The organism is Streptomyces sp. NPDC001816, from assembly GCF_042892235.1.
In the GTDB taxonomy this organism is placed as follows: domain Bacteria; phylum Actinomycetota; class Actinomycetes; order Streptomycetales; family Streptomycetaceae; genus Streptomyces.
The window spans coordinates 637,491-750,083 of sequence record NZ_JBIATY010000003.1 but is presented as its reverse complement, the minus strand read 5'-3'; the positions used below and the strand labels follow the sequence as shown (position 1 = coordinate 750,083).

Annotated in this window: 98 protein-coding genes, 4 tRNA genes and 2 pseudogenes (1 of these 104 cut by a window edge); 40 read left to right on the top strand and 64 right to left on the bottom strand. The window is 71.3% G+C overall.

Annotation, left to right across the window (positions count from 1 at the left end; genetic code table 11):
- The 4 genes from ACFYZZ_RS14440 to ACFYZZ_RS14425 form a co-directional block, all read right to left on the bottom strand.
- Nucleotides 1–835: the start of a galactose oxidase-like domain-containing protein gene (locus ACFYZZ_RS14440; protein WP_389175299.1), read on the bottom strand. It extends 1,103 nt beyond the left edge of the window; only the first 835 of its 1,938 coding nucleotides appear in the window; its start codon is at nucleotides 833–835; its stop codon lies beyond the left edge, outside the window.
- Entirely contained in the window at nucleotides 832–2,874 is a 2,043-nt protein-coding gene (locus tag ACFYZZ_RS14435) for a glycosyltransferase family 2 protein (RefSeq protein ID WP_389175296.1), read from the bottom strand. The genes ACFYZZ_RS14440 and ACFYZZ_RS14435 overlap by 4 nt, the downstream gene beginning before the upstream one ends.
- Nucleotides 2,875–3,182: 308 nt before the next feature.
- Complete coding sequence (locus ACFYZZ_RS14430; protein WP_389175293.1) at nucleotides 3,183–3,905, bottom strand: FadR/GntR family transcriptional regulator; 723 nt, start codon at nucleotides 3,903–3,905, stop codon at nucleotides 3,183–3,185.
- A 66-nt stretch (nucleotides 3,906–3,971) separates the two neighbouring features.
- Nucleotides 3,972–4,045, bottom strand: a tRNA-Lys gene (locus tag ACFYZZ_RS14425).
- A 185-nt stretch (nucleotides 4,046–4,230) separates the two neighbouring features.
- On the opposite strand from ACFYZZ_RS14425, the gene ACFYZZ_RS14420 reads away from it, so the two are divergent.
- The 5 genes from ACFYZZ_RS14420 (at nucleotide 4,231) to ACFYZZ_RS14400 (ending at nucleotide 9,805) form a co-directional block, all read left to right on the top strand.
- Complete coding sequence (locus tag ACFYZZ_RS14420; protein ID WP_389175290.1) at nucleotides 4,231–5,526, top strand: peptidoglycan-binding protein; 1,296 nt, start codon at nucleotides 4,231–4,233, stop codon at nucleotides 5,524–5,526.
- Between the two features lie 105 nt (nucleotides 5,527–5,631).
- The gene (locus ACFYZZ_RS14415; protein WP_389175288.1) at nucleotides 5,632–6,771 is read left to right on the top strand and encodes an SPFH domain-containing protein; all 1,140 of its coding nucleotides are present in this window, start codon (nucleotides 5,632–5,634) and stop codon (nucleotides 6,769–6,771) included.
- A 158-nt stretch (nucleotides 6,772–6,929) separates the two neighbouring features.
- Nucleotides 6,930–7,544, top strand: coding sequence for a lytic polysaccharide monooxygenase (locus ACFYZZ_RS14410; protein ID WP_389175285.1), 615 nt, complete (start codon nucleotides 6,930–6,932; stop codon nucleotides 7,542–7,544).
- 88 nt (nucleotides 7,545–7,632) lie between these two features.
- Complete coding sequence (locus tag ACFYZZ_RS14405; RefSeq protein ID WP_389175282.1) at nucleotides 7,633–8,100, top strand: DUF3592 domain-containing protein; 468 nt, start codon at nucleotides 7,633–7,635, stop codon at nucleotides 8,098–8,100.
- 49 nt (nucleotides 8,101–8,149) lie between these two features.
- The gene (locus tag ACFYZZ_RS14400; protein WP_389175765.1) at nucleotides 8,150–9,805 is read left to right on the top strand and encodes an AMP-binding protein; all 1,656 of its coding nucleotides are present in this window, start codon (nucleotides 8,150–8,152) and stop codon (nucleotides 9,803–9,805) included.
- Here the strand turns inward: ACFYZZ_RS14400 and ACFYZZ_RS14395 are convergent.
- The 6 genes from ACFYZZ_RS14395 to ehuB form a co-directional block, all read right to left on the bottom strand.
- A tRNA-Lys gene (locus ACFYZZ_RS14395) sits at nucleotides 9,771–9,844 on the bottom strand. The genes ACFYZZ_RS14400 and ACFYZZ_RS14395 overlap by 35 nt on opposite strands.
- A gap of 85 nt (nucleotides 9,845–9,929) precedes the next feature.
- Entirely contained in the window at nucleotides 9,930–10,688 is a 759-nt protein-coding gene (locus ACFYZZ_RS14390) for an IclR family transcriptional regulator (protein ID WP_389175279.1), read from the bottom strand.
- A 213-nt stretch (nucleotides 10,689–10,901) separates the two neighbouring features.
- Nucleotides 10,902–11,735: an ectoine/hydroxyectoine ABC transporter ATP-binding protein EhuA gene (ehuA, locus tag ACFYZZ_RS14385; protein WP_389175276.1), complete on the bottom strand. Its 834-nt coding sequence runs from the start codon at nucleotides 11,733–11,735 to the stop codon at nucleotides 10,902–10,904.
- Nucleotides 11,725–12,369: an ectoine/hydroxyectoine ABC transporter permease subunit EhuD gene (ehuD, locus tag ACFYZZ_RS14380; protein WP_389175274.1), complete on the bottom strand. Its 645-nt coding sequence runs from the start codon at nucleotides 12,367–12,369 to the stop codon at nucleotides 11,725–11,727. Before ehuD ends, ehuA begins: the two co-directional genes overlap by 11 nt.
- The gene (gene ehuC, locus ACFYZZ_RS14375) at nucleotides 12,366–13,112 is read right to left on the bottom strand and encodes an ectoine/hydroxyectoine ABC transporter permease subunit EhuC (protein WP_389175271.1); all 747 of its coding nucleotides are present in this window, start codon (nucleotides 13,110–13,112) and stop codon (nucleotides 12,366–12,368) included. The genes ehuD and ehuC overlap by 4 nt, the downstream gene beginning before the upstream one ends.
- 15 nt (nucleotides 13,113–13,127) lie before the next feature.
- Nucleotides 13,128–14,027, bottom strand: a complete 900-nt coding sequence (gene ehuB / locus ACFYZZ_RS14370; protein WP_389175269.1) for an ectoine/hydroxyectoine ABC transporter substrate-binding protein EhuB — start codon at nucleotides 14,025–14,027, stop codon at nucleotides 13,128–13,130.
- Nucleotides 14,028–14,254: 227 nt separating this feature from the next.
- On the opposite strand from ehuB, the gene ACFYZZ_RS14365 reads away from it, so the two are divergent.
- The gene (locus ACFYZZ_RS14365) at nucleotides 14,255–14,749 is read left to right on the top strand and encodes a DUF3830 family protein (RefSeq protein ID WP_389175267.1); all 495 of its coding nucleotides are present in this window, start codon (nucleotides 14,255–14,257) and stop codon (nucleotides 14,747–14,749) included.
- Here ACFYZZ_RS14365 and ACFYZZ_RS14360 read toward each other — a convergent pair.
- Nucleotides 14,730–16,118, bottom strand: a complete 1,389-nt coding sequence (locus tag ACFYZZ_RS14360; protein ID WP_389175265.1) for an amidase — start codon at nucleotides 16,116–16,118, stop codon at nucleotides 14,730–14,732. The genes ACFYZZ_RS14365 and ACFYZZ_RS14360 overlap by 20 nt on opposite strands.
- 16 nt (nucleotides 16,119–16,134) lie before the next feature.
- On the bottom strand, nucleotides 16,135–17,088 hold the full coding sequence (locus ACFYZZ_RS14355) for a D-2-hydroxyacid dehydrogenase (RefSeq protein ID WP_389175262.1): 954 nt from the start codon (nucleotides 17,086–17,088) through the stop codon (nucleotides 16,135–16,137).
- 130 nt (nucleotides 17,089–17,218) lie between these two features.
- On the opposite strand from ACFYZZ_RS14355, the gene ACFYZZ_RS14350 reads away from it, so the two are divergent.
- The 3 genes from ACFYZZ_RS14350 (at nucleotide 17,219) to ACFYZZ_RS14340 (ending at nucleotide 20,038) form a co-directional block, all read left to right on the top strand.
- The gene (locus ACFYZZ_RS14350; RefSeq protein WP_389175259.1) at nucleotides 17,219–18,016 is read left to right on the top strand and encodes a decarboxylase; all 798 of its coding nucleotides are present in this window, start codon (nucleotides 17,219–17,221) and stop codon (nucleotides 18,014–18,016) included.
- A complete protein-coding gene (locus ACFYZZ_RS14345; RefSeq protein WP_389175256.1) occupies nucleotides 18,013–18,750 on the top strand; it encodes a decarboxylase in 738 nt (245 codons plus the stop codon). The genes ACFYZZ_RS14350 and ACFYZZ_RS14345 overlap by 4 nt, the downstream gene beginning before the upstream one ends.
- Nucleotides 18,751–18,949: 199 nt before the next feature.
- Complete coding sequence (locus tag ACFYZZ_RS14340; RefSeq protein ID WP_389175253.1) at nucleotides 18,950–20,038, top strand: LLM class flavin-dependent oxidoreductase; 1,089 nt, start codon at nucleotides 18,950–18,952, stop codon at nucleotides 20,036–20,038.
- Here ACFYZZ_RS14340 and ACFYZZ_RS14335 read toward each other — a convergent pair.
- Nucleotides 20,017–21,831 (bottom strand): putative bifunctional diguanylate cyclase/phosphodiesterase, encoded by a 1,815-nt coding sequence (locus ACFYZZ_RS14335; RefSeq protein ID WP_389175250.1) that lies wholly within the window; start codon nucleotides 21,829–21,831, stop codon nucleotides 20,017–20,019. The two genes, ACFYZZ_RS14340 and ACFYZZ_RS14335, sit on opposite strands and share 22 nt — an antisense overlap.
- A gap of 365 nt (nucleotides 21,832–22,196) precedes the next feature.
- Between ACFYZZ_RS14335 and ACFYZZ_RS14330 the strand changes: the two genes are divergently transcribed.
- Nucleotides 22,197–23,411, top strand: coding sequence for a M6 family metalloprotease domain-containing protein (locus tag ACFYZZ_RS14330; RefSeq protein ID WP_389175763.1), 1,215 nt, complete (start codon nucleotides 22,197–22,199; stop codon nucleotides 23,409–23,411).
- 179 nt (nucleotides 23,412–23,590) lie between these two features.
- Here ACFYZZ_RS14330 and ACFYZZ_RS14325 read toward each other — a convergent pair.
- The 7 genes from ACFYZZ_RS14325 to ACFYZZ_RS14295 form a co-directional block, all read right to left on the bottom strand.
- Nucleotides 23,591–23,664: transfer RNA gene (locus ACFYZZ_RS14325), tRNA-Lys, on the bottom strand.
- On the bottom strand, nucleotides 23,655–24,230 hold the full coding sequence (locus ACFYZZ_RS14320; RefSeq protein ID WP_389175248.1) for a bifunctional DNA primase/polymerase: 576 nt from the start codon (nucleotides 24,228–24,230) through the stop codon (nucleotides 23,655–23,657). Before ACFYZZ_RS14320 ends, ACFYZZ_RS14325 begins: the two co-directional genes overlap by 10 nt.
- A 113-nt stretch (nucleotides 24,231–24,343) precedes the next feature.
- Nucleotides 24,344–24,715, bottom strand: a complete 372-nt coding sequence (locus tag ACFYZZ_RS14315) for a hypothetical protein (RefSeq protein ID WP_386580200.1) — start codon at nucleotides 24,713–24,715, stop codon at nucleotides 24,344–24,346.
- A 140-nt stretch (nucleotides 24,716–24,855) separates the two neighbouring features.
- Complete coding sequence (locus ACFYZZ_RS14310) at nucleotides 24,856–26,193, bottom strand: AAA domain-containing protein (protein WP_389175245.1); 1,338 nt, start codon at nucleotides 26,191–26,193, stop codon at nucleotides 24,856–24,858.
- Entirely contained in the window at nucleotides 26,190–27,788 is a 1,599-nt protein-coding gene (locus ACFYZZ_RS14305) for a hypothetical protein (protein WP_389175242.1), read from the bottom strand. The genes ACFYZZ_RS14310 and ACFYZZ_RS14305 overlap by 4 nt, the downstream gene beginning before the upstream one ends.
- Nucleotides 27,779–28,918 (bottom strand): hypothetical protein, encoded by a 1,140-nt coding sequence (locus ACFYZZ_RS14300; RefSeq protein ID WP_389175761.1) that lies wholly within the window; start codon nucleotides 28,916–28,918, stop codon nucleotides 27,779–27,781. Before ACFYZZ_RS14300 ends, ACFYZZ_RS14305 begins: the two co-directional genes overlap by 10 nt.
- Before the next feature lies 1 nt (nucleotide 28,919).
- Complete coding sequence (locus tag ACFYZZ_RS14295; RefSeq protein ID WP_389175239.1) at nucleotides 28,920–29,864, bottom strand: phosphatase PAP2 family protein; 945 nt, start codon at nucleotides 29,862–29,864, stop codon at nucleotides 28,920–28,922.
- A gap of 181 nt (nucleotides 29,865–30,045) precedes the next feature.
- Between ACFYZZ_RS14295 and ACFYZZ_RS14290 the strand changes: the two genes are divergently transcribed.
- Nucleotides 30,046–30,642 carry a histidine phosphatase family protein gene (locus ACFYZZ_RS14290; protein WP_389175236.1) on the top strand — a complete coding sequence of 199 codons (597 nt, stop codon included), beginning with the start codon at nucleotides 30,046–30,048 and terminating at the stop codon, nucleotides 30,640–30,642.
- Between the two features lie 238 nt (nucleotides 30,643–30,880).
- On the opposite strand, the gene ACFYZZ_RS14285 is transcribed toward ACFYZZ_RS14290, so the two are convergent.
- On the bottom strand, nucleotides 30,881–32,350 hold the full coding sequence (locus ACFYZZ_RS14285; RefSeq protein ID WP_389175233.1) for a hypothetical protein: 1,470 nt from the start codon (nucleotides 32,348–32,350) through the stop codon (nucleotides 30,881–30,883).
- 266 nt (nucleotides 32,351–32,616) lie between these two features.
- Here ACFYZZ_RS14285 and ACFYZZ_RS14280 point away from each other — a divergent pair, with 266 nt between their 5' ends.
- On the top strand, nucleotides 32,617–33,036 hold the full coding sequence (locus tag ACFYZZ_RS14280) for a hypothetical protein (RefSeq protein WP_389175231.1): 420 nt from the start codon (nucleotides 32,617–32,619) through the stop codon (nucleotides 33,034–33,036).
- A gap of 34 nt (nucleotides 33,037–33,070) precedes the next feature.
- A complete protein-coding gene (locus ACFYZZ_RS14275; RefSeq protein WP_389175228.1) occupies nucleotides 33,071–33,940 on the top strand; it encodes a spermidine synthase in 870 nt (289 codons plus the stop codon).
- Between the two features lie 4 nt (nucleotides 33,941–33,944).
- On the opposite strand, the gene ACFYZZ_RS14270 is transcribed toward ACFYZZ_RS14275, so the two are convergent.
- The 3 genes from ACFYZZ_RS14270 to ACFYZZ_RS14260 form a co-directional block, all read right to left on the bottom strand.
- Complete coding sequence (locus ACFYZZ_RS14270) at nucleotides 33,945–34,553, bottom strand: TetR family transcriptional regulator (protein ID WP_389175225.1); 609 nt, start codon at nucleotides 34,551–34,553, stop codon at nucleotides 33,945–33,947.
- Nucleotides 34,550–36,088: an MFS transporter gene (locus ACFYZZ_RS14265; RefSeq protein WP_389175222.1), complete on the bottom strand. Its 1,539-nt coding sequence runs from the start codon at nucleotides 36,086–36,088 to the stop codon at nucleotides 34,550–34,552. The genes ACFYZZ_RS14270 and ACFYZZ_RS14265 overlap by 4 nt, the downstream gene beginning before the upstream one ends.
- 89 nt (nucleotides 36,089–36,177) lie before the next feature.
- On the bottom strand, nucleotides 36,178–36,684 hold the full coding sequence (locus ACFYZZ_RS14260) for a hypothetical protein (protein ID WP_389175219.1): 507 nt from the start codon (nucleotides 36,682–36,684) through the stop codon (nucleotides 36,178–36,180).
- 98 nt (nucleotides 36,685–36,782) lie between these two features.
- On the opposite strand from ACFYZZ_RS14260, the gene ACFYZZ_RS14255 reads away from it, so the two are divergent.
- The 4 genes from ACFYZZ_RS14255 (at nucleotide 36,783) to ACFYZZ_RS14240 (ending at nucleotide 41,197) form a co-directional block, all read left to right on the top strand.
- Nucleotides 36,783–37,502: a response regulator transcription factor gene (locus ACFYZZ_RS14255; protein ID WP_386580184.1), complete on the top strand. Its 720-nt coding sequence runs from the start codon at nucleotides 36,783–36,785 to the stop codon at nucleotides 37,500–37,502.
- Entirely contained in the window at nucleotides 37,499–38,899 is a 1,401-nt protein-coding gene (locus ACFYZZ_RS14250; protein ID WP_389175217.1) for an ATP-binding protein, read from the top strand. Before ACFYZZ_RS14255 ends, ACFYZZ_RS14250 begins: the two co-directional genes overlap by 4 nt.
- A gap of 110 nt (nucleotides 38,900–39,009) precedes the next feature.
- Nucleotides 39,010–40,482 carry a cellulose binding domain-containing protein gene (locus ACFYZZ_RS14245; RefSeq protein WP_389175214.1) on the top strand — a complete coding sequence of 491 codons (1,473 nt, stop codon included), beginning with the start codon at nucleotides 39,010–39,012 and terminating at the stop codon, nucleotides 40,480–40,482.
- Nucleotides 40,483–40,654: 172 nt separating this feature from the next.
- On the top strand, nucleotides 40,655–41,197 hold the full coding sequence (locus tag ACFYZZ_RS14240) for a hypothetical protein (RefSeq protein WP_389175211.1): 543 nt from the start codon (nucleotides 40,655–40,657) through the stop codon (nucleotides 41,195–41,197).
- A gap of 54 nt (nucleotides 41,198–41,251) precedes the next feature.
- Here ACFYZZ_RS14240 and ACFYZZ_RS14235 read toward each other — a convergent pair whose 3' ends face one another.
- The 4 genes from ACFYZZ_RS14235 to ACFYZZ_RS14220 form a co-directional block, all read right to left on the bottom strand.
- The gene (locus tag ACFYZZ_RS14235) at nucleotides 41,252–42,679 is read right to left on the bottom strand and encodes a GH1 family beta-glucosidase (protein ID WP_389175208.1); all 1,428 of its coding nucleotides are present in this window, start codon (nucleotides 42,677–42,679) and stop codon (nucleotides 41,252–41,254) included.
- 160 nt (nucleotides 42,680–42,839) lie between these two features.
- On the bottom strand, nucleotides 42,840–43,733 hold the full coding sequence (locus ACFYZZ_RS14230) for a carbohydrate ABC transporter permease (RefSeq protein WP_389175205.1): 894 nt from the start codon (nucleotides 43,731–43,733) through the stop codon (nucleotides 42,840–42,842).
- Entirely contained in the window at nucleotides 43,730–44,755 is a 1,026-nt protein-coding gene (locus ACFYZZ_RS14225) for a carbohydrate ABC transporter permease (protein WP_389175202.1), read from the bottom strand. Before ACFYZZ_RS14225 ends, ACFYZZ_RS14230 begins: the two co-directional genes overlap by 4 nt.
- The gene (locus ACFYZZ_RS14220; protein ID WP_389175199.1) at nucleotides 44,752–46,083 is read right to left on the bottom strand and encodes an ABC transporter substrate-binding protein; all 1,332 of its coding nucleotides are present in this window, start codon (nucleotides 46,081–46,083) and stop codon (nucleotides 44,752–44,754) included. Before ACFYZZ_RS14220 ends, ACFYZZ_RS14225 begins: the two co-directional genes overlap by 4 nt.
- A gap of 309 nt (nucleotides 46,084–46,392) precedes the next feature.
- On the opposite strand from ACFYZZ_RS14220, the gene ACFYZZ_RS14215 reads away from it, so the two are divergent.
- On the top strand, nucleotides 46,393–47,448 hold the full coding sequence (locus ACFYZZ_RS14215) for a LacI family DNA-binding transcriptional regulator (protein WP_389175197.1): 1,056 nt from the start codon (nucleotides 46,393–46,395) through the stop codon (nucleotides 47,446–47,448).
- Nucleotides 47,449–47,551: 103 nt separating this feature from the next.
- Here the strand turns inward: ACFYZZ_RS14215 and ACFYZZ_RS14210 are convergent.
- The 4 genes from ACFYZZ_RS14210 to ACFYZZ_RS14195 form a co-directional block, all read right to left on the bottom strand.
- Nucleotides 47,552–47,624 (bottom strand) — tRNA-His (locus ACFYZZ_RS14210).
- A 107-nt stretch (nucleotides 47,625–47,731) separates the two neighbouring features.
- On the bottom strand, nucleotides 47,732–48,334 hold the full coding sequence (gene orn / locus ACFYZZ_RS14205) for an oligoribonuclease (protein WP_386580173.1): 603 nt from the start codon (nucleotides 48,332–48,334) through the stop codon (nucleotides 47,732–47,734).
- Nucleotides 48,335–48,495: 161 nt separating this feature from the next.
- Complete coding sequence (locus ACFYZZ_RS14200; RefSeq protein ID WP_386580171.1) at nucleotides 48,496–49,716, bottom strand: helix-turn-helix domain-containing protein; 1,221 nt, start codon at nucleotides 49,714–49,716, stop codon at nucleotides 48,496–48,498.
- 378 nt (nucleotides 49,717–50,094) lie between these two features.
- Entirely contained in the window at nucleotides 50,095–50,352 is a 258-nt protein-coding gene (locus tag ACFYZZ_RS14195) for a hypothetical protein (protein WP_389175193.1), read from the bottom strand.
- Between the two features lie 315 nt (nucleotides 50,353–50,667).
- On the opposite strand from ACFYZZ_RS14195, the gene ACFYZZ_RS14190 reads away from it, so the two are divergent.
- Nucleotides 50,668–51,195 carry a universal stress protein gene (locus tag ACFYZZ_RS14190; protein ID WP_389175190.1) on the top strand — a complete coding sequence of 176 codons (528 nt, stop codon included), beginning with the start codon at nucleotides 50,668–50,670 and terminating at the stop codon, nucleotides 51,193–51,195.
- Between the two features lie 137 nt (nucleotides 51,196–51,332).
- The gene (locus ACFYZZ_RS14185; protein ID WP_389175187.1) at nucleotides 51,333–51,893 is read left to right on the top strand and encodes a GPR1/FUN34/YaaH family transporter; all 561 of its coding nucleotides are present in this window, start codon (nucleotides 51,333–51,335) and stop codon (nucleotides 51,891–51,893) included.
- A 69-nt stretch (nucleotides 51,894–51,962) separates the two neighbouring features.
- Here ACFYZZ_RS14185 and glmS read toward each other — a convergent pair whose 3' ends face one another.
- Both glmS and ACFYZZ_RS14175 read right to left on the bottom strand, forming a co-directional pair.
- Complete coding sequence (gene glmS, locus ACFYZZ_RS14180) at nucleotides 51,963–53,780, bottom strand: glutamine--fructose-6-phosphate transaminase (isomerizing) (RefSeq protein ID WP_386580167.1); 1,818 nt, start codon at nucleotides 53,778–53,780, stop codon at nucleotides 51,963–51,965.
- Nucleotides 53,781–53,818: 38 nt separating this feature from the next.
- Nucleotides 53,819–54,076: a hypothetical protein gene (locus ACFYZZ_RS14175; RefSeq protein WP_389175184.1), complete on the bottom strand. Its 258-nt coding sequence runs from the start codon at nucleotides 54,074–54,076 to the stop codon at nucleotides 53,819–53,821.
- A 165-nt stretch (nucleotides 54,077–54,241) separates the two neighbouring features.
- Between ACFYZZ_RS14175 and ACFYZZ_RS14170 the strand changes: the two genes are divergently transcribed.
- Nucleotides 54,242–55,810, top strand: a complete 1,569-nt coding sequence (locus ACFYZZ_RS14170) for a fibronectin type III domain-containing protein (protein ID WP_389175182.1) — start codon at nucleotides 54,242–54,244, stop codon at nucleotides 55,808–55,810.
- A 25-nt stretch (nucleotides 55,811–55,835) separates the two neighbouring features.
- Here ACFYZZ_RS14170 and ACFYZZ_RS14165 read toward each other — a convergent pair whose 3' ends face one another.
- Nucleotides 55,836–56,717: a DUF4429 domain-containing protein gene (locus ACFYZZ_RS14165; protein ID WP_389175180.1), complete on the bottom strand. Its 882-nt coding sequence runs from the start codon at nucleotides 56,715–56,717 to the stop codon at nucleotides 55,836–55,838.
- Nucleotides 56,718–56,779: 62 nt separating this feature from the next.
- Here ACFYZZ_RS14165 and ACFYZZ_RS14160 point away from each other — a divergent pair, with 62 nt between their 5' ends.
- The gene (locus tag ACFYZZ_RS14160) at nucleotides 56,780–58,381 is read left to right on the top strand and encodes a beta-N-acetylhexosaminidase (protein WP_389175177.1); all 1,602 of its coding nucleotides are present in this window, start codon (nucleotides 56,780–56,782) and stop codon (nucleotides 58,379–58,381) included.
- A 54-nt stretch (nucleotides 58,382–58,435) separates the two neighbouring features.
- Here ACFYZZ_RS14160 and ACFYZZ_RS14155 read toward each other — a convergent pair whose 3' ends face one another.
- The 14 genes and pseudogenes from ACFYZZ_RS14155 to ACFYZZ_RS14090 all read right to left on the bottom strand — a co-directional run bounded on the left by ACFYZZ_RS14155 (nucleotide 58,436) and on the right by ACFYZZ_RS14090 (nucleotide 73,969).
- Complete coding sequence (locus tag ACFYZZ_RS14155) at nucleotides 58,436–60,205, bottom strand: IucA/IucC family protein (protein WP_389175175.1); 1,770 nt, start codon at nucleotides 60,203–60,205, stop codon at nucleotides 58,436–58,438.
- Nucleotides 60,202–60,744, bottom strand: a complete 543-nt coding sequence (locus ACFYZZ_RS14150; RefSeq protein ID WP_389175173.1) for a GNAT family N-acetyltransferase — start codon at nucleotides 60,742–60,744, stop codon at nucleotides 60,202–60,204. The genes ACFYZZ_RS14155 and ACFYZZ_RS14150 overlap by 4 nt, the downstream gene beginning before the upstream one ends.
- Nucleotides 60,741–62,027 (bottom strand): lysine N(6)-hydroxylase/L-ornithine N(5)-oxygenase family protein, encoded by a 1,287-nt coding sequence (locus ACFYZZ_RS14145; RefSeq protein WP_389175170.1) that lies wholly within the window; start codon nucleotides 62,025–62,027, stop codon nucleotides 60,741–60,743. Before ACFYZZ_RS14145 ends, ACFYZZ_RS14150 begins: the two co-directional genes overlap by 4 nt.
- Nucleotides 62,011–63,453 (bottom strand): lysine decarboxylase DesA, encoded by a 1,443-nt coding sequence (gene desA / locus ACFYZZ_RS14140; RefSeq protein WP_389175167.1) that lies wholly within the window; start codon nucleotides 63,451–63,453, stop codon nucleotides 62,011–62,013. Before desA ends, ACFYZZ_RS14145 begins: the two co-directional genes overlap by 17 nt.
- 113 nt (nucleotides 63,454–63,566) lie before the next feature.
- Nucleotides 63,567–64,388, bottom strand: coding sequence for a siderophore-interacting protein (locus tag ACFYZZ_RS14135; protein WP_389175164.1), 822 nt, complete (start codon nucleotides 64,386–64,388; stop codon nucleotides 63,567–63,569).
- 47 nt (nucleotides 64,389–64,435) lie between these two features.
- A complete protein-coding gene (locus ACFYZZ_RS14130) occupies nucleotides 64,436–65,482 on the bottom strand; it encodes an ABC transporter substrate-binding protein (RefSeq protein WP_389175162.1) in 1,047 nt (348 codons plus the stop codon).
- A gap of 258 nt (nucleotides 65,483–65,740) precedes the next feature.
- Nucleotides 65,741–66,214, bottom strand: a complete 474-nt coding sequence (locus ACFYZZ_RS14125; RefSeq protein ID WP_389175159.1) for a hypothetical protein — start codon at nucleotides 66,212–66,214, stop codon at nucleotides 65,741–65,743.
- A gap of 246 nt (nucleotides 66,215–66,460) precedes the next feature.
- Nucleotides 66,461–66,667 (bottom strand): annotated as a pseudogene (locus tag ACFYZZ_RS14120) (NUDIX hydrolase); the annotation flags it as partial.
- Between the two features lie 24 nt (nucleotides 66,668–66,691).
- Nucleotides 66,692–67,183, bottom strand: coding sequence for a hypothetical protein (locus ACFYZZ_RS14115; RefSeq protein ID WP_389175156.1), 492 nt, complete (start codon nucleotides 67,181–67,183; stop codon nucleotides 66,692–66,694).
- Nucleotides 67,184–67,319: 136 nt separating this feature from the next.
- On the bottom strand, nucleotides 67,320–68,060 hold the full coding sequence (locus tag ACFYZZ_RS14110; protein WP_389175153.1) for a class I SAM-dependent methyltransferase: 741 nt from the start codon (nucleotides 68,058–68,060) through the stop codon (nucleotides 67,320–67,322).
- Between the two features lie 236 nt (nucleotides 68,061–68,296).
- Nucleotides 68,297–69,457 (bottom strand): acyl-CoA dehydrogenase family protein, encoded by a 1,161-nt coding sequence (locus tag ACFYZZ_RS14105; RefSeq protein WP_389175150.1) that lies wholly within the window; start codon nucleotides 69,455–69,457, stop codon nucleotides 68,297–68,299.
- 5 nt (nucleotides 69,458–69,462) lie between these two features.
- Nucleotides 69,463–70,404: a hydroxymethylglutaryl-CoA lyase gene (locus tag ACFYZZ_RS14100; RefSeq protein ID WP_389175148.1), complete on the bottom strand. Its 942-nt coding sequence runs from the start codon at nucleotides 70,402–70,404 to the stop codon at nucleotides 69,463–69,465.
- Nucleotides 70,401–72,341 carry an acetyl/propionyl/methylcrotonyl-CoA carboxylase subunit alpha gene (locus ACFYZZ_RS14095; protein WP_389175145.1) on the bottom strand — a complete coding sequence of 647 codons (1,941 nt, stop codon included), beginning with the start codon at nucleotides 72,339–72,341 and terminating at the stop codon, nucleotides 70,401–70,403. Before ACFYZZ_RS14095 ends, ACFYZZ_RS14100 begins: the two co-directional genes overlap by 4 nt.
- Nucleotides 72,342–72,352: 11 nt before the next feature.
- Nucleotides 72,353–73,969: a carboxyl transferase domain-containing protein gene (locus ACFYZZ_RS14090; RefSeq protein ID WP_389175143.1), complete on the bottom strand. Its 1,617-nt coding sequence runs from the start codon at nucleotides 73,967–73,969 to the stop codon at nucleotides 72,353–72,355.
- Between the two features lie 97 nt (nucleotides 73,970–74,066).
- Between ACFYZZ_RS14090 and ACFYZZ_RS14085 the strand changes: the two genes are divergently transcribed.
- The 5 genes from ACFYZZ_RS14085 to ACFYZZ_RS14065 all read left to right on the top strand — a co-directional run bounded on the left by ACFYZZ_RS14085 (nucleotide 74,067) and on the right by ACFYZZ_RS14065 (nucleotide 78,284).
- Complete coding sequence (locus ACFYZZ_RS14085) at nucleotides 74,067–74,672, top strand: TetR/AcrR family transcriptional regulator (RefSeq protein ID WP_389175141.1); 606 nt, start codon at nucleotides 74,067–74,069, stop codon at nucleotides 74,670–74,672.
- A 61-nt stretch (nucleotides 74,673–74,733) separates the two neighbouring features.
- Nucleotides 74,734–75,309, top strand: coding sequence for a Uma2 family endonuclease (locus ACFYZZ_RS14080; RefSeq protein WP_389175760.1), 576 nt, complete (start codon nucleotides 74,734–74,736; stop codon nucleotides 75,307–75,309).
- A gap of 116 nt (nucleotides 75,310–75,425) precedes the next feature.
- Nucleotides 75,426–76,583: an acyl-CoA dehydrogenase family protein gene (locus ACFYZZ_RS14075; protein WP_386580136.1), complete on the top strand. Its 1,158-nt coding sequence runs from the start codon at nucleotides 75,426–75,428 to the stop codon at nucleotides 76,581–76,583.
- 35 nt (nucleotides 76,584–76,618) lie between these two features.
- Complete coding sequence (tesB, locus tag ACFYZZ_RS14070) at nucleotides 76,619–77,485, top strand: acyl-CoA thioesterase II (RefSeq protein ID WP_389175138.1); 867 nt, start codon at nucleotides 76,619–76,621, stop codon at nucleotides 77,483–77,485.
- 478 nt (nucleotides 77,486–77,963) lie between these two features.
- Entirely contained in the window at nucleotides 77,964–78,284 is a 321-nt protein-coding gene (locus ACFYZZ_RS14065) for a hypothetical protein (protein ID WP_389175135.1), read from the top strand.
- A gap of 73 nt (nucleotides 78,285–78,357) precedes the next feature.
- Here ACFYZZ_RS14065 and ACFYZZ_RS14060 read toward each other — a convergent pair whose 3' ends face one another.
- Nucleotides 78,358–79,146, bottom strand: coding sequence for a phosphatase (locus ACFYZZ_RS14060; protein ID WP_389175133.1), 789 nt, complete (start codon nucleotides 79,144–79,146; stop codon nucleotides 78,358–78,360).
- 67 nt (nucleotides 79,147–79,213) lie between these two features.
- Nucleotides 79,214–81,013, bottom strand: a complete 1,800-nt coding sequence (locus tag ACFYZZ_RS14055) for a PucR family transcriptional regulator ligand-binding domain-containing protein (protein ID WP_389175130.1) — start codon at nucleotides 81,011–81,013, stop codon at nucleotides 79,214–79,216.
- Between the two features lie 188 nt (nucleotides 81,014–81,201).
- On the opposite strand from ACFYZZ_RS14055, the gene ACFYZZ_RS14050 reads away from it, so the two are divergent.
- Genes ACFYZZ_RS14050 through ACFYZZ_RS14040 form a run of 3 tightly spaced genes read left to right on the top strand, consistent with a single transcriptional unit; the run spans nucleotide 81,202 to nucleotide 85,381 of the window.
- Entirely contained in the window at nucleotides 81,202–82,662 is a 1,461-nt protein-coding gene (locus ACFYZZ_RS14050) for a sodium:solute symporter (protein ID WP_389175127.1), read from the top strand.
- A gap of 56 nt (nucleotides 82,663–82,718) precedes the next feature.
- Complete coding sequence (gene speB, locus ACFYZZ_RS14045) at nucleotides 82,719–83,690, top strand: agmatinase (RefSeq protein ID WP_067314783.1); 972 nt, start codon at nucleotides 82,719–82,721, stop codon at nucleotides 83,688–83,690.
- A 5-nt stretch (nucleotides 83,691–83,695) separates the two neighbouring features.
- Entirely contained in the window at nucleotides 83,696–85,381 is a 1,686-nt protein-coding gene (locus ACFYZZ_RS14040) for a thiamine pyrophosphate-binding protein (protein ID WP_389175125.1), read from the top strand.
- A 12-nt stretch (nucleotides 85,382–85,393) separates the two neighbouring features.
- Here the strand turns inward: ACFYZZ_RS14040 and ACFYZZ_RS14035 are convergent, their stop codons facing one another.
- The 3 genes from ACFYZZ_RS14035 to ACFYZZ_RS14025 all read right to left on the bottom strand — a co-directional run bounded on the left by ACFYZZ_RS14035 (nucleotide 85,394) and on the right by ACFYZZ_RS14025 (nucleotide 89,871).
- Entirely contained in the window at nucleotides 85,394–85,591 is a 198-nt protein-coding gene (locus ACFYZZ_RS14035; protein WP_389175123.1) for a DUF6210 family protein, read from the bottom strand.
- Nucleotides 85,592–85,699: 108 nt separating this feature from the next.
- The gene (locus tag ACFYZZ_RS14030; protein WP_389175121.1) at nucleotides 85,700–87,049 is read right to left on the bottom strand and encodes a VanZ family protein; all 1,350 of its coding nucleotides are present in this window, start codon (nucleotides 87,047–87,049) and stop codon (nucleotides 85,700–85,702) included.
- A gap of 533 nt (nucleotides 87,050–87,582) precedes the next feature.
- On the bottom strand, nucleotides 87,583–89,871 hold the full coding sequence (locus ACFYZZ_RS14025; RefSeq protein ID WP_389175118.1) for an ArnT family glycosyltransferase: 2,289 nt from the start codon (nucleotides 89,869–89,871) through the stop codon (nucleotides 87,583–87,585).
- 149 nt (nucleotides 89,872–90,020) lie between these two features.
- Here ACFYZZ_RS14025 and ACFYZZ_RS14020 point away from each other — a divergent pair, with 149 nt between their 5' ends.
- From ACFYZZ_RS14020 to ACFYZZ_RS14000, 5 genes and pseudogenes are all read left to right on the top strand, one after another.
- Nucleotides 90,021–90,944 (top strand): serine hydrolase, encoded by a 924-nt coding sequence (locus ACFYZZ_RS14020; protein WP_389175115.1) that lies wholly within the window; start codon nucleotides 90,021–90,023, stop codon nucleotides 90,942–90,944.
- Between the two features lie 75 nt (nucleotides 90,945–91,019).
- Nucleotides 91,020–91,595: pseudogene (locus ACFYZZ_RS14015) on the top strand (esterase-like activity of phytase family protein); the annotation flags it as partial.
- Between the two features lie 188 nt (nucleotides 91,596–91,783).
- Nucleotides 91,784–95,512: an ABC transporter ATP-binding protein gene (locus ACFYZZ_RS14010; RefSeq protein ID WP_389175113.1), complete on the top strand. Its 3,729-nt coding sequence runs from the start codon at nucleotides 91,784–91,786 to the stop codon at nucleotides 95,510–95,512.
- A gap of 116 nt (nucleotides 95,513–95,628) precedes the next feature.
- Nucleotides 95,629–96,021 carry a hypothetical protein gene (locus ACFYZZ_RS14005; RefSeq protein ID WP_389175110.1) on the top strand — a complete coding sequence of 131 codons (393 nt, stop codon included), beginning with the start codon at nucleotides 95,629–95,631 and terminating at the stop codon, nucleotides 96,019–96,021.
- Between the two features lie 87 nt (nucleotides 96,022–96,108).
- On the top strand, nucleotides 96,109–97,533 hold the full coding sequence (locus ACFYZZ_RS14000) for a S28 family serine protease (RefSeq protein WP_389175107.1): 1,425 nt from the start codon (nucleotides 96,109–96,111) through the stop codon (nucleotides 97,531–97,533).
- A gap of 52 nt (nucleotides 97,534–97,585) precedes the next feature.
- Here the strand turns inward: ACFYZZ_RS14000 and ACFYZZ_RS13995 are convergent, their stop codons facing one another.
- The gene (locus tag ACFYZZ_RS13995; protein ID WP_389175104.1) at nucleotides 97,586–98,209 is read right to left on the bottom strand and encodes a hypothetical protein; all 624 of its coding nucleotides are present in this window, start codon (nucleotides 98,207–98,209) and stop codon (nucleotides 97,586–97,588) included.
- 168 nt (nucleotides 98,210–98,377) lie between these two features.
- On the bottom strand, nucleotides 98,378–100,222 hold the full coding sequence (locus ACFYZZ_RS13990) for a glycoside hydrolase family 3 protein (RefSeq protein WP_389175102.1): 1,845 nt from the start codon (nucleotides 100,220–100,222) through the stop codon (nucleotides 98,378–98,380).
- 370 nt (nucleotides 100,223–100,592) lie between these two features.
- On the opposite strand from ACFYZZ_RS13990, the gene aroA reads away from it, so the two are divergent.
- Both aroA and ACFYZZ_RS13980 read left to right on the top strand, forming a co-directional pair.
- Nucleotides 100,593–101,828 carry a 3-phosphoshikimate 1-carboxyvinyltransferase gene (gene aroA, locus ACFYZZ_RS13985; protein WP_389175100.1) on the top strand — a complete coding sequence of 412 codons (1,236 nt, stop codon included), beginning with the start codon at nucleotides 100,593–100,595 and terminating at the stop codon, nucleotides 101,826–101,828.
- 57 nt (nucleotides 101,829–101,885) lie between these two features.
- Nucleotides 101,886–102,476 (top strand): alpha/beta hydrolase, encoded by a 591-nt coding sequence (locus ACFYZZ_RS13980; protein WP_389175097.1) that lies wholly within the window; start codon nucleotides 101,886–101,888, stop codon nucleotides 102,474–102,476.
- 15 nt (nucleotides 102,477–102,491) lie between these two features.
- Here the strand turns inward: ACFYZZ_RS13980 and ACFYZZ_RS13975 are convergent, their stop codons facing one another.
- The 7 genes from ACFYZZ_RS13975 to ACFYZZ_RS13945 form a co-directional block, all read right to left on the bottom strand.
- Nucleotides 102,492–103,760 (bottom strand): MFS transporter, encoded by a 1,269-nt coding sequence (locus ACFYZZ_RS13975; RefSeq protein ID WP_389175094.1) that lies wholly within the window; start codon nucleotides 103,758–103,760, stop codon nucleotides 102,492–102,494.
- A 166-nt stretch (nucleotides 103,761–103,926) separates the two neighbouring features.
- Nucleotides 103,927–104,727 carry a sugar phosphate isomerase/epimerase family protein gene (locus tag ACFYZZ_RS13970; protein WP_389175091.1) on the bottom strand — a complete coding sequence of 267 codons (801 nt, stop codon included), beginning with the start codon at nucleotides 104,725–104,727 and terminating at the stop codon, nucleotides 103,927–103,929.
- An 18-nt stretch (nucleotides 104,728–104,745) separates the two neighbouring features.
- Nucleotides 104,746–105,675: a GNAT family N-acetyltransferase gene (locus ACFYZZ_RS13965; protein ID WP_389175088.1), complete on the bottom strand. Its 930-nt coding sequence runs from the start codon at nucleotides 105,673–105,675 to the stop codon at nucleotides 104,746–104,748.
- 78 nt (nucleotides 105,676–105,753) lie between these two features.
- Nucleotides 105,754–106,350 carry a dihydrofolate reductase family protein gene (locus tag ACFYZZ_RS13960; protein ID WP_389175085.1) on the bottom strand — a complete coding sequence of 199 codons (597 nt, stop codon included), beginning with the start codon at nucleotides 106,348–106,350 and terminating at the stop codon, nucleotides 105,754–105,756.
- Between the two features lie 88 nt (nucleotides 106,351–106,438).
- Complete coding sequence (locus ACFYZZ_RS13955) at nucleotides 106,439–106,609, bottom strand: hypothetical protein (protein ID WP_389175082.1); 171 nt, start codon at nucleotides 106,607–106,609, stop codon at nucleotides 106,439–106,441.
- Between the two features lie 79 nt (nucleotides 106,610–106,688).
- On the bottom strand, nucleotides 106,689–106,847 hold the full coding sequence (locus tag ACFYZZ_RS13950) for a hypothetical protein (protein ID WP_389175080.1): 159 nt from the start codon (nucleotides 106,845–106,847) through the stop codon (nucleotides 106,689–106,691).
- 91 nt (nucleotides 106,848–106,938) lie between these two features.
- A complete protein-coding gene (locus tag ACFYZZ_RS13945; protein ID WP_389175078.1) occupies nucleotides 106,939–107,985 on the bottom strand; it encodes a LacI family DNA-binding transcriptional regulator in 1,047 nt (348 codons plus the stop codon).
- 303 nt (nucleotides 107,986–108,288) lie between these two features.
- On the opposite strand from ACFYZZ_RS13945, the gene ACFYZZ_RS13940 reads away from it, so the two are divergent.
- The 3 genes from ACFYZZ_RS13940 to ACFYZZ_RS13930 are packed head-to-tail and all read left to right on the top strand — an operon-like array spanning nucleotide 108,289 to nucleotide 111,421.
- Nucleotides 108,289–109,440, top strand: a complete 1,152-nt coding sequence (locus tag ACFYZZ_RS13940; RefSeq protein WP_389175076.1) for a Gfo/Idh/MocA family protein — start codon at nucleotides 108,289–108,291, stop codon at nucleotides 109,438–109,440.
- Nucleotides 109,437–110,588, top strand: coding sequence for a dihydrodipicolinate synthase family protein (locus ACFYZZ_RS13935; RefSeq protein ID WP_389175073.1), 1,152 nt, complete (start codon nucleotides 109,437–109,439; stop codon nucleotides 110,586–110,588). Before ACFYZZ_RS13940 ends, ACFYZZ_RS13935 begins: the two co-directional genes overlap by 4 nt.
- Before the next feature lie 32 nt (nucleotides 110,589–110,620).
- Nucleotides 110,621–111,421, top strand: coding sequence for a sugar phosphate isomerase/epimerase family protein (locus ACFYZZ_RS13930; RefSeq protein WP_389175758.1), 801 nt, complete (start codon nucleotides 110,621–110,623; stop codon nucleotides 111,419–111,421).
- Nucleotides 111,422–111,430: 9 nt separating this feature from the next.
- Here ACFYZZ_RS13930 and ACFYZZ_RS13925 read toward each other — a convergent pair whose 3' ends face one another.
- Nucleotides 111,431–112,285, bottom strand: a complete 855-nt coding sequence (locus tag ACFYZZ_RS13925) for a phosphotransferase family protein (protein WP_389175070.1) — start codon at nucleotides 112,283–112,285, stop codon at nucleotides 111,431–111,433.
- Nucleotides 112,286–112,593 lie beyond the last annotated feature (308 nt).

The window sequence follows — 112,593 nt, the reverse complement described above, 5'->3', positions numbered from 1 at the left end:
TGATGTACCGCTCGGCGACCGGGTCGAACTCGTAGGCGTCGCGGATGCCCTGGAAGTCCTTCTTGTCGAGGGCGAGCTTCTGCGCGATGCCGTACGTGTTGCGCGCGTCGGTGCCGGTCAGGCCCTGGATCCGGTAGTTGTCCTGGGTGCCGGTCTCGTACTTGGTGCCGCTTCGCTGCGCCTCGACGTAGATACGGCCGAGCCCGGGGTCGTTGCGCAGGAACACGCCGGTCTGCGGGTCGAAGACCTTCTTGGCGCGCGGTACGAGCACCGGGTCCTTCGAGACGAAGGTCTTGCCGTTCTCCTTGCCGGTGAACTTGGTGCCCGCGGGCAGCGTCATCGGCTTGTCGGGGTTCTCGTTGTGCACGACCATCAGGCCGCCGGCCTTGGTGACGTCGCCCTTGAGCTTCTCGTAGCGCTTCGTCCCGCCCGCGATCAGCAGGTTGCCGTTGGCCAGCTGGGTGTGCCCTGTGCAGAACAGGTCGGCGGGCGTCGGCACCTTCTTGATGGTGCCCTTGACCGGGTCCCAGATGCGGGTGTCGAACTTCTTCTTGTCGAAGTTGTCCGCGTTGTTGCCCGAGCCGGCGACCAGCAGCACCTTGCCGGTGTGCAGGAGCGCCGCGTGGATGGTGTCCTGGCGGTACTCCTCGGGGAACTCGACGATGTCCCAGTGGCCGTTGGCGGCCTTGTACTCCGGCTTGTTGATCTTGTACTGGTGGTACTGCTCGGTTCCGAAGCGGTACAGCCACGGCCCGTTCATCCCGGCCAGCGCGAGTACCACCGCCGTGCCTATCGCGAGTCGACGGGCACGACGGCGGCCGGCCTGGTCCTTCATTCCTTACGTCCCCCAAGTCCACCGAGCGCGATCTGCATGTTCTGGTCGTCGTCCCCCGCGGGGGCCTCGCCCGGCCCGCGGGGCGGAGCGGCCCAACTGGGCCGCTGCTGCGGGGCGTGCGGGGTGTGACCGTGCGCCGCGTAGGCCGCGTACTGCGCGGGCACCGCGTCCTGCGGCTCCGCCGCCGGCCCGGGTGCGGCCGGGCCCGCGCCCGGTGCCGCCTCCGCCGTCTGCCCGGGCTTCTTCTTCTCCTGCCGCAGCGCGTGCCGCCAGGCGAAGATCGGCGAGGCGGTGATCAGCATGGCGAAGACCGCCCACGTGATCATCGCCGGGTGGGAGTGCCCGAACGCGAAGCCCGCGGCGAGCGAGCCCCCGAAGACCAGGATGAAGAACCAGTGGATCCGGAAGGTCCCGAACAGCGTGTCCGGGCTGGCCGAGTCGCCCTTCGGGGTCACCACGAACTTGCTCTTGCGGCGCAGCACCGCGTCCATCAGGGAGCGGGCGTAGATCGGCGCGGACAGCGCCGACATCACCATGCCCGCGACACCGCCGGAGCCCTCCGGCTCGTGCGGGGAGACGTTGTGCCGCCGGTTCCAGATGTACAAGCCGATCTGCAGCGCGGAGGCGTTGCCGTACAGCATCAGCCACACGGTCGGGTCGATGTTCACACCCGAGGCGCCCAGGCCCAGGAACAGCGCGCAACTCAGCGCCGCCAGGATCCAGTTGAGGGCCGACATCGGGTAGAAGATGATCATCATCGTGTAGTTGAAGAGCTTGCCGGGCGGCAGCGAGTAGAAGCCCTTCCAGTACTGCTTGAGGATCGTCTCGTACGTCCCCCGGGACCAGCGCATCTGCTGGGTGAAGAAGTCCGTCCAGGCGTTCGGGCCCTCGCCGACGGCGAGGACGTCCGGGGTGTAGACCGACTTCCACTTCCGGCCCGTGGCCGGGTTCTTGGCGCGGTGCATCTCGAACCCGGTGGCCATGTCCTCGGTGATCGAGTCGTACAGGCCGCCGATCTGCTGGATCGCGCTGATCCGCACGGCGTTCGAGGTGCCCACGAACATCGGGGCGCCGTAGCGGTTGCCGGCGCGCTGGATGAGGGCGTGGAAGAGGAACTGCTGCGACTCGGCGGCCTTGGTGACGAACGTGTCGTAGTTGCCGTAGACCTGCGGGCCGATGACGAAGCCGACGTCCGGGTCGCGGAAGTAACCGAGCATCCGCTCCAGGTAGTTGGGCAGCGGCACGTGGTCGGTGTCGACGGAGGCGAAGAAGTCGTACTCGCCGCCGTGCGCCTCCAGCCAGGCGTTGTAGTTGCCGTGCTTCGTCCTGGCGCGGTGCGGGCCCTTGGGCTGGTTCCACCGGGCGACGCCCTTGCGGGAGAAGTGGTGGACGCCGAGCCGGGCGCAGACCTCCTTGACGGCCGGGTCGTCGCCCTCGTCCAGCAGCCACACGTGCATCAGCCCCCGGTGGCGCAGCTTGACCGCCGCCTCCAGGGTCTTGGTCACCATCTCCAGCGGCTCCTTGCCGGGCACGAAGGAGGTGAGGAAGGCGACCCGGGTGCCGGTCTCCGGCACGACCGGGACCGGGTCCCGGGCGACCAGCGTGGCGTGTGCGTTGGACAGCACGTTCATGCAGCGGAAGAACTCGATCAGACCGATCGAGACGAGCATGACGATGTCGAGCGCCGGCAGGAAGTCGTAGGCCGGGTAGTCCCGTTCGGTCCAGTGCTCGGGCTGCATCAGCCAGAACAGCAGGACCAGGGAGAGCACCGGGGCGGCGCCCAGCATGAGCGCGGCTCGTATGCGGTGCGGCTCCTGCGAGAGCAGCGAACGGTACTGCACCTTGTAGGGCTTGCCCGGGTCGGGCTGAGTGAGGGGGCCCGCGAGTCGGCTGTAGTGCTCGTAGTCGTATCTCGGCAGGCTCTTTCTGATGCGACGGAACTGGCCGGTCCGGTGTCCTGTCGCACGGAGTTGGGTGGTCTGTGACGGGTCGTTGTGCTGATCGTGGCTCTGCCGGGCGCCCTTCGGCGTCGACGTCATGAGTCATTCCCCCCACACGCTGGTCGCCGCGTGTTCGTCGGTCCTTCGCCCGGTCGGGGCCCCCTCGGCCGTCACAGGCGGTTCAGTGGCGAGGCACAGTCACCACGTCTTGCTCACCCTATAGACACGGGACTGCGACCTTCCGGTTGCATAGATGCCCCACTCGGCACCGGTTCATGAGCGGAGCCCCCTCCCCGCCGGTGCGCAACCGCTTTCCCCCCAAGTGCCGCGAATCCGCGGCTTCATGAGCAACCAGGGTTCTACGGTGCTCAGCATGATCGCAAGACGCGAAACGCCGTGTTTACCGGTCAAACCCGTTCATTGTGGCGCGGGTGGGGCTCGGGAGGCTCGGGTGCGCCGGTGGGGGAGAGGCGGGCGCGGATGTTGCCGAAGTGATCTCTTATGGCCTCCTCCGCCCGTATGGAATCGCCGGACCGGACCGCGTCGAGGATCTCCCGGTGCTGACGGCAGGTGACCCGCGGGTCCTGCGGCACGTCCATCAGATCCCGCTGGACCCGGTGGAACGCGTCCCAGAACGCCTCCAGCACCTCGCACAGCAGCACGTTGTCCAGCCCCCGGTAGAGGGTGGCGTGAAATGCACGGTCGGTCTCGGCGAGGCCGCAGCCCTCGGCGGCCTCCTGGTCCATACGGTTCACGAGGGCCTCCAGTTCAACGAGGTCCGTCTGAGGCAGTCGCCCGGCCAGCCGCGAGACCAGTCCCGTCTCGACCGCCTCGCGCAGCTCCAGCAGCTGGAGCAGGGAGTCCTCGCCCCGGTAGTGCCCGGCGACGGTACGGAAGGCGAGCCCCTCGATCATCGGGGCGAGCGACATCGGGCCCACGTAGGTCCCGAACCCGTGCCGGATCTCCACGATCCCCATCGCCTGCAGCGCCTTCAGTGCCTCCCGCACCGAGTTCCGGCTCGCCCCGAGGAACCCCATCAGCTCGGGCTCGGTCGGCAGCGGGGCGCCCGAGGGCAGCCGCCGGTCGATGATGAGCTTCTTGATCCGCTCCTGGAGGTCACGCGCTGCCATGGCCAGAGGGTATCCGGCCATACAGCAGCAGGCCCCCCGTTCGCACGGGGGGCCTGCTGTCGTCTGTGCGCCGCCAGGGACTCGAACCCCGGACCCGCTGATTAAGAGTCAGCTGCTCTAACCAACTGAGCTAGCGGCGCCTGCTGACAGGAGAACTCTACCTGACCTGGGAGGGTGCTCCGGACCACCCCTGGGTGTCCCGGAGGGCGGTCATATCTGTCTGTACATCATTCGGACCGTCAACATGCGCGCCCGGGCGACAGTTGTGAAACTGATCAACGTGCACATCAGCGGACAAATCAACCAAGAATGTGAGGCAGATCGCATGACCGCTCCGGCGTTCGAGGAAGTCGACCCCGCGAGCGACTGCGGCTGCCCCGGCTGCGCCCGCCATCGGGTGAGCCCCCGCCCGCCCGGCCGCTTCGGCCGTCACCCGGCCGCCCGAGGGGTCGTGGTCGTGGCCGCCGCGTCCGCCGCCCTCGGTGCCGCCCCGCCGGCCGCCGCCGTCACCGCCCCCCACGCCCAGCCCCGCCCCGGCGCCCCCGCGGCGGACGGGCCCGCCACCCCGCAGGGCCCCAGGGCCCCGCTGTACGGCCGGGCCGGCAAGCCGGCCGAGCCCCCGCTCGTCCCGACCCCCGCCACCACCCGGACCAAGATCATCAGCCGGGCCAGGACCTGGGTCGACGCCGAGGTGCCGTACAGCATGAGCGACTACTGGTCCGACGGTTACCGGCAGGACTGCTCGGGCTTTGTCTCCATGGCCTGGGGCCTCGGCTCCAACGAGTGGACCGGCAGCCTCGACCAGTTCGGGGTGAAGATCACCAAGGAGGAGCTGCAGCCCGGCGACATGCTCCTCTTCCACAACCCGGACAACCCCGAGCGCGGCTCCCACGTCGTGCTCTTCGGCGGCTGGACGGACCACACGCACGCCAACTACCTGGTCTACGAGCAGACACCCCCGCACGCCCGCAGCCAGCCCACCCCGTACCCCTACTGGACCCACGCCGACAAGTACGTCCCCTACCGCTACAAGGGCGTGACCGCCGGCACCGCGGGCGTCCAGCAGGCCGCCGACAGCAAGAAGCCGGCGCCCTTCCCGGGCGCCGGGTTCTTCGGCGACGGCGCGCACAACAAGTACGTCACCCAGTTCGGCCGCCTGCTCGTGTCCCGCGGCGCAGGCTCCTTCTACACCGAGGGCCCGGGCCCGGCCTGGGGCGAGGCGGACCGGCGGGCTACCCGGGCGTTCCAGCTGGCCCAGGGCTGGACGGGCGAGGACGCCGACGGGCTGCCCGGCCCCCGCACCTGGAAGCTGCTCGTCACCGGGCAGGGCAAGAACATCGCCTCCGCGGCGGCCGGATCCGCCCGGCCCGCCTCGCACGGTGTGCCCGGCTATCCCGGCCGGAACCTCTTCCGTCCGGGCGCGGAGAACGAGTACGTCACCCAGCTGGGGCAGCAGCTGGTGAAGAAAGGGTTCGGCAGCTTCTACGCCGACGGGCCCGGTCCGAGCTGGGGCGAGGCGGACCGGCGGGCCGTGGAGGCGTTCCAGCGCAGCCAGGGCTGGCGGGGCGGCGCGGCGGACGGCTACCCGGGCCCGGAGACCTGGCGCCGCCTGTTCGCGTAGGCGGCGCCGGCCGCGCTCGTGAGCGCCCCCCTGATCCCACTCCCAGTCCCACTTCTCACTCTTCTCACTGTCATGACGCATCTGGCGCGGAGGCTGGAGGCACGCATGAGTACGACCACGTCACACACGTCCGAGTCCGGAGAACAGCCGGAGAGCGCGCTGGGCACCGGGGGCATGACCACCCGCCCGGCCCGGCTGATCCAGAACGAGGTGACCACCGAGATTCCTGTCCATCTGCTCTTCCGTGACGAGCCCGAGCCGGTGCCGGTGCCGCTGAAGCCCGCCGTCGTGGGCCGTCGGCAGGCCACCGGCGAGCAGCCCCGCCTGAGGCGCCCGGCCCCGGCCCGCAGCCGGACGGTGCCGCAGGTCGACCCGGAGCTGGTGGAGCGTCCGGCGCGGGTGCTGCCCGGCCTGGCGGGGGTGCTGGCCGGGGCGGGCGGGATCGCGGGGTGCCTGGCCACCTCGTGGTGGGCGGGCGTGCTGCCGCCGCTCGCGGCTCAGGCGCTGCGCCTGCCGGCCTGCACGGGCACGGGTCTCGGGCCCGCGCAGTGGGCGGCGTACGCCGGGGCCGGTGCGCTCGGCCTGCTCGGTTTCGGCGGGCTCGCCCGCGGCCGGACCGGACAGGCCCGGCTGCTCGGGCTGTTCGGCCGCTACCGGGGGACGGTCCGGCGTACCGGGCTGCTCTGGGTGAACCCGCTGCTGGTGCGCCGGCGGGTGAACGTACGGCTGCGGCACTGGCGCAGCGAGGCGATGCCGGCGGCGGACGCCAACGGGGTGGCGCTGCGGGTCGTCGTCCTGGTGGTGTGGCGGGTGCGGGACACCGCGCGGGCCGTGCTCGGCATCGACGACCACGAGACCTATCTGCAGGAGTGCGTGGAGGCGGCCCTCGCCCGGGTGCCGGTGGACCTGCCGGGCTCGGCGCGGGGCGGGGTGGCCGTGGCCGGGGATGCGCTGACCCGGCTGGTGGCGGCGGACGCGGGGCCGGTCGGCCTGGAGGTGTTCTCGGTGCAGCCGCTCCGGGTGGAGTACGCGCCCGAGGTCGCCGCCGCGATGCACCGGCGCACCCTCGCCGCGCTGGACGCCCGGCAGCGGGCCACCATGCTCAACTCGGTCGTGGATTCGGTGGAGGACACGGTGACCCGGCTGACCGTGCGCGGTCTGGTCGAACTGGACGACTACGAGCGCAAGGTGCTCGTACGGGATCTGACGGTGGCGTTCTGCTCGGGTCGCGGGGAGCCGATGTGACGGCCCGGCAGCGGGTCGGGAGTGCCAACGCGATTGGTATGGACATGTTCAACTACTGGCAATAATCTGGGCTTGGTCTAGACCTAGTCTTGCAACGCGGCGCCGCACGGCTCGGCTCAGCTCAGTGAACCTCCCCCACGTTCTCCAGGAGCGGCAGCATGCGTACCAAGACCCGATCTTCTGCGTTGTCCGCAGCCGTGCTGGGTGTGGTGACCGCCGGAGCCTTCGCGCTCTCCACCGGCGGCGCCAGCGGGCACGGCTACACCGACCTCCCCATCAGCAGGCAGAAGCTCTGCCAGAACGGCACCGTGACGAACTGCGGCGACATCCAGTGGGAGCCGCAGAGTGTCGAGGGCCCCAAGGGCTTCCCGGCCGCCGGACCCGCCGACGGCCAGCTCTGCAACGGCGGCCTGAGCCGCTTCGCCCAGCTCAGCTCGCCGAAGACGCCGACCGGCGCGGCCTGGCCCACCACGAAGGTGACCGGCGGTCAGTCGTACACCTTCCGCTGGCAGTTCACCGCCATGCACGCCACGACGGACTTCAAGTACTACGTCACCAAGCAGGGCTGGAACCAGAACCACGCTCTGGCCCGCTCGGACCTCAACACCACCCCGTTCCTGACGGTGCCGTACAACGGCCAGCGCCCGCCGGCCACCCTCAGCCACAGCGGCACCCTGCCCGGCGGGCTGACCGGTCACCACGTCATCCTCGCGGTGTGGACGATCGCCGACACGGGCAACGCGTTCTACGCCTGCTCGGACGTCACGTTCTGAGCCCCCCTTGAGCAAGTCCGGCCCCCGGTGGGGGTAAGTTTCCGCCACGCCGATCCGTCGGGGCGGCGTACCGACCACCGGGGGACCCATGGAAGCCTTCTTCTACATCGTGCCCGCGATCATGATCGCTGGAGTGCTGTTCGCCGCCTACAAGGTGCTGGGGCGCTCCCGTGAGATCAGCAGAGCTTGGGGGAGCGGGCTCACGGCCGAGGCGCGCTGCCTGAGCACGTACACCACGACCAGCGGTGGCGGGGAAAGCTCGGTGCGCACGACACTGCACCACGTCTACGAGTTCACGACGCGCGAGGGCCGTGCCGTCCGGTTCGAGGAGCACGACAGCCCTTCCACGATCGTCCAGGGCGACATCGTCCCCGTGTACTACGTGGCCGACCGTCCGGAGAAGGCCACCGCCAAGCCTCCGGCGCACGGGAAGCTTGCGGCGGGCACGGGCTGCCTGCTGGTGTTCTTCGGTGTCTTCATCGCCGGCTGCATCGCTTTCATGCTTGGCGTCCATGCGTTCTTCTCGGTCACGGACGACTTCATGCCCATGCCGTAGCTCTCCACATCTGACGGACCGTCAATTATGTTGCACGTCCATGGAGTCCATGAAGTCCAGGATGTGCACGGTCGCCGAGCTGGTGGCGGCCCGATGGGGTGACCATCGTCCGGGGCTGTGGTGCGAAGAACGGGTGCTGACCCACCACGAGATGGCGGCCGGCGCCGCAGCGCGCGCGGCACTGCTCGCCGATCTGCTGCCACCGGGCGCCGTCCCGCACGTCGGCGTGCTGCTCGACAACACCGAGGAGTTCCCGCTGTGGCTCGGGGCGGCCGCGCTCGCCGGGGCCGCCGTCGCCGGGATCAACCCCACCCGCCGGGGCGCCGAGCTGGCCCGGGACATCCGGCACACCGAGTGCCCGGTGCTGGTCACCGAGCGGGCGCGGCTGCCGCTGCTGGCCGGGCTGGAGCTCCCGGGCGTGCGCGTCCTCGTCACCGACGACGACGCGTACGACACGCTTCTCGCCCCGTACGCCGGCGCCGTACCCGACCCCGCCCGGGCCGCGCCCTCCGACCGGATGCTGCTCTACTTCACCTCCGGCTCCACCGGCGCTCCCAAGGCCGCCCTCTGTTCCCAGGGACGGCTGGCCGCGGCGGGGTATGCGCTGGTCGGGCAGTTCGGGGTCCGCGCGGACGACGTGCACTACGTCTGCATGCCGATGTTCCACGGCAACGCGGTGATCGCGGACTGGGCGCCCGCGCTGGCCGCCGGGGCCGGGGTGGCGCTGCGCCGGCGGTTCTCGGCGTCCGGGTTCCTGGCGGACGTGCGGCGGTACCGGGCGACGTACTTCACCTATGTCGGCCGGGCGGTCCAGTACATCCTGGCCACCGAGCCGCGCCCGGACGACCGGGACAACCCCCTCCGCATGGGCTTCGGGACGGAGGCCGGGGCGGTGGACGCGGCGGCGTTCGAGCGGCGGTTCGGGGTGCGGCTGGTCGAGGGATACGGGTCGTCCGAGGGCGGGGCGGCCGTCCAGTGGGCGCCCGGGACCCCGGCGGGGGCGGTGGGACCTGCGGGGCCCGGCCTGGTCGTGCTCGATCCGGGTACGGGGCTGGAGTGCCCGGTGGCCGAGTTCGACGCCGCCGGGCAGCTCCTCAACGGTGACGAGGCGATAGGGGAGCTGGTGAACCAGGGGCCCAGCCCCTTCGAGGGGTACTGGCGCAATCCGGCGGCCGAGGCCGAGCGGCGGCGGGGCGGGGCCTACTGGACCGGGGATCTCTTCTACCGGGACGCCGAGGGGTACCTGTACTTCGCCGGCCGTACCGACGACCGCATCCGGGTCGACGGGGAGAACCTGGCCGCCGCGATGATCGAGAACATCGTCGCCCGGTACGAGGGTGCGGTGGCCGTCGCCGTGTACGGGGTGCCGGACCCGGTCACCGGGGATCAGGTGATGGCGACCGTCGCCGGGCGGTTCGACCCGTGGTCCTTCGCGGAGTTCCTGCGGGCCCAGCCCGACCTCGGGACGAAGATGGCGCCCCGGTTCGTGCGGGTGGTGCAGCGGATGCCCGTGACGGCCACCAACAAGATCGAGCGGGGGCGGCTGCGGCGCGAGGGGTTCCGGTGTGCCGATCCGGTGTGGTGGCGGCCGCCGGGGGAATCCGCCTACAGGCGTCTGACCAGGCAAGACGTCGAAGGGCCCCTCGCTTGTGCGAAGGGCCCCTCATCTGTGCGCCGCCAGGGACTCGAACCCCGGACCCGCTGATTAAGAGTCAGCTGCTCTAACCAACTGAGCTAGCGGCGCATGACTCCCGCCCTCCGCGTTTTTTTACCTCCGCGGCTGGCGACGAAGAAAATACTACCTGGTCCTCGGGGGTGCTCGTGACCACCTAGATCGCGAGCGAGAGCAGCACCGGAGCCGCGTTCCGGTTCAGCGTGTCCGCGGCCTGCCGGAGCCGGTGTGCATGCTCCACCGGGAGGGACAGGGCCAGGCAGCCGACCGAGGAACCCGCGGTGATCGGGACGGCCGCACAGACCGTGCCGATCGCGTACTCCTGGAGGTCCAGGACCGGCACCGTCGGCGGCTGGGACTCCAGGCGGGACAGCAGCAGCTTGTCGCTGGTGATGGTGCGCGAGGTGAGGCGGGCCATCTTGTGCCGGGAGAGGTGGTCGCGGCGGGCGTTGTGGTCCAGCTGGGTCAGCAGGCTCTTGCCGACGGCGGTGGCGTGCGCGGAGTAGCGGAAGTCGACCCACTCGTTGACCGCCGGTGTGGCCGGCCCGGCGGCGTACTGGGTGACCCTGACCTCGCCGTCCACGTACCGGCTCATGTAGATGGCCGCGCCGACGGAGTCCCGCAGCCGGTCCAGGGTGTGCTGGAGCTTCTCGCGCAGGGCCCGCTCGCGGTCGTGCGTCGAGGTGAGGCGGCGCAGGGTGTCGCCGGTGACGTACGCACCGTCGGCGATCTGCTCGACGTAGCCCTCGCGGCGCAGCATGCGCAGCAGCGCGGTCAGCCGCTCGGGGAGCAGGCCGGTGCGGCGGGCCAGTTCGGTGTCGGTGACGCCTGCGGGGTGACGGGCCACGGTCTCCAGTACGCGCAGCGCGTCCTGGGCGGAGTGGTACGGGGCGGTCGGCTCGTGCATCAGCGCCACGGTGTTTCCCCCTGCGCTCGCCTGTCTGTGGCCGCTAAGTCCGGTCGGCGGATCGCTACCACGATAACGGGCAAAGGGCTGTTGGGGAGAGGGGGTTGGCGAGATTGTGGTGCCCGCAGCCCCTCTCCCAACTGCGACGCAGACCCTCTGGCATATGCCGCGGTCATCACCCAGCGCCCGGACCTCGGTTCTTCCCGTCTTCACGTCTTGTAGTCACAGCACCGCGCTGAGGAATTCCCGGGTCCGGTCCCGCTCCGGATCGCTGAAGATCTTCTCCGGCGGGCCCGACTCGATCACCCGGCCGGCGTCGAACATCAGGACCTGGTCGGAGATGTCCCGGGCGAAACCCATCTCGTGGGTCACGCAGAGCATCGTGATGTCGGTGGTGCGGGCGATGTCCCTGAGCAGGTCGAGGACGCCCGCGACGAGCTCGGGGTCGAGCGCCGACGTCACCTCGTCCAGCAGCAGGATCTCCGGCCGCATGGCGAGCGCCCGCGCGATCGCCACCCGCTGCTGCTGGCCGCCGGAGAGCTGCGAGGGGTGCGCGTCGACCTTGTCGGAGAGCCCGACCAGGTCGAGCAGCTCGCGCGCCCGCGCCTCGGCCTCCTCGCGGCCGATCCCCAGGACGTTGACCGGCGCCTCCATGATGTTCTGCAGCACCTTCATGTTCGGGAACAGGTTGAACTGCTGGAAGACCATCCCGATCTTCCTACGGGCCCCGCGCAGGTACTTCTCGCTCGCCGGCCTCAGCTCGCCGTCCGGGCCGCGCATATGGGACAGCGGCTCGCCGTCCACCCAGATCACGCCGTCGCTGACCCGCTCCAGCGTCATCAGCAGCCGCAGGATGGTCGTCTTGCCGGAGCCGCTCGGCCCGATCAGCGTCACGTGCTTGCCGCGCTGGACGCCGAAGTCCAGCCGGTCCAGCACGACATGGTCGCCGAAGCGCTTGACCACGTGGTCGAAGCGGACCAGATCAGGGGGCATGCCCGGGGTTCCGTCCTGCGCGGATGCCTTCTGCAAGGGGTTGTCCAGGGGATCAATGGCCAAGGCGCTGCTCCAGCTTTCTCATCAGAAGCGAGGTCGGATAACTGGCCGCCAGGAACATCAGGCCCGCGAGCGTGAACGTCTCGGCGTACGTGAAGTGGTCCGCGCCGTACTCCCGGGCCTCGGCGACCATCTCCGTGACCGTGATGACGGCCAGGAACGGGGTCTCCTTGAACATGGAGATGGCGTAGTTGCCCAGCGCGGGCAGCACGCTGCGCACCGCCTGCGGCAGGATCACCGCCTGCCAGGTGCGGCGCGGTGGCAGCGACAGCGCCCGGCAGGCCTCCCACTGGCCCTTCGGCACACCGTCGATCCCCGCCCGGTACACCTCCGACAGATAGGCGGCGTAGTGGATGCCGAGCACCGCGATTCCGATGGTCAGCGGCTGCACCGTGTTGAAGACGGCGTAGGCGCCGACCAGTTGCACCAGCAGTGGGGTCGACCGGACGAACTCGGTGACCACCCGGACCGGAACGGTCACCAGCCGGGTCGGCGCCCGGCCCGCCACGGCGACGACCAGCCCGAGCACGGCGGCCACCAGCGTGCCGAGGACGGTGGCCAGCAAAGTGGTGAGAAACCCGTCCCACAGCAGCGGCAGCGAGTCGCGGACGGCACCCCAGTCCCAGCTGTAGTTCACAGGGCGCCTCCCGCCGTCGCCTCGGGCCGCTCCGCCTGCTGCGCGCTGCGGCTGCGCAGCAGGCTGCGGGCGCTCGGGTGCTGGCCGAGCCTGGTCTTGGCGTGCCGCTCCAGCGCGTTCATCAGCAGGGTCAGCGCGTAGGCGAGCACGAAGTACATCACCAGCAGGGTCAGATAGGCCCAGGTGGTCGAGCCCGTACGGTCACGCATCTGCTGGACCACTGTCGTCAGGTCGGCCGCGGAGATCAGCCACAGCAGCGGGGTGCACTTCAGCAGCTGTATCAGCAGGTTGGTGAACGGCGGGATCATCTGCGCCCAGGCCTGCGGCAGGATCACCCGGCGCATGCGCTGCGCCGGCGTCATGTTCAGCGCGACCGCCGCCTCCCACTGCGCCCTCGGTACGGCGTTCAGCGCGCCGCGCACCACTTCGGAGCCGTAGGCGCCGTAGTTCATGCCGAACGCCACCACGCCGCAGACCAGCGGGGTGAGCTGGTACCCGGTCAGCAGCGGGAACGCGTAGTAGAGCCAGAACAGCTGTACGTACAGCGAGGTGCCGCGGAAGAACTCCACGACGACCCGGGAGAGCCCTCGTACGAGCACGGGCCTGCTGTTCGCCATGAAGCCGAACACGAAGGACAGGGTCAGGGCGACGGCCGAACCGAGGACCGTGGCCTCCAGCGTGACGGTCAGCCCGGACCACACCTGGGGCAGGTGGCCGAAGAAATAGGAGTAGAAGTCACCCATGGGCAGTGGCCCCCGTCAGGCCTTGCACAGGTCGGCGGTCTTCAGGTTCGCCGGCGGGATGGTGTCCTTGCCGAAGCCGTACTGCCCGATGAGCCTCACATACTGCGCCGGATCCGAGGTGATCTTCTTCAGCTGCGCGTCGAAGGCGTCCCGCAGCTCCTCGCTGCCCTTGCGGAAGACGGCACCGCCCGGGCTGTACTGCTGCTTGCCGTCCACCACCGGGACGAACGAGTCGGTGACCTCCACCTGCGGGTTGGTCTTGGCGAGCCAGCGCAGCGAAATCCCGGTCAGCACGAAGGCGTCGATACGGCCGCCCTTGACCGCGTCCGCGCCGTCCTGCTGCTTCTGCAGCGTCTTGATGTCACCCTCGGAGAACCCGGCGGCGGTGGCGTAGCTCTTCTCGACCGCGCCCGCCAGCACTCCGACGGTGGCTCCGGCCTTCTTCGCCGACGCCAGATCGGTCAGGTTCTTCGGGTTGCCCTTCTTGACCATCATCGCGGTGGGCGAGATGAACTCCGGTTCCGAGAACAGTGCCTTCTCGCACCGCTCCGGGATGATGGCCATGCCGGCGCTGATCACGTCGTACTTACCGGCCTGCAGACCGGGGATCAGGCCGTCGAACTCGGCGAAGGTCGGGCGCAGTTCGTCGACGCCCAGCGCCTTGAAGATCACCTGGTGCAAGGTGGGCGCCTCGCCCTTGAGCTTGCCGTTCTCCTCGTAGCCGTAGGGCGCCTCGTTCGCGTAGGCCACCCGCACATAGCCCTGCTTCTTGAGCTGCGCCAGCTTCGAGGCCCCGCTGTCGCCCGTGCCGGTCTTGCTGCAGGCGGCCAGGAGCCCGGGGACGGTCAGCAGACCACCGACGGCCGCGCCTCTGGTGAGGAAGCCGCGGCGGGACAGGTTCGGGAACTCGGACATGGGCGCGCAACCTCCACAGAGAGCCTTGCCAGGTCTGGCCGTAAACCAGTGGTGGCGCCTGCCCGATCTCCGTGAACTATGCAGTGAGACTGGGGGGCGTAATGCAAACGTGATCTGCGTGACCCTGTCCCGTGTCCCCTCGCCGGTGTGTTCGACGCGCTTGAGCTGCGGCGGACCGGGCAGACGCACCCGGGGAGACGGCACCCGCGAAGACGTGAGGAGAGGGAATGTCAGACCGTCATGTCGAAGTGGCGCTCGACCGGCGCGGAGTCAGCTGCACGGCACGGCTGCTCGACGACCGGGCACCGCTCACCTGCGCCGCGGTGTGGGACGCGCTGCCCCTGAGCGGCGACGTCTACCACGCGAAGTACGCGCGCAACGAGATCTACGCCCTCTTCCCGCCGTTCGCCGCGACGGAGCCCCCACTGGAGAACCCGACGATCACCCCGATCCCCGGCGACCTCTGCTACTTCTCCTTCGCCGGCACCGAACTGGGCACGAAGGCCTACGGCTACGACCGCGAGGTCCGCCCCGACACCACCGTGGTCGACCTGGCCCTGTTCTACGAGCGCAACAACCTGCTGCTCAACGGGGACGTGGGCTGGGTGCCCGGGATCGTCTGGGGCCAGGTCGTGGCCGGACTGGAGGAGATGGCCGAGGCCTGCAACGACCTGTGGCGCAGCGGGGCGGCGGGGGAGACGCTCAGCTTCCGGAGAGCGTGAGCCCCTCCTCGTAGAGGGCGTGTGCGGCCCGTAGCACCAGGTCGTCCCGGTGCCGGGCCGCGACGATCTGCATCCCGACCGGCAGTCCGTCGCCGTCGGTGCCCACGGGGACCGTCGCCGCGGGCTGCTGGGTGAGGTTGAAGGGGTAGGTGAACGGCGTCCAGCCGGTCCAGCGCCGCAGGCCGGACTTCCGGGGCACCTCCTCGCCGGCCTCGAAGGCGGTGATGGGCAGGGTGGGTGTGAGCAGCAGGTCGTAGCGTTCGTGGAAGCGGCCCATCCGGCGGCCCAGGTCCATGCGGACGTCCACCGCGGCCAGGTAGTCCAGCGCGCTGTACCGGGCGCCCTGGGCGCAGATCTCGCGCAGGCCTGGGTCGAGCAGCTGCCGCCGGTGCGGCGAGAAGCTCTGGGTGAGCCGGGCCGCGCCGCTGAACCACAGGGTGTGGAAGGCGTCCACCGGCTCGCTGAAGTCCGGGTCGGTCTCCTCGACGTACGCGCCGAGGTCCGCGAGTCCGGCCACCGCCCGCCGTACGGCCGCGGCGACCGCCGGGCGGACGGCCACCTGTCCGCCCAGGGTCGGCGAGTACGCCACCCGCAGCCCGCGCACGCCCCGGTCCAGGCCCGCGGTGAACGACTCCGGCGGCGGGCCCAGCGCCGACCAGTCGCGGGCGTCGGGGGCGGCGACGACGTCCATCATCAGTGCCGCGTCCGCCGCGTCCCGGGTCATCGGGCCGACGTGCGACAGCGTGCCGAACGCGCTCGCCGGGTACAGGGGCACCCTGCCGTATGTCGGTTTGAGGCCGAAGATCCCGCAGAACGCGGCCGGGATGCGGATGCTGCCGCCGCCGTCCGTGCCCAGCGACAGCGGGCCCGCGCCGAGCGCGACGGCCGCCGCGCTGCCGCCGCTGGAGCCGCCCGCGGTGCGGGAGGGATCGTAGGGGTTACGGGTCACGCCGGTCAGTGGGCAGTCGGTGACGGCCTTCCAGCCGAACTCGGGAGTCGTGGTCTTGCCGAGGAAGACCGCGCCGTGCTCACGCAGCCGGGCGACCGAGGGCGCGTCCTCGTCCCAACGGCCGTGCTCGGAAACGGTCTTCGAGCCGCGCAGGGTGGGGTGGCCGCGCAGCAGCAGGATGTCCTTCACGGTCACCGGCACCCCGTCCAGCAGCCCGGCCGGCTCGCCGCGCCGCCAGCGCTCCGCCGACTCCCGCGCCCGCGCGAGCGCGTCCTGTTCGGTGAGGCGCACGAACGCGTTCACCTCCGGCTGGATCCGCCGCGCCCGCTGCAGGGCCTGTTCGGTCGCCTCCACGGGACTGAACTCGCCCTTGCGGTACCCGTCGAGGAGTTGTACGGCGGTCAGGTCGGTGAGCTGCATGCACCCTCCTGGTGGTTCAGTGACCGGGGACGTAGCCGCGCTTCTTGTCGACCACGTTCACCAGGGATCTGCCCGCGGCCCACCGTTCGTACAACTCCACGAACTGGATGCCGAGTTCATCGCGCCACCCGACGGTGTCGCCGCTCATGTGCGGGGAGACGATCAGCCCCGGCAGCCCCCACAACGGGCTGTCCCCGGGCAGGGGTTCGGCGGCGAACACGTCCAGGGCGGCGCCCGCGATCCAGCGCCGCCGCAGCGCCTCGGCGAGCGCGTCCTCGTCGACCAGCGGCCCGCGGCCGACGTTCACGAAGACCGTCGAGGGCTGCATCACGCCGAACCGGTGGGCGTCGAACATGCCGTGCGTCTGCTCGGTCAGCGGGGCGGCGGCGATCACCCAGTCCGCGCGGGAGATCAGCCGGTCAAGATCGCCCGGGCCGTGCACTCCGGTCCGCGGGACCCGTCCGACCAGCGCCGTCGTAACGTCCAGGGCCTTCAGCGTGCGCGCGATCGCCCGGCCGATCGGCCCGGAGCCGACCACGCACGCGCGCGTGCCCGCCACCCGCCGGGTCTCCCGGTGGTGCCAGGTCCGCTCCCGCTGCAGCTCCAGCGTGCGCGGCAGATCCTTGGCGACCGCCAGCACCAGCGCGGCCACGTACTCGGCGATCGGCTGGTCGAAGACCCCGCGCGCGTTGGTCACCACCGTCTCGGAGGCGGCGAGTTCCGGGCACATCAGATGGTCCACACCCGCGCTCGCCGTGTGCACCCAGCGCGGCCGCGGCCCCGCCCCGGGCCAGGCCTCCCGTACGGCGTGCGAGGTGAAGTCCCACACCAGCAGCACGTCCGCCTCCGGCAGCCGCTCGGCGAGATGGGCCGCGTCGGTGTGCACGACCCGGGCACGCCCGGTGAGGCGGCCGAGCCGCGGTGGCGGGTCGGCGTCCAGGACGAGCAGGGTGGGCAGGGTCAGCGTCATTCGGGGCCGCTCCGGGCGTCTGACATGCGCGGATTGACCACGCTCGCACCGGAACCTACCTTCGTCAACACGGGCGGCCCCGCCGACCGTTGCCCCTCGTGTCCTCCCAGCGTGAGGCGGGTGTCTTGCCATGGACATCTCCTTTCTCGGCGGTCCCGGCCCCCAGCGCGGTGTCGGGGTGGTGGCCCCGTTCGACTTCGCCCTCGACCGCGAGCTGTGGCGCTGGGTGCCCGACGAGGTGTCGCTGCATCTGACCCGGACCCCGTTCGTGCCGGTCGAGGTGAGCCTGGACCTGGCCCGGCTGGTCAGCGAGCACCAGACCCTCGGCGAGGCGGTGCGCGCGCTGATCGCCGTCTCCCCCGAGGTCGTCGCCTACGCCTGCACCTCCGGCAGCTTCGTCGGCGGTGTCGCGGGCGAGCGGGCGATGTGCGCGGCGATGAGCGTGGCCGGCGGCGCCCTGCCCGCCGTCACCACCTCGGGCGCCCTGCTGGAGGCCCTGGCGGAGCTGCGGGTCCGCCGGGTCGCCCTCGTCACCCCGTACACGGTGTCCGTCACCCGGGCCCTTCAGGAGTACGTCGCCGAAGCCGGCGTACGGGTGACCGGCTGCGCCTTCATGGGGCTGACCCGGCACATCTGGCAGGTGCCGTACCGGGACGTGGTCGCCATGGCCCGCGCCGCGGTCCGCCCCGGCGCCGCCGACGCGCTGTTCATCTCCTGCACCAACCTTCCGACGTACGACGTCATCCCGCAGCTCGAGGCCGAGCTGCGCATCCCCGTGCTTTCGGCCAACCAGGTCACGATGTGGGCGGCGCTGCGCCGGCTGGGTACCCGAGCCGTGGGGCCCTATCAGGCGCTGCTGGACGAGGCCGCGCGGCAATGGCCCGTACTGCCGGAAGAAACGCAGGAACACCAAGAAGGGCCGTCATGACAGCACTCGGACTCCTCTACCCGGGCCACTCCGGCGAGGACGACTATCCGCGCATCGAGCAGCTCCTGGGCAGCGACATCCGGGTGGATCTGGTCCACACCGACATCGGCGTGGACGCGCACCGGGTGGACGCGCTGCGCGCGATGGGCTCGGCGGAGCGGCTCGCCGCCGGCGTGGCGGAGCTGCGGCTGACCGGCGCCGAGACGGTGGTGTGGGCGTGCACCAGCGGCAGCTTCGTGTACGGCTGGGAGGGCGCCCAGGAGCAGGTGCGGGCGCTGGCCCGGCTGGCCGGGATGCCGGCCTCCTCGACGTCCTTCGCCTTCGTGCACGCGGCCCGGGAGCTGGGGGTACGACGGGTCGCCGTGGGCGCGACCTACCCGGAGGAGGTGACCGCGCTGTTCGCGGACTTCCTGCGGGCCGGGGGGCTGGAGGTGGTCTCGGTGCGGTCGTCCGGGATCGTCACGGCGGCGGAGGTCGGGACGTGGGGGCAGGAGGAGGTGCTGACGCTGGCGCGGGCGGCGGACGCGGACGCCTCCGGCGCGGAGGCGGTGTTGCTGCCGGACACGGCGTTGCACACGGCCGCGCATCTGCTGTTGCTGGAGAAGACGCTGTCCAAGCCGGTGCTCACGGCCAACCAGGTGTCGGTGTGGGAGGGGCTGAGGCTGGCCGATCGGCGGGTGAACGCTCCTCGTCTGGGGGCGTTGTTCACCAGGGAGCCGATCGTGCAGGTCTGAGCGGCCGGGCACTGGGGCTCCGCCCCAGACCCCGCCAGGGGCTCCGCCCCTGGACCCCGTTTCCCACCCGCCCACCCGTCTCGGTCGGTCGAGAGCTTGCCCCACCATCCGACTCGGTCGGCTGAGAAGGAATAAGCGGAGACACCCTCCTGTTATCGCCGAACGACAGCTCACGGCCGCAAAGCAGGAGGCTCACACCGTGTCGGCAGACGAGATCCGGGGCACGACGCACGGGACCGCCCCCGTCCCCCTCTCCGTACTGGACCTGGTGACCGTCGGCGCGGGCAGTACCGCCACCGACGCGCTGCGCACCAGCGTGGAGCTGTCCCGGTTCGCCGAGTCGCGCGGTTTCCACCGGTACTGGGTGGCCGAGCACCACTCCATGCCCGGCGTCGCCTCCTCCTCGCCCGCCGTGATCCTCGCCCACCTCGCCGCCCACACCGACCGCATCCGGCTCGGCTCGGGCGGCGTCATGCTGCCCAACCACGCGCCCCTGGTGATCGCCGAGCAGTTCGGCACGCTGGAGGCGATGGCGCCGGGGCGGATCGACCTGGGGCTCGGCCGGGCGCCCGGCACGGACGGGGCCACCGCCGCCGCGCTCCGCCGCACGGACACGCCGGGCGAGGGTGCCGACGACTTCCCGCAGCAGCTGGCCGAACTCACCCGCTTCCTGGACGACGACTTCCCCGACGGGCATCCCTACCGGCGCATCCACGCGATCCCGGGCCCGGTGCAGGGCAGCAGCCCCGGCGGTGTCCAGTCCGCGCACCGGCCGCCGATCTGGCTGCTCGGCTCCTCGGGCTTCAGCGCCCGCCTGGCCGGTCTCCTCGGGCTGCCCTTCGCCTTCGCGCACCACTTCTCCGCGCAGAACACCATCCCGGCCCTCGACCTGTACCGGCAGACCTTCCGGCCCTCCGAGGTGCTGGCCGAGCCGTACGCCCTCATCGGCGTCTCCGCCCTCGCCATGGACGACGAGCGGGAGGCCGGCCGACAGGTGCGGGCGGCCGCGCTGAACATGCTCCGGCTGCGCACCGGCCGCCCGGGCCTGTTCCCCGACCCGGCCGACGCCGAGAAGTACGAGTTCGGCCCGATGGAGGAGGACTTCGTCGCCTCCTGGACCGGCAACATCGTGCACGGCACGGCGGACGAGGTCCGCTCGGGCCTCGACGACCTGCACAAGCGCACCGGCGCCGACGAGTTGATGCTCACCTCGCACGCCCACCGCGGCGAGCTGCGGCTGCGCTCCTACGAACTGATCGCCGACGCCTACGGCTTGCCCACCGCGTAGGCCGCCTGGTCGCCCAGCAGCTCGGAGATACGATCCGGCGGCACCGGACGGGAGTACAGCCAGCCCTGCCCGGTGTCGCAGCCGATCCGGCGCAGCCGCGTGGCCTGCGCCGAGGTCTCCACGCACTCCGCGGTGACGGTCAGGCCGAGGCGGTGGGCCAGCTGGATCATCGCCTCCACGATCACCTCGTCGGCCGGGTTGGGCGGCACGGCCACCGTGCTCTTGTCGCCCTCGTACTGGAAGCCGCGCACGAAGGAGCCGTCCAGCTTCAGCACCGACACCGGCAGCCGGCTCAGGTAGGCCAGGTTCGAGTAGCCGGTGCCGAAGTCGTCGATGGCGATACGCACGCCCATGTCGCTGAGGGCCTGCAGGGCCTGGAGCGGGCGGCCCGAGGACCCCATCACGGCCGACTCGGTCAGCTCCAGCTGGAGCAGGTGCGGGGCGAGCCCGGTCTCGGCGAGGGTCCGGGCCACGTCCGCCACCAGATCGGAGTCCCACACCTGGCGTACGGCCACGTTCACGCTGACGAAGATGGGCGGCTCGTCGGGGTGGTCCAGCTGCCAGCGGCGGGCCTGCCGGCAGGCGGTCGCCAGTGCCCAGCGGCCCAGCTGCACGATCGAGCCGTCCTCCTCCGCCAATCCGATGAACCGATTCGGCGCCAGTACGCCGAACTGAGGATGATTCCAGCGGACCAACGCCTCGACCCCGCTCAGCCGGCCGTCCTCCATGCCCACCAACGGCTGGTACTCGAGGGCGAACTCACCGCGCTCGATGGCGGGGCGCAGGGTGGAGGAGAGGGCCTGGCGGGTGACCAGGTGCGCGTTGCGCTCGGGGTCGAACAGGGTCCAGCGGGCCTTGCCGTCCGCCTTCGCCCAGTGCAGCGTCGTGTCGGCCGCCTGCATCAGACCCGTGGCGGTCGTACCGGCCGCGTGCCGTTCCACGACCCCGATGGACGCGGTCAGCGACAGCCGCTGTCCGGCCAGGTCGAAGGGTGCCTCCAGGGCCTTCAGTGCGGACTCGGCGAGGTCGGCGAGCTGCTCGGTGCCGGTGGAGTCCTCGACCAGCAGGGCGAATTCGTCGCCGCCGAGCCGGGCCACCAGGGGGGTGCCGGCGCGGGCGTACCCGGTCTCCTCGGCGACCCGGGTCAGCCGCTCGGCCACGGCCGAGAGCAGCCGGTCGCCGACGCGGTGGCCGAGGGTGTCGTTGACGGCCTTGAAGCCGTCCAGGTCCAGGTAGCACAGGCCGATCCGGCCGGTGCCGCTCTGCTCGTACGACTCCGCCTCCAGCGCGGCCGTCAGGCGCTCGAAGAACAGGGTGCGGTTGGGCAGCCGGGTCACCGGGTCGTGCATCTGCAAGTGCCGCAGCCGGGCCTGGAGTTCGCGGCGGGCGCCGATGTCGGCGACCGACACGAGGACGCCTGGCTCGCCACCGGTCAGCGGGGCGACGGTGACCTGCACCCACACCGAGTGCCCCTCGGGATGTTTCAGCCGGCGGGTGCAGCGCAGCCGGGCCTGCCGGCCGCGCAGGACCTCGCGGTAGGCGTGCCAGGTGCGGGCGTCCGCGGCCAGGTCCACCAGATCGGCGGCGACCCGTCCGGTCAGTCCGTCCGGGTCGGCGCCGAGCAGGCCGCCGAGCGCGGGGTTGGCGCTGGCGACGAGACCTTCGCGGTCGACGACGGCCATGGCGAGCGGCGCCGCCGCGAAGACACGGCGATAGGTGTTGTGGTCACTGTCTGTGACGGCTGACCGGTCGAGGTCTGCCGCGGGCGTCGGCCCTTCGGACGTTCCGCTCACCGCTCGCTCCCGCAGTGCACTCGATCTCTGTCCGTGCCGGAAAGTGTGCCGATCATAGAGGCTGGTCCTCAGGCCTTCCAGCCACTCTCCAGTGTCCCGGACAGACCACAGGTTCTGACAGATCGTTTCTGCCCGCACCTGGACGGGTTCTACAGGCCCCCGACCAGTTGTGACGTTCCGTGAGTGTTTCGGGGTGTCGGCCGTCGATGCACTCCGGCGCCCAAATGGGCGCACTCACCCTTCTGGTTCAGGCGAACAGGACGTACAGCAACAAATTCCCACAATCTGGATTCGGTGTCCCGCGAACCGCGTCCGGAGGTCCTTTCGTGCCCAAGCTGCGCAGCACCGCCGCCGTGTTCACCACGATGTCGGCGCTCGCCGCGACCTCGATCCTCACCGGCCCGTCGGTCGCCGAACCCTTCTCGACGGTCCCCTGCGCCCTGCACCGCAGCGAGGCCCACCACTCGGAGGGCGTGGACAGCTGGAACCCCGAATACCCCCGCCCGACCGGCGCGCTCGACGCCGTCATGATCTTCCTATCCTTCCCGGACGCCACCCCCCGCACCACCCCCGCCGAGCTGACCGCCGACCACTTCCCGGCCACCAGCCGCTTCTTCGAACAGGCCTCGTACGGCCGGTTCGCGCTGCGCCCGCACCCGCTCGACCACTGGCTGCGCATGCCGCAGCCGTCGACCTCGTACGCCATGAAGCGCGACTGGAGCGCCGATGACCGCGCCGCCTATCTGCGCGACGCGTTCGCCGCGGCCGACCGGGAGGTCGACTTCTCCCGTTACGACGTCGTCTACTTCGTCGCCGACCCGAACGCGCCCGGCGTCGACTCGGACGCGACGAAGGTCGTCAACCTCGACACCCCCACGCACGTGGACGGCACGGACGTGCGGCGAGTCGTCACGGTGTTCGAGAAGCATCCGCCGGACCGGCTGGTCCTCGCCCACGAGACCGGCCACGTCTTCGACCTCCCCGACCTCTATCACCGCCCGGTCGACGGCAAGGGCGACTGGGACACCTACGTCGGCGACTGGGACCTGATGGGCAGCCAGTTCGGGCTGTCCCCGGACCTGTTCGCCTGGCACAAGTGGAAGCTGGGCTGGCTGGATCCGCGCCAGGTGGTGTGCGTGCGGGGTGCCGGGCCGACCCGGCTGACCCTGGAGCCGCTGGCCGCGGGTCCCGGCATCCCGGTACAGGGCACGGCCGGTGCCCCGGCCTTCGGCCTCGGCCATGGCGCGAAACTGGCGGTGGTGCGCACCGGCGCGGACAGTGTCCTGGCCTTCGAGGCGCGTGGTCCGGCGGGCAACGACCGCGCGGGCTGCCGGCAGGGTGTCCTGGTCTACCGGGTGCGCGGCGGCACGGCGTCCGGCGGCGGTCCGGTCGAGGTGGTGGACGCCCACCCGCGCACCGAGGCGTGCTGGGAGAACTCGGTCTACCCACCCCTGGCCGACGCCCCGGTCTCCCTCGGGGAGAGCTTCACGGTGCCAGGGGAGGGCGTGAAGGTGGAGGTGGAGGGGCGGACGGCGTCCGGGGCGTGGACGGTGAAGATCACACCGGGGCTGGAAGGCTGATCCCGTCGTGTGCGGCGCTCGTGTATACGAAAACAGCGGGCCGGATTCTTTCGAACCGACGCGCTGTCGTCAGTGGGTGTGGGTGGCGGAGCCCCCACAACGCGCGGCGAAGCCGCGCAGAAAACAGAGATGGCGAGGAGGTTCGCGCTTTCTGCGAACACGCCTCGCCATCGTCATCGTGCGCCGCCAGGGACTCGAACCCCGGACCCGCTGATTAAGAGTCAGCTGCTCTAACCAACTGAGCTAGCGGCGCCTGCTGACGTCGTAGACCTTAGCATCCTGGTCGGCGGGAGGAAAAATCGATATCCGTACGGCCGCGCGGGCCGCCCGTACGGCCGCCCAGAGCAGGACCTCGGGGCCCGGAAGCCAGGGGTGACGGGTGTCCGGCGCGACCAGCCAGCGGGAGCCGCCGGAGGCGGGGGAGCTGTCGCCGGACAGGGCGGGGACGGTCACCGCGTCTCCCGTGCCGTGGCAGAGCAGCGGCGGTACCGCCTCCGTGCGGTGGGACCCCCACTCCTCCCAGCTCAGCAGCGAGGGCAGCCGGTGGGCCGTGCCCGGGGCGGTGAACAGCAGCATGCGGCCCCGGAACACCGCGACCGGGCCGGACCCCGGCCCCTCGTCCCATAAGCGGTCCAGCATCCGGCGCCCGAAGACCGCCGGGGCGCTCACCACGTCGAAGACGGCGCCGCACGGGAGGACCAGCGGGGCGTTCGGGCGTTCCCGCCACAGGGCGAGGGTGCTTCGCGGATACGTTCCTGCCGAGGCCAGCCACGCGGCTCCGTCGGCGGTGGCACAGGTGACATGCGGTGTGCAGCTCATGCCGATTACATGTACCGGCCGTGAGCACGCGGTTCTCCTGGGTTTCGGAAAACCGGGACAGGGGCGGGAGGGGAGGAGTATCTTGCCCGCCCGGCATATGCCAGCAGCGTGGGCTAGACCGGGTCGACGGGGCTGCGGCCCTCCGTGTCGGCGCCGCGCAGCAGGTCCCGCCCGAACTCCACCATCTTCTTCGCGTAGTCCTCGGTCCACTCCGCCCGCGCGGCGATGTCCGCCGGGGTCAGCCGGTCGAACCGGCCCGGGTCGGCGAGCTGGGCCGCCGCGACGGCCTGGAACTCCACGGCCCGGTCGGCCGCCGCCTGGAAGGCCAGGGCCAGCTCCGTCGCCCGCGCCAGCAGCGCGCCCGGATCCTCCATCGACTCCAGGTCGAAGAAGTGCTCGGGATCGGAGGCCGCCTCCGCGGGCTCGAAGATCAGGGGCGCGGGGCGTAGCCGCGGTTCATGCCGACGCGGCGTGGGCTCCGCCATGTCTCGTCTCCTCCTCGTACGGTTCGGTGGGCCCCGCCAACGGGCGGGCCACCCTCCATTGTCTCGCGCGAGCGCAAGGGGACCTCAGAGCCGCCGGAAGTCCCACGTGCACACCAAGAAACTCAAGGCCGCCAGCTCGGTCATGGCCGCCAGGCAACGCGGTGCTCGGCCAAGTGCGCCAGAACCGCGTGATTGGCCTCCCAGCCGTCGGGAAACTTCACCAGCGTTCCCAGCTGGACCGGTTCCGTGGACGGGTAGTCGTCCAGGAGGTCGCCGACTCCCGCGCGGCAGACCACGATGCAGGCGTGGCGGTGGCGGGAGGCCAGGACGCACAGGCGGCCGGTCTCCAGGTGGAAGGCGGTGGCGTCGGGGCGGCCGGAGAGGGGGTGGAGGACGACCGTGACGTCGTACTCGCGGCCCTGGAGACGGTTGGCCGTGTCGACGGTGACGTCCGTGACGCCCAGCTCCGCGAGCGCCGAGCGGACCGCCGCCGCCTGGTCGCGGTGGGCCGTGCCGACGGCGACGCGGTCGGGGGTGAGCGGGGAGGGGGCCGGGGAGCGTTCCGAGACGGCCGCGCCCGCACGGTCCAGCAGACGTCGTACGACTGTCGCCACCGCCCGGACCGCCTCCGGGTCCGTGCGCGGGGTGTGCCGGGCCGGCAGCTCCAGCAGGCCCCAGCCGGATTCCGCCGCCTCGTCGATCACCCGGTCCGGGCCCGAGCCGTCGGAAGGGACGGCGAAGGCGAGCCGGCGGTCGTCGGGGCCGGTGCCGCTGCGGAACCGGGTGTACGGGTAGAAGGCGTCCGAGACCAGCGGGGCCGCGGAGGCCGGGAGGCGCCAGGAGACCGGGAGCCGGTGCTGGGGCAGGCCCGGGTTGTGCGCCAGCAGGGTGGTGACCGCCGAGGCCGAGGGGTCGTACGACAGGCCCGCCCACTGCTCGCTGCCGACGATCGCGAACGGGTCCAGCTGGCCCGGGTCGCCCACGAACAGCGCCCGCTCGAACAGGCCGGCCACGGCCAGCAGGGAGTCCGAGCGCATCTGGTACGCCTCGTCGACGATCGCGTGCCGCCACGGCTCGTCCACCTTGACGTGCGCCCACTTCGCGGCCGTGGACAGGACGACCGGGAGGCCGGTCAGCTCGGCCGCCTTCGCCGACGTGCGGACCTGCGGCAGGTCGTCCAGCGCCTTGTCGTAGGGGTCCGTGTCGCTGCTGTGCAGCCGGCCGACCGGCAGCTCGGGGTTCTTCTCGGCGAGCCGCAGTACCAGGTCGTCCACCTGGGCGTTCGTCTGCGCGACCACCATCAACGGGCGCCCGGCCTCGGCGAGTTCCAGGGCCGCGCGGACCACCAGGGTGGACTTGCCGGCGCCGGGCGGGGAGTCGACGACCACACCCCGCTCGGTGCCCTGCAGGGTGTCGTGGAGGATCGCGTCGGTGGCGCGGGCGGCAGCGGCTCCGGGGTCGAAGTCGACCGTCGTCACAGGACATCCTCCTCGGTCACGGTGTCGGGGGCTTCCGGCACGGCCTCGCCCGGCGGGCCGCCGTGCGTCCACGGGGTCTCCTCCGGGTCGGGCAGCTTCGCGCCGCCGCGCTGCTCGTGCTCGAAGACGGTGAAGCAGAGCGTGTCGCCCTTCTCCGGCACCGAACCGGGCTCGGGCTCCTTGCCCCGGCCCATCTTGTCGACGATCCGCAGGACGAGGACGCCCTCGTCCGCGGAGCCCTCGTACCCGACGAACTCCGCCGCCTGCGGCTTGCCGCCCAGCGAGCGGTAGACCTTCGCGCGCTCCGCCAGATGCGGCCGGTCGTCCGTGCGGACCGTCACCAGCGGGCGCGGGCTCGGCCGCTTGCCCTCGCTGTACGCCATGACGACATCGGTCACCTCGCCCGCGAAGGCCTCCCCGGCCAGCCGTCGCCCGGCCATCACCAGCGGGTCGTCCAGCGCCTCCTGCGCCTCCAGCCGGGCCTGCTCACGCTCGCGCGTGGCCAGCTTGTTCGCCGCCGTCACCGCGTCGTCGCGGCGCGGCTGCGGGGGCTCGCCCGCCACGACCCGGTCCCGGTGGCCGGTGAACGACCAGCGGTCCCGGGTCCAGCGCTCCTCGACGTGTGCGCCCTCGGGCAGCGCCCGCAGCAGGTCCAGGCCCCGCCACACCGCGTCCCAGGTGGGCCGGGTGCGGCTCTCGACCAGGTCGCGGATCTCCCGCTCGGCCGCGGTGAGCGCGGCCAGCCGGTCGTCGGCCTCCAGGGCGTCCTCGGCGGCGGCCAGCGCGCCGCGCGCGCGGTCGTAGCGCTCGATGGCCGGGGCCAGGAGCTTGTTGTCGAACGCCGGGTCGGTGGCCGGGCCGGCCGGCGGGCACAACAGCTGGCCGCCGGCGTCGCGCGCGAGTTCGGCGCGGTGAGCCGCCTCGGCACCGGAGCCGCCCCCGGGAGGGTCGATCCAGGCGAGCAGCGCGCCGAGGTGCTGGTCCTCCAGGCTGGACTGGCCGGTCGCCCAGTGCCGGGACAGCACATCGGTCAGGGCCAGGAGCAGCGAGGAGCCGGGTACGCGGGCCCGCTCGCCGTAGTGGGTGAGCCAGCGGCCCAGCAGGGGGATGCGGGGCGGAGCGGGGTGAGGCGTCTCCGGGTCCTGCTCGGCGGTGCGGCGAAAGCGCATGGAGCGGCCGAGCAGCCGTACGAAGTCCAGGCCCGCGCGGCTCGGCACGATCAGCTGGGGCGCGTCCGTGCACAGCTCGACCTCGACCTTGACCCGCTTGCCGGTCTCCGGGTCGGTCTCGCCCCGCTCGGCCGCCTCGACGTCCTCGGCGTAGGAGTCGAGGTACGGCAGGACAACGTCGGCCAGCTCGGCGAGGAACGCGAACCGCAGGTCACGGTCGCGGGGCTGGGGTACGACCAGCAGCCGGGGCGCGTCCCGGTCGGTGCCGACCAGCGCGCCGAGCGGGGCGCCGGCCTCACCGGCGGTGGTGAGCGGCACGAAGACCAGGGGGCGCTCGGACAGGTGCCGGTGGCGGACGGTCGCGGCCGGCTGGGCGCGACCGGTGCTGACGGCCTCGAGCCGGGCCAGGGTGGCGATCAGGGACACGGGGCCACCGCCAAGCCTGCCGTGGCGAGCGCCTCCGCGCGCAGGGTCGCCGCCCGGCGCAGGGCGGCCACCGCCGGGTCGTCGGGGTCGCCGCTGTCACCGCGGGCTGCCGCCAGGACGTCCTCGACCGTGGTCAGGCCGCCCAGTTCGGCCCGCAGGGGGCGGCCGAGACGGGTCACGGCATCCGCCGCGCGGGAGCGTTCCCGGCAGTGGAAGGCCAGTTCGCAAGCCGACAGGCACTCGGGTGCGTATGTCGCCGGGACCGCCTCGACGGCCGCCGTCAGCTCCTCGGCCGGGCGGTCCGGTGCGAAGCACACGCCCTCGGGCAGGGCGTCGGCGATCTCCTCGACTCGGGTGAGCCGGGCCAGCTGGCGGGCGGTGACCGCGCGCTGCTTGCGCACGTCCACGGCGGAGGCGGTGGCCAGGTTGGAGAAGTCCTTGGGGCACACCAGCAGCACCCGGTGCCGTACCCGAGGGGCCGGGGCGCTCTCCCGGGTGGGCGTCTCGGCCGGCTCCGGCCCCAGCTCCGGCTCCGCGCCGAGACGGGCCGCGACCTCCTCCAGGGCCAGCACGTACACCGCCGCCTGCCGGGCGGCCGCGCCCACCTTCGCCGGGTCGGCAGAACCGTCCAGCATGGGGAAGGACTTGATCTCCACGACGGTCCAGCTGCCGTCCGGGTGCACGACCACCGCGTCCGGCTCCAGGAACGCGAGCGAGCCCGCCACGTCCAGCGCCAGCATCGGGTGGTCGAGCAGCGTCCAGCCGCCCGCCGCCACGGCCTCGCGCAGCGCCAGCGCCGTACGGGCCGTACGCCCCTCGGGGCCGTGCGCGGTCAGGTCGGGGACGGCCGCGGTGTCGGGCGGCTCGGCGCCCGGATCCAGCCGGGCGTGGACCAGCCGCAGCAGCTCCGCGCCGCCGTCCGCCTTCACCCGTGCCTCGAACGCGTTGCCCCGGGTCAGCGCGAACTGCGACTGCCCGAAGCCGGAGGGCGCGCCCAGCGCGCTCGCCAGCGCCGCCTTGTCCACTCCGGCGCCGTCCAGGATCGCCCGCCTGCGGCACCCGGGGTTCGCGGCGAGCGCCGCGAGGGCGCGCGCGTCCAGGGCCTTGGCCGGTACGTCGGGGCCGCGCAGCTCAGCGAGCCGCTGCCGGAGCCTCTTCCCCTGCGTCGCGGGGGGAGCCGTCCGGTTCGGCTGCGGATGCGCGCTGCGACTCGCGCTGCCGTGGAATTCGCTCACCCGCGGAAGTCTGGCATCCGTCACTGACAATCGGGGAACCAGCGCCCGACGGGACCGCCGGGGTACGGGGGTTGAACCGGGCCCGCAGCAGATCCGCACCGCGCAGCACGCGCGGCGCGAGCAGCAGACCCACGCCCATCACGGCCACGCCCGCGACCGCGTCCAGGGAGTAGTGGTTGGCGGTGCCCATGACGACGATCGCGGTCACCAGCGGGTAGACGACGCCGAGGACCTTGGTGAGACGGGAGCCGCCGTAGCGCCACAGCATGACCCCGCACCACAGCGCCCAGCCCACGTGCAGGCTCGGCATCGCCGCGTACTGGTTGGTCATGCCGCCCATGCCGCGCGGCGCGCTGGCCTCGCCGCCCCACCAGCCGTACGAGCTGTACTGGGCCATCGTGTCGACGAAGCCGTGGCCGTCGGCGAGCAGCCGGGGCGGGCAGGTGGGCAGCAGGGTGAAGCCGATCAGGCCTATGAACGTCGACGTCATCAGCCAGGTGCGGGCCGCCCGGTAGTGCTCGGCGCGGGTCCGGAACAGCCAGACGAGGATGACGGGCGTGACCAGGTAGTGCAGCGAGGCGTACCAGAAGTCGGCCGGTACGCCGAGCCACGCCTCGTGCGTGAACAGCCGGTTGAGCGGGTGCTCGGCGTTGAGGTACAGGGCCTTCTCGATGCGCAGGATCGCCAGGCCATGGTCGACGGCGGAGGAGACGTCACCCCGCGCGAGGAGCCGGCCGGCCGTGTAGCAGCCGTAGACCAGCAGGATCAGGGGCAGCTCGGTCCACCACCGCAGCCGGGTTCGGGGGGCCGCCTCGGTGCCCCGTGTCTCGGTCTGCGGCATCCGATGCCCTCCCCCTTCTGCTGCGTGGCGCCCTGCGGGCGACCGTGTCACTTTACGCGGTCCGTATCCCGGCCATGCGGGCGCTTCAGCTCTCAAAGACGCCGAGATCTCCCGGCGGGTTGCCCCTGTCCGGGGTGAGCGATGATGGAGGGACCCCTCCCTCCTTCCGGAAAGGTCTCCCATGGCACCGCGCATCCTGCTGGCCCGGCACGGACAGACGGAATGGTCGCTGTCCGGCAAGCACACCGGCAGGACCGACGTACCGCTCCTGGAGGAGGGCCGGCGCGGGGCCAAGCTGCTCGGCGAACGGCTGCATCGCGCTCCGCTGGACGGGCTGCCGGGTGTCGAGGTGCGGACCAGTCCGCTGGCACGCGCGCGTGAGACGTGCGAGCTGGCCGGGTTCGGTGAGCGGGCCGAGTGCTGGGACACGCTCATGGAGTGGGACTACGGCGCGTACGAGGGCATGACGCCCGCCGAGATCCAGGCCGTGCGGCCGGGGTGGCTGATCTGGCGGGACGGTGTTCCCGAGGGGGAGAGCATCGCCGAGGTCACCGCGCGCGCGGACGAGGTCGTGGCGTGGGCCCGGTCGGCCGACCGTGACGTGCTGGTCTTCGCCCACGGGCACATCCTGCGGTCCATCGGCGCGCGGTGGCTCGGGCTGCCGCTGGACTTCGCCGCACGTATACGCCTGAACCCGACATCACTGTCGGTACTGGGCTGGGCATACGGGGAGCCGGCGATCGAGAGCTGGAACGACTTGGGGCACTTGGCGGGGTAACTGGTTGCCCGGTGCTGGTGCTGGGCGGGGGTGGGTTTCGCTCACCGGCGCTGGCAGGGTGCCGCTGCGCCCACCCGTGCCGCCCAGCGGCACGACTGCCCGCAGCTGAGGCGCCATGCGAGTAAGGCGACAGCAACTCCCTAGGGGCGCGGGGCTGTATCGATATGCGGCTCCGCCGCGTGGGCGCGACCAGCCCCCACTCACCCGCACCCGGCGAACAACCCGCAGACCAACGGCGTTACCCCCGCCCAACCCGCGGCAACGACGCATGACGCTCAAGGAAGTCCGACACCCCCGACGCCCGCCGGTGAGGCAACAGCACGCGCGCCGTCCCCGCCAGCATCGTCTGGATGCGGGACGACTGGACCTGGTCCAACAGATCGAGCACGCACATCGCTGCCTGCGCCGCCTCGTCGGGACGCCCCCCGCGCGCCAGGTCATCGGCCAGTTCGGCGGTGTACAGGGCGATGTTGCGGGTGAAGTGGGGATCCTGGAGACCCGCCGCGCGCCGGGCGTGCCGGGACGCGCGCTGCCAGTCGCCCAGCGTCGACCAGCACTGCGCCTCCAGCCCCTCCAGCTCGGCCTCTCCGTAGAAGCTCATCCACTCGGGGTCGGCGTCCGAGTGGCCCCGCTCGAAGAGGGCCTGGGCCCGGGCCAGTGCCTGTTCGCAGCCGGCGCGGTCGGCGAGCCCCGCCCAGCCGCCCGCCTCGCGCAGGGCGAGCAGGGACATCAGACGGGCGGAGCCCAGGGGGCGGGCGGCGCGCTGGGCCGCCTGCGCGGCGCGCACCGCCTCGCGGGGGCGGCCGGCGTCGCGGGCCAGGAACGCCGTGTTGCAGAAGGCGTGGGCCTCCAGAGCGGCGTCGCCGGTCATCCGGGCGGTCGCGAGCGCCTCCGCGTAGTGCGAGCGGGCGTCGTCGAAGCGCCCGGAGTCGTGGGCCAGCCAGCCCACGGAGATGGCGAGTTCACCGGCGCCCGAGTGCAGCCGCTCGGCGGTCGTCTGGCGGGTCGCGCCGGCGTCCAGGAGTGCGTAGGCGGCGCGCAGCGGCGCCGCAGCGCGCCGGTACAGGCCGTCCGCGCCGTGCCGGTCGTCGAGCAACCGGATGCGGCGGACGGCTTCCTCCAGGGCGGCCGCCTCGGGGGTTCCGGCGCGGCGCAGCGGCCGGACCGCCGCCTCGACGTCGGTGGTGAGCCCCAACGGGCCCAGGGTGGCGGCGGCGACCGTGGCGCCTCCGCCGGTCATGAATGCGCGACGCAGCACGTCGCTCTCCTCGTGGTCCAGGTGGTCGTTCTCGTACGGCTCGTGCGGGTCGTACGGGTCCTGCGGGTCGTACCGGTCCGTCGTGTCATACGGCTCGCGGGCCCCCCGCGTCTCAGCGGGACCGAACGCCGGGAGCGCGTCCCCGGGCGTACGCGCCGCGCGTCCGCGGACGGCGGAGCGCGGCGCGAAGCCGAGGTCGGTGAGCGTGCGACCGGGGAACATGTGCAGGAACACCCGTTCGTAGGCGTAGTTCGGGCAGCGGATCTCACCCGCCTCGACCCTGCCGACGTAACGCGCGTCACAGCTCACCCGCTCGCCGATCTCGCGGGCGGCCCGCCGCACCAGTGCCGCGAACTCGGCCGGTGAGCGCCGGCCGCGCAGCTGCCGGAAGGCGAGGTTCGGCCGGGGTGGCCGTTCGGGCTGTGACGAGGTCTCGGTTGACGACGCCATGGCCGGGTCCTCTCGTGCGAACCGTCGAACCATGCCGGATCCGGGGTGGATTCGGGCTGAGTTGTCCCTGTGACACCCTGGTCCCGGCGAGCAAGAACGTACCTGCTGTGTCGGACCCGCAACGCTGTGTTTGGCTACAAACCGGATATCTCATCCACGATCTGCCATGAACTGCCATCCTTTGCGGCGCACTTGTGCCGTAGCCGTTGACGCGCTCGCGCGTTGGACTCCGTGGACTGCAAGAGGGCACCGTGGTGGAGGCCGGCATGGAGACCAGCCAGAGCAACGAACCTTGTATGTCGGATACGCCGGTTGCGGCGCCGTCGGTGACGGCGGGCGACGCGGCATGCGACCTCGTGACGGTGCCGGCCCGGCAGGGGCTGGAGGCCGTCGACATCCTGCGCCGGGGGGCCGGGGAGGCGGTGGGACCCGTCCTGCACGACGACGGATGCGACACCCTCGGCTTCCTGGTGCCGGCGGGCACCGCCGCCTGCTGGGACGTACCGGGCAGCACATGTACCGAGACGAACGGGCAGGGGCTGCGGCTCGCCCCGCAGCCGCCGGTCGAGGGCTCGGACTGGCTGCTGCCGCCCGGCGCAGCCGACCTCGCGACCGATCCGGTGGTGCTGCGCCGGGCCCTCGGGGAGGCGGCCCGGATGATCAAGGCGGCCGACAGCTGCCGGTGAAGCGGGCAGCCGCCGCAGCTGCGAAAATGGACCGATGGGCAGGTCCAGGAACAACCGGCGCAGGTCGGCCGCCGTCGAGGCCGTGGTGGAAACGGTCGACGGCGGGCTCGCGCAGCTCATACCCGACCCGGACCGCGCCCGCGCCTGGACGCTGCTGATCGACGGTGCGCCCCAGTCGCACGTCGACCTGGACGACCCGGCGTTCCTCTCCTTCGAGTACCAGCGCCGCCTCGGCCACGTCATCGACCTCGTCGCCCCGCCCGGCAAGCCGGTGCAGGCGGTGCACCTCGGCGGCGGCGCCCTCACCCTCGCGCGGTACGTCGCCGCCACCCGGCCCCGCTCCACCCAGCAGGTGGTCGAGCGGGACGCGGCCCTCGTCCAACTGGTCCGGCGCGAGCTGCCGTTGGATCCGAACGCCCGGATCCGGGTCAGGTCGGCCGATGCCCGCGAGGGTCTTGCCAAGGTGCCGGACGGCTGGGCCGACCTGGTCGTCGCCGATGTCTTCAGCGGCGCCCGGACCCCCGCCCACCTCACCTCCACCGAGTTCCTGGACGAGGTCCGCCGGGCCCTGAAGCCCTCCGGGGTCTACGCCGCCAACCTCGCCGACGGCCCGCCGCTCGCACATCTGCGCGGCCAGATCGCCACGGCCGCCGCCCGCTTCCCGGAACTCGCCCTGATCGCGGACCCGGCCGTGCTGCGCGGCAAGCGCTTCGGCAACGCCATCCTGGCCGCCTCCGACCTCCCGCTCCCGCTCCCCGAACTCACCCGCCGCGCCGCCTCCGACCCGCACCCGGCCCGCGTCGAACACGGCAGGCAGCTCCTCGACTTCACCGGCGGCGCCACCCCCGTGACGGACGCGGCGGCGGTGGCCTCCCCGGCCCCGCCGCCCTCGGTGTTCCGCTAGCCGCTCAGAAGTCCAGCCCTCGGGACAGCAGCGGCAGATGGCGTTCGTACAGCCCCGCCAGGTCCTCCTTGCCGTCGCCCTCCACCCAGTGCCGTACCAGCGTGGTGAAGACCGCGATGATCGCGGCGGCCGCGCACCTGATCTCCAGATCCGAGGCGTCGCGCCCGGTGCGTTCGGCGATGACCTCGGCGATGACCCGCTCGCTGCGCTCCTGTTCGGCGATGGAACGGGCGCGGATGGCCGGGTCGGTGAAGGAGATGCGGGTGCGCAGCAGGAGGTCCTCGCGGTCCTGCTGGAGCAGCTCGCCCATGGGGCCCTTCAGGGAGTTGAGGACCGCGTCGACGATGGGCTCGTCGGCGGGGCGGTCCCTGAGGGCCTGCGCGAGGGCGGGGTCGTACTCGTCCTGGAGGACCACGTCCTCCTTGGTGGGGAAGTACCGGAAGAACGTGCTGGGCGAGACCTCCGCCGCCTCCGCGATCTGGTCGACCGTGGTGTTCTCGTACCCGTGCTCGGCGAAGAGGCGGTAGGCCTCGCGGCGGATGCGGTCACGGGTCTGCCGCTTCTTGCGTTCGCGCAGGCCGAGGGGTGCGGCGGGGGTCTCGTGCGTCGTCATGCGACCGATTCTGCGTGCTGGGTGGCGGACCGGGCCACCGTACGGGAGCAGCGGGCCCGCTCGGGCAGGAAGACGGCGGCCAGGACCGCGCCGAGGACGGCGATCGCCCCGCAGACTGCCAGGACGAGGGTCATGCCGTGCAGGAAGGAGGCGTGCGCGGCGGTGGCGAGGCCGGTGTCGTGCAGCCGGGCAGCCACCGCGTCGGCACCGGAGACCGAGTCCCGGGCCGCGTCCGCCGCCGGGGCGGGCAGCCGCCCGGTGTGCAGCCGGGCCAGGTAGCCGTAGCTGAGCAGACTGCCGAGGCCCGCGACGCCGAGGACCGAGCCGAGCTGCTGGACGGTCTCCAGGAGGCTGGTGCCCGTGCCGGTGTTGTCCTGCGGGAGCGCGGCCATGACGAGGCTGGTGGCGGGGACGACCGCGAGCCCGAAGCCGAGGCCGGTCAGGGCGAGCCACAGCGCGGTGAAGCCGTAGCCGTCGCCGAGGCCGGTCGTCGCGCCGAGGAACGCGCCGGCGCCGAGGACCAGCAGACCCACGGGTACGACCGTACGGGCGCCGAGCCGCGGGACCAGCGGCTCGCTCGCGGCGGCGGCCGCCATCAGGCCGCCGATCAGGGGCAGGACGCGCAGGCCCGTCCCGAAGGCGTCGTTGCCGAGGACGGACTGCAGGTACTGCGGTACGACGAACAGGATGCCCATCACCGCGAAGTTGACGAAGACGGCGATCAGCGTGCCCCACAGGAAACGGCGGTCGGCGAACAGCTTCAGGTCGACCAGCGGGTGCGGGTGCCGGCGCTCGCGGACGACGAACCCGGTCAGCAGGGCGGCGGCGCCGATCAGCGAGGCCAGCACGGCCGGGCCGGTCCAGCCGTCCTCGGGGATGAGGATGGTGCCGTAGACGAGGGCGGTGACGCCGAGGCCGCCGAGGACGGTGCCGAGGGTGTCGAAGGGTGCCTTGGCGGTGCGCTCGGCGTCACGGGGGAGCAGCCACAGGCCCGCGAGCACCGCGAGGGCGGCGACGGGCACGTTGAAGAGGAACACCGAGCCCCACCAGAAGTGGTCGAGCAGCCAGCCGCCGACGACGGGTCCGACCGGCATGCCGAGCGCGGTGGCCGCCGTCCAGACGGCGATCGCCCTGGGCAGCTCTTCCTTGGCGAAGACGCGGGGCAGGATCGCCATCGACAGCGGCATGATCGCGGCGGCGCCGAGGCCGAGGACGGCCCGGGCGGCGACGACTGCCGCCGGTGAATGGGCCAGGGTGCCGGCGAGCGAGGCGAGTCCGAACAGCGAGATGCCGGACAGTAGCAGCCTCTTGTGTCCGAGACGGTCGCCGAGCAGGCCGACCGGGAGCATCGCGACGGACAGCGTGAGCAGGTAGCCGCCGCCGATCCACTGCAACTGGGCGCTGTCGGCGTGCAGTTCGTTCGCGATGGTCGGCAGGGCGACGTTGATGACCGTGCCGTCGAGCCCGACGATCAGCACGCTCAGGGTGAGGGCCGCGAGGGCGAGCCAGCGGCGAGGGGACTGGTGCAGGGACATGGGACCTCCCATTCGGGGCAACCTAATGAGAGGCTACCGCCAAATGAGAGTCGACTGTCAATATCTAGTTGTCTTTCACTTTCGGGTCGTCAGTACGTGCCCACCTCCACATGCGGCGGCCCGTCGTGCCAGGTGCAGAACACCGACACCCGGTCCGCGCCGCTGCTGAACTCCACCCGGATCCACGTCTGCGTCTTCCACACCTGCATCGACCAGCCGGTGCCCGGAGTCGCCGAGACGAGGGTCGCGCTCGACCTGCCCAGATCGAAGACCGCCCGGCCGCCGTCGGTGTCGTAGGCCTTGACCTGGCCGGAGGCGGTGGCGGACGGAGTCGGGGGCGGGGTGGTGCCGCCGGACGGCGTCCGGGAGGGGGACGGTGACTGGGGTGATCTGCTCTTCGACGGGGACGGCCGGGTGCTCGGCGGATCCAGCGGCTTCGAATGCTGCGTGGTCGTGTCCGCCGCCGTGATCGGCAGGGCGCGCGGCGGGTCGTACGCCGTCCCCGCCATCACCGTGTGCACGCCCCACCACGACAGCGTGACCGCCGCTCCCGTAGCGAGCAGCCACGCCAGTACGTGTACGAGTCCTCTGCGCATCGCGAGCCATACTGCCTCAGGGGTACGGCCGTGCGCACTTGCCTCGAGTTATCCACAGGCTCCGACCGGCATGGGCCGTATGGCGTACGGTGCGGCGCATGGCAAGTGTGCTCGTGGTCGAGGACGACCAGTTCGTACGCTCGGCGCTCATCCGGCATCTGACCGACGCCTCGCACACCGTGCGCAGCGTCGGTACGGCACTGGAGGCGCTGCGCGAGGTCGCCCATCTCCGCTTCGACGTGGTCATCCTGGACCTCGGACTGCCCGACCTGGACGGCTCCGAGGCCCTGAAGATGCTGCGCGGCATCACCGACGTGCCCGTCATCATCGCCACCGCGCGGGACGACGAGGCGGAAATCGTCCGGCTGCTCAACGCCGGGGCGGACGACTACCTGACCAAACCGTTCTCGGTCGAGCACCTGTCCGCGCGGATCGCGGCCGTGCTGCGCCGGGCCCGCTCCGGGGGCGGGGAGGCCCCGCCCTCGCCCGTCATCCGGGTCGGCGGGCTGACCGTCGACCCGCTGCGCCGCCAGGCCGAACTGGACGGTGTCCGGCTCGACCTGACCCGCCGTGAGTTCGACCTGCTCGCCTTTCTCGCCGGCCGCCCCGGTGTCGTCGTGGCGCGCAAGGAACTCCTCGCCGAGGTCTGGCAGCAGTCCTACGGCGACGACCAGACCATCGACGTCCATCTGTCCTGGCTGCGCCGGAAGCTGGGGGAGACGGCCGCCCGCCCGCGCTATCTGCACACCCTGCGGGGCGTCGGCGTGAAGCTGGAGCCGCCCGTGCTCGCCGACGGGGAAGGGGAGCCGCCGCGATGAGATGGGCCCTGGTCAAGGTGTGCCTGGCGGTCACCACGATGGTCGTGGTCGCCTTCGCCGTGCCGCTCGGTCTCGTCGTCAAGGAGATGGCCCGCGACCGCGCGTTCTCCAACGCCGAGCGCGAGGCCGCCGCGGTCGCCCCCGCCCTGTCCATCACCACCGACCGGGACAAGCTGGAGCGGGTGGTGGCCTCCGCCGGCGCCGACTCCGGGATGGCCGTGCACCTGCCCGCCGCCGACGGCCGGGCCGCGCTCGACCTCGGCCGGCAGCGTGCCGCCCACCGGGACATCGAGGCCGTACGGAAGCTGGGCCGCGCCTCCACCACCTCGGTCACCGGCGGCTCCACGCTGCTGCAGCCGGTCGCGCTCAGCTCCGGCACCGCGGTCGTCGAGGTGTACGTCCCCGAGTCCGAGGTGAGCAACGGCGTCGGCACGGCCTGGGCGGTGCTCGCCGGCGTCGGCCTCGCGCTGATCGTCGGCTCGGTCGCGGTCGCCGACCGGCTCGGGGTGCGCATGGTGCGGCCCGCGCAGCGACTGGTCGAGGGGGCGCACGAACTGGGCGAGGGCAAGCTGGGCGCCCGGGTGCCCGAGGAGGGACCGAACGAACTGAGGCTCGCGGCCGTCGCGTTCAACTCCATGGCCGATCAGGTCGTCCAACTCCTGGCGAACGAGCGCGAGCTGGCGGCCGACCTCTCGCACCGGCTGCGCACCCCGCTGACCGTGCTCCGGCTGAACGCAGCCTCCCTCGGCGGCGGTCCGGCCGCCGAGCAGACCCGGACCGCCGTCGCCCAGCTGGAGCGGGAGGTCGACACCATCATCCGTACGGCCCGGGAGGCCAAGCCGCAGACCGCGGCGGCCGGGCCCGGTGCCGGGTGCGACGCGGCCGAAGTGGTTCGCGAGCGCATGGAGTTCTGGTCCGCGCTCGCCGAGGACGAGGGCCGCAAGTGGCGGGTGGCCGGAGTGGAGCGGCCGGTGCGCATACCCGTGGCCCGCGCCGACCTGGCGGCCGCGCTGGACGCCCTGCTCGGCAACGTCTTCCGGCACACCGCCGAGGGCACCGCCTTCGCGGTCGACGTGCACAACGGCGAGGACGCGGTCATCGTGCTGGTCTCCGACGCGGGCCCCGGCATACCCGACCCCGAGGCGGCGATGGCCCGCGGCCGCGGCTCCGGCAGCGCGGGCTCGACCGGCCTCGGCCTCGACATCGTGCGCCGGCTCGCGGAGGCCACCGGCGGCGACGTCCGCATCGGCTCCTCGGTGCTGGGCGGCACCGAGGTGCGGATCTGGTTCCAGCTGGACGGGCGGGGGCCGGGGGGCGGAGGGCGCCGAGGAGCGGTCCGGAGGCGCCGGCCGCGCAAATTGGTCTCTACCTTTAACCGTCCCCGATCCCTTCCTTAAGCGCACCATAAGATCCCCAACCACCGCCCGTATCAAGCCGTTTGTCCGATTGCCGCTCGCTAGCGTGCTGCCTCACCCCACCCCCGTGAACACCGAAGGCAGGCACGCGCATGAGCACGCACCGGCGCAGGATCAGTGGCAGGAACAAGGCGATCGGCGGCCTGGTGGCAGCGGCCGTGGTCGGTGGCGGCGCGGTCCTGCTGACCGGCACGGCGAACGCGGCCGGCGTGAACGCCGCGTACACCAGGACCAGCGACTGGTCGACGGGCTACACCGCGCAGTACGTCGTCACCAACAACAGCGGGCAGGCGGAGAAGACCTGGACGCTGGAGTTCGACCTCCCCGCGGGCGCGAAGCTCAGCTCGCTGTGGAACGCCGAGTCGAGCGTGAGCGGTCGGCACGTCACCGTGAAGCCGGCCAAGTGGGACACCGAGGGCCTCGCGCCCGGCAAGTCGGTCACCGTCGGCTTCGTCGTCAACGGCGCCGGGGATCCGACCGGTTGCCTCATCGACAACGCGAGCTGTTCCGCGGACGGCGGTGCGACCCCCGAGCCGAGTGGCCGTCCGACGCAGAGCCAGTCGGCGACCCCGACCCCGACCCCCACCAAGAGCGCGACCCCGACCCAGAGCGCCACCCCCACCCACAGCGCGACGCCCACGCCGACCGGCAGCACCGGCAGCGGCACCACCGCCTCCGCCGGCTTCGCGCCCTACGTCGACACCTCCCTCTACCCGGCCTTCGACCTGCTCGCCGCGGCCGACGCGACCGGTGTGAAGAACTTCAACCTCGCCTTCATCACCGACGGCGGCGGCTGCACCCCCAAGTGGGGCGGCGTCACGGACGTCACCAGCGACGGCGTGGCCGCGCAGATCGGCTCCCTGCGCGCCAAGGGCGGTGACGTCCGGGTCTCCTTCGGCGGCGCCTCCGGCTCCGAGCTGGCCACCACCTGCTCCTCCGCGGACGCGCTGGCCGCGGCCTACGGCAAGGTCGTCGACGCGTTCAAGCTGACCAAGGTCGACTTCGACGTCGAGGGCGGCGCGCTGCCCAACACGGCCGCCAACACCCGCCGCGCCCAGGCCATAGCCAAGCTCCAGGCCCAGCACCCGGGCCTGGACGTCTCCTACACCCTTCCGGTGCTGCCGCAGGGCCTCACCCAGGACGGCGTGAACCTCCTGTCAGACGCCAAGTCCAACGGTGTGAAGATCGGCACCGTCAACATCATGGCGATGGACTACGGCCCCTCGTTCAGCGGCGACATGGGCGACCTGGCCGAACAGGCGGCCACCGCCACCCAGGCGCAGGTCAAGAGCGTGCTCGGGCTGTCCGACTCCGCCGCCTGGAAGGCGGTCGCGGTCACCCCGATGATCGGCGTCAACGACGTCTCCTCCGAGGTCTTCAAGGTCGACGACGCCACCCAGCTGGTGAACTTCGCCAAGTCCAAGGGCCTCGGCGGGCTCTCCATGTGGTCCGCGGCCCGCGACAAGCAGTGCGACGGCGGCACCAAGCCCACCGCCGACGCCACGTGCAGCTCGATCACCCAGGACAAGTTCGCTTTCTCGAAGGCGTTCGGCGCCCTCAAGTGACACGCCAGGCAGCGCGAGTTCTGCACCAACTCGGCATGATCATGCCGATATAGTTCCGGCCCGGGTCGATCTTCGGCCCGGGCCGGCCGCCGTCCGCACAGCGACGCACGGCCCGTTCGACATGCCATCACCCGGGCCGCTGCTGCCCGGGCCGCACCACTTCGGGGGAACAATGCCGTCCATCCGCCATGCCCTGGTCGCCACCGTCCTGGGCTGCGCCGCGCTCACCCTGACCGCCTGCCAGCCCACCGACACCACCGCCGAGGCCGACGGCACCGCCAGCCCGTCGGCCTCCGCGAGCCCCTCCGCCAAGGGCGGCACCAAGGGGGACTGCCCGACCCTCGCCAAGGGCCACAAGTACGTCCTGGTCGAGAGCGTCTCCGGCGCCATGAACACCCTCACCACCAAGGACGCCGTGCAGCACTGCAGCTCCACCGAGGGCGCCTTCTACCAGGCGACCGGGAAGGAGCACGAGTACACCGTCGAGTCCGGCGACACCCCCATCACGGTCCTCCACGCGAAGAAGAGCGGCCCGGCGAAGACGACCGCCGCGGGCGGCGGCCTCCAGCACATCCGTGTCTGCGTCAACGGCACCGAGCAGGACACCGCCACCGCCAAGGCCGACACCAGCGACTGCTACGGCGAGAACTTCTTCGACGTGGCCGTGGGCAGCGACGGCAAGCTCACCGAGATGACCGAGCTGTTCGGCTCCTGACCTGCGAGGCGCGGCACCCCGGGGAGGGGGTGCCGCGCCACTTCCCGGCCGGCCCTAGTGGGCCTGCACCGCCGGCAGCGCCCCCGTCCGGGCCGCCTCGCCGTACCACCGTGCACTGGACTTCGGCGTCCGCACCAGCGTCGCGTAGTCCACGTACACCGCCCCGAACCGCTTCTCGTAGCCGTACGCCCACTCGAAGTTGTCCAGCAGGGACCACAGGTAGTAGCCGCGCACGTCCGCGCCGTCGGTGAGGGCGCGGCGGACCGCCGAGAGGTGGCCGTGCAGGTAGGCGATGCGCTCGGGGTCGTGCACCCGGCCGTCCGGGTCGGGCTTGTCGTCGTAGGCCGCCCCGTTCTCCGTCACGTACAGCGGCAGGCCCGGCGCCTCCCGCGTGTACCGCATGATCAGCTCGTGCAGGCCCGTCGGGTCGATCGTCCAGCCCATCTCGGTGCGCTCGCCCGGAGTCTGGTGGAACAGCACGTCGTCCGCGGCCGGCCAGGGGGAGTGGTCGCTGGCGCCGTGGCCGTCCGCCCGCGGGCCCCGGACCTTGTCGGGAGCCGCCGAGACCAGGGTCGGCGTGTAGTAGTTCAGGCCGAGCGCGTCCAGCGGCACGTTGATCGCGCTGACGTCGCCGTCGAGGACGTACGACCAGTCGGTCACCGAAGCCGTCGAGGACAACAGGGTCTCGGGGTAGGCCCCGTGCAGCATCGGGCCGTGGAAGATCCCGTTGGCCAGGTCGTCGATGCGACGGGCCGCCGCCAGGTCGGCCGGATCCTGCGAAAGGGGCCGTACCACCGAGGAGTTGAGGCTGATGGCGATCTGGTTGCGGGCCGGCATCACCGAGCGCAGGGCCGTCGCGCCCAGGCCGTGGGCCAGGTTGAGGTGGTGGGCCGCGCGCAGGGAGGCGGCCGGGTCGGTGCGGCCCGGGGCGTGCACGCCGGAGCCGTAGCCCAGGAAGGCGCTGCACCAGGGCTCGTTGAGGGTGATCCAGTGCTCCACCCGGTCACCCAGCGCCTCGCCGACCAGCTGCGCGTACTCGGCGAACCGGAACGCGGTGTCCCGCTCCGGCCAGCCGCCCGCGTCCTCCAGCTCCTGCGGCAGGTCCCAGTGGTAGAGCGTGAGCGCCGGCTTGATCCCGGCGGCCAGCAGCTCGTCCACCAGCCGGCGGTAGAAGTCCAGGCCCACCTGGACCGCCGGTCCCCGCCCGGTCGGCTGCACCCGGGACCAGGAGACGGAGAAGCGGTAGGCGTTCAGGCCCAGCTCCGCCATGAGCGCCACGTCCTCGCGGTAGCGGTGGAAGTGGTCGACGGCGATGTCACCGGTCTCGCCGCCGGCCGTCCGGCCCGGCGTATGGCTGAAGGTGTCCCAGATCGAGGGGGTGCGGCCGCCCTCCCGCACCGCCCCCTCGATCTGGTACGCGGAGGTCGCGGCGCCCCAGAGAAAGGCGGGAGGAAAGGTCACGGACGTAACGGGTTCAGGCATGGAAGCGCTCCCATTGAGGTCGTGAAAGACCGACGAGACGAGTGGGGTGGAGAGAGGGCGGAGAGGGAGGGGAGGGGAGAGAGGAGAGGGCGGAGAGAGGGGAGAGCAGAGGGAGGAAGGGGGCCGGGGCGGCGGTGGCCCGGCCCCCGCGGGAGGGCGGTCAGCCCTTGATCGCGCCCTGCATGATCCCGCCCACGATCTGCTTGCCGAACAGCAGGAAGGCGATCAGCAGCGGCAGCGTGCCGAGCAGCGCACCTGCCATGATCACCGCCTGGTCCGGGACATAGCCGGTGCCGAGCGAGTTCAGGGCCACCTGCACGGTGGGGTTCTGCTGGTTCAGGGCGATGATCGGCCACAGGAAGTCGTTCCACGCGAACACGAAGGTCAGCAGGCCGAGCACCGCCATCGCGGGCCGGGCCGCCGGGAACACCACGTGCCACACGATCCGCAGGCTGCTCGCCCCGTCCACCCGGGCCGCCTCGATCAGCTCCGACGGCAGCGCCTGCACCAGGTACTGCCGCATGAAGAACGTGCCGAAAGCGGTCACCAGGCTCGGCAGGACCACCGTCTGCAGCTGGTTCGACCAGCCGAAGTCCGCCATCCACAGGTACAGCGGTACGACGGCCAGCTGCGGCGGGATCATCATCGTGCCGATGGTCAGCAGCAACAGCAGGCCGGAGAAGCGGAACCGCAGCTTGGCGAAGGCGAAGCCGGCCAGCGTGGAGAACAGCACGGTGCTCACCGTGATCGTGCCCGCCACGATCACCGAGTTGAACATCGCGGTGCCGAGACCCGCCTGGTCCCAGGCGGCCTGCATGTTCTTGAACAGGTTGCCGCCGAACCACAGCGGCGGCGGAGTCTGGGCGAGCCGCCGGTCGGTGCGCGAGGCCGCGATGGCCGTCCACACCAGCGGGGCCAGCGAGACGAGGGCGAAGACGGTCAGGACGACGTACGTCACCGGGCCCGCGTGCAGCTGCTTGCCCGCGCCCATCACCCGGCGACGCTTCACCTTCGTCGCCTTCGCCGCGGGCAGCGTCAGTTCACTGGTGGTCATTGGGACTTCCTCAGCCGTCGGGTGAGCAGCAGATTGACCGCGGCGACGATCAGCAGGATCAGGAACATCGACCAGGCGATCGCGGACGCCTTGCCGAGGTTGCCGATGATCCAGCCCTGGTCGTACATGTACAGGCCGAGCGTCTGGTACTGGTGCTCGGAGCCGCCCTTGGAACCGCTGACCCCGCCGAACAGCAGGACCTCACCGAAGAGCTGGGTCGCGCCGATGGTGGAGACGACGATCGTGAACAGGATCGTCGGCCGCAGCTGCGGGATCGTCACATGCCGGAACTGCTGCCAGCGGTTGGCCCCGTCTATCGCCGCCGACTCGTACAGATCCGTCGGGATCGCCTGCATCGCCGCGAGGTAGATCAGCGCGTTGTAGCCGGTCCAGCGCCAGATCACGATCGTCGACACCGCGAACTGCGAACCCCAGTCGGACTCACGCCAGTTGACCGGATCCACCCCGAAGAAGTGCAGGATCCAGTTGACCATGCCGCCGTCCCACGAGTACAGCAGCGTGAACACCAGGGTCGCGGCCGCCACCGAGGTGGCGTACGGGGTCAGCATCACGACCCGCCACACGGTCGAGCCGCGCAGCTTGTAGTTCAGCAGATGGGCGAGGCCGAGCGCGGCCAGCAGCTGCGGGACCGTCGAGATCAGACCGATGGTGAACGTGTTCTCCAGGGCGTTCCAGAAGAACTCCGAGGAGAGCAGGTTCTTGTAGTTGTCCAGGCCCGCCCACGTCTGGTGGTCCAGCGCCGACAGCTGGACGTTGTGCAGCGAGTACCAGGCCGTGTAGAGCAGCGGGACCAGCGTGAAGGCCCCGAACAGGACGAAGAAGGGGGCGACGAACGCGTACGGCGACGCCTTCATGTCCCAGCGGTACAGCCGGCTGCGCCAGGAGTCGGTGCCCGCCGGCGTACCGCGACCGTGAGCGCCCCGGGCCGCGCCCGGCGTGCTGCCGGACGCGGCCTCGGCGCTCGACGCGGGGTGCGCGAGAGCCTGCTTGGAGCTGGTCACTGGCCGAGCACGTCCTTGATCTCCTTGGACGCGGCCTCCCAGCCCTGCGCGGGGGACTTGCCCTTCTGCTCGACCTGGAGGACGCCGACGTCGGTGATCGCGGTGTTGATCGGCTGGTCCTTGATGCCGAAGTACTGCGTCGGGATGGTCTTCGCCGAGTCGGAGAAGATCTGCGCGATCGGCGCGTTCGAGAAGTACGCCGTGGTGTCGGCGGCCGGCTTCAGGCTCGCGTACGCCGACGGGGTCGACGGGAAGCTCGCCTGCTTGGCGAAGACCTTGGCCTGCTGCTCGGGCGCGGTCAGCCACTTGGCCAGCTCGACGGCCTCCTTCTGGTGCTTGGTCGCCGTCGGCACGCCGAGGAAGGAGCCGCCCCAGTTGGCCGCGGTCGGCGCCGCCGCCACGTCCCACTTGCCCTTGCCCGAGTCACCGGACTTCTGCTCGATGTAGCCCATCATCCAGGCCGGGCAGGCGACGGTGGCGAAGGTGCCCTTCGCGTAGCCCTGGTCCCAGGTCGGGTCGAACTGCTTGAGCTTCGCCGACATGTTGCTGGTGGCCACGGCCATCGCGGCGTCCCAGGCGTCCTTCACGCCCGTGGACTTGTCCCAGATGACGCTGTCGTCCGCCTTGTTGTAGTAGCGCTCCTTGCCGCCGCCGAGGGCCGCGTTGTAGACGGAGGCGGCCGAGTCCACGAACTTGGTGCCCTGGGGCGCCTTCTTCATGTACTCCTTGCCGACGCCGACGTACTTGCTCCAGTCGCCCTTCCACTCCTCGGCGAGCTTGGTCCGGTCGGTCGGCAGCCCGGCCTTCCGGAACAGGTCCTTGCGGTAGCAGATGGCCATCGGGCCGATGTCGGTCCCGAGCCCGATCAGCTTGCCGTCCTTGGTGGTGGCCTGGGCGTTCTTCCAGTCCAGCCACTGCGACTTGTCGACGTCCTTGCCGAGGTCGACGAACTTGGCGCCCTGCGTCTGGGCGGCCTCGGTGATGTTGCCGACTTCGATGGCCTGGATGTCGTCGGTGCCGGAGCCGGCCTGGAGGCGGGTGAGCACCTTTGGCCAGTACACGTCGGTGCGGGTGGTGACGTTCTCCTTGATGTTGATGTCCGGGTGGAGCTTCATGTACTCGTCGTAGAGCCCGGCCTGCTTGTAGCCGAAGACGCCGAAGGTCCCGATGGTCAGCGTGATCTTGCCCTTGCCACTGCCGTTGCCGCCGTCCGCGTTCGACGAGCCGTCGTCCGAGTCGTTGGCGCAGCCGGCCAACAGCCCTGTGGTCAGCGCGGCGACGGCCACGAAGGCCCCCAGCCTGCGGGACCGGCGGATGCTCGTGCGCATTGCGTCCTCCTGTTGCCTGACGTGCCGACCCCCCGGCCAACTGCATGGTTGGGCCCGTTTTACTCGCTGCGGCTCGGGCGGGGAACGTGCGGGACGTGTATGTGTCAGGTACTGTGGGAGCGCTCCCACCAGTGATGTGTTGAAGAGTCGTCGGTTCGCGGCGGGGTGTCAAGGGACCGGACGCGGAGGGATGTGTTCAGTTATCCGAGCGTTAACTGGCTTTCCCCGGACGTCCGGTGCACGCTCACCGCTCTGGCCAGGACTGTTAGATTCCAGCCAGCCGGATGTTGTGCGAGGGAGGCGGATCCCATGGCAAGCCACGGAGCGCGGGGCCGGAGCGGTGGGCGGCCCACGCTCGAGGAGGTGGCCGCCCGGGCCGGGGTCGGGCGGGGCACGGTCTCGCGGGTGATCAACGGCTCGCCCCGGGTCAGTGAGGCGACCCGGGCGGCGGTCGAGGCGGCGGTCGCCGAACTCGGCTACGTCCCCAACACGGCCGCCCGCGCCCTCGCGGCCAACCGGACCGACGCCATCGCGCTGGTCGTCCCCGAGCCGGAGACCCGGTTCTTCGCGGAGCCGTACTTCTCGGACATGCTGCGCGGTGTCGGCAGCGAACTGTCCGAGACGGAGATGCAGCTGCTGCTGATCTTCGCGGGCAGTGACCGGGAGCGGCAGCGCCTTGCGCAGTATCTGGCGGCCCACCGGGTGGACGGGGTGCTGCTGGTCTCGGTGCACGCCGACGACCCGCTGCCCGACCTGCTCGCCCAGCTGGAGATCCCGGCGGTGATCAGCGGTCCGCGCTCGGCCGGGGAGACGCTCACCTCGGTGGACTCGGACAACTATGGCGGCGGCCGCTCGGCCGTGGAGCACCTGCTCTCCCGGGGCCGCCGCAGGATCGCCCACATCACCGGCCGCCTCGACGTCTACGGCGCCCAGCGCCGCGTCGACGGCTACCGCGACGCCCTGCGGGAGGCGGGCGTGGAGGTGGACGAACTCCTCGTCGAGCCGGGGGACTTCACCGAGGAGGGCGGCCGGCGGGCGATGGCCACGCTGCTGGAGCGCCACCCCGACCTGGACGCGGTCTTCGCCGGCTCCGACGTCATGGCGGCGGGCGCCCGCCAGGTGCTGCGCGAGGCGGGCCGCCGGATCCCGGACGACGTGGCACTGGTCGGTTACGACGACTCGGCCATCGCCCGCCACATGGACCCGCCGCTGACCAGCGTGCGCCAGCCCATCGAGGAGATGGGCCGCGCGATGATCGACCTGCTGCTCACGGAGATCGCCGACCGTCGCCCGGCCATGTCCCGGGGATTGGAGCGGCGGCATGCGGTGCTGCCGGCGGATCTGGTGGTGCGGGCGTCGTCGTGACGCCCGTCACGGTGCGGGACTGCCCCTGACCAGGGGCGGTGGACGCCGAAAACGAATCAGCCGGTGACCCGTCTTGCGACGGAGTCACCGGCTGATCACACAGGGTGAGTGACGGGACTCGAACCCGCGGCATCCTGGACCACAACCAGGTGCTCTACCAGCTGAGCTACACCCACCATGACCGGTCTTCGACTTGGTGGTTTCCCCGACCGGCCGAGAAGAAGTCTACAGGGTCCGAAGGGGTGCTCGCGCACAGGTTTTCGCGGGGGCCTTCGACGTGGCCCTACCGCGCGGGCAGGACGTGCTTGGCGGCGATCGCCTTGGCGGTGTCGGAGTCCGGTCCGGGCTGCGGGACGAACACGGCCTCGCGGTAGTAGCGCAGCTCGGCGATCGACTCGCGGATGTCGGCGAGGGCGCGGTGGTTGCCGTTCTTCTCCGGGCTGTTGAAGTACGCCCGCGGGTACCAGCGGCGGGCCAGCTCCTTGATGCTGGAGACGTCCACGATGCGGTAGTGGAGGTAGTCCTCCAGGGTCGGCATGTCCCGCAGCAGGAAGCCGCGGTCGGTGCCGACGGAGTTGCCGCACAGCGGGGCCTTGCCGGGCTCCTTCACCCACTGGCGTACATACGCCAGCACCTGTTCCTCGGCGTCGGCCAGCGTCGTGCCCCCGGCCAGCTCGTCGAGGAGGCCGGACGCGGTGTGCATCTGACGCACCACTTCCGGCATCGTCTCCAGCGCCGAGTCCGGCGGACGGATGACGATGTCCACCCCCTCGCCGAGTACGTTCAGCTCGGAGTCGGTGACGAGGGCGGCCACCTCGATGAGAGCGTCGTCGGACAGCGAGAGGCCGGTCATCTCGCAGTCGATCCACACCATGCGATCGTTCATGCGACCACCCTAAAGCTGACGTCCGCTTTTGGGATGCCCCGCGTCGATGCGGGACTCGCCCGGGGACCGCCGCCCCCGGGCGGGGACACGGCGAGACAGAGAAGACGAGACAGATAAGAGGGGGCGGGTGTGTGCCCGCCCCCTCTCCGTGTGCGCCTCGGTCAGTGGCCGGTGCGCGGCCCCGGCAGCAGGCTCACCGCGCCCGCGGTCTGGCGGCGGCTCTGCATCGGCACCGCGCTCTCCCGCTCCGGGTGCAGCACGGCGGGCGGGGCGCCCATCGGGCCGTGGCCGGGCAGGCCGACGGGCGCGCCCGTCGGGCCGGACGGGGTCATCGGCGGCTCGGTGTCACCGGGCCGCTCGCCCTGCGGCCGCCGGGCGCGGTAGGCGGCCCGGTAGGCGGCGGGGGACGAGCCGAGCTGGCGGCGGAAGTGCCCGCGCAGCGCGACCGGTGAGCGGAAGCCGCAGCGGCCCGCCACCTCGTCCACCGAGTAGTCCGACGTCTCCAGCAGCCGCTGCGCCTGCAGCACCCGCTGGGTGATCAGCCACTGCAGCGGTGCGCTGCCGGTGAGCGAGCGGAACCGGCGGTCGAACGTACGGCGGCTCATATAGGCGCGTGCCGCCAGTGTCTCCACGTCGAACTGCTCGTGGAGGTGTTCCAGCGCCCAGGCGACGACCTCGGCGAGCGGGTCGGCGCCGATCTCCTCTGGTAAAGACCTGTCGAGGTAGCGCTCCTGACCGCCGCTGCGGCGCGGCGGGACCACCAGCCGGCGGGCCAGCGCGCCGGCCGCCTCGTTGCCGTGGTCCGTCCGCACGATGTGCAGACACAGGTCGATCCCCGCGGCCGTACCGGCGGAGGTCAGTACGTCTCCGTCGTCGACGAACAGTTCGCGTGGATCCACGTGCACCGACGGATAGCGCTTGGCCAGCGTCGGTGCGTACATCCAGTGTGTGGTCGCCGGGCGGCCGTCCAGCAGTCCGGCCGCGGCCAGGACGAACGCCCCGGTACACAGCCCGACGATACGGGCACCCTCCTCATGCGCACGGCGCAGCGCGTCGAGCGCTTCCTCCGGCGGCGGTGAGGTGATCGAGCGCCAGGCCGGTACGACGACCGTCCCTGCGCGTGAGATCGCCTCGAGCCCATGCGGTGCGGTGAGTTCCAGGCCCCCTGTGGTCCGCAGTGGGCCTTCCTCGCCGGCGCTCACCAGCAGTCGGTAGCGCGGCACGCCGGCGTCCTGGCGGTCGATTCCGAACACCGACAGCGGAATGGAACTCTCGAAGATGGGGCCGCCGCTGAACAGCAGCACCGCGACGATCTCCTTGCGGCGTCGCCCGGAGAGTTTCCGGGCCGCGGCTTCCGGTGCGGCAGTGGAGTCGTGGCTCATCCTGCTAAGCCCCCCTCGGTGGTCGCGGCTCCTCGGTTGTGTCGCTCCTGCACGTTTCCCCTCGGTCCTGCACGAGTCCCCCGCCGTAAGACAGTCAAGATCGAATCTACTGGCTACCGCGGTCTCACGGTGGCCAGTTAGACACGCCGGACATTGTCGACATGACAACTTGGCGTGAAGCATTCGATCACGAAGGGTTGCACTCGTGGGCCGTGCAGGGAAGTGCGCCTTGTCGCAGTGGCCAAACCGCGTAGGGTGCGCGGGTCCGCTCAGACCCTTTCCGTGCAGGTGGAACGGGGGTTGGGGGGGAGGCGGGACCCCCTCAAGGGGGTATCCAGAAGTTGGCCGAAAAGAGGCGTTCAGAGGCGCAAAAACCGGTCAGTCGACCGGTGTCTTCTCCCTGGTGTGACGTCCGCCTCTTTGCGCGGCGCAACGCTCGGACCGTCGTAGCAGGACGCGGCAGGCGGCCGTGACGGCGGCGAGGCCGAAGGCGGTGCCGGCCGCGCCGGCGAGCGAGGTGCCGTACCAGACGAGGACCACGGGTACGAGGACACAGCTGAAGGCCGCCCAGCGGATCACGTCGCTCGTGGTGTCCGGGGCGGGGTGCGGGTCGGAGGTGGGGCGGGGTCCGGACATCACGTACTCCCTGTGGCGGTGACTCACCGGGTTCAACGCCTGTTCGATCGGTCGGTCACCGGCCGTCACTCCGGGAATCCTGTGCAAACCGCCTGTACGGGGCAGCAACCATTGCGTTACGGGCGCTGCTCGTGCATGCTCCGGGGAACCCCTACGGACACCGGGGGGCTGCTTACGGAGCGTGTGCGGGATCTGGGCAGAGGAGGCGTGCCGCCGTACCCTTGGGGGTATGGGGTTGGGAAGACGAATCCCGGACACAGCTCCGCCACCCGATGTCACCCCCCACCCACAAAGGATCACAACGCCGAGACAGCCATGGCCGGTCACGAATTCTTCGAACCCGCGGACCGCAAGCGGCCCGTCGCCGATCCCACGGCGGCCGAGCCCCTCGCGGCGGAAGAGACAAGCCCTTCCTGCGACCCCGCCTTCAAGCACGGTGTGGTCGTCGGCTTCGACGGCTCGACGTCCAGCGAGCGCGCCCTCGCCTACGCCATCGGCATGGCCCACCGCTCCGGCTCGGGCCTGATCATCGTCCATGTGGCCAACCGGCTGCCCACCACGGTGTGGGCCGGCTGCGAGCCGCCCGTCTTCGTCGACGTGCCGGACCACCGCACCGAGGTGCTCGGTCTGGAACTGGCCTGTGCGGACTATCTGGCCGAGGTGCCCTGGATCCTGGTCGAGCGCGGCGGCGACATCTGCCACGAGCTCGAAGAGGTGGGGCGGGAGTACGAGGCCGACGCGATCGTGGTCGGCTCGACGCACGGCATCGTGGGCCGGATCTTCGGCTCCGTGGCCGGCCGGCTCGCCAAGCGCGCGAAGCGGCCCGTCATCGTCATCCCCTGAGTCGTTCCCCGAGCTTTCGACACTCTGTCAACTCCCTTGGTGCAGCGCGAAACTACTCGTGCGTAGAGGTGTTTGTGCCCTTGTGAAGGGCATATACGGGACACCGCGCAACTGCACATGCATGAAGGGAGCCCGCAGTGGACAACGACGTCTCCGCGGGAAGCGGAAACACCACCGTGGTCGGCCGACTCGCCCTGGGTGTCACCCTGTTGGCGTTCGGGCTCGGTACCACCGGCGTGATCGACGGCGTGGGGGCATCCGACGCCGTGTCACTGGCTCATTACGTGGGCGGCGTCGCCCTCTTCCTCATCGGTCTCCTGGCCTTCCGTGCCGGTGACAGCGCCTCCGGCACCGGCTTCGTCGCCCTCGGCGCGCTCTGGTTCACCTGGGCCGTCGCGGGTCAGGCGTCGGCCAACGCGGCCGGCCTGTTCCTGCTGTTGTTCGCCCTCGTGGCGCTCACCCTGACCCTCGCGGGCGGGGACACCCTGGGCCAGGTCATGCACGGGCTGCTGTTCCTGGCGATGCTGGTGCTCGCCGTCGCGGCCTTCGCCGACAGCTCCTCCCTCGCGAAGGTCGGCGGCTGGGTGGCCGCGGTCTCCGGCGCGGTGGCGTGGTACGCGGCGACGGCGGCGCTGGCCCACTGGCCGACGGCGCTTCCGGGGCGTGCTGCGGGCCGGGGGGTGACGGCCGCCGGCTGAGTCGAGCAGCACGAACGGACCCCCCGCGTGAAGGTGGCACACGCGGGGGGTCCGTTCTGTCGAGGTCGACTACTCGACCGTCACCGACTTGGCGAGGTTTCGCGGCTTGTCGATGTCGCGGCCCAGGACCTTGGCCGTGTGGTACGACAGCAGCTGCAGCGGGATGCCCATGAGGATCGGGTCCAGCTCGTCCTCGTTCTTCGGGACGACGATCGTCTCGTCGGCCTTCTCCTGGCGCTGGTGGGCCACCGCGAGGATCTTGCCGCTGCGGGCCTTGATCTCCTCCAGGGCCGCGCGGTTCTTCTCCAGCAGGTCGTCGTCGGGGACGATCGCCACCGTGGGCAGGGCGGGCTCGATGAGGGCCAGCGGGCCGTGCTTCAGCTCGGAGGCGGGGTAGGCCTCGGCGTGGATGTAGGAGACCTCCTTGAGCTTCAGGGAGGCCTCGCGGGCCACCGGGTAGCCCCGGACACGGCCGATGAAGAGCATCGAGCGGGCGTCGGCGTACTGCTCCGCCAGCTTCCTGATCTCCTCCTCCTGCTCCAGGATCTCGGCGATCTGCCCCGGCAGCCTGCGCAGGCCCTCGATGATCCGCTTGCCGTCGCGGACCGAGAGGTCACGGGTGCGGCCGAGGTGCAGGGCGAGCAGGGCGAAGGCGACCGTGGTGTTGGTGAAGCACTTCGTGGAGACCACGCACACCTCGGGGCCGGCGTGCACATAGATGCCGCCGTCCGCCTCGCGGGCGATCGCGGAGCCGACCACGTTGACCACGCCGAGCACCCGGGCGCCCTTGCGCTTCAGCTCCTGGACGGCGGCGAGGACGTCGTACGTCTCACCGGACTGGGAGACCGCGACGTAGAGGGTGTCGGGGTCCACGACCGCGTTGCGGTAGCGGAACTCGGAGGCCGGCTCGGCGTCGGCGGGGATGCGGGCCAGCTCCTCGATCATCTGGGCGCCGATCATGCCCGCGTGGTACGAGGTGCCGCAGCCGAGGATCTTCACGCGGCGGATCTTGCGCGCCTCGCGGGCGTCCAGGTTCAGGCCGCCGAGGTGCACGGTGGAGAAGCGGTCGTCGATGCGGCCGCGCAGCACGCGGTCCACGGCGTCGGCCTGCTCGTGGATCTCCTTGTGCATGTACGTGTCGTGGCCGCCCATGTCGTAGGAGGCCGCCTCCCACTCCACGGTGGTCGGCTCGGCCGTCGTACGGGTGCCCTCGGTGGTGTAGGTGCGGAAGTCGTCGGCCTTGAGGGTGGCCATCTCGCCGTCGTCCAGCGTCACTATCTGCCGGGTGTGGGTGACCAGGGCGGCGATGTCCGATGCGACGAACATCTCCTTCTCGCCGATGCCGAGGACGACCGGGGAGCCGTTGCGGGCCACCACGATGCGGTCGGAGAAGTCGGCGTGCATCACCGCGATGCCGTAAGTGCCCTCGACGACCCGGAGGGCCTCGCGGACCTTGTCCTCCAGCTTCTCGGCCTGCGAGCGGGCGATCAGGTGGACGAGCACCTCGGTGTCGGTCTCGGAGAGGAACTCGACACCGTCCGCCTCCAGCTTGCGGCGCAGGTCGGCGGCGTTGTCGATGATGCCGTTGTGCACGACGGCGACCTTCTGGTCGGCCGACATGTGCGGGTGGGCGTTCACGTCGGAGGGGGCGCCGTGGGTGGCCCAGCGGGTGTGGGCGATACCGGTGGTGCCCTTGAAGCGCGCGGGGACCTTGGCCTCCAGGTCGCGCACCCGGCCCTTGGCCTTGACCATCTTCAGGCCGGCCGTCTTCGGGGAGGTGACGACGATGCCCGCGGAGTCGTAGCCGCGGTACTCCAGGCGCTGCAGGCCCTCCAGGAGCAGGGGCGCCACGTCACGCTTGCCGATGTATCCGACAATTCCGCACATATATAGGTATTCCTCAGTCCGTGGTTCCTGGCTGGTTCTCAGCCGTAGACCATGCGGCGCAGCTGCCGGAGCGTCAGCTCCGGCGGTGCGACCGCCCGGTATTTCAGGTCCGCCTCGATCCGTTCGAAGATCTCCGTGTTCTGCAGGCCCTGGGCCTGCAGTTCTCGGTGGCGGCGACGGACGTAGTCCTGCGTCGTCTCGTCGAAGTAGGCGAGCACGTCCTGTATCACCCGCAGCGCCTCGCCCCGGTTCAGGGGCGTGGACCGCGTCAGGTGATCGACAAGTTCCTCGTGCACCCGGTAGATCCTGGGCTACCGGCGCGAGTTTCGCAAGAATCGTGCCCGATTCCGGGCAAGTGCATGTTGAAACTCTCATGGGGCTCTGTTCGCAAGCTGTCCATCCTGCGTCTTGTGCTGCGTCGCCCGGACCCACGAGTTTCAGACGCCATGGACATTCCTCGTATGGGAGTACCCGAGAAGCTGGCCGAGCGCATGAGCATGGCCGAGCAGCATGAGTACCTGCGCGCCAGATTCTCGCGGCGCACCATGATCAGAGGCGGTGCCGTCACTCTGGGCGCCGTCACCGGCGGCGCGTTCGTGGCGGGCGGCACCGCCCAGGCCGCCGTACCGACCCAGCGCACCGCCTCCGCCGCCGAGGAGGTCGACGGCGCCCTCGTCGCCCCCTTCGGCCGCCACCTCGCCTACGGCACCGACCCGCGCACCGAGATGACCGTCTCCTGGCAGGTCCCGGTCGCCGTCAAGAACCCCTTCATCCGCATCGGTGCCAACCCCTGGGACCTCTCCCGCAAGATCGAGGCCGAGGTCCGCAGCCTCTACACCCCGGCCGGTGTCGGCGCGAGCGGCGACCACACGCAGTACTACCTGCACGCCCAGCTCACCCACCTGCGCCCCGGCCGGACGTACTACTACGGCGTCGGCCACGACGGCTTCGACCCGGCCGAGCGGCACCTGCTGGGCACCCTCGGCACCTTCACCACCGCCCCCGCCCGCAGCGAACCGTTCACCTTCACCGCCTTCGGCGACCAGGGCGTCAGCTACCACGCCCTGGCCAACGACAGCCTGATCCTCGGCCAGAACCCGGCCTTCCACCTGCACGCAGGCGACATCGCCTACGGCGACCCGTCCGGTGCTGGCAAGACCACCGACACCGGGTACGACTCGCGCACCTGGGACCAGTTCCTGTACCAGACCGAGTCGGTCGCCAAGCAGATCCCGTGGATGGTCTCCTACGGAAACCACGACATGGAGGCCTGGTACTCGCCCAACGGCTACGGCGGCGAGGAAGCCCGCTGGACGCTCCCGGACAACGGCCCGGACCCGGAGAACCTCCCGGGCGTCTACTCGTTCGTCTACGGCAACACGGCGATCATCTCGCTGGACCCCAACGACATCTCCTTCGAGATCCCGGCGAACCTGGGCATATCGGGTGGAACCCAGACCAAGTGGTTCGAGGCCCAGCTGAAGAAGTTCCGGGCCTGCGACGACATCGACTTCGTCATCGTGTTCTTCCACCACTGCGCGTACTGCACGTCCAAGGCGCACGCCTCGGAGGGGGGCGTGCGCCAGGAGTGGGTGCCGCTGTTCGACAAGTACCAGGTGGACCTGGTCATCAACGGCCACAACCACCAGTACGAGCGCACCGACGTCATCAAGGGCGGCGAGGTCACCAAGAAGCTGCCCATCGGCGGCACCGCCTACTCCGAGACCGAGGGCGTGGTCTACGTCACCGCCGGTGCGGCGGGCCGCAGCCTGTACGCCTTCACCGCCCCGGACTCCTACGAGGGCAACGAGAACGAGGTCGACTCCGTGTCCTCGTTCATCTGCCTCAAGGACGGCGCCCGGCAGCCCGAGACCGTCACCTGGTCGCGCGTGCGCTACCTGAACTACTCCTTCCTGCGCGTGGACGTCACCCCCGCGCCGAAGGGCCGCTACACCACCCTGAAGGTCCAGGGCATCGCCGAGACCGGTGACCGGATCGACCACTTCACGGTGGCGCGCCGAGCCAAGTAAGGCGTCTTCGGCAGCAGGCGGTCCGCTACATGCGTCGCAGGACCGCCTGCTTGGCCAGGGTGAACTCCTCGTCCGTCAGCACTCCCGAGCGGTGCAGCTCGCCCAGCTCCCGCAGCCGCCGCAGCAGCGCGTCGTGATCGTCCTCGGCGGGGGACGCCTTCGTGAGCCGCGGCGGCTCGGGGCGTACGTCCGTCTCGGCGGGCGGCGCCGACGGGTGCGGCAGCCGGGCCTGTACGGCGGCCGCGACCAGGGCCATCAGCGGGTCCCTCTTGAAGCCCCACAGCTCGACGGCGTTGGGGTCGTACTTCGGCGGTGCGGTGGCGGGCGCGCCGCGCACGGTGAAGCGCAGATGGCCGTTCTCCAGGCCCGCCGCCGGCTGCCACTCCACGGCCGTGATCTCGCTGAGCGGGATCGTACGGGGCCCGGTGGCGGCCTTCGCGTCCTCCGTCTTCCAGTTCCACTCCAGCCGCACCTGCTCGCCGTCGAAGCCCGCCGTGCCGTCCCCGGCCGAGGCGGACAGCGGCACGGACGGCCCCGGCAACAGGTAACCGTCGACCGGGTCAGGTGAAACCCCGTCCAGCAGCAGGGCGTTGCGTACCTCGTCCGCGAAGTACTCGGCGACGCCGTACCGGTCGGACTCCACGGTCAGCTGATAGGGGTCGTGCGGCTCGGTGAGCCGGCCGCCGGTGGCGTGCAGCAGCGGGTCGGCGCCGTCACGCAGCCGCAGCCTCAGCCGCCCGGACTTCTTCCCCTGCTCGAACGAGACCCCCGCCAACGCCCCCAGTGGTACGACGAGTTCACCCAGCGTGCCGCGCAACAGACCGATGCTCCTGTCCCGGCCCGGGGTCAGCCTGAGGGCGTCGCCGTCGAAGGTCCAGGTGCCGTCCTTCTGGATGATTTCCGCCATGCGGGGATTGTTTCACCGGATCTGCGGGAGAGTGGTCTTTACCACTCGCGAAGGGAGCGCATGTGAGACCGAACCACAGCACGACTCCCCGACTCACCCGGATCTTCGGGTCCCTGCTGCTTCTGGCGGCCGCAGGTGTGTTCACCGTCGGCGCCGCACCCGTCCCGAGCGCCGCCGCGACGACCCCGCTGGACCGGGTGGTCCCCGCGCCCGCCTCGGTCAGGCCCGCCGGATCCCCGTACCGCATCACCCGCGCCACCCAGCTCCGCGTCGACGACTCGGCCGAGGTCCGCCGGATCGGCGCCTACCTCGCCGGCATCCTGCGCCCGTCCACCGGCTATCCGCTGCCGCTCACCGCGCAGGGCACCGGCGGCATCCGACTCCACCTGGCCGACGGGCCGTTCGGCGCCGAAGGCTACCGCCTCAGCAGCGGACCCCACGGCGTCTCCCTCACCGCGCGCACCCCGGCCGGCCTCTTCCACGGCGTCCAGACCCTGCGTCAGCTGCTCCCAGCCTCGATCGAGAAGAAGACCGTCCAGCCCGGCCCCTGGCGGATCGCCGGCGGCACCATCGAGGACCACCCGCGCTACGGCTACCGCGGCGCCATGCTGGACGTCTCCCGGCACTTCTTCACGGTCGCCCAGGTCAAGCGCTACATCGACCAGCTGGCCCTCTACAAGATCAACAGGCTGCATCTGCACCTCAGCGACGACCAGGGCTGGCGCATCGCCGTCGACTCCTGGCCGCGCCTGGCCACCTACGGCGGCTCCACCCAGGTCGGCGGCGGCCACGGCGGCCACTTCACCAAGGCCGACTACCAGGAGATCGTCCGCTACGCAGGCTCCCGCTACCTGGAGGTCGTCCCCGAGATCGACATGCCCGGCCACACCAACGCGGCCCTCGCCTCCTACGCGCAGCTCAACTGCGACGGCACCGCACCCCCGCTGTACACCGGCACCGACGTCGGCTTCAGCTCGCTGTGCGTGCCCAAGGAGGTGACGTACACCTTCGTGGACGACGTCATCCGCGAGCTGGCTGCCCTCACCCCGGGCCGCTACCTGCACATCGGCGGCGACGAGGCGCACTCCACCAGCCACGCCGACTACGTGAAGTTCATGAACCGCGTGCAGCCGATCGTCGCCAAGTACGGCAAGAAGGTCATCGGCTGGCACCAGTTGACCGGCGCCACCCCCGCCCAGGGCGCCCTCGCCCAGTACTGGGGCGTGGACGGCACCAGCGCCGCCGAGAAGGCCCAGGTGGCCAAGGCGGCCCAGAACGGCACCGGGCTGATCCTGTCTCCGGCCGACCGGCTCTACCTCGACATGAAGTACACCAGGAACACCACGCTGGGCACCAAGTGGGCGGGCTACGTGGAGGTGAAGCGCTCCTACGACTGGAACCCGGGCGCCTACCTCCCCGGAGCACCCGCCTCGGCCGTCAAGGGCGTCGAGGCGCCGCTGTGGTCCGAGACGCTCACCAAGTCCGCCGACATCGAGTACATGGCCTTCCCGCGCCTGGCGGGAGCGGCGGAGCTGGGCTGGTCCCCGGCGGCCACCCATGACTGGGCCCGCTACAAGGTGCGCCTCGCGGCCCAGGGCCCGCGCTGGACCGCCCTCGGGATCACCTACTACAGGTCGCCCCAGGTGCCCTGGCCGGCGAGCTGACCCACGTCCGACGGGCACCCCTGAGGACCGTACTCAGGGGTGCCCGTCCGTCTGTCAGAACCCGGCGATGGGGTTCTTCAGGCTCCCGACCAGCTGGAGCGCGCCGGACGGATCCGCCAGGTCCACCATCTGCCGGTTGTTGCGCAACTGGAGCCGGTTCAGGCAGGACAGCGCGAACTCCGGGGCGAACATGTCGTACTGCCGGAACTTGTCCGCCAGTTCCGGTGTCGCCTCCTGGTACTCACGGGTGACCTCCGCGACCGTGCGCCAGAAACCGTCCTCCGCCAGGATCCCCTCGGCGGCGAGGTTCGCGGCCAGGAACCGGAAGAAGCAGTCGAAGACGTCGGTGAAGATCGACAGCAGCTTCTGGTCCTCGGGCACCTCGACACGGATCCGCCGCACCTCCGGCGGCAGCACCGCGTCCGGGTCCATGACGACGATCTCCTCGGCGATGTCCTTGTAGATCGCCCGCTCGACCGCACCGTCCTTCAGCACGAGGATCACGTTCTCGCCGTGCGGCATGAAGGCCAGGTCGTAGGCGTAGAAGCTGTGCAGCAGCGGGGTGAAGTAGGCCCGCAGGTACTGCCGCAGCCACTCGGCGGGCGCGAGGCCCGACCGTTCGATCAGCGCGCCCGCGAACGAGGCGCCCTCGTGGTCCACGTGCAGCAGGGACGCCATCGTCGCGAGGGACTCGCCCTCCCGCAGCGACGGCACCGGGCTCTCCCGCCACAGCGCGGCCAGCATTTTGCGGTACGGCGAGTAGCGGTCGGTGGCCTGCTCGTACTCCAGATGCCGGTAGCCGACGGCCGCCCGCTCCCGGATGATCGCGAGGCCGGTCGACTTGAGCACCGGGTCGCCCTCGATGAGCTGGGCGAGCCAGTCGTTGATCGCCGGGGTCGCCTCCATGTAGGCGGCCGAAAGCCCGCGCATGAAGCCCATGTTGAGGACGGACAGGGCCGTCTTCACATAGTGCTTGTGCGGGTCGGAGGTGTTGAAGAAGGTCCGTATGGACTGCTGGGCCAGGTACTCGTCGTCGCCCTCGCCCAGGCACACCAGGTGCCGACGGGCCACCTCGGCGGCGAAGGTGACGCTGAGCTTGTTCCACCACTGCCAGGGGTGGACGGGTATGAGCAGGTAGTCGGCGGGGTCAAGGCCCTGCTCCGTGAGCGTCCCGTGGAACCGCTCGACGGTGGCCGCCGCCAGCTCCTGCCGGACGAAGTCCTCGTACTCGATCCCGGCCCCCGCCGTGAACGCCGCCCGCGAGCGGTGCGCGGCAAGCCACACCAGCCGGACGGGGCTCGCGGTCTCCGGGGCGTACGACAGGTACTCGTGGATGCCGAAGCCGAGCCGCCCGTTGTTCGCGACGAAGCAGGGGTGGCCCTCGGTCATCCCGGTCTCGATCGCCTGGAAGCCGCTCCCCGCCAGCTCGGCGGAGGTGACCTTCGGCTTGGTCAGCTTGTAGCAGGTGCCGGAGAGGGTGGAGGAGATCTCCTCCAGGTAGACGGGCAGGATCTCGTCGCTCAGCTCCAGCGCCTGCCGCAGCTCGACGAAGAAGTCCAGTGCGGCCAGGGGGAGTTCGGTTCCGGCCCGATGGCGGGTGATCGAGTCGGCGTCGACCGCCCAGTGGTCGAGGTCGCGCAGGGTGGCCGCGAACCGGTAGACGGTGAGCCCGTCGTCGCTGCGGACGACGTACCGCTCGCCCTCCCGTTCCGGCGTGATCAGCCGCTCATGCGCGAACTCGGCGAGCGCCTTGCGCACCAGCAGCCGGTTGGCGGTGTCCCAGCGCTCCGGGGACAGATGGGCCACGGCGTCGGGGAGGCTCATGCCGCCACCGCCTTCGCGAACTGCTCCCGCGTGCAGAAGCTCAGCAACGCCCGCTTCTCCGGCTTCCGTATCTCCCGCTCGGGCACGAACCCGACGGCCTCGTTCAGGGCGTGCACGGCCTTGTTGCGCACGTCGGGCTCGACGACCACCCGCTCCACCTCCGGGTCCTCGAAGAGGTGGGCCAGGACGGCGGTGATGACGGCCCGCGTGAACCCGTGCACGGGCATGTCGGTCGCGGGCGTGAGGAAGTGCATGCCGACATCACCGGGCCGCGGCTCGTACAGGCCGACCAGCTCCCGGTGGGCGGGGTCGTATACCTCCATCAGGAAGGCGGGCACACCGTCCCGCAGCCCGAGCAGGGCGTGGTGGTGCTCGTCGGCGGCGATCTCCATGTAGGCCCGCTCGACGTCCTCCAGTTTCGCGTCCTGCATCATCCAGAAGGCGGCCTTGGGGTGGGTGACCCAGGAGTGCAGCAGCTCGGCGTCCTTCAGGGGGTCGAGGGGGCGGAACGTGAAGGTCGTGGTCGTCGGGCTGGTCATACTGCGAACTCCTGGAAGGCGATGGTCTTCTCGACCGGGTAGTACTCCGTGCCGAGCAGCTCACGGATGATGTACGCGTTCCGGTACGGGCCCATGCCCAGGTCGGGGCTGGTGATGCTGTGGGTGTGGACGCCGGCGTTCTGCAGGAAGACGCCGCGGCCCGTCACGTCGATCGCGTAGTTGCGGGCGACGTCGAAGCGGCCGTGGCCGTCGAAGCGGAGCCGGTCGCGCAGCGGGGCGAGGAAGGCCGGGGGCTCGTAGTGGTAGCCGGTGGCCAGCACCAGTCCCTCGGTGCGGATCTCGAAGTCCTTGTCCTGCTCGTCCTGGTGGAAGCCGAGCGTGTAGGAGCCGTCCTCGTGAACGGCGCTCTTCAGGGAGGAGTTGGTGAGCAGCCGGGTGGGGACCGGGCGGTCGCCGCTTTCGACGTTCTTCTGGTAGAGCAGGTCGAAGATCGCGTCGATCAGGTCCGAGTTGATGCCCTTGAACAGGCCCTTCTGCTGCTTCTCCAGCCGGTAGCGGGTCTCCTCGGGCAGCGCACGGAAGTAGTCGATGTAGTCCGGAGAGGTCATCTCCAGCGTCAGCTTGGTGTATTCGAGGGGGAAGAAGCGTGGGGAGCGGGTGACCCAGTTGAGGTCGTAGCCGTGGACGTCGATCTCGGAGAGCAGCTCGTAGTAGATCTCTGCCGCGCTCTGTCCGCTGCCGACGACGGTGATGGACTTCTTGCCCTGCAGCTCCGCCTTGCGGTGCATGTACTGGGAGGTGTGGATGACGTCGCCGCCCAGGTCGCGGCACGGCTGCGGGACGAAGGGGACCGTTCCCGTGCCGAGCACCAGGTGCCGGGCGTGAAACGTCTCCCCGCCCTGGGTGCGGACGACGTACCGCTCCTCCGCGTATGTCACCTCGGTGACCGTGGTGTTGAAGCGGACGCTGCCGAGCTTGCCCGCCGCCCAGCGGCAGTAGTCGTCGTACTCCACGCGCAGGGGATAGAAGTTCTCGCGGATGTAGAACGGGTACAGTCTGCCCTTCTCCTTCAGGTAGTTGAGGAAGGAGTACGGCGAGGTCGGGTCGGCCAGTGTGACCAGGTCCGACATGAACGGGGTCTGCAGATGGGCACCGTCGAGGAACATGCCCGCGTGCCACTCGAAGCCGGGCTTGGAGTCCAGGAAGACTCCGTCCAGTTCGGCGATCGGCTCGGTGAGGCAGGCGAGCCCGAGGTTGAAGGGGCCGAGCCCGATCCCCACGAAGTCGTAGGTCTTGGTCGGGGCTTCAGGACGCGCGGTCAAGGGACTCTCCCAGGTACTGCTCGGCGTGGCCGGCGATCAGGTCGAGGACGGCGGCGATGTCGGCCGTCGTCGTCTCGGGATTGAGCAGGGTGAACTTCAGGTAGTGGCGGCCGCCGACCTTGGTGCCCGCGACCACGGCGTCGCCGGAGGCGAACAGGGCCCCCCGGGCATACAGGTTGGCGCGGTCGATCTCGGCCGGGTCGGTGACGGCCGTCGGGATGTAGCGGAAGACGAGGGTGGAGAGCGAGGGCTCCACGACGACGTGGTAACGGGGGTCGGCGGAGAGCAGCTTCCAGCCCTCCTGGGCCAGCTCGCACACCTGGTCGAACAGTTCGCCGATGCCGTCGGCGCCCATCACCCGCAGCGTCATCCACAGCTTGAGGGCGTCGAAGCGGCGGGTGGTCTGCAGGGACTTGTCGACCTGGTTGGGGATGCGCTCCTGCACCATGCGGCGCGGGTTCAGGTACTCCGCGTGGTAGGTGGCGTGGCGCAGGGTGGCGGCGTCCCGGACCAGCACGGCGGAGGAACTCACTGGCTGGAAGAAGGACTTGTGGTAGTCGACGGTGACCGAGTCGGCGCGCTCGATGCCGTCGATGCGGTCCCGGTGCCTGAGCGAGGCGAGCAGACCGCAGCCGTAGGCCGCGTCCACGTGCATCCAGGCCCCGAACTGGGCGCACAGCTCCGCGATCTCCGGCAGCGGGTCGATGGACCCGAAGTCGGTGGTACCGGCGGTGGCGACGACGGCCATGGGGACGAGGCCGTCCTTCTTGCAGCGCTCCAGCTCGTGGGCGAGGGCGAGGGTCTGCATGCGCTTGTCGTGATCCACCGGGATGGAGACCACGGATTCCGGGCTCAGCCCGAGCAGTTTCGCCGACTTCTTCACGCTGAAGTGGCTGACCTCGGAGGCGAAGATGCGCAGTTCGGGGATCGAATCGCTCTTGGCTTCCTCCCGGGCCAGCAGCAGCGCCTGGAGGTTGGACTGGGTGCCGCCGGAGGTGAACACGCCGTCGGCGGCGGGGCCGAGGCCGATGCGCTCGGCCGTCCAGTCGATCAGCTTGCGCTCGATGAGGGTGCCGCCGGCGGACTGGTCCCAGGTGTCGAGCGAGGAGTTGACGGCGGAGAGCACGGCCTCGCCGAGCACCGCCGGGATGACGACCGGGCAGTTGAGGTGGGCGAGGTAGCGGGGGTGGTGGAAGTAGATCGCGTCCCGGAGGTAGAGGTCCTCCAGCTCGTCGAGGACCGCGGCGGAGTCGCCCAGTGGCCGGTCGAGGTCGATCGCGTCGATGCGAGGGGCGAGGGCGTCCACGGAGACGCCGGTGAACGGACGGTCGGTGGTGGCGAGTTTGGCCGCCACCCGCTCGACTCCTTCGGTCACGGAGCGGCGGTAGTGCTCCGCGGTGAGGCCATTGAGCAGGTGCGAGCGCATGTGGGGGTCCTCCGAGGGGACTGTCCGTGCGGGGTGATGAACTTAGGTTAGCCTAACCTAAGTTCCATGGGTCAAGGCATGCCTGTGCCGTGACTGCGTCACTTCAAAGGGAGTTACTCGGCGGCGCGGAGCTGTTCCTCTGTCATGCCCTGGCGCCAGTAGCCGACGAAGGTGACATGCCGCCGGTCGAACCCGCGCTCACCGACGAAGTGCCGGCGCAGTTCCTTCACCCGCCCGGACTCACCGGCTATCCACGCGTACGGCCGTTCGGCGACGGGGAGTTGAGCGTCCCGTACGGCGTCGACGGCCACGGGGGAGCTGCCGTGCCGTACGAGCCACGTGACCTCCGCGTCCGCCTCGGTCGCCACGTCCTGGATGTCACCGGCGTGCGGCACCTCCAGCCAGGCGCGGACGCGGGTGCCGGCCGGGAGGGACTCGAGGATGGCGGTGGCGGCGGGCACGGCGCTCTCGTCGCCCCAGAGGACGACGAGATCCGTGTCGGCCGGCGGCCGGAACCGGATCGCCCGGTTGTCCGCGATCGCCGGCCCGAGCAGCAGGACCCGGTCACCGGCGGCGGCCCGGGAGGCCCAGCGGGAGGCGGGCCCGGCGGGCGTGTGCAGCACGAAGTCGATGTCGATCTCGTCGGGATCCCGGCGCAGCGCCCTCAGCGTGTACGAGCGCATCACCGCCCGTACGTCGTCGGGCAGTTCGCGCCATCCCTGCCACCACCCGTCCCCCAGCTCCAGCGGTACGACGGGTTCGGCCTGCCCCGGGTGCGGCAGGAAGAGCGACAGGGACTGGTCACGCCCGTCGGAGTGGAAGGCGTGCAGATCGGCACCGGCGAAGGTGACCCGGACCAGAGACGGCCCGAGCCGCCTCGTCCGTACGACCTGAAGGGAAAAGAACCGGAACGGGGCGGCTACGGCCGTAGTCATGGGGGCTCCTGAGGCTGGGATTCAGGAAGGGATGCGAGGGGAGGGGTTCAGCTGACCTTCTTGGCCTTTTCCAGGGCCTCCGCCAGGGTCGTCAGCAGCGGTACGCACTTGTCGTACGACAGGATCGGCTCGGGCGAGCGTGCGATGACCTGACCCGCCTTCACCGCGGGCAGCTTCTTCCAGGTGGCCTTGGTGATGTCGGCCGGCTGGATGGTCGAGGAACGGTCGTCCATCATGATGATGTCGGCCTGGTACTTGTCGACATTCTCCCAGCTCAGCGACTCGTACCAGCCGCCGCCCTGCTTCTTGGCGCTCTCCGGGGGCTCGACGAAGTTCACGCCGAGGGCCTTGAAGTACTCCAGGTCGATGGAGAGGTTGGTGCCGGAGACGTAGAAGAGCTCGTCACTCGCGGAACCGGCCAGCACCTTGATGCCGGGCCTGGCCTTGGCCGCGGTGCGCAGCCGGGCGGCGGCATCCTCGAACCGCTTCTTCGCGTCGGTGACGGCGGCCGCCTTCATGTCGGCGCCGAGCGACTCGGCCAGCTCCCACATGCGCTGCAGCGGCTGGGTGAGTTGACGGTCGTAGGCGGAGATGCCGACGCTGGGCGCCAGCTGGGCGATCTTCTTCTTGGACTCGCCCGGGACGTACCAGAGGGTGCCGGCGCCGTCGAACATCGTCGTGATGAGCACGTCCGGCGCGAGGGCCGCGTACTTCTCGATGCTGAACTGGCCCCAGGTGTTGCCGAGGACCGTCAGCTTGCTGACGTCCATGTCGCCGGCCTGGACATCGGCCCTGCCGGCGCTGGTCTTCGTTGGGCCGAATACGCCCTTGACCTGGATGCCGTAGTCGTACAGCGCGGCGCCGACGCCGGTGAATGCGACGATGTTCGCGGGGACCTTGTCCAGCTTCACGGTCGTGCCGCGGTCGTCCTTGAAGCTCCAGGGGCCGGACTTGCCGCTGTCGGCCGCCTTCCCGGAGTCCGAGTCTTTCCCCTTGTCGTCCCCGCAGGCGGCGAGTGCCGCGCCGAGTCCGAGGGCGCCGCCCGCGGCGAGCAGGCCGCGGCGAGTGAGGTGGGTGGCACGGGCGTTGGACATGGGTATGACTGCTTTCGAACGGGGCGGAGCGCCCGCCGGACAAGTTCGAAGGTAGGTTAGCCTAACCTCAGTACTTGTCCAGGGGGTGGTCCTGGTCGCCCGCGGCGTTCGGGCGTGAACCGCCCTCCTCCGCACAGCCGTTGGCGCCAGGGCGCGCTCACTTCGACAACCCGAAAGGCCCCCGCATCCGTACGTCGAAGCCGCCCTCAGCGCCCCCGCGCACCTGAGGGGCGAGGCGCTGAGGGCGGCTGAGGGGTATCACACGGGCGTGCCGGGAACCGGGGCGAACCCGGTGCCGCACGCCGCCACCAGGTTCGACGCGTCGAACGGAGTGGCGGTCAGGCGGCAGACGGCCTCGTAGGCCACCCCGGTCGAGGCCAGCAGGGTCACGTAGACGTCCTCGGGGCTCTCGTCGATCCCCACGGAGCTGCCCACCACGCAGGACGGGGTGCCGGCGATGGAGTCGAGGTTCACCCAGACACCCGGGTTCCGGCTGTCATTGAGGTAGGCGTCCCCCTTCGTGTTCGTTGCCACGTGGATCTCGGTCGGGTTGAAGTTCCCGAAGTCCTTGACCTCGGAACTGATGGTGCGTGCCGACTTGCACTTCTCGCCACCGACGGGGCCGCTCTGGGCCATCGCGGTCGGGGCGATGAGACCCGCGGCGAGAAGGGCTCCGGTCGCCACGGCGAGGCTTCTGCCGACCCAGGTGAAGCCCCCGCACTTGGTTTGCATCCGCTTTCGTTCCTCTCGTTTCCGAGCACGAGGCCGCGCAGCGCCGAGGGGCATCTGCCCACCGGGGCAGAGACCGGGCAGACCCGTGGACGCCCTGGACGCGTTCGGCGGCGGTGGTCGGGTCGTAGATTCCACCGGGGCCGAGGCCGATTCGCGCCGGTCCTGATTGCTACCCGGGAGGAGTAATACTGCGCCTCGAACGGTCCTCTGCGCCGCCGAGGAAGCGTCAGAGCCGACACGCCGAGGTCATCGCCTCCGGCGCCGCCCTGTGCCCCGCCACGACTTGGCGGTGATGCCGGCCTCTTCAAGGAGTTCGCGGCGGGCGCACTGTTCCGGCGTCTCGCCGGACTCCGCCTTGCCTCCGGGAACGAACAGGTACTCGCCCCCGTGCTGGGGGAATTCTGCGGTCAGGATGGCGACCTGTCCGTGATCGTCGCGGGCGACGACTTGCCGACCTCGCCGCCGGGGGCCGCGTGGTCATCGGTCGGAACGGCTGACGGCGCTCGGTGCGCGGCCCGCGAGCCAGACGGCGATCCGCTTCTGCAACTCCTTGTCGGCGCGGGGATATTCCCAATGTGCGTACCATTCCAGCTGCTGCAGGATGTTCGCAGAGCGGTCCGGGTGACGCACCGCGAGCACGTCGACACCGATCTCGCCGGTCGAGCAGCTGATGTACACGCTGCTGTCGAGTGCCATCATGCCGAAGCCCGGGTGGCCGGCACGTATGCCGAGGAACGCCGATGCCGCACCCCGGCCCATGATGTCCCAGCGGTCCAAGAGCCGGACCCGGGTCCAGACCGCCGGTGCGGCACGGCGGCCATAGTGCTGGTTCCGCTTGTGCAGGACGGCTTGGTGCGTGTGGGTGCCGTGGGGAAGCAGGACGAGGAACTCGCGCCGGTGGTCGAGAAGGCCCGAGGAAACCGCCAGGTCGTACCAGTCCTCGTTGAGACGCACGACGAGCCGTGCCAAGAATCCCCCGGCCCGGCGCTTCCCGGTTTCCCGACCTCCCGGATCGGACCGGTGCTCGGATCAGCCACATGATCGGCCCGACAGGCCCTGGGCCTGCCCGGCGAGGGGATGCCTTCACGTCTCGGCGCGGCGGCACTTACGGTTTGTGGGTTACCCAGAGCAGTTCCGCCGGCCAGCGGTGTGCCCAGTCGGGTGGGTCGGTTTCGTTGTAGCCGTTGGGTGTTCCGAGTTCGGGCCGCGGCTCGATGAGGTCGTCGATGATGAGACCCGCGCCGCGCAGGACCTTGACCCAGTCGCCGTAGGTGAGCTGATAGCTGGTCGCGCCGTCGTCTTCGGCGATGGTGTTCAGCCCGAAGTAGTCCTGCTGCAGCGTCGTGGTCACGCGGCTGGCGGCTTCGTCGTAGCAGGCTTCGAACCATGGGCTGGCGACGTTGAACACCAGGCGCCCACCGCGGCGCAGGATGCGTGCGGCCTGCGGGACGGCCAGGTGCGGGGGTGCCCAGCTGAGCCCACCGAAGTCGCAGAACACCAGGTCGAAGCTGTCGGCGGCGAAGGGGAGTTGCTCGGCGGCGCCTTGCACCAGCGGGTAGCGGGCCGCTCCCATCGCGCGGGCCGCTGCGGCGAGTTGGGCTTCGGACAGGTCGAGCCCGACCACGGTGGCGCCCTCGGCGGCGAGCGCCCTGGACCACTGGCCGGCGCCGCAGCCGAGTTCGAGGACGCGCTTGCCGGTGACGTCGCCCAGGGCATGCAGGTGCGCGTCGGGGATGGAGTACATGCCCCACAGCCGGGGTGCGGCGCCGATTTGCGGGTCGTGCTCTTGCTGGTAGGCGCTGCTGATCCGGTTCCAGAGCCGCCTGTTGGCGGGGATGCTGTCCACGTGCCGACTCCAGCACTGCCTGCCGGGGGCGGTCAACACGATTAGGGCACTGGCCGGCCCATGATCCGCCGGACGAGCCCTAGCCGTCAGAGGCCTCGCCGGTCCTCACGGTGATGATCCGCGCTGCCCGCTGACCAGCGCCCACGGCTGACGCGGCCCGCCCCCAGCCTGGGAGCAAGGGGTGGGCCGCCTCCGTCCGCGCGGGCAGTTGGTTGCTGCGTAAGAGCGGAGCTACCTCAGCCCACCAGCCCCAACTCCCGGGCGATCAGCATCCGCTGGACCTCGCTGGTGCCCTCGCCGATTTCCAGGATCTTGGAGTCGCGCCACATGCGGGCCACCGGATACTCGTTCATGAAGCCGTAGCCGCCGTGGATCTGGGTGGCGTCGCGGGCGTTGTCGACGGCGACCGTGGAGGAGTAGAGCTTGGCGAGAGCGGCTTCCTTCTTGAAGGGTTCGCCCGAGACCAGGCGGCTGGCCGCGTCGCGCCAGGCGAGGCGGGCCGTGTGGGCCTTCATCTCCATGTCCGCGATCTTGAACTGGATGGCCTGGTTGGCGCCGATGGGTCGGCCGAAGGCGTGGCGTTCCTTGGCGTACTTGACGGACTCGTCGACACAGCCCTGGGCCAGGCCGGTCGCGAGCGCTGCGATGGCGATGCGGCCCTCGTCGAGGATGCGCAGGAACTGGGCGTAGCCCCGGCCCTCCTCGCCGAGCAGGTTGGCGGCGGGGACACGGACGTCCTGGAAGGAGAGTTCGCGGGTGTCGGAGGCGTTCCAGCCGACCTTCGAGTAGGGGGCGGCGACCGTGAAACCGGGGGTGCCGGACGGGACGATGATCGCCGAGATCTGCGGCCGGCCGTCCGGCCCCCGGCCGGTGACCGCCGTGACCGTCACCAACCCCGTGATGTCCGTGCCGGAGTTGGTGATGAAGCACTTCGTGCCGTTGATGACCCACTCGTCGGTGTCGGGGTCCAGGCGGGCCGTGGTGCGGGTGGCCCCGGCGTCCGAGCCGCCGTCCGGCTCCGTCAGGCCGAACGCGCCCAGGATCTCGCCCGTGCACAGGCGGGGGAGCCACTCGCGCTTCTGCTCCTCGGTGCCGAACAGGTGCAGCGGCATGGCGCCCAGCGAGACGCCCGCCTCCAGGGTGATGGCCACGGACGAGTCGACGCGGGCCAGTTCCTCCAGGGCGATACCGAGGGCCAGGTAGTCGCCGCCCATGCCGCCGTACTCCTCCGGGAACGGCAGCCCGAACAGGCCCATGCGGCCCATCTCGCGGACGATCTCGTACGGGAACTCGTGCCGCTCGTAGAAGTCACCGATCTTCGGCGCCACGACGTCGTGGGCGAACTCCTCCACCGTGCGGCGGAGTTCTTCGAGTTCGGGGGAGAGTCGGTGGTCCATGGTGATCACTGCTCCTTGTGGGACAGGGCTCGGACGGTGCGGGACGGGCTGGGTCGGCCCAGGTGGGCGGCCATCCAGACGCTGGTGGCGACTAGGCGGCCGAGGTCGACTCCGGTGTCGATGCCGAGGCCCTGCAGCATCCACGCGAGGTCTTCGGTGGCGAGGTTGCCGGTCGCGGACTTGGCGTAGGGGCAGCCGCCGAGACCCCCGGCGGAGGCGTCGATCGTCGTGACCCCGTGTTCCAGTGCCGCGTAGGTGTTGGCCAGTGCCTGGCCGTAGGTGTCGTGGAAGTGCACGCCGATGACGTTGGTCGGCACACCCTCCTCGTTGAGCAGGGAGAGGAGTTCGAGGACGTGGCCCGGGGTCGCGACCCCGATGGTGTCCCCGAGGCTCAGCTCGTCGCAGCCCATGTCCGTCAGCGCCTTGCAGACGCGGGCCACCTGGTGGAGCGGGACCGCACCCTCCCAGGGGTCGCCGAAGCACATGGAGACGTAGCCGCGCACGTGCGCGCCCTGGTCCTTCGCCTGCCGCACCACCGGGTCGAACACGGCCAGTGACTCGTCGACCGTCCGGTTGAGGTTGGCCTTCGCGAAGGACTCCGTGGCGCTGGCGAACACCGCGATCCGGCGGGCGCCGAGCGCCAGCGCCCGGTCCAGGCCGCGCTGGTTGGGCACCAGCACGGGGAGTTCGACACCGAGGCCGTCGACCAGCGGGTACAGCTGCTCGGCGTCGGCGAGTTGGGGCACCCACTTGGGGTGCACGAAGCTCGTCGCCTCGATGGTGCTCAGACCGGCGTCGGCGAGCCGGCGGATGAACTCCGCCTTGATCTCCGTCGGCACGGTCATCTTCTCGTTCTGCAGCCCGTCCCGCGCGCCGACCTCGTGGATCCGCACCCGCTGGGGCAGGTCCTGGGCCGGTACGACCATGGGCAGTCCGTCGGCGCTCATTCCGCCACCGCGCCTTCCTTGTCGTGGGGTGCGATCACGGCGAGTACCTGGTCCATGGCGACCGTCGTTCCCGGGGTCACGTCCAGCTCGGCGACCGTGCCGGCGTGCGGGGCGGAGATGACGTGCTCCATCTTCATCGCCTCGACCACCAACAGGCTCTGGCCCGCGGTCACTTCGTCGCCGACGGCCACCTTCACCACGGTCACCGTGCCGGGCATGGGCGCGGTCAGCGAGTCGGCGCCCGCGTGCGCGGCCCCGGTGAGGGAGGCGGCCACCGGGTCGTGGTCGCGCACCTGCCAGGCGTCGCCGTCCCGGCCGATCCAGTCACCGGCCCGGTGGAAGGAGTGCCGGACGCCGTCGAGGGTGACCGACACCCGGTCGTCGGTGACGGCGTGGGCGCCTCGCGGGGCGTACGTGACCGGGTCGGTCACGCGCAGGTCGAACGCGGGCTGCTTCGGGGTCCCGCCGAGGCGCCAGCCGCTCGGTACCGAGAAGGGGTCGGTCCAGCCTTCGGAGCGAGGCCGCAGCTCCTCCAGCCGTACGGCCGCCGCCGCCTCGTACACCTCCTCCGGGACGTCCGTGGCGACCAGTTCGTCCACCACCCGCTCGACCAGACCGGTGTCCAGGTCGCCCGACACCACGGCCGGATGGGCCAGCAGCCGCCGCAGGAAGCCCGCGTTGGTCTGCACGCCCAGCGTCACGGTCTCGGCGAGGGCGGCCCTGAGCTTGCGCAGCGCCGTCTCCCGGTCGGGGCCGTACGCGATGACCTTGGACAGCATCGGGTCGTACAGGCTGCCCACCTCGGTGCCCTGGCTGAGCCCGGAGTCGGTGCGGACGCCCTCGCCCTGCGGCTCGTTCAGCAGCAGCACCGTGCCGCCGGACGGGAGGAACCCGCGCGCGGGGTCCTCGGCGCAGATCCGGGCCTCGACCGCGTGCCCGGTCAGCCGGACGTCCTCCTGCGCGAAGCCCAGCCGCTCCCCGGCCGCCACCCGCAGCTGCCACTCGACCAGGTCGAGCCCAGTGATCAGTTCCGTGACCGGGTGCTCCACCTGGAGGCGGGTGTTCATCTCCATGAAGTAGTACGAGGACGGGTCGCCGCCCGGCACGATGAACTCCACCGTGCCCGCGCCCCGGTACCCGCACGAGCGCGCCGCCTGGACGGCCGCCTCGCCCATCGAGGCCCGGGTCTCCTCGTCGAGGAGCACGCTCGGCGCCTCCTCGATGATCTTCTGGTGCCGGCGCTGCAGCGAGCACTCGCGCTCGCCGAGGTGGACCACGTTGCCATGGCCGTCCGCCAGCACCTGGATCTCGATGTGCCGGGGACGGTCGACCCACCGCTCCACCAGGAGCGTGTCGTCCCCGAAGGAGGCGCGGGCCTCGCGACGGGCGGCCGCGATCTCCTCCTCCAGCCTGGTCATGTCCCGCACCAGGCGCATCCCCTTGCCGCCGCCGCCCGCCGAGGGCTTGAGCAGCACGGGGGTCCCGATCTCCCGGGCCGCGTCGGCCAGCTCGGCGTCGGAGAGCCCGCTGCCGCTGGAACCCGGCACGACCGGCACCCCGGCCGCCTTCACCGTCTCCTTGGCCCGGATCTTGTCGCCCATCAGGGCGATCGCGTCCGCGGGCGGGCCGATGAAGGCCAGCCCCGCCTCCTCGCACGCGCGCGCGAAGCCCGCGTTCTCGGCGAGGAAGCCGTACCCGGGGTGGACCGCCTGGGCGCCGGTGCGGGCGGCGGCTTCCAGCAGCCGCTCCACCGACAGATAGCTCTCGGCCGCGGGCGCCGGACCGATCCGCATCGCCGTGTCGGCCTCCCGTACGTGCCGCGCGTCCGCGTCGGCGTCGGAGAAGACCGCCACCGAGCGCACGCCCAGCGAGCGGAGCGTACGGATGACGCGTACGGCGATCTCGCCCCGGTTGGCCACCAGCACTGTGTCGAACACGGTTCCCCTCCTCACATCCGGAAGACGCCGAACTGGGGGTCACCCAGGGGCGCGTTGGCACAGGCCGTCAGGGCGAGTCCCAGCACCTGACGGGTCTCCAGCGGGTCGATCACGCCGTCGTCCCAGAGGCGGGCGGTGGCGTAGTAGGCGTTGCCCTGCTGCTCGTACTGCCGGCGGATCGGCGCCTTGAAGGCCTCTTCGTCCTCGGCCGGCCAGTCCTCGCCGCGCGCCTCCAGCTGGTCGCGCTTGACGGTGGCGAGGACGGAGGCGGCCTGCTCGCCGCCCATCACGGAGATCTTGGCGTTGGGCCACATCCACAGGAAGCGGGGGGAGTAGGCCCGGCCGCACATCGAGTAGTTGCCCGCGCCGTAGGAGCCGCCGACCACGACGGTCAGCTTGGGGACCCTGGTGCACGCCACGGCCGTCACCATCTTGGCGCCGTGCTTGGCGATGCCACCCGCCTCGTAGTCCCTGCCGACCATGAAGCCGGAGATGTTCTGCAGGAACACCAGCGGGATGCCGCGCTGGTCGCACAGCTCGATGAAGTGCGCGCCCTTCTGGGCGGACTCGGAGAACAGGATGCCGTTGTTGGCGACGATCCCGACCGGGTGGCCGTGGATCCGGGCGAACCCGGTGATCAGGGTCTGCCCGAACTCGGCCTTGAACTCGGCGAAGCGGGAGCCGTCCACCACGCGCGCGATGATCTCGCGTACGTCGTAGGGGGTGCGGGAGTCCACCGGGACCGCGCCGTAGAGCCCGTACGGGTCCACCTTGGGCTCCGCGACCGGCGTGACCTTCCAGGGGAGGGACTGCCGGGCGGGCAGGGTGGCGACGATGTTGCGCACGATGCGCAGGGCGTGCGCGTCGTCCTCGGCGAGATGGTCGGTGACGCCGGAGATCCGGGAGTGGACCTCGCCGCCGCCCAGCTCCTCCGCGGTGACGACCTCGCCGGTGGCCGCCTTCACCAGGGGCGGGCCGCCCAGGAAGATCGTGCCCTGGTTGCGGACGATCACGGCCTCGTCGCTCATGGCCGGGACGTATGCGCCGCCGGCCGTGCACGACCCGAGGACCGCGGCGATCTGCGGGATCCCGGCGCCGGACATCCGCGCCTGGTTGTAGAAGATCCGCCCGAAGTGCTCCCGGTCGGGGAAGACCTCGTCCTGCATGGGCAGGAAGGCGCCCCCGGAGTCGACCAGGTACAGGCAGGGCAGCCGGTTCTCCAGGGCGACCTCCTGCGCCCGCAGATGCTTCTTCACCGTCATCGGGTAGTACGTGCCGCCCTTGACGGTGGCGTCGTTGGCGACGATCACGCACTCGCGGCCGCTGACCCGCCCGATCCCGGCGATCACGCCGGCGGCCGGTGCCTGCCCGTCGTACATCCCGTCGGCCGCCAGGGGGGCCAGCTCCAGGAAGGGCGACCCGGGGTCGAGCAGTGTGTCCACCCGGTCCCTCGGCAGCAGCTTGCCGCGCGCGGTGTGCCGGGCGCGGGCCTTCTCACCGCCGCCGAGAGCCGCGGCGCCCAGCTTGGCGCGCAGCTCGTCGACGAGTGCGAGATGGGCTTGTTCATTGGCCCGCCAGGCCTCCGACGCGGGATCTGCCGCGCTCGTCAGCTCCGGTGCCTCCTGCATCCTGCGGTCCCCTCACCCAGTGGTCGTACTGGTTAATGAGCGTTAACCATTTCCTTCAGGTTAACGACCGCTAACCTCGCTGTCTAGAATTGCTTGCATGGTCACCAGAACCGACGCCCCCACCCGTCGCGAGCAGATCCTCAAGGAGGCCGCCCGGCTCTTCGCCGAGCGCGGCTTCCACGGTGTCGGCGTCGACGAGATAGGCGCCGCGGTCGGCATCAGCGGCCCCGGCCTGTACCGGCACTTCCCGGGCAAGGACGCGATGCTCGCGGAGCTGCTGGTGGGCATCAGCGGCCAGCTGCTGACCGGGGCGAAGCGGCGCCTGGCGGAGTCCGACGGTCACACCGGCCCCGGCGCCGTCCTGGACTCCCTCATCGAGGGTCACATCGACTTCGCCCTGGACGACCGTCCGCTGATCACCCTGCACGACCGCGAGCTGGACCGCCTGCGCGACAGCGACCGCAAGCTGGTGCGGCAGCTGCAGCGGCAGTACGTGGAGCTGTGGGTCGAGGTGGTCCGCGAGGTCTACCCCGCCCTGACCGAGCCCATCGCCCGCTCGGCGGTCCACTCGGTCTTCGGCCTGCTGAACTCCACCCCCCATCTCGGCCGCGCCGGCACCCTGCCCGGGCGGGGGGCCACCGCCGAGCTGCTGCACAGGATGGCGCGTGGGGCGTTCGCGGCGGCGGGTGCAACCGGGGACTGAGCCCGGGCGGGCCGATGAGCCTGCCGGCAGGGGTGAGCCTCAGTACTCTGAGGCCATGGGCATGCACTACGCGAAGATGCGCGCGATCGCCGAGGAACTCGGGGCCTACGCTGAGCAGCTCGAAGGGGCTTGGAGCGTCGAGATCGGGCCGTCCGGCCCGATACTGGCCATGATGTGCCCGTCGAAGCGCCATGAGGGCACTGTCCGCCGTATCTGCAAGCAACTGGACGAGCAGCTGCTCACCACGCACCCCGGCTATATCTGTGCGAGCGGTCCCGAAATCGAGCACCCGGCGATCGGCCGCATGCGCCTGCCTGACGCAGTCGTCATCCCCGAGGAGGTCCTCGACGAGGAGGGCGTCGCCGTCGATGCGACGCAGGTGATGGCGGTGGTCGAGATCGTCTCGCCGTCCAACCCGAACAACGACTACATCGACAAGCTCTCCGACTACCCGGCCATGGGCATCGCCCACTACCTGATCGTCGACCCGCGCACCGGCACGATCGAGGTGCACTCCGATCCGTGCAAGGGCCGCTACACACGCAAGGATCCGTACATCTTCGGGGACTCCGTGCCGTTCGGCCCTTGGACCGTGGACACCTCCGCCTTCCGCCGGTACGGCAAGGCCGGGAACTGACGCTGCCCGCCCACCCGCGTCGAGCGGGTGGGCAAGCTCACTCTGGACGCCGCATCGTACTCGCCGGTATCTTCGAGTCTGAGCAAGCGCTTAGACAGGTACCTGGAGGTGGCGGCGTGCGCCGTACGGTGTTCAACGAGGATCACGAGGCGTTCCGGGAGACCATCCGCGCCTTCATCGAGGCCGAGGTCGTGCCCGTTTACGACGAGTGGTTCGCCGCAGGCCAGGCCCCGCGCGACTTCTACTACAAGCTCGCCGAGCTGGGCGTCTTCGGTATCCGGGTCGACGAGGAGTTCGGCGGCGCGGGCATCGACTCGTACAAGTTCGAGGCCGTCATCTACGAGGAGACCGCCCGCGCGGGCATCTCCTTCGGCGGCTCCGGCGTGCACGTGCTGCTCGGCCTGCCCTACATCAAGCTGCTCGCCACCGACGAGCAGAAGAAGCGCTACCTGCCCAAGTTCGTCTCCGGCGAGGAGATGTGGGCGATCGCGATGACCGAGCCGGGCACCGGCTCCGACCTCGCGGGCATGAAGACCACCGCCAAGCTGTCGGAAGACGGCACGCACTACGTGCTCAACGGCGCCAAGACCTTCATCACGGGTGGCGTGCACGCCGACCGCATGATCGTCTGCGCCCGCACCGCCGCGCCCACCGCCGAGGACCGCCGCCACGGCATCTCCCTCTTCGTCGTGGACACCAAGGCCGAGGGGTACTCGGTCGGCCGCAAGCTCGACAAGCTCGGCCTGAAGACCTCCGACACCGCCGAGCTGGCGTTCGTCGACGTCAAGATCCCCGTCGAGGACCTCCTCGGCGAGGAGAACAAGGGCTTCTACTACCTCGGCCACAACCTCGCCTCCGAGCGCTGGGGCATCGCCTTCGGCGCCTACGCGCAGGCCAAGGCCGCCGTCCGGTTCGCCAAGCAGTACGTGCAGGACCGCGTCGTCTTCGGCCAGCCCGTCGCCGCCTTCCAGAACACCAAGTTCGAGCTGGCCGCCTGCCAGGCCGAGGTGGACGCCGCCGAGGCCGTCGCCGACCGCGCCACGGAGGCCCTGGACGCCGGCGAGCTGACCCCGGCCGAGGCCGCCTCCGCGAAGCTCTTCTGCACCGAGGTCGCCCACCGCGTCATCGACCGCTGCCTCCAGCTGCACGGCGGCTACGGCTTCATGAACGAGTACCCGATCGCCCGCCTGTACGCGGACAACCGCGTCAACCGCATCTACGGCGGCACCAGCGAGATCATGAAGACGATCATCGCCAAGGACATGGGTCTGTAAGGTCACCGCAATCACTGGCCGGTACAACTAACGCCATGAGCCAGGCACTCCAGAACCTCCTCGAGCTGCTCGACCTCGAGCAGCTCGAGGAGGACATCTTCCGCGGCCAGTCCCGCTCCGCCGTCGTCCCGCGCGTCTTCGGCGGGCAGGTCGCGGCGCAGGCGCTGGTCGCCGCCGGGCGGACGGTCCCCGCCGACCGGCTCGCCCACTCCCTGCACGCGTACTTCCTGCGCCTGGGAGACCCCGGCGCGCCGATCATCTACAGCGTCGACCGCATCCGCGACGGCCGGTCGTTCACGACCCGCCGCGTGGTGGCCGTCCAGCACGGCAAGCCGATCTTCCACCTCTCGGCGTCCTTCCAGACGTACGAGGAGGGCCTCGACCACCAGGCCCCCATGCCGCCCGCCCCGGACCCGGAGACCCTGCCCACCTCCCAGGAGCGGCTGCGCGGCTACGACCACCTGGACCCGGCGGTCGTGGAGAAGTTCATCGAGGCCCGCGAGGCGATCGACCTGCGCTACGTGGACGAGCCGCCGTACGGGAAGTTCGGCGAGCCGCGCGAGCCGCACAGCCAGGTGTGGTTCCGGGCCAACGGCAAGCTCGACGACGACCCCCTGCTCCATGTCGTCCTCGCCACCTACGTCTCCGACATGACCCTCCTCGACGCGGTGCTGCTCGCGCACGGGCGTGGCGGCTGGGCCGTCGGGGACGTCGTCGGGGCGTCCCTGGACCACGCGATGTGGTTCCACCGGCCCTTCCGCGCCGACGAGTGGCTGCTGTACGACCAGGAATCGCCGTCCGCGCACGGCGGCCGGGGCCTCGGCCAGGCCCGCATCTACACCCAGGACGGGCAGCTCGCCATCTCCGTCATCCAGGAGGGCGTGGTCCGCGTCCCGCGATGACCCGCGCGCAGCTGTTGAAGGCTGAACGCATGCGGGGCGCAACAGAGTTGACGATCCGTATGCCGGCGGCGTGCCCGGCCGGGGGCCGGGTGCGTCCGGGGGCCCCTCCCGGGGCCCGGGAAACAGATGGTCGCTCGAAATGACGAGTGACGCATGGGGTACTAGGCTTTTCGAGTGAAAGCCGCAGCGCACGGTTTGCCCGGCCGACGAGGCCCCGTACCCGACGGACCTCAGCCGCGGAGCCCGATGGCGCGACCACGCACGGGTGGCCACGGGTGGCCGCAGGTGTCGACATCGTTGGCATACGCCGTGCCGCTCAACACACTGCGGTGACATCTGAAGACCGCGCCGCATCTTCTCTTCCCCCTTGTCGCGGCGTCGGCCATCACCTCGCGCCCCCCTCTTCGGGAGCCGCGAGTGACGATGGAGATGGAAGGTATATCCCATGCGATCACAACGCACGAGGCGTCTTGTCGCGATGTCCGCAGCCGGGGTGCTGCTGGCCGGCGGAGCCGCCATCGGCACGGCGGGCACCGCCTTCGCGGGCTCGTCCCACAACGACCACGGTTCCTACAGCGACAACTGTGACGACCACGGCTGGTGGAACGACGACGACTGCGACAACGGCGACCACGGCGACCATGGCGGCTATGGCGGCGACCACGGCGGCTACGACAACGGCGACCACGGCGACCACGGCGGCTATGGCGGCGACCATGGCGGTGGTGACCACGGCGGCAACGGTGGTGACCACGGCGGCAATGGTGACCACGGAGGAGGAGGCCACGGAGGTAAGTGATCCGACGGACTGAGAGTGGTGTGCGGTCCTTCCGACAGGGCCGCACATCCTGCGCGGGGCGCCTGTGGGCGCCTTATGCCAGACCCGCCTCCGCCAGCAGATACGCCGTCATCGGGTCGTAGTAGCGCGGGCTCACCACATGGTCGTCGAGCGGCACCGCCACCTGGACGGTGCCCTCGGACTCGGCGAGGAACAGCGCGGGGTCGTTGCAGTCGGCGTACCCCACGGAGTCGACACCGTGTTGTCCGGCGTACCCGGCCCAGCCGTGGTCGGCGACCACCAGGTCCGGCAGCGGACGCCCCTCGCGCTCAAGTCCGGTCAGGACGGCCCGCATCGGCTCACCGGAGTGCGTGTGCCACAGCGTCGCACCGTGCTCCAGGACGGCCACGTCCGCGAACTGCATGACGTACCCCTCATCCGTCTGCAGCCCGTCCGGGATCACCACGATCTCGCAGCCGGCGGCACGCAGCGCGGCGGCCGTGGCCCGGTGCACGTCCAGCAGACCGCCCGGGTGGCCGGTCGCGAACAGCACCCGCTGCTGCCCGTCGGCCGCCTTGCGCAGCCGGAGTGCGAGGCGCTCCAGGGCGTCCAGGGTCAGCTCGGGGTCGATGGTGTCCTGCCCGTACCGGTGCTCGGGATCATCGTTGACGCCCACCCGTTCGGCCATGACCGCGAGCACGTCCTGCTCGTCCGACCAGCGGTCGCCCAGCTCCAGACCGAACCAGTAGTGGCGGTCGCCGTTGGCCAGCTTGCGGTAGTGGGAGAGGTTGTTCTCGCGGGGTGTGGCGACGTCCCCCGCGATACGGGTCCTCACCAGGTGGTCGACGAGCTGGGCGCGGCTGGGTGTCCCGGATATCGGCATGCCTCCCATTGTGAGGGCAGCGGACGGGGCGCGTCCTCGTCATATCGCAGCCTGGGACGTGGCTCACTCACGCCTGGCGCAGCGCGAACCACAGCTCCATCCGTACGTCCGGGTCGTCCAGGTCGGCCTCAAGCAGGGCCGCGCAGCGGGTGATCCGCTGCCGCACGGTGTTGCGGTGCACGTCGAGCGCCACCGCCGTACGGTCCCAACTGCCGTGCAGGGAAAGCCAGGAGCGCAGGGTCTCGGCGAGCGCGGGCTGTGCGGCGAGCGGGGCGAGCAGGGCCCGGGCGTGGGCCTCGGCGTCCGCCCGGGGCACCAGGTCCTCCAGGCCCGGCCGGGCGCCGTGCCGGACCAGCGGGCTGCGGGTGGCGCGGGCGCGGGCCAGGGCGCGGGCCGCCTGGGTGTCGGCGGCCGGCCACTCGCGCGGGCCGGCGGCCGCGCTCACCCCGAGGCTCCAGCCCGGCTGCGGGACCGGTTCGCGCTCGGCGGGCACCAGCACCCGTACGACGTCCCTGGCGAGGTCGACCAGCGGCGACCCCAGCGCGGCCCCCAGCGCGGAGGCGGCCACGGCATCGGGCGCCTGGGTCTCCGGCCGGGCGTGCACGACGACCCACTGCCCTTCTCCCACGAGCGGCGCCACCTCCTCCGGCGCCGCGCCGAGCAACAGCCGTACGAGCGCGGAGGACCGGGCGGCACCGGCACCGCTGTGGTGCTCGCCGGTGAGCAGGGAGAGCAGCACGGAGGCGACGGAGGCGATGGTGTGGTCCCCGGGTTCCCGGCGTGAACTGGCCACACCGAGCACGAACCCTTCCCCGGCACCGAGCGCGTAGGCGGCGAGGTGGGTGTCGCCGTGGGTGTCGGTGGCGGAGGTGGGGATCGGGCGGGCGGCGGTGGCGGAGGTGGGGATCGGGCGGGCGGCGCTGCCGCTTGCCGGGCTGGTCGTGCTGTGGCCGGCTGACCTGCCGGTGCTGCCGCCTGCTGGGTCGGTCGGGCTGCTGGTGCCGGTGCGCGCCGCCTGCGCCCCGCCGCTGGTGCGGTGGTCGGCCGACGTGCTGGCGCTGCCGCTTGCCGGGCCGGTCGTGCTGTGGCCGGCTGACCTGCCGGTGCCGCTGCCCGCCGCGCCGGTCGGGCCACTGGCGCCGGTGCCCGCCGCACCCGCGGCCGCCTCACGGGGCTGCACCGGCTCGCGGGCGCTCGGTGGGCGTACGACCCCGGCCAGTGCCGCGAGGGCCTCGCGGGCTCCCTGCGCCGGCTCCCGGCCCGCCGCCGCGATCTCGGTGCCGTCGGGGCCGTAGAGGATCGCGTGACCGCTCAGGCGGCCGGCCAGTTGGCGCAGGACCGAGGGGACCGGGTCGGGGCGGGAGGCGGCGGCCGCGAGGCTCTGCTGGGCCTCCGTGACCCGGCGCAGCTCGGCCAGGCGCGCCTGTGCCATCAGCTGCCAGACCGCGCGGGCGACACCGGAGAAGGTCGTCTGCGGCGGGACCTCCAGGAGCGGGAGGTCGTAGGCGTCGCAGGCGTGGACCAGGGCGCGCGGGACCGTGTCGTGCACGGGCGCCAGGCCGAAGCCGAGGGCCGCCCCGCCCGCGGCCACGATCCGGGACACGTAGTCGTCGAAGTACGTCCCCGAGCCCGCCGCCTCCGGGATGTGCACACCGGCCGTGAGCAGCAGCTCGCCGCCGAGCAGGTACGGGTACGGGTCGGCCATCTCCGAGGTGTGCGCCCAGTGGATCACGATGTCCGGGTCCGAGGGCCCCGCGATCTGGCGCAGCGCGAGATCCTCGCGGGCCAGCAGGGCCGAGAGCGGTACCGGTGGGGTCGGTGGGACGGCTGGGGTGATCGCCTCCGGCATGGTGTGCATTCCCTCCATCCCGCCCCGTTCGTATGGATGAAACGTACACTTCGCAGTCGCTTTCCGGCCACCTAGTGTCAAGTCCGCACGGCAGCCGCGGGTACGGGCGGATGTCCCCGCGATCCGCTGCCGGCACCGCAGTTCTTCGGAAATCCCACATGTCTCTGCACGACACGCCACTGACAGTGCGCAAAGGAGGGCCCCACATGGCCGTTGACTACACAGTGATCGTCGTCTATTTGGCCGGCATGCTGGCCATGGGCTGGTGGGGCATGCGCCGCGCCAAGTCCAAGAGCGAGTTCCTGGTGGCCGGGCGTCGCCTCGGGCCCGCCATGTACTCCGGCACCATGGCCGCGATCGTCCTCGGCGGCGCGTCCACCATCGGCGGCGTCGGCCTCGGCTACCAGTACGGCCTCTCCGGCGCCTGGATGGTCTTCACCATCGGCCTCGGCCTGCTGGCCCTGTCGGTCTTCTTCTCCGCCCGCATCGCCCGCCTGAAGGTCTACACCGTCTCCGAGATGCTGGACCTGCGCTACGGCGGCCGCGCCGGTGTCATCTCCGGTGTGGTCATGTGGGCGTACACCCTGATGCTCGCCGTCACCTCGACCATCGCCTACGCCACGATCTTCGACGTGCTCTTCGACATGAACCGCACGGTCGCGATCGTTCTCGGCGGCTCGATCGTCGTCGCCTACTCCACGCTCGGCGGCATGTGGTCCATCACGCTGACCGACATGGTGCAGTTCGTCGTCAAGACCATCGGCGTGCTGCTCCTGCTCCTGCCCATCGCGGTGGTCAAGGCCGGCGGCTTCTCCGAGATGAAGGCCAAGCTGCCCACGTCGTACTTCGACCCGCTGGGCATCGGCGGCGAGACGATCTTCACGTACGTGCTGATCTACACCTTCGGCATGCTCATCGGCCAGGACATCTGGCAGCGCGTGTTCACGGCGCGCAGCGACAGGACCGCCAAGTGGGGCGGCACGGTGGCCGGAACCTACTGTCTGGCCTACGCCCTCGCCGGCGCCGTCATCGGTACGGCCGCCAAGGTCCTCTACCCCAAGCTCGGCAGCCCCGACGACGCCTTCGCGACCATCGTCAAGGACGAGCTGCCCGTCGGCGTGCGCGGCCTGGTGCTGGCCGCCGCCCTCGCCGCCGTGATGTCCACGTCCTCCGGCGCCCTGATCGCCTGCGCCACGGTCGCCAACAACGACATCTGGTCCCGGCTGCGCGGCGCGGTGCGCCGTGACGGCGACGCGCACGACGAGGTCAAGGGCAACCGTGCCTTCATCTTGATCATGGGCGTCGCGGTGATCGGCACCGCGATCGCGCTCAACAACGTCGTCGAGGCCCTGACGGTCGCCTACAACCTCCTGGTCGGCGGCCTGCTCGTGCCGATCCTCGGCGGCCTGCTGTGGAAGCGCGGCACCGTGCAGGGGGCGCTGGCCTCCGTGATCGTCGGCGGCCTCGCCGTGATCGGCCTGATGGCGGGCTACGGCATCCTCGCCAACGAGCCCGTCTACTACGGCCTGCTCGCCTCCCTCGCCGCCTACGTCGCCGTCTCCCTGGCGACCAGGCCCACCGACGAGGCCGTCCTCACCACCTGGCGCGAGCGCCTCGCGGGACGGTCCCCCGAACTCGTGTCCGAACCGGTCCCGGCTCACCAGTAGAGTCATATGGAAAGCAGTACATGCGCGACGAAGCGCAAGAAGGAAGGCATTTCACCATGAGCAGCAACGAGACGCCCCGCGGCCCCGTCGACTCCTCCCGCATCCCGCGGTACGCGGGTCCCGCGACCTTCGCCCGGCTGCCCCGCCTCGACGAGGTCGGCACCGCCGACGTCGCCGTCGTGGGCGTGCCGTTCGACTCCGGCGTCTCGTACCGGCCGGGCGCCCGCTTCGGCGGCAACGCCATCCGCGAGGCGTCCCGGCTGCTGCGCCCGTACAACCCGGCGCAGGACGCCTCCCCCTTCGCTCTCGCCCAGGTCGCGGACGGCGGCGACATCGCCGTCAACCCGTTCAACATCAACGAGGCCGTCGACACCATCGAGGCCGCCGCGGACGAGCTGCTCGGCACCGGCGCCCGCCTGATGACCCTGGGCGGCGACCACACCATCGCCCTTCCGCTGCTCCGCTCGGTCGCGAAGAAGCACGGCCCGGTGGCCCTGCTCCACTTCGACGCCCACCTCGACACCTGGGACACCTACTTCGGAGCCGAGTACACCCACGGCACCCCGTTCCGCCGCGCCGTCGAGGAGGGCATCCTCGACACCTCCGCCCTCTCCCACGTCGGCACCCGCGGCCCGCTGTACGGCAAGCAGGACCTCACGGACGACGAGAAGATGGGCTTCGGCATCGTCACCTCCGCGGACATCTACCGCCGCGGCGCCGACGAGGTCGCCGACCAGCTGCGCCAGCGCATCGGCGACCGTCCGCTGTACATCTCCATCGACATCGACTGCCTGGACCCGGCCCACGCGCCCGGCACCGGCACCCCGGAGGCGGGCGGCATGACCTCCCGCGAGCTGCTGGAGATCCTGCGCGGTCTTGCGTCGTGCAACCTGGTGTCGGCGGACGTCGTCGAGGTGGCCCCCGCGTACGACCACGCGGAGATCACGTCGGTTGCGGCCTCCCACACGGCCTACGAACTGACCACCATCATGAGCCGCCAGATCGCGGCGGCCCGGAAGGACGCGTAAGCGCAGTGACTCACGACCACGACCTGGTACTCCGCCCGACGGCGGCACAGATCTCGACCGCTCTGAACCCGCCCCCCGGGCGCAACGGCGGAGACCTGGTCGTGGAAACGCTGGCCGGGCTCGGCGCGACGACGGTCTTCGGGCTGCCCGGCCAGCACGCGCTGGGCATGTTCGACGCCCTGCGCCGCTCGTCCCTGCGTTATGTGGGCCTGCGGGTGGAGAACAACGCCGGCTTCGCGGCGGACGCGTACGGCCGCATCACCGGCGAGGCGGCCCCGCTGCTGCTCTCGACCGGCCCGGGCGCGCTGACCTCACTGGCCGCGCTGCAGGAGGCCGCCGCCGCCTCCGCCCCCGTCCTGGCGATCAGCAGCCAGATCCCGACGCCGGGCCTGGGCGGCGGCCGCCACGGCTACCTGCACGAACTCCCCGACCAGGCCGCCTCGTTCCGGGGCGTGGTGAAGTCGGTCCACACGGTCCGCACCCAGTCCCAGATCCCCTCGGCCATCGCGGCGGCCTGGCAGTCGGCGCTGACGGCCCCACCCGGTCCGGTGTGGGTGGAGATCCCGCAGGACGTGCTGCTCGCCGAGACCGCCCTGCCGGTGGTGACGGCGATGGACGCGACCCCGGAGGATCTGGTCCCGCGCCCCGAACTGACGGCGGTGGCCGCGGACCTGCTGTCCCGTGCCGCCCGTCCGGCGATCATCGCGGGCGGCGGAGTCGTACGCTCGGACGCCTCGGGGAAGCTGAAGGCGCTGGCGGAGAAGCTGGACGCCCCGGTGGTCACCACCTTCGGCGGCAAGGGCGCCTTCCCCTGGAACCACCCCCTCTCCCTCCAGTCCTGGCTGGAGGACCGCCACACGACGGACTTCCTGGAGGACGCGGACGTCCTCCTGGTGGTCGGCTCGGGCCTCGGCGAACTCTCCTCGAACTACCACACGTTCAAGCCCCGGGGCCGGGTCGTCCAGATCGAGGCGGACCTCGGCAAGCTGGAGTCCAACCACCCGGCCCTCGGCATCCACGCGGACGCCCGCCTGGCCCTCCAGGCCCTGCTGGAGACGGTGGAGGAGCGCACGGACGAGTCGGCGCCGCAGCGCGTACGCGAGGTGCTCTCCCGGGTCACGGCCCGCATCGCCGCCCAGGAACTGACCCTGGAACAGGACGTGTTGGCATCGGTCCGGCGCGCCCTCCCCGCCGACTCCCCGTCCTTCTGGGACATGACGATCCTGGCCTACTGGGCCTGGTCGGCCTTCGACCCCGAGGGCCCGAACACCATGCACTCTGCACAGGGCGCCGGCGGCCTCGGCTACGGCTTCCCGGCGGCGCTCGGCGCGGCCGCCGCGGACCCCGGCCGCCCGGTCCTGGCGGTCTCGGGCGACGGCGGAGCCCTGTACTCGATCGCCGAGCTGGCCACGGCGAGGCAGTACGACCTCCCCGTGACCTGGCTGATCGTCGACGACGGCGGCTACGGCATCCTCCGCGAGTACATGACGGACGCCTTCGGCGCGGCAACGGCCACGGAACTCACCGGCCCCGACTACGTCGCCCTCGCCGAGTCCTTCGGCGTCCCCGGGATCCGCACGACGCCGGAGACCCTGGAACAGGACCTCACGAAGGCACTCGCATCCCCCGGCCCCTCGGTCGTCGTACTCCCCGCCGTACTGCGGATGTTCGCACCGACCCACCTGGGCTAGGGCGCCTAAGGCCTAGTCGGAGTTCTCCCAGACCAGCACCCCGGGGCCGTCGGGCGTCACGACCGGGACCCATGCCTCGTCGACCTCGGCGAGGCGGGTCTCGTCGAGGGCCAGCGGGGTGGGGAACAGGTCGTCCCGGTTGGCGGAGCCGTAGACGTGGAAGGCGACCGCGTCCCTGAGCCGGTCGAGCAACTCCACCGGCCAGTTCACCGGTCTCAGCGCCCACGATGAGGAACGCCCAGCCCTGGCCGGTGCCGGTGCCGTCCGGGTCGAGGAAGATGTGCCGCCGGTCGTCTTCCACATCAGCCACAGGGCGCCTCACTCGTCGTAGATCTCTCCGGTGGCGGCGTCGAGGACCGTGTTCAGCGGGTCGCAGCCGTCGCCGGTCTTGTCGGGCTTGCAGTGGGTGTCGTCGACGGTCACGGACCACACCACGCGCCAGGGGCCCTGCCAGCCCTTGGCACGTTCGGTCCGCAGCTCGTCGGCGTGGATCTTCAGGTTGCCGAGGTCGGCGCCGCTCTTCTTCTGCTCCTTGGTGGCGATCTCCTCGGCCTGCTTCGCCGAGAGCAGCCGGGCCGGAAGGTCCACGTGCTCGGGGCCGAAGTCGACCAGCAACCGGGAGACGCGGCCGGAGCGGTTGATCTGCACGTCGAGGCTGCGTGGCATCGCCACCCCGCGCTCCTTGAACCGCCATGAGGTGCGCCACCCGAACTCGGCCTTCCTGCCGACGGGTTGCGTCTCGTGGAAGGCGGTCGTACCGGCCCAGGGGTAGTGGGCCTTCATGTAGGAGCGGGCGATGCCGTACGCGTCCTGGGCGTCGTGGGGCGTGCCGGCGCCGGGGACGGGGAAGCTCGCCGCTGTCGGGGGCTCGGAGTCCTCGAAGCTCACGGTCAGCCGGCGGCCGCCGGGCCACATCAGCTCCGCGGGGAATGCGTCGGCGATCTGTATGGACATCCAGCCGTTGTAGCCGTCGACGCCAGGGCTGACGCGCACATCGCCGACGTGGTACCGGTCGCCGAAGGCCTGACGTATGACGCGCTCGGCGGTCTCCCGCTCGTCGCCGTGTGCGTCACGCACGCTGGAACCGTCCACGTGGTTCGCGGTGATCGCACTCTGGAAGACGACCGGCCCGGCCACGGCGCACACCAACGCCACGATCAGCGTGGGCTTGGCCCACGCACGCCACGCGACCCGGCCCCGCACCAGCACCAGCCCGGCAGCCACGCCCAGGACGCCTCCACCGGCGTTCATCTCCACGTCGGCGCTGTCGCAGATACCGCTCACGAACGGGGCGAGCGCCTGGGCGAGTTCGATGAGACAGGGCAGCGCGAGGACACCGACGAGCACGGGAAGCGGACGCCGCAGCGCCAGGACACCGAACAGGCCCAGCGGGACGAACATCGCCAGGTTCCACAGACCCTGTGTGGTGTACAGCGGCTCGGTGATCGCATGGTTGATCACACACTCGGCCCGTCCCGCCTCGCCACCACGCAACGCGAGCGTGACGCCGAGGACACCGGTCAGGCAGAACGCCAGTGGCAGCCACCAGACCGCGTGATCCACTTCGCGGCGACGGGCCACCGCCCACACGGCCAGCCCCATGACAGCGGCGACGACGGTGAGTCCGGTCAGAAACCCCATGTCGTCGCCGAAGACAGCTTCGAACAACTTGCTCTTTCCCCCGTGAAGCACCTCCGGTCTCGCCGGTGGCGCACGCTCCGACGACCTGGTCAGGGCCTCGGGCGTCAAATTGACCAAACTTTCGAAAGCGACCCTATCGTGCGGAAGTTGACGCCGAGGCACCTGGACGAAGGGGCAGGGCGAGCCGCCGGGGAGCTACGTCCGTGTTCCTCGGGCGACGACCGGGCGGCCACCGTCGTGCGACATGCCCCTCCCGACAAGGGAGTTGTATGCTCGGCGCCGACCGGCGCACCGCTCGTCGTCTCATGTTCCGGCCCGGTTCGGGTCGGTTCCCGCAGTCGCGGGAGACTACGGCGAGAGGAGTGCCGGAATGGCAAGGAGAAGGCGCAGGCCGGACCCACCCAGCGCATGCATTGCGGTCCAGCTCCGGTGGGCCCCGGAGCTGGACCACTCGCCGCGCTGACAAGCACTGGCTGCCTGGCGCCGGTATCCCTGACGGCGCGGAGGGATCCAGTCCTTGCCTCTCAGGACTTTACATCCGCACTGCACGGATTTCCGTTTCAGTCCAGGCGGTAGAGCGTCGACTGGTCGCTCTGCGAGGAGGAGTTCGAGGACGAGGAGCCGGAGGACGACGACTTCGATGTCGTGCTCTTGCGGTAGGCGCTCTCCTTCACCGCCGTACCGTGCTTCTTCACCCACGACGTCACCTCGGAGCTGAGGCTGCTGCCCCCGCCGGGCCCGCCGCCCATGCCACCGCCGCCGATCTGGACGTAGTGCAGCTCGCCCTTCTTCACCAGCTCCTTGAGCTTGGCGACGGTCATCGCGTTGTCGGTGCCGGTGAAGCCCCACATGGAGATGACCGGCACGTTGCTGCCCAGCTCGATCTGCGCGGCGCTCTGCGAGTTGGACACCGCGAGCAGCCACTTGGCCCCGTCCCGGTGCTTCTTCAGGTACGAGATCAGCTCGCTGTCGGCCCCGCCCATACCGCCGCCGGGCCCGCCGCCCATGCCGCCACCGCCGAAGCCGCCGCTCCCGCCGTTCCCACCGGGCAGTTCGCCCTGCTGGGTGCCGCCCTCGGCCGTGCCGCCGCTCGTACCGGTGCCGCCCGGCGGGGTGCCGCCCAGCTGGCCGTTGCCCCCAGGAGCCTGGCCGCTCTGGCCACTCCGGTCGTTCTGCCCGCTCGGGGCGCCGGGCAGCTCGCCGTTCCCGCCGCCGGGCATCATCTCGCCGCCGCCCGGGAAGCCGCCGCTCGCCCGGCCGTTCTGGCCGCCCTGCGGGGCGCCGCCCGGCAGCTCGCCGTTGCCGGGGCCGCCCCCGTTGCCGCCCGGCCCACCGCCGAAGCCGCTCCCCGTCGACGGCCCCGCCGTCGGGTTCGTACCGCCCATGCGGCCACCGCCCGACCCCGCAGGCACCGACCAGGCGTACGCCGCCGGACCGGCCACCGCCGCGACGACCGCCGCGGCGAGGGAAGCCGCCAGCAGCCGCGCCCGGTTGCCGCTCCGGAAGAGGAACAGGCCCACGATCGCCGCCGCCATGACCACACCGATCACCGGCCACAGCCAGGTGTTCCAGCCGGAGGCCCGGCGCAGCAGCACGATCGCCCAGACGGCCGTGACGCCGAGCGCGACCGGGAGCACCCAGGCCCACCGCCTGTCGTCCCGGAACGCGCGCAGCAGCATCACGCCGCCGCCCCCGCACAGCGCCGCGATGCCGGGCGCGAGCGCGGTCGTGTAGTACGGGTGCATGGTGCCCTCGGCCATGCTGAAGGTCAGGAAGTGCAGCACGGTCCAGCCGCCCCACAGCACCAGCGCGGCGCGGGTGAGGTCGGTGCGCGGGGCGCGGCCGCACAGGATCAGGCCGGCGACGAGTGCGATCGCACAGAAGGGCAGCAGCCAGGAGATCTGCCCGCCGAGGATGTCGTTGAACATCCGGCCCAGGCCCGCGGAGCCGGAGAAGCCGCCGCCTCCGCCGCCCCCGCCTCCGCCGTTGCCCTCGCCGCCGAGGACCCGGCCGAGGCCGTTGTAGCCCATGATCAGGTTCCAGGCCGTGCCGTCCGTCGAGCCGCCGATGTAGGGGCGCTCGGAGGCCGGGACGAGGGAGACCGCCGCCGCCCACCAGAAGCTGGACACCGCCAGGGCCACACTTGCGAGCAGCAGGTTGACGATCCGCTTCACCAGCGGGAGCCGGGTCGCGTACAGGTACACCGCGAAGACCGCGGGCAGCGCGATGTAGCCCTGCAGCATCTTGGTGTTGAAGGCGAGGCCGAAGCAGACCGCCGAGCCGAGCAGCGGCAGCAGGCGGCCGCCCGTCACCGCGCGCAGGGCCAGGGCCGCGCCGCCGACCATCAGCAGGACCAGCAGCGTGTCGGGGTTGTTGTCCCGGTTGATGGCCACGGTGATGGGCGTCAACGCCAGGACCAGCGCGGCCAGTGCGGCCGCCCCGTGTCCCCACACCCGCTTCACGGACGTGTGCAGGATCCAGATCGTCGCCAGCGCGGCCACGATCATCGGCGCCATCATCTGCCAGGTGCCGAAGCCGAAGAGGCGGCAGGACAGGCCCATGACCATGAGGGCGAGCGGTGGTTTGTCGACGGTGAGGAAGTTGCCTGCGTCCAGCGAGCCGAAGAACCACGCCTTCCAGCTCTGCGTACCGCTGAGCACGGCCGCGCTGTAGAAGCTGTTGAGGCTGGAGCCGGAGAGGTTCCAGGAGTAGAGCACCGCCGCCAGGATCATGATCGCGATCAGGGCGGGCAGCGACCAGCGCGGCGCGGCGGCCGCAGCCGCGGCCTCGGGCGGCGGTTCGGCGGTCACGGTCGTCGGATGGGCGAGGGGATCGGTGGCTGAGGTCACGGCGGCATCGTGTCGAGCGGGGGTGGGTGAGCGCTGTGCCGCACCTTGCGGCTTCCTGTGAATGGGCAGAGGGCGGGTGAAGAGGCAAAGGGCGGGTCAACCCCGAACAGCTGTGCAACTATCGGTCGCCTCCGTGTGTCAACAGGGGTATGAATCCCCGCACATTCAGTCGCGCCGGCGCGCTCGCAGCCGCTCTGGGCGCCGTGGTGCTCATACCGGCCGTCACCGCCGCCGCCCCGGCCGCGGCGGCGCCTCCCGCCGTCAGCTGCACGTCCAGCAAGGCGGGCCTCGCCACCAAGCTGCAGAAGGACATCACGGCCGCCCTCGCGAACCGCAAGGGCACCGTCGCGGTCGGCCTGTACGACCGCTCCACCAAGACGACCTGCACCCTGCGTGCGACCAGCGCCTACGACTCGGCCAGCACGGTCAAGGTCACCGTCCTCGCCACGCTGCTGTGGGACGCGAAGAAGCACAACCGGTATCTGACGGACACCGAGCAGTCGCTCGCCACGGCCATGATCACCCAGTCGGACAATGCCGCGACCAGCAAGCTGTGGAAGCAGTTGGGCCTGACGAAGATCAAGGGCTTCCTGTCCGCCGCCGGCATGACGAAGACCACGCCCGGCGCGGACGGCTACTGGGGTCTGACCCAGGAGAACGTCACCGACGAGCAGAAGCTGCTCAAGCTCATCACTGCCAAGAACACCGTGCTGAGCGACAACTCCCGTGCCTACATCCTGAAGTTGATGGGCAAGGTCATCTCCGAGCAGCGCTGGGGCACGCCCGCCGGTGCGCCGTCCACCGTGGCCGTGCACGTCAAGAACGGCTGGCTGCAGCGCTCCACGCACGGCTGGCGGGTGCACAGCCTGGGCACCTTCAACGGCGCCGGCCACGACTACATGATCAGCGTGCTGACGCAGGACAACAGCACCATGGACTACGGCGTCACCACCATCCAGAACGTCGCCAAGGCCATCCACAAGGACCTGGTGCCGACGACGTCCAGCACCGCCCGCTACACCCCGACCAGCACGCCGAGCGAGGCGTTCGTCGCGGTGCCCGAGCAGGGCTGACGCAGGGCCGCCGCAGGGCTGACGCTTCACGAGGCGGTCTCCCGCCGGTCACCGGACCGGCCTACGGTGGCGCCCATACGCCTGAGAACCGTACTCGCGACCCTCACCGCCGGCCTGGCGGCGGCCACCTGCCTGACCGCCGCCGGGCCCGCCGGTGCCGCCAACTCCACGGAAAGCAACGCCTGTTCGCCGACCGTCTCCATCGACCGCTTCTCCGACGCGCTCGACAAGACGACGTACCAGGGCACTTTCGCCGGCAACTTCTCCGCGCTCGCGGTGGACCGGGACGGTTCCCTCGCCGCACTGGAGGACCGCTCGTCCCTGTTCGGTCTGGACCCGAAGACCCTCCAGCCGACCTCGGCCGTCCACCTCGCCGACGAGAAGGGCGCCGACCTCGACTCCGCGGGGCTGGTCATCGACCTCCCCCACTCTCGGCTTCGCTCGAGCGCGGGGACCCCCATCGGCACCCTGCTGATCTCGTCGGAGACCGAGCCCTCCGTCCGCCGCTACTCCCGGGACGGGACGATCCTCGACCGCCTCCCGGTCCCGTCCTCCCTCCTGGTCGCCCCGGCCGGCCGCGCCGGCAAGAACCTGACCTTCGAGGGCCTGACGATGCTGCCCGGCGGCCGCACCCTGCCGGCCTCCATGGAGGACTCGATCGGACGCCTGAAGGTCCTGCTGGTCAGCGACGACAACCAGAACCCGGCTCAGACGACCCGGTGCTACTACCTGCGGGTACGCGTCTGACGTCCGCCGTCGTTTTGTTACAGAGGGATGAAATCCGTCCCTGTTGACGTTGGAGCCTTCCGGAAGAGCAGAACTGAACGGGAGGCACCGGCGTGGCAGTGCATCGGGGATGGGCACGACGGCTGGCGGGCTACGCCTGGCGGTATCCGAAGGACGTCCTCCTCGCCCTCGGGTCCTCCCTGGCCGGCATGGCCGTGCTGGCCGTGGTCCCGCTGGTCACCAAGGTGATCATCGACGATGTCATCGGCGACCACAGCCGCTCCATGGCCCCGTGGGCCGGCGCGCTGCTCGGCGCCGCCGTCCTCGTCTACGCCCTCACCTACATACGCCGCTACTACGGCGGCCGGCTCGCCCTCGACGTCCAGCACGACCTGCGGACCGAGATGTACGACACGATCACCCGCCTGGACGGCCGCCGCCAGGACGAGCTGTCCACCGGGCAGGTGGTCGGCCGGGCCACCAGCGACCTCCAGCTGATCCAGGGCCTGCTCTTCATGCTCCCGATGACCATCGGGAACGTCCTGCTCTTCCTGATCTCCCTGGCGGTCATGGCCTGGCTGTCGCTGCCGCTGACCCTGGTCGCCCTGGCCGTGGCCCCGGCCCTCGGCTGGATCGCCCGGCGCAGCCGCAGCAAGCTCCACCCCGCCACCTGGTACGCCCAGGCCCAGGCCGCCGCCGTCGCCGGTGTGGTCGACGGCGCCGTGAGCGGCGTACGCGTGGTGAAGGGCTTCGGGCAGGAGGACCAGGAGACCGGGAAGCTGCGCGAGGTCGGACGCCGCCTGTTCGCCGGGCGCCTGCGGACCATACGCCTGAACAGCAAGTTCACCCCGGCGCTCCAGGCCGTCCCGGCCCTCGGCCAGGTCGCCATGCTGGCCCTCGGCGGCTGGCTCGCGGTCCGCGGGCACATCACCCTCGGCACCTTCGTCGCCTTCTCCACCTACCTCGCCCAGCTGGTCGGCCCGGTCCGCATGCTCGCCATGGTGCTCACCGTCGGCCAGCAGGCCCGCGCCGGCACCGAGCGCGTCCTGGAGCTGATCGACACCGAGCCGACCCTGAAGGACGGCACGAAGACCCTCCCGGCCGACGCGCCCGCCACCGTCGAGTTCGACGACGTGTCCTTCGGGTACGCACACGAGCGGCCGGTGCTCGACGGGCTCAGCTTCGAGATCCGGCCGGGGGAGACCCTGGCCGTCGTCGGCTCCTCCGGCTCCGGCAAGTCCACCCTCTCCCTGCTGCTGCCGCGCTTCTACGACGTCACCCACGGCGCCGTCCTGATCGGCGGGCACGACGTGCGCGAGCTGACCATGGACTCGCTCCGTGCGGCGATCGGGCTGGTGCCCGAAGATTCGTTCCTCTTCTCCGACACCGTCCGCAACAACATCGCCTACGGCCGCCCGGACGCCACCCAGGAGGAGATCGAGGCCGCCGCCCGCGCCGCCCAGGCGGATCGTTTCATCGCCGAGCTGCCCGAGGGCTACGACACCAAGGTCGGCGAGCAGGGCCTGACCCTCTCCGGCGGCCAGCGCCAGCGTGTCGCGCTCGCCCGCGCCCTGCTCACCGACCCGCGCCTGCTGGTCCTGGACGACGCGACCTCGGCCGTGGACGCCCGCGTGGAACACGAGATCCACGAGGCGCTGAAGCACGTCATGGAGGGCCGCACCACCCTCCTCATCGCACACCGCCGCTCCACCCTGGGCCTCGCCGACCGCATCGCCGTCCTGGACGGCGGCCGGCTCGCCGACCTCGGCACCCACGACGAACTCCAGGAGCGCTCCGCCCTCTACCGCCGTCTGCTGACCGACCCGGACGAGCTGGGCGGGGTCTCCCCGGGCCACGCCCGCCCGGCCCAGCCGCAGGAGGACATGTCCGTCCGCGAGGAGCTGGACGCCGAGTTCGACGCCGAGCGCGGGGTCACCCCGCGGCTGTGGACCGGCGACCGCGAGCCCAAGGATCTGGCCCTCTCGGGCACCCCGGCCACGCCCGAACTCCTCGCCCAGGTCGAGGCGCTGCCCGCGGCCACCGACACCCCCGACATCGACGAGACCCGCGCGGTACGCCCCGAGGAGTCGTACGGCCTGCGCCGCCTGCTCCGCGGCTTCGGCGCGCCCCTGCTCGTCAGCCTGCTGCTGGTCGCCGTGGACGCGGGCGCCGGCCTGCTGCTGCCGGTGCTGATCCGGCACGGCATCGACCAGGGCGTCACGAAGATGGCCCTCGGCGCGGTGTGGGCAGCCTCTCTGCTGGGCCTGTTCACCGTGCTGCTGCAGTGGGCCGCGCAGATCGGCGAGACCCGGATGACCGGCCGTACCGGCGAACGCGTCCTGTACTCGCTGCGCCTGAAGATCTTCGCCCAGCTCCAGCGGCTCGGCCTCGACTACTACGAGCGCGAGCTGACCGGCCGGATCATGACGCGGATGACGACGGACGTCGACGCCCTCTCGACGTTCCTGCAGACCGGCCTGGTCACGGCGTTCGTCTCGGTCGTCACCTTCTTCGGCATCATGGGCGTCCTGCTGGTGCTCGACGTCCAGCTCGCCCTGGTCGTCTTCGCCACCCTGCCCCCGCTGATCGCCGCCACCTTCTTCTTCCGCCGGGCGAGCGTGAAGGCGTACGAACTCGCCCGTGAGCGCGTCTCGGTGGTCAACGCCGACCTCCAGGAGTCGGTGGCCGGGCTCAGGATCGTGCAGGCGTTCCGGCGCGAGCGGGACGGCGGGCGGCGGTTCGCCGAGCGCAGCGACAGCTATCGCCAGGCCCGTATCCGGGGCCAGTGGCTGATATCCGTCTACTTCCCGTTCGTGCAGCTGCTGTCGTCGGTGGCCGCGGCGAGCGTCCTGATCGCGGGCGCGGGCCGCATCGAGGCGGCCACGCTGACCACCGGCGCCCTGGTCGCCTACCTCCTCTACATCGACCTGTTCTTCGCCCCGGTCCAGCAGCTCTCCCAGGTCTTCGACGGCTACCAGCAGGCCACGGTCTCGCTGGGCCGCATCCAGGAACTGCTGCGCGAGCCGACCTCCACGAAGTCCGCCGACGAACCCCTCGAAGTCCTCGCCCTGCGCGGCGACATCACCTTCGAGGACGTGCACTTCGCGTACGGCGGCGCCGACGAGGCCGAGGAGGCCCTGACCGGCATCGACCTGACGATCCCGGCCGGGCAGACGGTCGCCTTCGTCGGTGAGACGGGCGCCGGCAAGTCGACGCTGGTCAAGATGGTGGCCCGGTTCTACGACCCCACCTCGGGCCGGGTCACGGCCGACGGCACGGACCTGCGCACCCTGGACCTGACCTCGTACCGGCACCGTCTCGGCGTGGTCCCGCAGGAGGCGTACCTCTTCCCGGGCACCATCCGCGACGCCATCGCCTACGGCCGTCCCGACGCCACCGACGCCGAGGTCGAGGCGGCGGCACGGGCGGTCGGCGCGCACGAGATGATCGCCACGCTCGACGGCGGCTACCTCCACGAGGTCGCCGAGCGCGGCCGCAACCTCTCGGCCGGCCAGCGCCAGCTGATCGCGCTCGCCCGCGCCGAACTGGTCGACCCCGACGTCCTCCTCCTCGACGAGGCCACGGCAGCCCTCGACCTGGCCACCGAGGCCCAGGTCAACCTGGCCACCGACCGCCTGGCGGGCCGCCGTACGACGCTGGTGGTCGCCCACCGGCTGACCACGGCCGCCCGCGCGGACCGGGTGGTGGTCATGGACCACGGCCGGGTGGCGGAGGACGGCACCCACGACGAACTCCTCGCCCTCGGCGGCCGGTACGCCGACCTGTGGCGGACGTTCGTGGGCGAGGCCGAACCGGAGGAGCCGGTCGGAGTGACCGGCTGAGGCAGGCTCCGGTCGCCCGTCCTCGTGACGGCCGTGCAACCATCCGACACATGTCATGCGTCCGTACATCAGTACGGTCAACGGTCATGCATGACGGCGGTACGGGGAGGACGACAGTGGACAGTGGTGCGATACGCCGACGCCTGGCGATGGGCGCGGCCGTCCTGGCCGGGTCCATCGGGCTCGCGCTGGCGGTGCCCGGCACCGCCAGCGCGGCGGTGGACGGCTCCTGCGCCGGACGCGAGGTGAGAACCCTGCCCTTCAGCACGGGCACCGTGCACGTCTTCAAGCGCAACGGCTACGTCTGCGCCGTCACCACCGCCCGGAACCCCGGCGTCAAGCGCGTGATGTCGGTGAGCGTGCAGGCCCGCGGCAACCGCCCGGTCGTGGACAAGGGCCGGTACAGGCACCGCGCGGGCCCGGTGACGGTCCACGCGGGACAGCGCTGCGTGTGGGTGAAGGGCATGGTGGGCAGGGATTCGGTCAGCTCCGGCTGGATCCTCTGCTGATGACGAACATCACTCAATCTCCCCTGGTGCAACGGCAGTTGCTCCGATAGCTTCCGGCGCACATCTGTCTCACAGGGGAGAGTGCGCATGCGCAAGGCGCTCAGATGGCTGCTGGCGCTCACGGTGTTCATAGGCACGCTGAGCACAGCGGGCGCGGCCACCGCCGCACAGTCCGAGCCCACCGACATCAAGGACCGGCTCCTGTCGATACCCGGCATGAGCCTGATCCAGGAGAAGCCGTACCCCGGGTACCGCTACTTCGTCCTGAACTACACCCAGCCGGTCGACCACCGGCACCCGGACCGCGGCACCTTCCAGCAGCGCATCACCGTGCTGCACAAGGACGTGAGCCGCCCCACGGTCTTCTACACCAGCGGCTACAACGTCTCCACGAACCCGTCCCGCCGCGAGCCCACGCAGATCGTGGACGGCAACCAGGTCTCCCTGGAGTACCGCTTCTTCACGCCCTCCCGTCCGGCCCCGGCCGACTGGTCCAAGCTGGACATCTGGCAGGCGGCGAGCGACCAGCACCGCGTCTACGAGGCGCTGAAGCCGCTCTACTCCGCCAACTGGCTGGCCACCGGCGGCTCCAAGGGCGGCATGACGGCCACCTACTACGAGCGCTTCTACCCCCGCGACATGGACGGCGTGGTGGCCTACGTGGCCCCCAACGACGTCGTCAACAACGAGGACTCGGCCTACGACCGCTTCTTCGCCCGCGTCGGCACCAAGGAGTGCCGGGACCGCCTGAACGCGGTCCAGCGTGAGGCGCTGGTACGCCGAGAGCCGCTGGAGGCGAAGTACGCCCAGTACGCCGCCGACAACCACTACACCTTCGACACCATCGGCGGCCTGGACAAGGCCTACGAGGCGGTCGTGCTCGACTACGTCTGGGGCTTTTGGCAGTACAGCCTGCTGAAGGACTGCGACTCCGTCCCGGCGAACGCGGTGACCGCGACGGACGACGCGATCTGGGACTCGGTCGACACCGTCTCGGGCTTCTCGGCCTACACCGACCAGGGCCTGGAGCAGTACACCCCGTACTACTACCAGGCGGGCACCCAGCTGGGCGCTCCGACGATCCACTTCCCGTACATCGAACGGAAGTTGATCCGCTACGGCTACCAGCCCCCGCGCAACTTCGTGCCCCGCTCCATCCCGATGCGCTTCCAGCCCGGGGCGATGCGGAACGTCGACACGTGGGTCCGCCACCACGCGCACCACATGCTGTTCGTCTACGGCCAGAACGACCCCTGGGGCTCGGAACGCTTCCGCCTCGGCGCGGGCGCCCGTGACTCGTACGTCTTCACCGCGCCCGGGTTGAACCACGGGGCGAACGTGGCGGGCCTGGTGTCCGACGAGAAGGCGCTGGCGACGGCACGGATCCTGGAGTGGGCGGGCGTTGCGTCGCCCACGGTCGAGAAGAACCCGTCGGCCGCGAAGCCGCTGGCTCGCCATGACGCGAAGCTGGATGTGCGGGACGTGGAGAGGGAGCCGGCGTTGCGTCCGTGACGCGCCGGTTCGACAGCCGATGACGGCGGGGTCGGCGTGGCCGGCCCCGCCGTCACACCGGCCGGGCGCACCCCACCGGCCGTCTCCCGCCCAGCTCGACGTAGAGCACCGTCGACGCAGGGCACTCGGACCGCTCGGTGACCGCCTTCGTGACCTCGTACTGCGGCTTGCGGCGCCCCGACCCGTCGCACGCCGTCTCCCGCACCTGACCGCCGCCCGAGTCGTAGACGCAGTCGCCGGGCATCGTGCGGGGCCCGCCGCCGGCGCCCGGGTCGCCGGGGTGCGGTGGCTCCAGGTTGCGCATGCAGGCGTAGCCCCGGGGGATCGCGCCGTCGCCGTCCTCGTCGTCCTGTGGCCGCTGTTCGCTGATGTGCAGGACGAAGTCGGTGGTCGGCGGGCACAGGGGGCCGTCGGTGGTCGTGCCGTCGTAGCGGGCGGCGACCCGGGCGGCGGCCCGCTCGCCGGTGCAGGGGACCTCGGTGAAGCTGGTGGTCCCGAAGGAGCTGCACTCGCCGACCGCGAGGAACTGGGCGCCGTAGCCGGTGGGGAGGGCGCTGGCGGGCCGGGCGTCGCCCACCGGGGCGTCCGCGTGGCCCTGGCAGCCGCTGAGCAGGGTGGCCAGGACGGCCGCCAGGGCGGCGAGGGCAGGGGTGGGTGGCAGGAGGCGGTACGCCACCCTTGCGGCACCCTTCCCGCGCATTGCCGAACCCCCCAGACACTCCCTGTCCAGGTATTGCCAACCCCCAGACACCCCCGCCCAGCGTGGCCCCGGTGCTGGGCCACGTCAGGCGAACAGTGGAGTTTCAGCCCTTTGGGTGCGTTGTGCCCGGTGTGTGACGTACGTCTAGTACGTCAGCCCATGGCCGAGGGGGTACAGCACCTGCGTCGGATCGTCCGCCCGCTGTACCGGCACCGGGAGCCTGCCCCGTGGGTTCACCCGCCCGGCGATCACCCGTGCAGCGGCCCGCAGTTCGACGTCGGTCCAGGAGTAGGTCGCCAAGTAGGCCTTGACGGAGGAGAGCTGGGCCACGTCGTAGGGGTTGCGGATGGCGACGGCCACCACCGGGGTGCCGGTGGCGAGCAGCTGTTCGGCCAGGGTCTGCTGGGTGCTGCCCGCCGTCACGTTGTACGTCCCGACGACCACCGCGTCCGCGTCCCGCGCCGCCGCCACCGCCTTGGCGATGGTCGCCGCGGAGGGTGCGGTTCCGGTGGACAGGGCGGTGGCGGTGAAGCCCAGTTCGGTGAGGGCGGTGGCCAGGACCGAGGTGGGCGGGCCGGTGGTGCCGGACGGGGAGGCCGGGTCGGCGCCGACGACCAGGATCCTGGGCTCGGTGCGGGGGTCCAGCGGGAGGGCGTCGTCCTCGTTGACCAGCAGGGTCGTGGTCCGTTCGGCGATCCGGTCCGCTGTGGCCAGGTGGGATTTCGTGCCCACCGTGCGGTCGACGCCGGACCGGCGGACGTACGCGCCGTCGAGGAGTCCGAGGCGGGCCTTCAGGCGAAGGATGCGCAGGATCGATTCGTCCAGGCGGGTCTCGGTCAGCTCGCCGTTCCGCACGGCGTTCAGGACCGCGTGCCAGGCCACGTCGATCGAGGGCGGGTTGAGCAGCTGGTCGACGCCGGCCTTCAGGGCCAGTACCGGCACCCGGTCGTCGCCGTACTTGGTGCGCACGCCCTCCATGCCGAGGGAGTCGGTGACCACGACCCCGTCGTAGCCGAGTTCGCCGCGCAGGATGCCGGTGAGGATCGGGTGGGACAGGGTGGCCGGGTCGCCGGAGTCGTCGAGGGCCGGGAACTGGATGTGGGCCGTCATGATCGAGTCGATGCCCGCGGCGATCGCCGCCCGGAAGGGGGCGGCGTCCAGTTTCTCCCACAGGTCGCGGCTGTGCGTGATGACCGGGAAGCCGGTGTGGCTGTCGACGGCGGTGTCGCCGTGCCCCGGGAAGTGCTTGGCGGTCGCCGCGACCCGGGAGGTCTGATAGCCCCTCACCTCGGCCGCCACCAGGGCCGCCACCGCATCCGGGTCGGCCCCGAAGGACCGTACGCCGATGACCGGGTTGGCCGGGTTGACGTTCACGTCGGCGTCGGGGGAGTAGTCCTGGTTGATGCCCATGGCCCGGAGTTCCGCGCCGGAGATGCGACCGAGGGTGCGGGCGTCGGAACGGGAGCGGCCCGCACCGATCGCCATCGCGCCCGGGAACAGCGTGGCCGGCCTGCCCACCCTGCACACTATGCCGTGCTCCTGGTCGGTGGCGATGAGCAGCGGCAGGCCGCGGGGCAGCTCCAGGGAGGCCTGCTGGATGCCGTTGGACAGATCGGCGATCTGGTGGGGGTCGCGGGTGTTGTGGGCCCAGGTGAAGTAGATGATCCCGCCGACCCGGTACCGCTCGATCAGCTCGGCGGCCGTGCGGACGCCGATCTCCTTGAGGTTGGTGTCGATGTCGGCCTGGTCGGGAGCGGTGGCGGAGTGGCCGTAGACCCGCATCACGAAGAGCTGGCCGACCTTCTCCTCCAGGCTCATACGGGCGATGAGGGCGCGCAGTGCGCGGTCGTTCGAGGTGGTGGCATGGGCGGCGCCGGCCGGTGCGGTCAGCGCGGCGGTGAGGCCCGCGGTCGCGGCGAGGACGGTCCGTCTGGACGGCCGTGCGGTGTTTCCCGTGTTTCTCGTGCTTCCCGTGCTGGTGTCGTGCACGTGCGCTCCTTCCAGAGGAGAACCGCTGAAGGAAACTTCCGAGGAGTCACCAATATCCGGGAAGTTTCTTTCCGTCAAGGGACTGCACAGTAAGCCAGCATGAGGCCGCCATCGGCGCTTGGGAGGGGGGCGCGCCGATGGCGGTGGGCTGTCCGGCGTGATGCGGCGGAGAGGGTGCGTCGGCGTTCGCGGCCAGCGGCGAGGGCCGACACCGCACCACGAACTCGTCCGGCAGCTTGCACGTTGGACGGGCGGCGGGGGCGGCGGGTTCCCGTGACGGGCGGCTCTGGGGCGAGTCGCCCGCGACGCACGCGGTCCAGCCCCTGGACATTCCGCCCCTGCGCCCGCGCGACGGACCATCATGACGGCCATGCCCGCAGTCGACATCCCCGGTTCCAAGTCCATCACCGCCCGCGCGCTCTTCCTCGCGGCCGCCGCCGACGGCGTCAGCACCCTCGTACGGCCCCTGCGCTCCGACGACACCGAGGGCTTCGCCGAGGGCCTGGTCCGGCTCGGCTACCGGGTGGGCCGCACCCCGGACGCCTGGCAGGTGGACGGCCGCCCGCAGGGACCGGCGCTCGCCGAGGCCGACGTGTACTGCCGCGACGGCGCCACCACCGCCCGCTTCCTGCCCACCCTGGCGGCCGCCGGCCACGGCACCTACCGCTTCGACGCCTCCCCGCAGATGCGCCGGCGCCCCCTCGGCCCGCTCACCCGGGCCCTGCGCGACCTCGGCGTCGACCTGCGGCACGAGGAGGCCGAGGGTCACCACCCGCTGACCGTCCGGGCGGCCGGGGTCGAGGGCGGCGAGGTCGTACTGGACGCCGGCCAGTCCTCCCAGTACCTCACCGCGCTGCTCCTGCTCGGCCCGCTGACCCGCACCGGCCTGCGGATCCGGGTGACCGACCTGGTCTCGGCGCCGTACGTGGAGATCACGCTCGCGATGATGCGCGCGTTCGGAGTGGAGGTGGTCCGCAGCGGTGACGTCTTCGAGGTCCCGCCGGGCGGCTACCGGGCCACCACCTACGCCATCGAGCCGGACGCCTCCACCGCGAGCTACTTCTTCGCCGCGGCCGCCGTCACCCCGGGCCGCGAGGTGATCGTGCCGGGCCTCGGGGCGGGGGCCCTCCAGGGCGACCTGCGGTTCGTCGAGGTGCTGCGGCGGATGGGCGCGGAGGTGGACGTCGCCGCGGACCGGACGACCGTACGCGGCACGGAAGTTCTGCACGGCCTGACCGTCAACATGCGGGACATCTCCGACACCATGCCGACCCTCGCCGCGATCGCACCCTTCGCCTCCGGCCCGGTCCGCATCGAGGACGTGGCCAACACGCGGGTCAAGGAGTGCGACCGGCTGGAGGCCTGCGCGGAGAACCTGCGCCGGCTCGGCGTGGACGTGGCGACCGGCCCCGACTGGATCGAGATCCGGCCCGGCACGCCCCTGCCGGACGTCGGGATCAAGTCGTACGGCGACCACCGCATCGTGATGTCCTTCGCGGTGACCGGACTGCGCACGCCCGGGCTGTCGTACGACGATCCCGGCTGCGTACGGAAGACGTTCCCGGGCTTCCGCGAGGCGTTCGCGGCGCTGAGCGCGACCACCTGACGGGACGGTGGACCTCCTCGCTGGACCGGAGGGAAGCGCTCGGAAATCATCGAACGCATGACCACACGCTCGTATCTCGTCCTGCACGGCTGGCAGAACCGCCGCCCCGAGGACCACTGGCAGCACTGGCTCGCCGACCGGCTCACCGCCCTGGGGCACCGGGTCACCTACCCGCAGCTGCCCGACCCGGACGACCCGGACCTTGAGGCGTGGCTCGGTGAACTGGCCCGGCATCTGGAGGAGTTGGACGATTCGGGCGAGCGGGTCGTCGTGGCGCACAGCCTGTCCGTCGTGCTGTGGCTGCACGCCGCGGCCCGGGGCATGAAGGAACAGCGGTACGCGGACCGGGTGCTGCTCGTCGCGCCGCCGTCCGGATCCGTTCTCGCCCGGTACCCGGAGGTCGCGGCCTTCACGCCTCCCGCCCTCGACTTCGTCCTGCCCGGCCGGACCCGGCTCGTCGCGGGCGACGACGACCCGTACTGCCCCGAGGGCGCCGGCCCGCTCTTCGGCGAGCCGCTCGGCATTCCCACCGACGTCGTCCCGGGCGCCGCACACCTCGACCTGGACGCCGGCTACGGCTCCTGGCCGGCCGTGCTCGACTGGTGCCTGGCCGGCTCGGCACCGCTCAGGGCGCGTCCGGAGCAGTAGTACCGGCCGTACCGCTCACGGCGCGTCGGGCGCAGCATCGTCGGCCGTACCATCGATCAACTCGGCGCCCCCGGCGCGCAGTTCCGGAGTCGCAGCCGCGACCGCCCCCACCGCCAGGACGCACATCAGGCCGCCGGTGACCAGGGCGGTCGCCCCGGAACTCCAGCCGGCGACCAGGCCGCCCCGGACGTTGCCGAGGCTGGGCCCCGCCTGGCCGACGATCGCCTCGGCCGCCGTGACCCGGCCGAGCAGCGCGTCCGGGGTGAGGGTCTGCACGATCGTGGACCGGGAGACCACCGCCGTGGCGTCCGCCGCCCCGGCCACGACGAGCAGGGTGAGGCCGATCCAGGGGCTGGTCGACAGACCGAAGGCCACCAGGGCCGCACCCCAGGTGCCGGAGGCGCAGAGCATCACCGTGCCCGGCCGGCCGAGCCGGGTCAGCGAGCCGGACAGCGCCGTGGCCGCGACGCCGCCCACCGCGAGGGCCGACAGGAGCAGGCCGAGGGTGCGCGGACTGTTCCCGAACCGCTCGGCGTTGACCAGCGGGAACAGGCTCACCGGGAAGGACAGCACGGTGGCGGCGAGGTCGGTGATCAGCGCGCCCCGCACCACCCGGTGCCCGCCCAGGAACCGCAGCCCGTCCAGCACCCCGTGCAGCCCCGCCCGCGACGGCTCGCCCTCCGGTGGCAGCGCCGGCAGCCCGAAGGCGCCGTAGAAGGCGACACCGAAGCTGAGCGCGTCCAGCAGATAGCAGGCGCCGATGCCCAGCCAGCCCAGCAGCACACCGGCCAGGGCCGGGCCGAGCAGGAACATCGCCTGGCCGGTGATCTGGTTCAGGGCGAGACCGGCGGCCACCTGGTCCTTGGGCAGCAGCCGCGGCACGAAGACACCGGCCGCCGGGGCACCGAGCGCGCCGAAGCCCGACTGGACGGCGACCAGCGCGAGCACCGCCGCCACCGGGACATGCCCGGTGAAGCCCTGCACCGCCAGCAGCAGCGAGCAGACGGACTGGCCCACGGTGGCCGTCAGGAAGATCCGACGCCGGTCCGCGCGGTCCACCCGGGCCCCCGCGAACAGCCCGAACACCACCAGCGGCAAGGCCTGGGCCAGCCCGACCGCACCGGTCCACGCCGTGCTGCGGGTCATGTCCCACACCTGGTACATGACCGTCACCAGGGTCATGGACCCACCGAGCAGCGACACGGTCCGCCCGACCAGCAGCCGCCGGAAGACGGGCGAGGTACGCAGCGGCCGCACGTCGATGAGCGTGCCGGCGAGACTCATGAGAGAGAACGGGGGCAGGCGAGGGCACGGGGTGCGGGCTGCGGAATCACCGGGGGAGGGTATGCGGGGGCGTTATGGCCCGGCCAGCGAATTATCCGGGGCGGGGGCCGGGACCCGGCAGGACACCGTTGCCCGGAGCCGGCCCCCCTCCGCTCCGCCGAACGGGCTAGGCAGCCTCTCCCAGCAGCCGTACGAGGTGATCCCGGCCCGCGCTCAGCAGGCCCGGAAGCGGGGCCGCCGACTCGTACCACCGCTTCTCGTACTCCCAGCACAGCCAGCCGTCCCAGCCGTGGCGGCACAGGACGTCCACGCACTCGGTGAGCGGGAGGACGCCCGCGCCGAGCGGCAGCGGGGTGGTGTCCTCGGCCGAGGCGATGTCCTTGACCTGGACGTAGCCGAGGTGCGGGGCGAGGGCCGCGTAGCTGTCCGAGGGCTGCTCGCCGCCCAGCCAGGTGTGCATCACGTCCCACAGCGCGCCCACCTGCCGGTGGCCGACCGGGCCGAGGACACGGATCGCGTCGGCGCCGGTGCGGTGCGAGTCGTGGGTCTCCAGCAGGATCCGCACACCGAGCGCGGAGGCGTCCTCGGCGGCGGCGCCCAGCCGCCGGGCGGCAAGGGCGTCGGACTCCTCGCGGGGCCGGTCCGGGTCGGCGCCGGGGAAGACCCGGACGAACGGGGCGCCCAGGTCGTGCGCCAGCTGGAGGAGTTGACGGATCTCGTCCAGGACGGGGGTGTCGTCGCCGGGCGCGGCGACGCGCGCGTACCCGGCGAGGCCCAGCACCTCGACCCCGGCCCCCTTGAACAGCGCGGCCGTCTCGGCCCGCTCGGCGGCGGCGAGGCCCGGGTGCACCGGCTCCTCCGGATGGGCGCGCAGTTCGACGCCGTGATACCCGTGCGCGGTCGCGAGCGCCAGGACCTCAGGGACGGGCAGGCCGGGGACACCGAGAGTGGAGAACGCCAGCTTCATGCTCGTTGACCCTACTCGTCACACGCCCGATTCGTGCAGATCCAACCGCCAGTCCTGCCCCACCAGATCCTTGCCGAAGGAGCGGTGCGGCCGCTCGGCGACGAGCACGAAGCCGTGCCGCTGGTAGAGGTGCCGGGCGCTGCTGAGCACGTCGTTGGTCCACAGCACCAGGTCGCGGTAGCCGACCCCGCGCGCGAAGTCGACCACGGCCCGCACCAGCCGGTCGCCGATACCGTGCCCGCGCGCGTCGGGCTCCACCAGGAGCAGCCGCAGCCGCGCGGTGGCCGGCACGTCGTCCCGCACGCACATCACGCACCCCACCGGCCGCCCCTCCAGCTCCGCGATCCACACCCGCTCCAGATGCGGGTCGTGGTCCTGGGCGAAGTCGGCGACGATCTTCGCAACGAGCCCCTCGTAGTCGGCGTTCCAGCCGTACTCGGCGGCGTACAGGGCGGCGTTGCGCTGCACGATCCAGCCGAGGTCGCCGGGCAGCGGCTCCCGCAGGACGACCTCACCCGGCGTCGCCTTCCCGTCCCCGAGGATGCCCCGGATGGTCCGCATCGCCTCCGCCAGTCGCGGTCGGTCCTGCTCGGCCACGGTGTCCAGCAGCGCCCCCACCGTCTCCCGCGCCCGCTCGTCCAGCAGCGCGGCGGCCTCGTGCCCGGCCGTGGTGAGCGTGACGCTCCTGCGCCGCGGATCCGCCGCGGACGGCCCGCGCTCGATCAGCCCCGCCTCCTCGAACTTGTTGAGGATGCGGCTCAGATAGCCGGCGTCCAGCGCGAGCCGGGTGCGCAGGTCGGCCGCGTCCAGATGCCGGTCGTGCGCGAGCTCGTACAGGACCCGGGACTCGGTGAGGGTGTACGGCGCGTACAGGTGACGGCCGTAGTCGAGGGCGCCGATGACGCCGGTGTAGAAGCGGTTGAAGGCGCGGACGTCCTGGACGGTCATGATCGCCCCCGGATACTTGACTCAGTCAGAGATGCCGTTCCTCCGAGGCTAAGCCCGCCGCGCCGCGCCGTCCACCGTCTACGACTGGCCGGCGGGCCGGAACACGTTGACCTGTACCCCGGTCTTCCCGGTTGCCGACGACACCAGCTCCCAGCTCCGCTTGCCCCCGTCCGCCGGGAAGATCGACTTGCCGCCGCCCAGCATCACCGGCATCACCACGAGCTGCAGCTCGTCCACCAGCCCCTCGGCCAGCAGCGCCCGCACCAGCGTGGGGCTGCCCATCATCGCCAGATCCCCGCCCTCGGCGGCCCGCAGCTCGCGCACCTTCCCGACCGCCTCCGCGACCGGCACCCGCACGGAGTTCTCCCAGGTCAGCTCGTCGTCCCCGAGCGTGTCGGAAACGACGTACTTCCGCAGCGAGTTGAGCCGGTCGGCAAAGGGATCCCCGGCCCGCTCGGGCCAGGCGGCCGCCATGTTCTGATAGGTACGACGCCCGTACAGCAGCGCCTCGGCCTGCTCCAGCCCCGCGGCAAAGGCCCCGCCGACCACCTCGGGATCGAAGAAGGGGTGCGACCAACCCCCGTGCGCGAACCCGCCGTCGGTGTCCTCCTCGGGCCCGCCGGGGGCCTGGACGACGCCGTCGAGACTGATGAACTCGGTGACGACGAGACGCATTTCGATACTCCTTGACTAGCGGCCTTGTGGCTTACGGCAGTGAAGACCGTGCCGACCGCGGAAACTAATCGGCGCGCACACGCCGGACTCAGAACGGTGTCTCCCGTACCGCGACAGCGTCGACCCCCGCGGCCCGCAGCCGCCGCGCGAGCAACTCCGTCTCCGGAAGCGTCCCGCCGTACTCCCCGGCCACCACCTGCTCCACGAGGGCACGGACCTCCGTCAGCCCGACGCCGAGTCGCTCCCGAAGCACGCGCATGACGGCCGGCCTCTGCGCCGAGGCCCCTAGGGCCTGTCTGACAATTCCCGCCTGCCCTGCGGGCGGACGACGGGAATTGTCAGACAGGCCCCAGCCGCAGCACGGTCCGCCCATGCTCCGTGAGCATCCGCTCCCGCATCTCGGTCGGCAGATCCCTCCCGCACACGGCCGTCCCGCTCCCGCAGGCCGGGCACGCCGTCTCGGTGTCCCACCGCAGCGAGTCGTCGTCCAGCAGCACCTGGGCGCCGTGCCACTGCGCGGTGGCAACGGCAGGACGGGCAGGGCACCGGGCTCTCCAGGGATTCGACGATCACCGGCGCCCTCTTCGCTCAGCCGCGCGGCACCCCGGTGGACCCCCGCACCATCAACTCCCCCCGCACCGAGGCGATCCCGCCCGGCGGCGGTTCCTCCCGGCCCATCGCGATCCGTCCCGCCCGGGCCCCCGCCTCGGACAGCGGCAACCGCACCGTCGTCAGTGAAGGCACCGCGTCGATGCTGAACGGCAGGTCGTCGAAGCCGGCCACGGACACGTCCTCGGGGATCCGCAGCCCCGATTCGCGCAGCGCGGCACACGCGCCCAGTGCGACGGAGTCGTTCGCGGCCACGATCGCCGTCAGGGAGGGGTCCCGGCGCAGCAGCTCCAGCGTGGCCTCGTAACCGGACCGGCGGTCGTAGCGGCCGTGGACCGTCCAGCGCGGGTCGTCCTCCACGCCCGCCGCCGCCAGCGCGGCCCAGTGGCCCTCCAGGCGGTGCCGGGTGGTGGTCCGCTCCTCGGGGCCGGCGATGTAGCCGAGCCGGCGGTGGCCGAGGCCGATGAGGTGCTCGGTGAGTGCGCGGGCGCCCCCGCGGTTGTCGAAGGTCAGCGCGATGGCCTCGGCGTCCGGCGCCGGCGGCCGCCCGCACAGCACCACCCGCGTCCCGGCCTCCGTCAGCTTCCGCAGCTTCGCCGCCACCGCCGCCGCGTGCGGCGCGTTCTCCACGGCCCCGCCGGTCAGCACCACGGCAGCGGCCCGCTGTCGCTGCAGCAGGGTCAGGTAGGTCAGCTCGCGCTCCGGCGAACCGCCCGTGTTGCAGACGACCGCGAGGCGTTCGCCGCCCGCCCGGCCGCCCGGGCCCCCGATCTCCGCCTGGATCGCACTCGCCATGATCCCGAAGAAGGGGTCCGCGATGTCGTTCACGAGGATGCCGACGAGGTCGGAAGTGGCCGCGGCGAGTGCGCTGGCGGGGCCGTTGAGGACGTAGTCCAGCTCGTCCACGGCCCGCAGCACCCGCTCCCGCGTGGAGGCGGCCACCGGGTAGTTCCCGTTCAGCACGCGCGACACCGTCGCGGGGGAGACCTGCGCGCGGGCCGCCACATCCGCCAAGGTCACCGTCATCTGTCGTCCTCCGGTCGCGCATCTGATCGCGCATTGGTGCTCATACGTCCACGTAGACAGGCCGCGCCCGGCCACGGTTCCGTGCGGTGTCGAGCAGACCCTAAGGCCAACCGGTCGAGTTGTTCGCCCCCTCGAACAACTCGAAGAGGACACGGTCTTGTACAGACCACAGTTCAGAGGCTAGCTTCTCTGGATAGAAAGCGCTTGCTGCATTGTGCTGGACACCGCGCTGGACACCGCGCTGGACGCTGACGACGCTGCTGATGCCGACCGGGGCGCCCGGCGCCCGCGAAGGGGACTGACGTGACACGCAAGACGGTGCGTATCGCCATGAACGGCGTGACCGGGCGCATGGGCTACCGCCAGCACCTCGTCCGGTCGATCCTCGCCCTGCGCGAACAGGGCGGCCTCGACCTCGGCGACGGCACCGTGCTGTGGCCCGAGCCGATCCTGCTCGGCCGCCGCGAACACGCCCTCAGGGAGATCGCCGACCGGCACGGCCTGGAGCACGTCTCCACCGACGTGGACGCCGTCCTCGCCGACCCCAGCGTCGACATCTACTTCGACTCCCAGGTCACCTCGGCCCGCGAGGAGTCGATCAAGAAGGCGATCGCGGCCGGCAAGCACATCTACACGGAGAAGCCCACCGCCACGGGACTGGAGGGCGCCCTGGAGCTGGCCCGCCTGGCCGACGAGAAGGGCATCAGGCACGGCGTCGTCCAGGACAAGATCTTCCTCCCCGGCCTCCTCAAGCTGAAGCGCCTGATCGACGGCGGCTTCTTCGGGCGGATCCTGTCCGTCCGGGGTGAGTTCGGCTACTGGGTCTTCGAGGGCGACTGGCAGCCCGCCCAGCGCCCCTCCTGGAACTACCGTGCCGAGGACGGCGGCGGCATCGTCGTCGACATGTTCCCGCACTGGGAGTACGTGCTCCACGAGCTGTTCGGCCGGGTGACCTCCGTCCAGGCCCTCGCCACCACCCACATCCCGCAGCGCTGGGACGAACACGGCAAGCCCTACGACGCGACCGCCGACGACGCCGCCTACGGCATCTTCGAGCTGGAGGGCGGCGCGATCGCCCAGATCAACTCCTCCTGGGCGGTCCGCGTCAACCGCGACGAGCTGGTGGAGTTCCAGGTGGACGGCACCGAGGGCTCGGCGGTCGCCGGCCTGCGCAACTGCCGTGCCCAGCACCGCGGCGCGACCCCCAAGCCGGTCTGGAACCCGGACATCCCCGCCACCGAGGTCTTCCGCGACCAGTGGCAGGAGGTGCCGGACAACGCCGAGTTCGACAACGGCTTCAAGGCCCAGTGGGAGCTGTTCCTGAAGCACGTCTACGCCGACGCCCCGTACCACTGGGACCTGCTGGCCGGCGCCCGCGGCGTCCAGCTCGCCGAACTGGGCCTGAAGTCCTCGGCCGAGGGCCGCCGCATCGACGTACCGGAGATCGCCCTGTGACCATCCGACTCCCCGGCCCCGCCGGCGCCCTGCGGACGTACGAGCCCCGGACCGAACCGCTCGCGCCGACACCCGGCACCCCCTTCACCTCCCGCACGGTCTTCTCGGCGGCGCACGTCGTAGCCGACCCGTTCGCGGACACGACCCCCGACTCACCCGCCGCCGTCGACTGGGACGCCACCCTCGCCTTCCGCCGCCACCTGTGGTCCCACGGGCTCGGTGTCGCCGAGGCGATGGACACCGCCCAGCGCGGGATGGGCCTGGACTGGGCGGGCGCGGCCGCGCTGATCCGCAGGTCGGCGGCGGAGGCGCACAGCGTGGGCGGCCGGATCGCCTGCGGCGTCGGCACCGACCAGATCGCCGGCGGCACCCTGGCCGAGATCCGCGCCGCCTACGAGGAACAGCTGGCGGTCGTGGAGGAGGCCGGCGCCCAGGCCATCCTGATGGCGTCCAGGGCACTCGCGGCCGCCGCCCGCGGCCCCGAGGACTACCTGGAGATCTACGGCCATCTGCTCCGCCAGGCCGCCGAGCCGGTGATCCTGCACTGGCTGGGCCCGATGTTCGACCCCGCTCTGGAGGGCTACTGGGGCTCACCGGACCTCGACGCGGCCACCGACACCTTCCTGGAGGTCATCGCCGCGCACCCGGACAAGGTCGACGGCATCAAGGTGTCGCTGCTGGACGCCCAGCGCGAGATCGACCTGCGCCGCCGCCTCCCGCAGGGCGTGCGCTGCTACACCGGTGACGACTTCAACTACCCCGAGCTGATCGCGGGCGACGAGCGGGGCTTCAGCCACGCCCTGCTCGGCATCTTCGACCCGCTGGGCCCGCTGGCGGCCGAGGCGGTACGGGTCCTGGACACGGGCGACACGGCCGGCTTCCGCGCCCTGCTCGACCCCACCGTCGACCTCTCCCGCCACCTCTTCCAGACCCCGACCCGCTTCTACAAGACCGGAGTCGTGTTCCTGGCCTGGCTGGCGGGCCACCAGTCCCACTTCGCGATGGTCGGCGGCCTCCAGTCGGCCCGCTCCCTGCCCCACTTCGCCCGCGCCTACGAACTCGCCGACGGCCTCGGCCTGTTCCCGGACCCGAAACTGGCCGAGGAACGTATGAAGAACCTGCTGTCGCTGTACGGGGTGAACCAGTGAGCACCGGACTCGAACGCTTCTCCATCAACCAGATGACGGTCAAGCAGCTGTCCCTCCCCGAACTGGTCGATGCCTGCGTCCGGTTGGGCGTGCCGGGAGTGGGCCTGTGGCGCGAGCCGGTCCAGTCGTACGGTCTGGAGGCGACCGCCAAGCTGGTCCGTGACGCGGGCCTGACGGTGACGACCCTGTGCCGCGGCGGCTTCTTCACGGCGATCGACCCGGCCGAGCGGGAGCAGGCCCTGGCCGACAACCGCCGGGCGATCGACGAGGCGGCCACGCTCGGCACGGACACCCTCGTCCTGGTCTCGGGCGGCCTGCCCGCCGGCTCGCGTGACCTGCACGGCGCCCGCGAACGCATCGCCGACGCGCTGGCGGAGCTGGGCCCCTACGCCGAATCCCACGGCGTACGCCTCGCCATCGAACCCCTGCACCCCATGTACGCGTCCGACCGCTGCGTGGTCTCCACCCTCGCCCAGGCCCTGGACCTCGCCGAGCGCTTCCCCGCGCACCAGGTCGGCGTGGCCGTGGACACCTACCACATCTGGTGGGACGACCGGGCCCCCGACCAGATCGCCCGGGCGGGCGCGGCCGGCCGCATCCACACCTTCCAGCTCGCCGACTGGACCACCCCCCTGCCCGAGGGCGTCCTCAACGGCCGCGGCCAGCTCGGCGACGGCTCGATCGACATGCGGGAGTGGAAGGGTTATGTGGAGGCGGCCGGTTACACCGGCCCGATCGAGGTCGAGCTGTTCAACGAGCGGTTGTGGGCCCGGGACGGGCGGGAGGTGCTGGCTCAGACGGCGGAGCGGTTCGTGACGCACGTCGCCGGGTGACACCGGACGTCACACCGTGCCGAACCACGCCTCCGCGAGCGAGGGCAGCGTCTGCTCGGCAGGTACGGGCAGTTCCTTCAGGTACCAGGGGAGATCGCTGTACACGTGCAGCAGCGTGTACGCGAGCAGGTGGGACGGGTCGAAGGCGTGGCCGTACGCCCCGGCGAGCCGGGCCAGCAGGTCGGGATCGGCGCCGGTGACGAACAGGCCCACGCCCACGAAGTCGTAGGCGCGGTCACCGATCATGGCCGGTTCGAAGTCGAAGAGCCCGGTCAGGCGCCAGCCGTCGGGATCGACGAGGAAGTGCTGCCGCATGACCTCGGTGTGCAGCAGGGAACGATGCGGGGCGCGTGGCAGGGAGACCGAGGCGAGGAAGTCCGGGATCTGCTCCAGCCAGGCGTCCGGCAGCCGCTTGGCGCGCTGCTGTGCCACGGCAGCGGCGGTCTGGCGGTCCACGAAGGCGCCCCAGTCTCCGGGGCCGAGGACGTCCGCGAGGGGGTCGGGGTCGAGGGAGTGCAGCACGGCCAGGGTCTCGCCGATCTCGGTGACGAGCCGCTCTCGGTGGCTGCGCGGCACCCGGTGCCACGCGTCGGCCAGGTTCTCACCACGGAGGCGGGACATCAGGACGTACCGCCAGCCGTTCTCGTAGGCGCCGAAGCTGTGCACCCGCGGTGTCGGCACCGGCAGCCGGCCCTGGAGGTGGGTGAGGACGCGCCCTTCGGCGTCGCCGTCCCCTGCCGAGGCTCCGGGGAACAGCTTGAGGACGTGCTCGTCACCCACGGCGTAGACGGGCTGTGAGCCGTCCGGGAACCGGGTCAGCGGTGCGCCGGCCAGGCCGAGGCGGGCGCAGAGGTCCTTCAGCATGATCGGGACCGTAGGCCACCGGTTTGCGGTGAGCAACGGAATTCGACGGCCGTCGCGGGTGCCGCGAAAAATCATGAGTGGGTGTGCAACCCTCCCCCCACCTCACGTGTCGTACTTCGCATCAGGACCTCCAGGGGAGGGACCCGGGGGGGATCGCGAGGTTCTGATACGGAGGGGAAAGCCGAGGGGGGGGGGGGGGGGGGGGGGGCCCGCGCCCCCCCCCCCCCCCCCAACACCCCCGCCCCCACCCCCCGGCCCCCCCCCCCCCCCCCCCCCGGCGCCGGGGGGGGGGGCGAAAACAAGAACGA

Bases quoted from the DNA above. Each gene is read 5' to 3' on its own strand.
- ACFYZZ_RS14435 (WP_389175296.1), bottom strand. From the start codon at position 2,874: ATGACGTCGACGCCGAAGGGCGCCCGGCAGAGCCACGATCAGCACAAC.
- ACFYZZ_RS14430 (WP_389175293.1), bottom strand. From the start codon at position 3,905: ATGGCAGCGCGTGACCTCCAGGAGCGGATCAAGAAGCTCATCATCGAC.
- ACFYZZ_RS14420 (WP_389175290.1), top strand. From the start codon at position 4,231: ATGACCGCTCCGGCGTTCGAGGAAGTCGACCCCGCGAGCGACTGCGGC.
- ACFYZZ_RS14415 (WP_389175288.1), top strand. From the start codon at position 5,632: ATGAGTACGACCACGTCACACACGTCCGAGTCCGGAGAACAGCCGGAG.
- ACFYZZ_RS14410 (WP_389175285.1), top strand. From the start codon at position 6,930: ATGCGTACCAAGACCCGATCTTCTGCGTTGTCCGCAGCCGTGCTGGGT.
- ACFYZZ_RS14405 (WP_389175282.1), top strand. From the start codon at position 7,633: ATGGAAGCCTTCTTCTACATCGTGCCCGCGATCATGATCGCTGGAGTG.
- ACFYZZ_RS14400 (WP_389175765.1), top strand. From the start codon at position 8,150: ATGAAGTCCAGGATGTGCACGGTCGCCGAGCTGGTGGCGGCCCGATGG.
- ehuC (WP_389175271.1), bottom strand. From the start codon at position 13,112: ATGGGTGACTTCTACTCCTATTTCTTCGGCCACCTGCCCCAGGTGTGG.
- ehuB (WP_389175269.1), bottom strand. From the start codon at position 14,027: ATGTCCGAGTTCCCGAACCTGTCCCGCCGCGGCTTCCTCACCAGAGGC.
- ACFYZZ_RS14365 (WP_389175267.1), top strand. From the start codon at position 14,255: ATGTCAGACCGTCATGTCGAAGTGGCGCTCGACCGGCGCGGAGTCAGC.
- ACFYZZ_RS14360 (WP_389175265.1), bottom strand. From the start codon at position 16,118: ATGCAGCTCACCGACCTGACCGCCGTACAACTCCTCGACGGGTACCGC.
- ACFYZZ_RS14355 (WP_389175262.1), bottom strand. From the start codon at position 17,088: ATGACGCTGACCCTGCCCACCCTGCTCGTCCTGGACGCCGACCCGCCA.
- ACFYZZ_RS14350 (WP_389175259.1), top strand. From the start codon at position 17,219: ATGGACATCTCCTTTCTCGGCGGTCCCGGCCCCCAGCGCGGTGTCGGG.
- ACFYZZ_RS14345 (WP_389175256.1), top strand. From the start codon at position 18,013: ATGACAGCACTCGGACTCCTCTACCCGGGCCACTCCGGCGAGGACGAC.
- ACFYZZ_RS14330 (WP_389175763.1), top strand. From the start codon at position 22,197: ATGTCGGCGCTCGCCGCGACCTCGATCCTCACCGGCCCGTCGGTCGCC.
- ACFYZZ_RS14320 (WP_389175248.1), bottom strand. From the start codon at position 24,230: ATGAGCTGCACACCGCATGTCACCTGTGCCACCGCCGACGGAGCCGCG.
- ACFYZZ_RS14315 (WP_386580200.1), bottom strand. From the start codon at position 24,715: ATGGCGGAGCCCACGCCGCGTCGGCATGAACCGCGGCTACGCCCCGCG.
- ACFYZZ_RS14295 (WP_389175239.1), bottom strand. From the start codon at position 29,864: ATGCCGCAGACCGAGACACGGGGCACCGAGGCGGCCCCCCGAACCCGG.
- ACFYZZ_RS14290 (WP_389175236.1), top strand. From the start codon at position 30,046: ATGGCACCGCGCATCCTGCTGGCCCGGCACGGACAGACGGAATGGTCG.
- ACFYZZ_RS14285 (WP_389175233.1), bottom strand. From the start codon at position 32,350: ATGGCGTCGTCAACCGAGACCTCGTCACAGCCCGAACGGCCACCCCGG.
- ACFYZZ_RS14280 (WP_389175231.1), top strand. From the start codon at position 32,617: ATGGAGACCAGCCAGAGCAACGAACCTTGTATGTCGGATACGCCGGTT.
- ACFYZZ_RS14275 (WP_389175228.1), top strand. From the start codon at position 33,071: ATGGGCAGGTCCAGGAACAACCGGCGCAGGTCGGCCGCCGTCGAGGCC.
- ACFYZZ_RS14270 (WP_389175225.1), bottom strand. From the start codon at position 34,553: ATGACGACGCACGAGACCCCCGCCGCACCCCTCGGCCTGCGCGAACGC.
- ACFYZZ_RS14265 (WP_389175222.1), bottom strand. From the start codon at position 36,088: ATGTCCCTGCACCAGTCCCCTCGCCGCTGGCTCGCCCTCGCGGCCCTC.
- ACFYZZ_RS14260 (WP_389175219.1), bottom strand. From the start codon at position 36,684: ATGCGCAGAGGACTCGTACACGTACTGGCGTGGCTGCTCGCTACGGGA.
- ACFYZZ_RS14255 (WP_386580184.1), top strand. From the start codon at position 36,783: ATGGCAAGTGTGCTCGTGGTCGAGGACGACCAGTTCGTACGCTCGGCG.
- ACFYZZ_RS14250 (WP_389175217.1), top strand. From the start codon at position 37,499: ATGAGATGGGCCCTGGTCAAGGTGTGCCTGGCGGTCACCACGATGGTC.
- ACFYZZ_RS14245 (WP_389175214.1), top strand. From the start codon at position 39,010: ATGAGCACGCACCGGCGCAGGATCAGTGGCAGGAACAAGGCGATCGGC.
- ACFYZZ_RS14240 (WP_389175211.1), top strand. From the start codon at position 40,655: ATGCCGTCCATCCGCCATGCCCTGGTCGCCACCGTCCTGGGCTGCGCC.
- ACFYZZ_RS14235 (WP_389175208.1), bottom strand. From the start codon at position 42,679: ATGCCTGAACCCGTTACGTCCGTGACCTTTCCTCCCGCCTTTCTCTGG.
- ACFYZZ_RS14230 (WP_389175205.1), bottom strand. From the start codon at position 43,733: ATGACCACCAGTGAACTGACGCTGCCCGCGGCGAAGGCGACGAAGGTG.
- ACFYZZ_RS14220 (WP_389175199.1), bottom strand. From the start codon at position 46,083: ATGCGCACGAGCATCCGCCGGTCCCGCAGGCTGGGGGCCTTCGTGGCC.
- ACFYZZ_RS14215 (WP_389175197.1), top strand. From the start codon at position 46,393: ATGGCAAGCCACGGAGCGCGGGGCCGGAGCGGTGGGCGGCCCACGCTC.
- orn (WP_386580173.1), bottom strand. From the start codon at position 48,334: ATGAACGATCGCATGGTGTGGATCGACTGCGAGATGACCGGCCTCTCG.
- ACFYZZ_RS14200 (WP_386580171.1), bottom strand. From the start codon at position 49,716: ATGAGCCACGACTCCACTGCCGCACCGGAAGCCGCGGCCCGGAAACTC.
- ACFYZZ_RS14195 (WP_389175193.1), bottom strand. From the start codon at position 50,352: ATGTCCGGACCCCGCCCCACCTCCGACCCGCACCCCGCCCCGGACACC.
- ACFYZZ_RS14190 (WP_389175190.1), top strand. From the start codon at position 50,668: ATGGCCGGTCACGAATTCTTCGAACCCGCGGACCGCAAGCGGCCCGTC.
- glmS (WP_386580167.1), bottom strand. From the start codon at position 53,780: ATGTGCGGAATTGTCGGATACATCGGCAAGCGTGACGTGGCGCCCCTG.
- ACFYZZ_RS14170 (WP_389175182.1), top strand. From the start codon at position 54,242: ATGGGAGTACCCGAGAAGCTGGCCGAGCGCATGAGCATGGCCGAGCAG.
- ACFYZZ_RS14165 (WP_389175180.1), bottom strand. From the start codon at position 56,717: ATGGCGGAAATCATCCAGAAGGACGGCACCTGGACCTTCGACGGCGAC.
- ACFYZZ_RS14155 (WP_389175175.1), bottom strand. From the start codon at position 60,205: ATGAGCCTCCCCGACGCCGTGGCCCATCTGTCCCCGGAGCGCTGGGAC.
- ACFYZZ_RS14150 (WP_389175173.1), bottom strand. From the start codon at position 60,744: ATGACCAGCCCGACGACCACGACCTTCACGTTCCGCCCCCTCGACCCC.
- desA (WP_389175167.1), bottom strand. From the start codon at position 63,453: ATGCGCTCGCACCTGCTCAATGGCCTCACCGCGGAGCACTACCGCCGC.
- ACFYZZ_RS14135 (WP_389175164.1), bottom strand. From the start codon at position 64,388: ATGACTACGGCCGTAGCCGCCCCGTTCCGGTTCTTTTCCCTTCAGGTC.
- ACFYZZ_RS14130 (WP_389175162.1), bottom strand. From the start codon at position 65,482: ATGTCCAACGCCCGTGCCACCCACCTCACTCGCCGCGGCCTGCTCGCC.
- ACFYZZ_RS14125 (WP_389175159.1), bottom strand. From the start codon at position 66,214: ATGCAAACCAAGTGCGGGGGCTTCACCTGGGTCGGCAGAAGCCTCGCC.
- ACFYZZ_RS14105 (WP_389175150.1), bottom strand. From the start codon at position 69,457: ATGGACCACCGACTCTCCCCCGAACTCGAAGAACTCCGCCGCACGGTG.
- ACFYZZ_RS14100 (WP_389175148.1), bottom strand. From the start codon at position 70,404: ATGAGCGCCGACGGACTGCCCATGGTCGTACCGGCCCAGGACCTGCCC.
- ACFYZZ_RS14090 (WP_389175143.1), bottom strand. From the start codon at position 73,969: ATGCAGGAGGCACCGGAGCTGACGAGCGCGGCAGATCCCGCGTCGGAG.
- ACFYZZ_RS14085 (WP_389175141.1), top strand. From the start codon at position 74,067: ATGGTCACCAGAACCGACGCCCCCACCCGTCGCGAGCAGATCCTCAAG.
- ACFYZZ_RS14080 (WP_389175760.1), top strand. From the start codon at position 74,734: ATGCACTACGCGAAGATGCGCGCGATCGCCGAGGAACTCGGGGCCTAC.
- tesB (WP_389175138.1), top strand. From the start codon at position 76,619: ATGAGCCAGGCACTCCAGAACCTCCTCGAGCTGCTCGACCTCGAGCAG.
- ACFYZZ_RS14065 (WP_389175135.1), top strand. From the start codon at position 77,964: ATGTCCGCAGCCGGGGTGCTGCTGGCCGGCGGAGCCGCCATCGGCACG.
- ACFYZZ_RS14060 (WP_389175133.1), bottom strand. From the start codon at position 79,146: ATGCCGATATCCGGGACACCCAGCCGCGCCCAGCTCGTCGACCACCTG.
- ACFYZZ_RS14055 (WP_389175130.1), bottom strand. From the start codon at position 81,013: ATGGAGGGAATGCACACCATGCCGGAGGCGATCACCCCAGCCGTCCCA.
- ACFYZZ_RS14050 (WP_389175127.1), top strand. From the start codon at position 81,202: ATGGCCGTTGACTACACAGTGATCGTCGTCTATTTGGCCGGCATGCTG.
- speB (WP_067314783.1), top strand. From the start codon at position 82,719: ATGAGCAGCAACGAGACGCCCCGCGGCCCCGTCGACTCCTCCCGCATC.
- ACFYZZ_RS14020 (WP_389175115.1), top strand. From the start codon at position 90,021: ATGAATCCCCGCACATTCAGTCGCGCCGGCGCGCTCGCAGCCGCTCTG.
- ACFYZZ_RS14000 (WP_389175107.1), top strand. From the start codon at position 96,109: ATGCGCAAGGCGCTCAGATGGCTGCTGGCGCTCACGGTGTTCATAGGC.
- aroA (WP_389175100.1), top strand. From the start codon at position 100,593: ATGCCCGCAGTCGACATCCCCGGTTCCAAGTCCATCACCGCCCGCGCG.
- ACFYZZ_RS13980 (WP_389175097.1), top strand. From the start codon at position 101,886: ATGACCACACGCTCGTATCTCGTCCTGCACGGCTGGCAGAACCGCCGC.
- ACFYZZ_RS13975 (WP_389175094.1), bottom strand. From the start codon at position 103,760: ATGAGTCTCGCCGGCACGCTCATCGACGTGCGGCCGCTGCGTACCTCG.
- ACFYZZ_RS13970 (WP_389175091.1), bottom strand. From the start codon at position 104,727: ATGAAGCTGGCGTTCTCCACTCTCGGTGTCCCCGGCCTGCCCGTCCCT.
- ACFYZZ_RS13965 (WP_389175088.1), bottom strand. From the start codon at position 105,675: ATGACCGTCCAGGACGTCCGCGCCTTCAACCGCTTCTACACCGGCGTC.
- ACFYZZ_RS13960 (WP_389175085.1), bottom strand. From the start codon at position 106,350: ATGCGTCTCGTCGTCACCGAGTTCATCAGTCTCGACGGCGTCGTCCAG.
- ACFYZZ_RS13955 (WP_389175082.1), bottom strand. From the start codon at position 106,609: ATGCGCGTGCTTCGGGAGCGACTCGGCGTCGGGCTGACGGAGGTCCGT.
- ACFYZZ_RS13945 (WP_389175078.1), bottom strand. From the start codon at position 107,985: ATGACGGTGACCTTGGCGGATGTGGCGGCCCGCGCGCAGGTCTCCCCC.
- ACFYZZ_RS13930 (WP_389175758.1), top strand. From the start codon at position 110,621: ATGACGGTCAAGCAGCTGTCCCTCCCCGAACTGGTCGATGCCTGCGTC.
- ACFYZZ_RS13925 (WP_389175070.1), bottom strand. From the start codon at position 112,285: ATGCTGAAGGACCTCTGCGCCCGCCTCGGCCTGGCCGGCGCACCGCTG.